The organism is Halobaculum rubrum, from assembly GCF_019880225.1.
In the GTDB taxonomy this organism is placed as follows: Archaea; Halobacteriota; Halobacteria; order Halobacteriales; family Haloferacaceae; genus Halobaculum; species Halobaculum rubrum.
On record NZ_CP082284.1, the window covers coordinates 57,672 to 169,980 of the forward strand.

At 69.0% G+C, this 112,309-nt stretch carries 109 protein-coding genes, 2 tRNA genes and 1 pseudogene (1 of these 112 running past the window's edge); 45 read left to right on the plus strand and 67 right to left on the minus strand.

Annotation, left to right across the window (positions count from 1 at the left end; all coding sequences use genetic code 11):
• The first annotated feature begins 410 nt into the window (after positions 1-410).
• Positions 411-827: a type IV pilin domain-containing protein gene (locus K6T25_RS00360; RefSeq protein ID WP_222915605.1), complete on the plus strand. Its 417-nt coding sequence runs from the start codon at positions 411-413 to the stop codon at positions 825-827.
• Between the two features lie 148 nt (positions 828-975).
• On the plus strand, positions 976-2,397 hold the full coding sequence (locus K6T25_RS00365) for a DUF7289 family protein (protein ID WP_222915606.1): 1,422 nt from the start codon (positions 976-978) through the stop codon (positions 2,395-2,397).
• A 42-nt stretch (positions 2,398-2,439) separates the two neighbouring features.
• Here K6T25_RS00365 and K6T25_RS00370 read toward each other — a convergent pair whose 3' ends face one another.
• The 10 genes from K6T25_RS00370 to K6T25_RS00415 all read right to left on the minus strand — a co-directional run bounded on the left by K6T25_RS00370 (position 2,440) and on the right by K6T25_RS00415 (position 12,620).
• On the minus strand, positions 2,440-3,195 hold the full coding sequence (locus K6T25_RS00370) for a DUF7289 family protein (RefSeq protein WP_222915607.1): 756 nt from the start codon (positions 3,193-3,195) through the stop codon (positions 2,440-2,442).
• Positions 3,192-3,692, minus strand: coding sequence for a DUF7266 family protein (locus K6T25_RS00375; protein WP_222915608.1), 501 nt, complete (start codon positions 3,690-3,692; stop codon positions 3,192-3,194). The genes K6T25_RS00370 and K6T25_RS00375 overlap by 4 nt, the downstream gene beginning before the upstream one ends.
• Positions 3,685-4,764, minus strand: a complete 1,080-nt coding sequence (locus K6T25_RS00380) for a hypothetical protein (protein WP_222915609.1) — start codon at positions 4,762-4,764, stop codon at positions 3,685-3,687. Before K6T25_RS00380 ends, K6T25_RS00375 begins: the two co-directional genes overlap by 8 nt.
• Positions 4,752-5,333: a DUF7288 family protein gene (locus K6T25_RS00385; protein ID WP_222917779.1), complete on the minus strand. Its 582-nt coding sequence runs from the start codon at positions 5,331-5,333 to the stop codon at positions 4,752-4,754. Before K6T25_RS00385 ends, K6T25_RS00380 begins: the two co-directional genes overlap by 13 nt.
• Before the next feature lie 2 nt (positions 5,334-5,335).
• Positions 5,336-5,896 carry a DUF7287 family protein gene (locus K6T25_RS00390; RefSeq protein WP_222915610.1) on the minus strand — a complete coding sequence of 187 codons (561 nt, stop codon included), beginning with the start codon at positions 5,894-5,896 and terminating at the stop codon, positions 5,336-5,338.
• Positions 5,893-7,938, minus strand: a complete 2,046-nt coding sequence (locus K6T25_RS00395) for a type II secretion system F family protein (protein WP_222915611.1) — start codon at positions 7,936-7,938, stop codon at positions 5,893-5,895. Before K6T25_RS00395 ends, K6T25_RS00390 begins: the two co-directional genes overlap by 4 nt.
• The gene (locus K6T25_RS00400) at positions 7,939-11,004 is read right to left on the minus strand and encodes an ATPase, T2SS/T4P/T4SS family (protein WP_222915613.1); all 3,066 of its coding nucleotides are present in this window, start codon (positions 11,002-11,004) and stop codon (positions 7,939-7,941) included. It abuts the gene before it with no gap.
• A 310-nt stretch (positions 11,005-11,314) separates the two neighbouring features.
• Positions 11,315-11,387, minus strand: a tRNA-Arg gene (locus K6T25_RS00405).
• A gap of 50 nt (positions 11,388-11,437) precedes the next feature.
• A complete protein-coding gene (locus tag K6T25_RS00410; RefSeq protein ID WP_222915615.1) occupies positions 11,438-11,734 on the minus strand; it encodes a Sec-independent protein translocase subunit TatA/TatB in 297 nt (98 codons plus the stop codon).
• A 274-nt stretch (positions 11,735-12,008) separates the two neighbouring features.
• Positions 12,009-12,620 (minus strand): zinc ribbon domain-containing protein, encoded by a 612-nt coding sequence (locus K6T25_RS00415; RefSeq protein ID WP_222915617.1) that lies wholly within the window; start codon positions 12,618-12,620, stop codon positions 12,009-12,011.
• 181 nt (positions 12,621-12,801) lie between these two features.
• On the opposite strand from K6T25_RS00415, the gene K6T25_RS00420 reads away from it, so the two are divergent.
• Together K6T25_RS00420 and K6T25_RS00425 are read left to right on the plus strand one after the other, a co-directional pair.
• The gene (locus K6T25_RS00420) at positions 12,802-13,620 is read left to right on the plus strand and encodes an HD domain-containing protein (RefSeq protein ID WP_222917781.1); all 819 of its coding nucleotides are present in this window, start codon (positions 12,802-12,804) and stop codon (positions 13,618-13,620) included.
• A 118-nt stretch (positions 13,621-13,738) separates the two neighbouring features.
• Positions 13,739-15,049 carry an MFS transporter gene (locus K6T25_RS00425; protein WP_222915619.1) on the plus strand — a complete coding sequence of 437 codons (1,311 nt, stop codon included), beginning with the start codon at positions 13,739-13,741 and terminating at the stop codon, positions 15,047-15,049.
• Positions 15,050-15,115: 66 nt separating this feature from the next.
• Here the strand turns inward: K6T25_RS00425 and K6T25_RS00430 are convergent.
• The 6 genes from K6T25_RS00430 to K6T25_RS00455 all read right to left on the minus strand — a co-directional run bounded on the left by K6T25_RS00430 (position 15,116) and on the right by K6T25_RS00455 (position 21,785).
• A tRNA-Gly gene (locus K6T25_RS00430) sits at positions 15,116-15,187 on the minus strand.
• A gap of 149 nt (positions 15,188-15,336) precedes the next feature.
• Positions 15,337-16,452 (minus strand): NAD(P)/FAD-dependent oxidoreductase, encoded by a 1,116-nt coding sequence (locus tag K6T25_RS00435; protein ID WP_222915621.1) that lies wholly within the window; start codon positions 16,450-16,452, stop codon positions 15,337-15,339.
• A gap of 90 nt (positions 16,453-16,542) precedes the next feature.
• On the minus strand, positions 16,543-17,262 hold the full coding sequence (locus K6T25_RS00440) for a class I SAM-dependent methyltransferase (protein ID WP_425600876.1): 720 nt from the start codon (positions 17,260-17,262) through the stop codon (positions 16,543-16,545).
• Entirely contained in the window at positions 17,259-19,391 is a 2,133-nt protein-coding gene (locus K6T25_RS00445; RefSeq protein ID WP_222915623.1) for a type II secretion system F family protein, read from the minus strand. Before K6T25_RS00445 ends, K6T25_RS00440 begins: the two co-directional genes overlap by 4 nt.
• Before the next feature lie 3 nt (positions 19,392-19,394).
• Positions 19,395-21,122 carry a type II/IV secretion system ATPase subunit gene (locus K6T25_RS00450; RefSeq protein ID WP_222915625.1) on the minus strand — a complete coding sequence of 576 codons (1,728 nt, stop codon included), beginning with the start codon at positions 21,120-21,122 and terminating at the stop codon, positions 19,395-19,397.
• A gap of 129 nt (positions 21,123-21,251) precedes the next feature.
• Positions 21,252-21,785: a DUF7549 family protein gene (locus K6T25_RS00455; RefSeq protein WP_222915627.1), complete on the minus strand. Its 534-nt coding sequence runs from the start codon at positions 21,783-21,785 to the stop codon at positions 21,252-21,254.
• 130 nt (positions 21,786-21,915) lie between these two features.
• On the opposite strand from K6T25_RS00455, the gene K6T25_RS00460 reads away from it, so the two are divergent.
• Both K6T25_RS00460 and K6T25_RS00465 read left to right on the plus strand, forming a co-directional pair.
• The gene (locus K6T25_RS00460; RefSeq protein WP_222915629.1) at positions 21,916-22,389 is read left to right on the plus strand and encodes a DUF5793 family protein; all 474 of its coding nucleotides are present in this window, start codon (positions 21,916-21,918) and stop codon (positions 22,387-22,389) included.
• Positions 22,390-22,534: 145 nt separating this feature from the next.
• Entirely contained in the window at positions 22,535-23,224 is a 690-nt protein-coding gene (locus K6T25_RS00465) for a uracil-DNA glycosylase family protein (protein ID WP_222915631.1), read from the plus strand.
• 64 nt (positions 23,225-23,288) lie between these two features.
• On the opposite strand, the gene K6T25_RS00470 is transcribed toward K6T25_RS00465, so the two are convergent.
• Positions 23,289-24,611 (minus strand): sensor histidine kinase, encoded by a 1,323-nt coding sequence (locus K6T25_RS00470; protein WP_222915632.1) that lies wholly within the window; start codon positions 24,609-24,611, stop codon positions 23,289-23,291.
• 211 nt (positions 24,612-24,822) lie between these two features.
• Here K6T25_RS00470 and K6T25_RS00475 point away from each other — a divergent pair, with 211 nt between their 5' ends.
• Both K6T25_RS00475 and K6T25_RS00480 read left to right on the plus strand, forming a co-directional pair.
• Positions 24,823-25,845, plus strand: coding sequence for an MBL fold metallo-hydrolase (locus K6T25_RS00475; protein WP_222915634.1), 1,023 nt, complete (start codon positions 24,823-24,825; stop codon positions 25,843-25,845).
• A gap of 107 nt (positions 25,846-25,952) precedes the next feature.
• Positions 25,953-26,261, plus strand: a complete 309-nt coding sequence (locus K6T25_RS00480; RefSeq protein WP_222915636.1) for a DNA-directed RNA polymerase subunit L — start codon at positions 25,953-25,955, stop codon at positions 26,259-26,261.
• Positions 26,262-26,331: 70 nt separating this feature from the next.
• Here the strand turns inward: K6T25_RS00480 and K6T25_RS00485 are convergent, their stop codons facing one another.
• From K6T25_RS00485 to K6T25_RS00495, 3 genes are all read right to left on the minus strand, one after another.
• Complete coding sequence (locus K6T25_RS00485) at positions 26,332-26,901, minus strand: DUF1684 domain-containing protein (protein ID WP_345778226.1); 570 nt, start codon at positions 26,899-26,901, stop codon at positions 26,332-26,334.
• A gap of 97 nt (positions 26,902-26,998) precedes the next feature.
• Positions 26,999-27,829 (minus strand): imidazole glycerol phosphate synthase subunit HisF, encoded by an 831-nt coding sequence (hisF, locus tag K6T25_RS00490; RefSeq protein ID WP_222915638.1) that lies wholly within the window; start codon positions 27,827-27,829, stop codon positions 26,999-27,001.
• 107 nt (positions 27,830-27,936) lie between these two features.
• Complete coding sequence (locus tag K6T25_RS00495) at positions 27,937-28,263, minus strand: hypothetical protein (protein ID WP_222915640.1); 327 nt, start codon at positions 28,261-28,263, stop codon at positions 27,937-27,939.
• A 114-nt stretch (positions 28,264-28,377) separates the two neighbouring features.
• On the opposite strand from K6T25_RS00495, the gene K6T25_RS00500 reads away from it, so the two are divergent.
• Entirely contained in the window at positions 28,378-28,536 is a 159-nt protein-coding gene (locus K6T25_RS00500; RefSeq protein WP_222915642.1) for a DUF7550 family protein, read from the plus strand.
• Between the two features lie 382 nt (positions 28,537-28,918).
• Here K6T25_RS00500 and K6T25_RS00505 read toward each other — a convergent pair whose 3' ends face one another.
• Positions 28,919-30,259: a hypothetical protein gene (locus K6T25_RS00505; RefSeq protein ID WP_222915644.1), complete on the minus strand. Its 1,341-nt coding sequence runs from the start codon at positions 30,257-30,259 to the stop codon at positions 28,919-28,921.
• A 109-nt stretch (positions 30,260-30,368) separates the two neighbouring features.
• Positions 30,369-32,558, minus strand: a complete 2,190-nt coding sequence (gene purL / locus K6T25_RS00510; RefSeq protein ID WP_222915646.1) for a phosphoribosylformylglycinamidine synthase subunit PurL — start codon at positions 32,556-32,558, stop codon at positions 30,369-30,371.
• A gap of 129 nt (positions 32,559-32,687) precedes the next feature.
• On the opposite strand from purL, the gene K6T25_RS00515 reads away from it, so the two are divergent.
• Both K6T25_RS00515 and K6T25_RS00520 read left to right on the plus strand, forming a co-directional pair.
• Positions 32,688-33,371 carry a PHP domain-containing protein gene (locus K6T25_RS00515; RefSeq protein ID WP_222915648.1) on the plus strand — a complete coding sequence of 228 codons (684 nt, stop codon included), beginning with the start codon at positions 32,688-32,690 and terminating at the stop codon, positions 33,369-33,371.
• The gene (locus K6T25_RS00520) at positions 33,368-34,507 is read left to right on the plus strand and encodes an asparagine synthase C-terminal domain-containing protein (protein ID WP_222915650.1); all 1,140 of its coding nucleotides are present in this window, start codon (positions 33,368-33,370) and stop codon (positions 34,505-34,507) included. Before K6T25_RS00515 ends, K6T25_RS00520 begins: the two co-directional genes overlap by 4 nt.
• A 186-nt stretch (positions 34,508-34,693) precedes the next feature.
• Here the strand turns inward: K6T25_RS00520 and K6T25_RS00525 are convergent, their stop codons facing one another.
• Positions 34,694-35,176, minus strand: coding sequence for an NUDIX hydrolase (locus K6T25_RS00525; protein ID WP_222915651.1), 483 nt, complete (start codon positions 35,174-35,176; stop codon positions 34,694-34,696).
• A gap of 68 nt (positions 35,177-35,244) precedes the next feature.
• Positions 35,245-36,234 (minus strand): transcription initiation factor IIB, encoded by a 990-nt coding sequence (locus tag K6T25_RS00530; RefSeq protein WP_222915653.1) that lies wholly within the window; start codon positions 36,232-36,234, stop codon positions 35,245-35,247.
• Between the two features lie 300 nt (positions 36,235-36,534).
• Between K6T25_RS00530 and gatC the strand changes: the two genes are divergently transcribed.
• Positions 36,535-36,846, plus strand: coding sequence for an Asp-tRNA(Asn)/Glu-tRNA(Gln) amidotransferase subunit GatC (gene gatC, locus K6T25_RS00535; RefSeq protein ID WP_222915654.1), 312 nt, complete (start codon positions 36,535-36,537; stop codon positions 36,844-36,846).
• On the plus strand, positions 36,843-38,201 hold the full coding sequence (gene gatA, locus K6T25_RS00540) for an Asp-tRNA(Asn)/Glu-tRNA(Gln) amidotransferase subunit GatA (protein WP_222915656.1): 1,359 nt from the start codon (positions 36,843-36,845) through the stop codon (positions 38,199-38,201). The genes gatC and gatA overlap by 4 nt, the downstream gene beginning before the upstream one ends.
• Before the next feature lie 162 nt (positions 38,202-38,363).
• Here the strand turns inward: gatA and K6T25_RS00545 are convergent, their stop codons facing one another.
• Positions 38,364-39,986 (minus strand): TrkH family potassium uptake protein, encoded by a 1,623-nt coding sequence (locus K6T25_RS00545; protein WP_222915658.1) that lies wholly within the window; start codon positions 39,984-39,986, stop codon positions 38,364-38,366.
• 115 nt (positions 39,987-40,101) lie between these two features.
• On the opposite strand from K6T25_RS00545, the gene K6T25_RS00550 reads away from it, so the two are divergent.
• From K6T25_RS00550 to K6T25_RS00560, 3 genes are all read left to right on the plus strand, one after another.
• Positions 40,102-40,425: a DUF7471 family protein gene (locus K6T25_RS00550; protein ID WP_222915660.1), complete on the plus strand. Its 324-nt coding sequence runs from the start codon at positions 40,102-40,104 to the stop codon at positions 40,423-40,425.
• Entirely contained in the window at positions 40,422-40,955 is a 534-nt protein-coding gene (locus K6T25_RS00555) for a winged helix-turn-helix transcriptional regulator (RefSeq protein WP_222915662.1), read from the plus strand. Before K6T25_RS00550 ends, K6T25_RS00555 begins: the two co-directional genes overlap by 4 nt.
• A gap of 79 nt (positions 40,956-41,034) precedes the next feature.
• The gene (locus K6T25_RS00560; RefSeq protein WP_222915664.1) at positions 41,035-42,381 is read left to right on the plus strand and encodes a DUF7405 family protein; all 1,347 of its coding nucleotides are present in this window, start codon (positions 41,035-41,037) and stop codon (positions 42,379-42,381) included.
• 48 nt (positions 42,382-42,429) lie between these two features.
• Here K6T25_RS00560 and K6T25_RS00565 read toward each other — a convergent pair whose 3' ends face one another.
• On the minus strand, positions 42,430-42,717 hold the full coding sequence (locus K6T25_RS00565) for a hypothetical protein (protein WP_222915666.1): 288 nt from the start codon (positions 42,715-42,717) through the stop codon (positions 42,430-42,432).
• A gap of 156 nt (positions 42,718-42,873) precedes the next feature.
• Between K6T25_RS00565 and K6T25_RS00570 the strand changes: the two genes are divergently transcribed.
• Complete coding sequence (locus K6T25_RS00570; RefSeq protein ID WP_222915668.1) at positions 42,874-43,971, plus strand: DUF7350 domain-containing protein; 1,098 nt, start codon at positions 42,874-42,876, stop codon at positions 43,969-43,971.
• Between the two features lie 33 nt (positions 43,972-44,004).
• On the opposite strand, the gene trkA is transcribed toward K6T25_RS00570, so the two are convergent.
• A complete protein-coding gene (trkA, locus tag K6T25_RS00575; protein ID WP_222915670.1) occupies positions 44,005-45,342 on the minus strand; it encodes a Trk system potassium transporter TrkA in 1,338 nt (445 codons plus the stop codon).
• Between the two features lie 133 nt (positions 45,343-45,475).
• The gene (locus K6T25_RS00580; protein ID WP_222915671.1) at positions 45,476-46,018 is read right to left on the minus strand and encodes an SRPBCC family protein; all 543 of its coding nucleotides are present in this window, start codon (positions 46,016-46,018) and stop codon (positions 45,476-45,478) included.
• A gap of 249 nt (positions 46,019-46,267) precedes the next feature.
• Here K6T25_RS00580 and K6T25_RS00585 point away from each other — a divergent pair, with 249 nt between their 5' ends.
• Positions 46,268-47,182, plus strand: coding sequence for an AEC family transporter (locus tag K6T25_RS00585; RefSeq protein ID WP_222915672.1), 915 nt, complete (start codon positions 46,268-46,270; stop codon positions 47,180-47,182).
• Between the two features lie 26 nt (positions 47,183-47,208).
• On the opposite strand, the gene K6T25_RS00590 is transcribed toward K6T25_RS00585, so the two are convergent.
• On the minus strand, positions 47,209-48,447 hold the full coding sequence (locus tag K6T25_RS00590) for a GAF domain-containing sensor histidine kinase (RefSeq protein ID WP_222915673.1): 1,239 nt from the start codon (positions 48,445-48,447) through the stop codon (positions 47,209-47,211).
• Positions 48,448-48,553: 106 nt separating this feature from the next.
• Here K6T25_RS00590 and K6T25_RS00595 point away from each other — a divergent pair, with 106 nt between their 5' ends.
• Entirely contained in the window at positions 48,554-50,491 is a 1,938-nt protein-coding gene (locus tag K6T25_RS00595) for an ABC transporter ATP-binding protein (RefSeq protein WP_222915674.1), read from the plus strand.
• 80 nt (positions 50,492-50,571) lie between these two features.
• Here K6T25_RS00595 and K6T25_RS00600 read toward each other — a convergent pair whose 3' ends face one another.
• Entirely contained in the window at positions 50,572-50,859 is a 288-nt protein-coding gene (locus tag K6T25_RS00600; protein WP_222915675.1) for a GYD domain-containing protein, read from the minus strand.
• Between the two features lie 115 nt (positions 50,860-50,974).
• Here K6T25_RS00600 and K6T25_RS00605 point away from each other — a divergent pair, with 115 nt between their 5' ends.
• The 15 genes and pseudogenes from K6T25_RS00605 to K6T25_RS00675 all read left to right on the plus strand — a co-directional run bounded on the left by K6T25_RS00605 (position 50,975) and on the right by K6T25_RS00675 (position 63,294).
• The gene (locus tag K6T25_RS00605) at positions 50,975-51,832 is read left to right on the plus strand and encodes an NAD(P)-binding protein (RefSeq protein WP_222915676.1); all 858 of its coding nucleotides are present in this window, start codon (positions 50,975-50,977) and stop codon (positions 51,830-51,832) included.
• A gap of 61 nt (positions 51,833-51,893) precedes the next feature.
• The gene (gene coaBC, locus K6T25_RS00610) at positions 51,894-53,093 is read left to right on the plus strand and encodes a bifunctional phosphopantothenoylcysteine decarboxylase/phosphopantothenate--cysteine ligase CoaBC (protein ID WP_222915677.1); all 1,200 of its coding nucleotides are present in this window, start codon (positions 51,894-51,896) and stop codon (positions 53,091-53,093) included.
• Between the two features lie 153 nt (positions 53,094-53,246).
• On the plus strand, positions 53,247-54,278 hold the full coding sequence (locus tag K6T25_RS00615; RefSeq protein ID WP_222915678.1) for a monovalent cation/H+ antiporter subunit E: 1,032 nt from the start codon (positions 53,247-53,249) through the stop codon (positions 54,276-54,278).
• Positions 54,275-54,550 (plus strand): cation:proton antiporter, encoded by a 276-nt coding sequence (locus K6T25_RS00620; protein WP_225917772.1) that lies wholly within the window; start codon positions 54,275-54,277, stop codon positions 54,548-54,550. Before K6T25_RS00615 ends, K6T25_RS00620 begins: the two co-directional genes overlap by 4 nt.
• A pseudogene (gene mnhG, locus K6T25_RS00625) lies at positions 54,551-54,868 on the plus strand (monovalent cation/H(+) antiporter subunit G); the annotation flags it as partial.
• A 98-nt stretch (positions 54,869-54,966) separates the two neighbouring features.
• The gene (locus K6T25_RS00630) at positions 54,967-55,500 is read left to right on the plus strand and encodes a DUF4040 domain-containing protein (protein WP_222915681.1); all 534 of its coding nucleotides are present in this window, start codon (positions 54,967-54,969) and stop codon (positions 55,498-55,500) included.
• Positions 55,497-56,000 (plus strand): MnhB domain-containing protein, encoded by a 504-nt coding sequence (locus K6T25_RS00635; RefSeq protein WP_222915682.1) that lies wholly within the window; start codon positions 55,497-55,499, stop codon positions 55,998-56,000. Before K6T25_RS00630 ends, K6T25_RS00635 begins: the two co-directional genes overlap by 4 nt.
• Positions 55,997-56,353 (plus strand): cation:proton antiporter subunit C, encoded by a 357-nt coding sequence (locus tag K6T25_RS00640; RefSeq protein ID WP_222915684.1) that lies wholly within the window; start codon positions 55,997-55,999, stop codon positions 56,351-56,353. Before K6T25_RS00635 ends, K6T25_RS00640 begins: the two co-directional genes overlap by 4 nt.
• Positions 56,346-57,869, plus strand: coding sequence for a monovalent cation/H+ antiporter subunit D family protein (locus K6T25_RS00645; protein ID WP_222915685.1), 1,524 nt, complete (start codon positions 56,346-56,348; stop codon positions 57,867-57,869). The genes K6T25_RS00640 and K6T25_RS00645 overlap by 8 nt, the downstream gene beginning before the upstream one ends.
• Positions 57,866-59,530, plus strand: a complete 1,665-nt coding sequence (locus K6T25_RS00650; protein WP_222915687.1) for a cation:proton antiporter — start codon at positions 57,866-57,868, stop codon at positions 59,528-59,530. The genes K6T25_RS00645 and K6T25_RS00650 overlap by 4 nt, the downstream gene beginning before the upstream one ends.
• Positions 59,531-59,532: 2 nt before the next feature.
• Complete coding sequence (locus tag K6T25_RS00655; protein ID WP_345778240.1) at positions 59,533-61,287, plus strand: Na(+)/H(+) antiporter subunit D; 1,755 nt, start codon at positions 59,533-59,535, stop codon at positions 61,285-61,287.
• A gap of 61 nt (positions 61,288-61,348) precedes the next feature.
• On the plus strand, positions 61,349-61,915 hold the full coding sequence (hpt, locus tag K6T25_RS00660; protein WP_222915690.1) for a hypoxanthine/guanine phosphoribosyltransferase: 567 nt from the start codon (positions 61,349-61,351) through the stop codon (positions 61,913-61,915).
• Positions 61,916-61,963: 48 nt separating this feature from the next.
• The gene (locus tag K6T25_RS00665; RefSeq protein WP_222915692.1) at positions 61,964-62,377 is read left to right on the plus strand and encodes a hypothetical protein; all 414 of its coding nucleotides are present in this window, start codon (positions 61,964-61,966) and stop codon (positions 62,375-62,377) included.
• A 131-nt stretch (positions 62,378-62,508) separates the two neighbouring features.
• Complete coding sequence (locus K6T25_RS00670; protein ID WP_222915693.1) at positions 62,509-62,754, plus strand: hypothetical protein; 246 nt, start codon at positions 62,509-62,511, stop codon at positions 62,752-62,754.
• Positions 62,755-63,294, plus strand: coding sequence for a hypothetical protein (locus K6T25_RS00675; RefSeq protein WP_222915695.1), 540 nt, complete (start codon positions 62,755-62,757; stop codon positions 63,292-63,294).
• 79 nt (positions 63,295-63,373) lie between these two features.
• Here K6T25_RS00675 and K6T25_RS00680 read toward each other — a convergent pair whose 3' ends face one another.
• The 9 genes from K6T25_RS00680 to K6T25_RS00720 all read right to left on the minus strand — a co-directional run bounded on the left by K6T25_RS00680 (position 63,374) and on the right by K6T25_RS00720 (position 71,903).
• On the minus strand, positions 63,374-63,634 hold the full coding sequence (locus K6T25_RS00680) for a hypothetical protein (RefSeq protein ID WP_222915696.1): 261 nt from the start codon (positions 63,632-63,634) through the stop codon (positions 63,374-63,376).
• Positions 63,635-63,726: 92 nt separating this feature from the next.
• Positions 63,727-64,191 carry a hypothetical protein gene (locus K6T25_RS00685; RefSeq protein ID WP_222915697.1) on the minus strand — a complete coding sequence of 155 codons (465 nt, stop codon included), beginning with the start codon at positions 64,189-64,191 and terminating at the stop codon, positions 63,727-63,729.
• On the minus strand, positions 64,184-64,666 hold the full coding sequence (locus tag K6T25_RS00690) for a hypothetical protein (protein WP_222915699.1): 483 nt from the start codon (positions 64,664-64,666) through the stop codon (positions 64,184-64,186). The genes K6T25_RS00685 and K6T25_RS00690 overlap by 8 nt, the downstream gene beginning before the upstream one ends.
• Positions 64,667-64,668: 2 nt before the next feature.
• Positions 64,669-66,057 (minus strand): ABC transporter ATP-binding protein, encoded by a 1,389-nt coding sequence (locus tag K6T25_RS00695; RefSeq protein ID WP_222915701.1) that lies wholly within the window; start codon positions 66,055-66,057, stop codon positions 64,669-64,671.
• Positions 66,027-67,184: an ABC transporter ATP-binding protein gene (locus tag K6T25_RS00700; protein WP_222915702.1), complete on the minus strand. Its 1,158-nt coding sequence runs from the start codon at positions 67,182-67,184 to the stop codon at positions 66,027-66,029. The genes K6T25_RS00695 and K6T25_RS00700 overlap by 31 nt, the downstream gene beginning before the upstream one ends.
• A gap of 16 nt (positions 67,185-67,200) precedes the next feature.
• On the minus strand, positions 67,201-68,163 hold the full coding sequence (locus K6T25_RS00705) for an ABC transporter permease (RefSeq protein ID WP_222915703.1): 963 nt from the start codon (positions 68,161-68,163) through the stop codon (positions 67,201-67,203).
• Positions 68,163-69,152 carry an ABC transporter permease gene (locus K6T25_RS00710; protein ID WP_222915704.1) on the minus strand — a complete coding sequence of 330 codons (990 nt, stop codon included), beginning with the start codon at positions 69,150-69,152 and terminating at the stop codon, positions 68,163-68,165. Before K6T25_RS00710 ends, K6T25_RS00705 begins: the two co-directional genes overlap by 1 nt.
• A gap of 170 nt (positions 69,153-69,322) precedes the next feature.
• A complete protein-coding gene (locus tag K6T25_RS00715; RefSeq protein ID WP_222915705.1) occupies positions 69,323-71,389 on the minus strand; it encodes an ABC transporter substrate-binding protein in 2,067 nt (688 codons plus the stop codon).
• Between the two features lie 250 nt (positions 71,390-71,639).
• Complete coding sequence (locus tag K6T25_RS00720) at positions 71,640-71,903, minus strand: hypothetical protein (protein WP_222915706.1); 264 nt, start codon at positions 71,901-71,903, stop codon at positions 71,640-71,642.
• Positions 71,904-72,071: 168 nt separating this feature from the next.
• On the opposite strand from K6T25_RS00720, the gene K6T25_RS00725 reads away from it, so the two are divergent.
• On the plus strand, positions 72,072-72,767 hold the full coding sequence (locus K6T25_RS00725) for a type 1 glutamine amidotransferase domain-containing protein (protein ID WP_222915707.1): 696 nt from the start codon (positions 72,072-72,074) through the stop codon (positions 72,765-72,767).
• 22 nt (positions 72,768-72,789) lie between these two features.
• Here the strand turns inward: K6T25_RS00725 and K6T25_RS00730 are convergent, their stop codons facing one another.
• Complete coding sequence (locus tag K6T25_RS00730) at positions 72,790-73,077, minus strand: transcriptional regulator (protein ID WP_222915708.1); 288 nt, start codon at positions 73,075-73,077, stop codon at positions 72,790-72,792.
• Positions 73,078-73,206: 129 nt separating this feature from the next.
• Here K6T25_RS00730 and K6T25_RS00735 point away from each other — a divergent pair, with 129 nt between their 5' ends.
• On the plus strand, positions 73,207-74,175 hold the full coding sequence (locus K6T25_RS00735) for a nucleotidyltransferase family protein (RefSeq protein ID WP_222915710.1): 969 nt from the start codon (positions 73,207-73,209) through the stop codon (positions 74,173-74,175).
• A gap of 1 nt (position 74,176) precedes the next feature.
• Here the strand turns inward: K6T25_RS00735 and K6T25_RS00740 are convergent, their stop codons facing one another.
• The 12 genes from K6T25_RS00740 to folP form a co-directional block, all read right to left on the minus strand.
• On the minus strand, positions 74,177-74,932 hold the full coding sequence (locus K6T25_RS00740) for a diphthine--ammonia ligase (RefSeq protein ID WP_222915712.1): 756 nt from the start codon (positions 74,930-74,932) through the stop codon (positions 74,177-74,179).
• An 82-nt stretch (positions 74,933-75,014) separates the two neighbouring features.
• The gene (locus tag K6T25_RS00745; RefSeq protein WP_222915715.1) at positions 75,015-75,995 is read right to left on the minus strand and encodes a phosphoadenosine phosphosulfate reductase family protein; all 981 of its coding nucleotides are present in this window, start codon (positions 75,993-75,995) and stop codon (positions 75,015-75,017) included.
• 204 nt (positions 75,996-76,199) lie between these two features.
• A complete protein-coding gene (locus K6T25_RS00750) occupies positions 76,200-76,760 on the minus strand; it encodes a DUF7110 family protein (RefSeq protein ID WP_222915717.1) in 561 nt (186 codons plus the stop codon).
• A gap of 161 nt (positions 76,761-76,921) precedes the next feature.
• A complete protein-coding gene (locus tag K6T25_RS00755) occupies positions 76,922-77,269 on the minus strand; it encodes a glutaredoxin family protein (protein WP_222915719.1) in 348 nt (115 codons plus the stop codon).
• An 88-nt stretch (positions 77,270-77,357) separates the two neighbouring features.
• Positions 77,358-78,197 carry a hypothetical protein gene (locus K6T25_RS00760; RefSeq protein ID WP_222915721.1) on the minus strand — a complete coding sequence of 280 codons (840 nt, stop codon included), beginning with the start codon at positions 78,195-78,197 and terminating at the stop codon, positions 77,358-77,360.
• Between the two features lie 9 nt (positions 78,198-78,206).
• Positions 78,207-78,851 carry a transcriptional regulator GfcR gene (gene gfcR, locus K6T25_RS00765; protein ID WP_222915723.1) on the minus strand — a complete coding sequence of 215 codons (645 nt, stop codon included), beginning with the start codon at positions 78,849-78,851 and terminating at the stop codon, positions 78,207-78,209.
• Positions 78,848-79,909: a glucose 1-dehydrogenase gene (locus tag K6T25_RS00770; protein ID WP_222915725.1), complete on the minus strand. Its 1,062-nt coding sequence runs from the start codon at positions 79,907-79,909 to the stop codon at positions 78,848-78,850. The genes gfcR and K6T25_RS00770 overlap by 4 nt, the downstream gene beginning before the upstream one ends.
• Before the next feature lie 251 nt (positions 79,910-80,160).
• Entirely contained in the window at positions 80,161-80,940 is a 780-nt protein-coding gene (psmA, locus tag K6T25_RS00775; protein ID WP_222915727.1) for an archaeal proteasome endopeptidase complex subunit alpha, read from the minus strand.
• Between the two features lie 12 nt (positions 80,941-80,952).
• Positions 80,953-81,489 carry an Rpp14/Pop5 family protein gene (locus tag K6T25_RS00780; protein ID WP_222915729.1) on the minus strand — a complete coding sequence of 179 codons (537 nt, stop codon included), beginning with the start codon at positions 81,487-81,489 and terminating at the stop codon, positions 80,953-80,955.
• A gap of 28 nt (positions 81,490-81,517) precedes the next feature.
• The gene (locus tag K6T25_RS00785; RefSeq protein WP_222915731.1) at positions 81,518-82,180 is read right to left on the minus strand and encodes a class I SAM-dependent methyltransferase; all 663 of its coding nucleotides are present in this window, start codon (positions 82,178-82,180) and stop codon (positions 81,518-81,520) included.
• Positions 82,161-82,874: an RNase P subunit p30 family protein gene (locus K6T25_RS00790; protein ID WP_222915733.1), complete on the minus strand. Its 714-nt coding sequence runs from the start codon at positions 82,872-82,874 to the stop codon at positions 82,161-82,163. The genes K6T25_RS00785 and K6T25_RS00790 overlap by 20 nt, the downstream gene beginning before the upstream one ends.
• On the minus strand, positions 82,871-85,423 hold the full coding sequence (gene folP, locus K6T25_RS00795) for a dihydropteroate synthase (protein ID WP_222915735.1): 2,553 nt from the start codon (positions 85,421-85,423) through the stop codon (positions 82,871-82,873). The genes K6T25_RS00790 and folP overlap by 4 nt, the downstream gene beginning before the upstream one ends.
• Positions 85,424-85,558: 135 nt before the next feature.
• Between folP and K6T25_RS00800 the strand changes: the two genes are divergently transcribed.
• The gene (locus K6T25_RS00800) at positions 85,559-85,723 is read left to right on the plus strand and encodes a DUF1059 domain-containing protein (RefSeq protein ID WP_222915737.1); all 165 of its coding nucleotides are present in this window, start codon (positions 85,559-85,561) and stop codon (positions 85,721-85,723) included.
• Positions 85,724-85,790: 67 nt separating this feature from the next.
• Here the strand turns inward: K6T25_RS00800 and purH are convergent, their stop codons facing one another.
• Complete coding sequence (purH, locus tag K6T25_RS00805; protein ID WP_222915739.1) at positions 85,791-87,380, minus strand: bifunctional phosphoribosylaminoimidazolecarboxamide formyltransferase/IMP cyclohydrolase; 1,590 nt, start codon at positions 87,378-87,380, stop codon at positions 85,791-85,793.
• 177 nt (positions 87,381-87,557) lie between these two features.
• Here purH and purB point away from each other — a divergent pair, with 177 nt between their 5' ends.
• Entirely contained in the window at positions 87,558-88,952 is a 1,395-nt protein-coding gene (gene purB / locus K6T25_RS00810) for an adenylosuccinate lyase (protein WP_222915742.1), read from the plus strand.
• A 112-nt stretch (positions 88,953-89,064) separates the two neighbouring features.
• Here purB and K6T25_RS00815 read toward each other — a convergent pair whose 3' ends face one another.
• The 8 genes from K6T25_RS00815 to dapA form a co-directional block, all read right to left on the minus strand.
• Positions 89,065-89,418: a helix-turn-helix transcriptional regulator gene (locus tag K6T25_RS00815; protein WP_222915744.1), complete on the minus strand. Its 354-nt coding sequence runs from the start codon at positions 89,416-89,418 to the stop codon at positions 89,065-89,067.
• 131 nt (positions 89,419-89,549) lie between these two features.
• Positions 89,550-90,290 carry an NRDE family protein gene (locus tag K6T25_RS00820; protein ID WP_222915746.1) on the minus strand — a complete coding sequence of 247 codons (741 nt, stop codon included), beginning with the start codon at positions 90,288-90,290 and terminating at the stop codon, positions 89,550-89,552.
• 67 nt (positions 90,291-90,357) lie between these two features.
• Entirely contained in the window at positions 90,358-91,554 is a 1,197-nt protein-coding gene (locus K6T25_RS00825) for a M20/M25/M40 family metallo-hydrolase (protein WP_222915748.1), read from the minus strand.
• The gene (gene dapF / locus K6T25_RS00830; RefSeq protein ID WP_222915750.1) at positions 91,551-92,570 is read right to left on the minus strand and encodes a diaminopimelate epimerase; all 1,020 of its coding nucleotides are present in this window, start codon (positions 92,568-92,570) and stop codon (positions 91,551-91,553) included. The genes K6T25_RS00825 and dapF overlap by 4 nt, the downstream gene beginning before the upstream one ends.
• Complete coding sequence (lysA, locus tag K6T25_RS00835; protein ID WP_222915752.1) at positions 92,567-93,850, minus strand: diaminopimelate decarboxylase; 1,284 nt, start codon at positions 93,848-93,850, stop codon at positions 92,567-92,569. Before lysA ends, dapF begins: the two co-directional genes overlap by 4 nt.
• Positions 93,847-94,686, minus strand: a complete 840-nt coding sequence (locus K6T25_RS00840) for a 2,3,4,5-tetrahydropyridine-2,6-dicarboxylate N-succinyltransferase (protein WP_222915753.1) — start codon at positions 94,684-94,686, stop codon at positions 93,847-93,849. The genes lysA and K6T25_RS00840 overlap by 4 nt, the downstream gene beginning before the upstream one ends.
• A complete protein-coding gene (gene dapB, locus K6T25_RS00845; RefSeq protein WP_240009236.1) occupies positions 94,683-95,420 on the minus strand; it encodes a 4-hydroxy-tetrahydrodipicolinate reductase in 738 nt (245 codons plus the stop codon). The genes K6T25_RS00840 and dapB overlap by 4 nt, the downstream gene beginning before the upstream one ends.
• Before the next feature lie 46 nt (positions 95,421-95,466).
• Positions 95,467-96,381: a 4-hydroxy-tetrahydrodipicolinate synthase gene (dapA, locus tag K6T25_RS00850; protein ID WP_222915757.1), complete on the minus strand. Its 915-nt coding sequence runs from the start codon at positions 96,379-96,381 to the stop codon at positions 95,467-95,469.
• 677 nt (positions 96,382-97,058) lie between these two features.
• On the opposite strand from dapA, the gene K6T25_RS00855 reads away from it, so the two are divergent.
• The 3 genes from K6T25_RS00855 to K6T25_RS00865 all read left to right on the plus strand — a co-directional run bounded on the left by K6T25_RS00855 (position 97,059) and on the right by K6T25_RS00865 (position 99,356).
• Positions 97,059-97,412, plus strand: coding sequence for a hypothetical protein (locus K6T25_RS00855; RefSeq protein ID WP_222915759.1), 354 nt, complete (start codon positions 97,059-97,061; stop codon positions 97,410-97,412).
• Between the two features lie 252 nt (positions 97,413-97,664).
• Positions 97,665-98,387 carry a phosphoribosyltransferase gene (locus K6T25_RS00860; protein ID WP_222915761.1) on the plus strand — a complete coding sequence of 241 codons (723 nt, stop codon included), beginning with the start codon at positions 97,665-97,667 and terminating at the stop codon, positions 98,385-98,387.
• Between the two features lie 12 nt (positions 98,388-98,399).
• Positions 98,400-99,356, plus strand: coding sequence for an AEC family transporter (locus K6T25_RS00865; RefSeq protein WP_222915763.1), 957 nt, complete (start codon positions 98,400-98,402; stop codon positions 99,354-99,356).
• 106 nt (positions 99,357-99,462) lie between these two features.
• Here K6T25_RS00865 and K6T25_RS00870 read toward each other — a convergent pair whose 3' ends face one another.
• Together K6T25_RS00870 and K6T25_RS00875 are read right to left on the minus strand one after the other, a co-directional pair.
• Positions 99,463-100,902: an MATE family efflux transporter gene (locus K6T25_RS00870; RefSeq protein WP_303646388.1), complete on the minus strand. Its 1,440-nt coding sequence runs from the start codon at positions 100,900-100,902 to the stop codon at positions 99,463-99,465.
• Between the two features lie 109 nt (positions 100,903-101,011).
• Positions 101,012-102,319 carry a 5'-deoxyadenosine deaminase gene (locus tag K6T25_RS00875; RefSeq protein ID WP_222915765.1) on the minus strand — a complete coding sequence of 436 codons (1,308 nt, stop codon included), beginning with the start codon at positions 102,317-102,319 and terminating at the stop codon, positions 101,012-101,014.
• A 119-nt stretch (positions 102,320-102,438) separates the two neighbouring features.
• Between K6T25_RS00875 and mtnP the strand changes: the two genes are divergently transcribed.
• Entirely contained in the window at positions 102,439-103,317 is an 879-nt protein-coding gene (gene mtnP, locus K6T25_RS00880) for an S-methyl-5'-thioadenosine phosphorylase (protein WP_222915768.1), read from the plus strand.
• Positions 103,318-103,438: 121 nt separating this feature from the next.
• Here mtnP and K6T25_RS00885 read toward each other — a convergent pair whose 3' ends face one another.
• The 3 genes from K6T25_RS00885 to K6T25_RS00895 form a co-directional block, all read right to left on the minus strand.
• The gene (locus K6T25_RS00885) at positions 103,439-104,296 is read right to left on the minus strand and encodes a segregation and condensation protein A (RefSeq protein WP_222915770.1); all 858 of its coding nucleotides are present in this window, start codon (positions 104,294-104,296) and stop codon (positions 103,439-103,441) included.
• Positions 104,289-107,876, minus strand: a complete 3,588-nt coding sequence (smc, locus tag K6T25_RS00890) for a chromosome segregation protein SMC (protein WP_222915772.1) — start codon at positions 107,874-107,876, stop codon at positions 104,289-104,291. The genes K6T25_RS00885 and smc overlap by 8 nt, the downstream gene beginning before the upstream one ends.
• 79 nt (positions 107,877-107,955) lie before the next feature.
• Complete coding sequence (locus K6T25_RS00895) at positions 107,956-108,279, minus strand: DUF7518 family protein (RefSeq protein WP_222915773.1); 324 nt, start codon at positions 108,277-108,279, stop codon at positions 107,956-107,958.
• 270 nt (positions 108,280-108,549) lie between these two features.
• Here K6T25_RS00895 and K6T25_RS00900 point away from each other — a divergent pair, with 270 nt between their 5' ends.
• The 3 genes from K6T25_RS00900 to K6T25_RS00910 all read left to right on the plus strand — a co-directional run bounded on the left by K6T25_RS00900 (position 108,550) and on the right by K6T25_RS00910 (position 112,101).
• Positions 108,550-110,196 (plus strand): alkaline phosphatase family protein, encoded by a 1,647-nt coding sequence (locus K6T25_RS00900; RefSeq protein WP_225917773.1) that lies wholly within the window; start codon positions 108,550-108,552, stop codon positions 110,194-110,196.
• Positions 110,197-110,305: 109 nt separating this feature from the next.
• Entirely contained in the window at positions 110,306-111,229 is a 924-nt protein-coding gene (locus K6T25_RS00905) for a presenilin family intramembrane aspartyl protease PSH (RefSeq protein ID WP_222915774.1), read from the plus strand.
• Complete coding sequence (locus tag K6T25_RS00910; protein WP_222915775.1) at positions 111,226-112,101, plus strand: presenilin family intramembrane aspartyl protease PSH; 876 nt, start codon at positions 111,226-111,228, stop codon at positions 112,099-112,101. Before K6T25_RS00905 ends, K6T25_RS00910 begins: the two co-directional genes overlap by 4 nt.
• Positions 112,102-112,168: 67 nt before the next feature.
• Here K6T25_RS00910 and K6T25_RS00915 read toward each other — a convergent pair whose 3' ends face one another.
• Positions 112,169-112,309, minus strand: the 3' portion of a protein-coding gene (locus K6T25_RS00915) for a PUA domain-containing protein (protein WP_222915776.1). It continues 333 nt past the right edge of the window; the window shows 141 of its 474 coding nt (coding positions 334-474); its start codon lies off the right edge, out of view — the gene reads right to left on this strand; its stop codon occupies positions 112,169-112,171.

Sequence of the window (112,309 nt, forward strand, 5' to 3'; positions counted from 1 at the left end):
CAGGCCCCTCGAGAGAGATGCCCCCACGCGAGCGAATCGCCTCCAGTCGGAGTTCGCGTCGACGCAGTTCGCTGATCATCACACGGGAGCGTCTGAGTTCCGACCCCGTCGTGGTGCGCCTCGTATCCGCGAGTTCTGTCGGTTACCGATTCATAGCGGACTGAACTAGCCGGTTGTGACGAGAACTCGGGACGTGATGCCCGATCCAGTGGTGTTCGGACACCTGTTCCGAGCGATGCGTTCGAAACAGATACTTAATTGGAACAGAAACGGGATCTAGTCTGGTATACCCATACAGTTATTGGATATGATTACTACACCGGTCCACTTATCTTATGAGAAGGCTACCTACGTCTTGTACAGTACTGCCGGGGGGCGACTCCCTTCGGGGAGGACTGTGGAACAATACAATGAATTTCAACGCACTCTTCGACGACGACCGTGCAGTCAGCCCGGTGATCGGCGTGATCCTGATGGTGGCGATCACGGTGATCCTCGCGGCTGTTATCGGCTCGTTCGTCCTCGGCCTGGGGAACAGTGTCCAACAGACCGCGCCGAACGCGAACTTCCAGTTCGATTTCGCAGAAAACGATACCGACTCCTCTAATTACGATGTTACCGCAACCCACACTGGTGGGGACACGATCACCGACGCTGAGAGCGTTAATCTGACTGGTGGCAGCGATTCAATTGAATTCAATACACCAGTATCCGCTGGTAACTCAGAGACCCTGAATAACGTCACGAGCGACACGACCGTCCGCGTGATCTGGACCTCGGAGAACGGAGACAGCTCGCAGACGCTGGCCGAGGAGTCGACGCCGTAAGTCGGTTCCAGGCGCGACGACCCTTCAGTATCTTTTCGCCGCAGCCTACACCGGAGACCGGAATGTCCGGCTCGCTCCCGAAGCGCTCGAATTCGGTATTGATACGCCGGAACGAACCCTTATCCCGCTTGTTTTCGAATACGTCTTCATGGGTTCCGGGGGGACGGGCAACAGTCGGGCACAGGGCGACGTCATCAGCGTCGTCCTTCTGCTGGCCATTACGATCGCGGGCGCGACCGCCGTCGTCGCGCTCGGCGGCGACGCGATCACGGGCATCCAGCAGTCGGCGACCAACGGGGCCGCCGAGCAGTCGATGACGCAGTTCGATTCGAAGGCGAGCCTCGTCGCCCACGGGGACAGCGACAGCCAGCGGGTGCGGCTAGCCGGCAGCGGCGACGCGACGCGGCGGGTCGACGCCGAGGCCGGCTGGATGAACATCTCGGTGTACAACGCCAGCACCGGGGAGTTCGAGTACGAGATCACGAACACGACGCTCGGCGCGGTCGTCTACCGTGACGACGACACCGCCGTCGCCTACCAGGGCGGGGGCGTCTGGCGGCGAACCGGCAACGGAAGCGCGATGGTGTCGCCGCCGGAGTTCCACTATCGCGGCACGACGCTGACGCTCCCGCTCGTGCGCGTCGGGGGCGACGAGCGGCTCGACGGCGAGGTCGTCGTCCGACAGTCGAGTGACCCGACTGCGGTGTACCCCGACGAAGCCGCGGGCCGCACGAACCCCCTCGATGCGGGAGTCGTCGTGATCACCGTCGGCAGCGAGTACTACGACGCGTGGGGCCGGTTCTTCGAGCAGCGCACCAGCGGCGAGGTGGTGGTCCACCACGACAACCAGACCGCGACGGTGGAGTTGGTCGTTCCGTCGAACACCGACTTCGAGAACGTCGTCGCCGCGACCTCCTCGGGCGGGATCGCTGCCAACCCGGGACCGCCGCCCGAGCCGTACCGCGACGGGGTGGTGCAACCGTCCGCCGACGACGTCATCGAGTCGCACATCGAGGAGTGCGAGACGAACTCGAGCGCGTGCGTCGACGAGGGGAACTTCTCGACCGACCAGATGAACGACAGCGAGACGTACTTCTTCGACGGCGACTACGCCGGCGACCTCTCGATCGACACCTCCGACGGGAACGTCTCGGTCGTCGTCGACGGCGACGTCGACGCCGGCGACGTCGACGTGACCGGGGGGAACACGACCACGTTCTACGTCCGCGAGGACTTCTCGGTGAACGGCGACGTCAACGCCGACGGTCCCGCCGACCAGCTCCGGGTGCTCGTCCACTCCGACGGAGACGTGTCGTTCAACGGGAACTACAAGTTCATCGGGTTCGTGTACGCGCCCGGATCGGACGTCGACCTCAACGGCGGCGGCGGGTCGGGGACGAACTTCAGGGGTGGCCTCGTCGGCGACACGATCGACGTGAACGGGGACCCGAACGACTTCGAGTACGACCCGTCGGTCGGAACCGTCGAGCTCGACGTGAGTGCGTCGAACGCCCCGCGTATCACCTACCTTCACGTCTCGGTCACCGAAATCGAGGTCAGCGAGGACTGACGCCGAGTGTCGCACTCGGACAATTCTACCCGATAGCTTGCCTCACCCTTCCAACTCCACCGAGACGGTGGTCTGTTGGACGAGCACGCTGTCTACCTCGAACCGGTAGGTGACCTCCCCGTCGTCGGGGTCGCTGTCGACGGCCGTGAACCCCTCGGCCTCGAAGTAGCGCTTCCAGGCGTCCGCCCGTGGCGACGCGACAGTGACGGTCACCGTCACGTCGTCGCCAGCGCCGGAAGCGAGTTCATCCGCGACGCCCCGCCCCGTCACCTGCCCGCGGATCAACACGGTCGAGCTCCCGGCGAACGCGACGCGATCGCCCGTCCGGTCGGTGACGACCAGCGGGATCAACGCGTGCCCGTCGTCGATCACCCACCCCGGAGTCGAGCGCATGAACGCGGCCTCGCCGTCCTGGCGGAGTACCGCGCCGTGTGCGGAAACGATAGTCGTGTCGCCCTGGCTGTACGTGATCGGCGTGCTCTCGCCGGCGACGGTGAAGTTCGCCCCCTCGACGGCGTCCGTCGTCGTCGCGTTCACCGTGATCGTCGTGGACCCGTTCACCGCGAGGCGTCCGCCGTTGAGCTTGATCTCGGTGGCCCGGCTCGGCGCGCCCTCGCGCGCGAGGTCGTCGAGGTTGTCGTCGAGCACGTCGAAGGCCCGCTCCATGTTCTCGAGCTGTTCGTCCGTCCGGAACTCCTCCAGCGCGGGATAGCCCGCGGCGTACACGGTCCCGACGGTGAGCACGATCAGTGAGAACACCAGCACGAACCCGAGCGCGTCGCTTTGTGCCCGACTCACGCGCCGCGCACCTCCAGTTGGCCGCCGCTGTACACGATCGCCACGTCGCCGCCAGACACCGTCGCGTCGGCGACGGGCGTGCGCGTCGCGGTCCCCACAGCGACCGAGACCCTCGTGCCGGTCGCGGTCAGTTCGATCGTCGTCGGCGGGCCGGACCGTACCGCGATCGAGTAGGTGCTGCCGGCGATGGTCTCCGGGTACGAGCCCCGAACGCTCACCTCGCTCCCGCCGGCGGCGACGAGACGGTCGGCCGCCATCAGCCGCGCCGAGAGCTGCTGGCCGACCACCTCCATCGCCTCGCGCGTCGTGTCCTCGCGCTGGCTCTCAACGGCGCCGCCGGCGGCGACGAGCAGGCCGCTGATCAACAGCGCCGTGATGCCGAGCGTCAACACGTACGACAGCGCGGTCGCCGTACCGCGATCGCGACGGGGCCGGGACGGCTTCGACGCCCGCCCGACCGGCGGCGAACCGTCGTGCGAGCGAGGCGGGTCAGTCATCGCGTTCCCCCGGCGCGACGCGGACAGTCTCCGCATAGGTCACCTCGCTGGTCTGGTACCGAATCGGTACCTCGACGGCGTAGACGGCGGGGACAGCGTACGGCTCGTCCGCCGACGGTGGTGCCGTCACGTTCCCCGTAGAAACCGAACCGGCCCCGGCCGTCCGGATCGTCAGGTCGTAGCCGCCGGCCGCGCGGTCGCCGTTGCGAACGAGCACGTCGTACCCGTCGGTCGTCCCGCTCTCGGCCACGGCGCCGCCGAACGCCAGCCCGGGGCAGTCGACGCCCCCGAGCGTTCCTCCGGTGAAGTCGACGGTCGCGTTCGACGCCGACACCGAGCAGACCTCGGTCGTCGCCGACACCGGCTCGCCCGCGGGTTTGACGCCGACGGCGATCGCTCCGCTGCTGTGTTCGTACACGTACGCGTGCCACGCCGCGCTCCCGTTGGTCACGACGACGTGGAAGGCGCCGTCGGGGTCGCTCGCGGAGGCCGGCTCCAGCGAGGTGTTCGTCACGACGGCGACGAACGCGCGCGTCGCATCCCCGTCGGTGGCGTTCTCGAGATCGGTCGCGACCGTCCAGTTCGCGTCGCCGCCGGCGTTCGTGAACTGCCGCGGGTCGCTTGCGGTGCCGTTCTGGCGCACCAACGAGCCGTTGGTGTAGGTCGCGGCAGTGACATCCGCGCGCGCGCTGGCGGCGCTCCGGCCGGCAATGTCTCGCAGCTGTGAGTCGAGGGCGTCGAGTCCGGCAGTGACGTTCTTCTCCAGCGTGGTCCGATCGACGTACTCCGCGGCGTTCTCGCGGTCGATGATCCCGCCGGCGCCGTCGACGATCGAGGCGCGGTACCCGAGAACCTCTCGCTCGCCGACGCCGTTGTCGCGGGTCGCGAGGTTCTCCGTAAAGATCGCGGTGTTCGCGAGCAGCACCAACGCGACGAGGACGACCGCGAGCGCGAACCCCGCGACGAGCACGAGTTGTCCGCGGTCGCTGCCGTCGCCGCCACGGGCCGGATGGTCGGCTGCGTGACCGTTCTCGGGGCTGTCCGTAGTCAACTCGTCCATCAGATCCGCCATACGACGATGCGCACCTCCATGACGCCGTACAGCGGCCCGTCGGCCGTGTCCTCCACGTAGAACTCACGGTCCGGATCGGCACCGATCTCCGCGAGGGTTCCGGACCCGTCGCCCAGGCGGTCGTCATCGAACAGTACCACCGTCCGGGTCGCGGCGACGGCGTTGTCGCTGGGCGACCCCATGTACACCATCCGCGTTCGACCGCGACCGCCGGCGGTTCGATAGCTGACCTCGACGTTGAACGCGATCCGCTCGGCGCCGAACGTCTCGTTCAGCGTCGCCCCGAACGCGGTGGACGGGCCGCCACCGGTGTACACGCTGTCAGATCCCGAGCCGATGAACCGCTCTCCGGTCGCGTTCCAGTGTAGCAGCGTCGGCGCGAGCGTCCCGTTCGCCTCCGCGGCCGCCAGGGTCCCCTCGGCGACGGCCGCCTGCTGATTCTCGATGTGCTGGTTCGACGTACTCGCGGTCAGCGGGGTCACCGCCGTCGCCTGTAGCGCGAAGAGGACGCCGCTCAACAGGATGATCGCGGCCGCGAACCCCTCGAGCGTGTGTGCCTGCGCGCGCATGGTCACCACACCCTCACGATCACCGTCGCGTCCGACCCGTCGAGCAGGACCGCCCGACGAGCGGTCGACACGCCCGCCCCGCGCGGCGGAGCCGGTCCGGCCGCGAGCGGAACCGCATCCGCGCCGTCCCCGAGCACCCGGATACCGCCGTCACTGACGACGGTCACGTTCGCCGTCCGATCCGGCGAGACGATCCCGAGCGCGCCCCGGAGATCGCTTGCGTCGGTCTCGTACCGGCAGTCGGTGTCGACGGCCTCGTCGGTATCGAAGAATCCCGCGGTACAGTCGGCGTCGAGGACGGACGGACGCGCGGGGTCGGCGACCAGCAGATCGTTGGCGATCCGGTCCGCAGAGCGGTCGGCGACCACCACCGCGTCGGTCGCATCGCTCGTGAACGGCGCCGTGAGCGAGGGAGCGAACGCGAACACGAACGCGACGACCAGCAGAAACACGCTCACGCCGACGGCGTAGTCGATGGTCGTCTGCCCGCGGTCGCGGGCACGGGTGCGCTCGACGCCGCTGCCGGCGGCGGGGTCCGTCGCCGGATATCCGTCGTCGCTCACGCCACCACCACCCACACACCCAGCGCGACGGTGAGCAACACGACCACGTACTTCATCCCGGAAATGATGTCGGCGCTGCGGATGTACCCCGCGATGACCCCCGACAGCACCGCCTGTATCGTCACCGCGTGGAAGAACAGCACCGACAGGCGGTCGACGTCGACGTTGCCGCCGAACCCGCCCGAGCCGAGTCCGCCGCCCCCGCCGGTCGCGGCGCCGCCCCCGCTCGCCTGTGTGGTCAGTCCCGCGAGGATGTCGAGGAACCGGAGCTTCAGGATCGCCATCACCGCCAGCAGCGTGAGGTACGTCATCAGGATGATCGCCACCTGCATCCGGGTCCGGGAGATCCGCTCGCGCTCGATGTCGTCCTGGTTCTCCGAGGCCTGGGCGGCCGTCGTCAGGACGTCGGTGATCTGGCTGGACGCCTGCTGCGCCTCCGAGATGAGCTTCACCGTTCGCGCGAGCCGCGGGATGTGGTACTTGTTGTTGAACTCGACCATTGCCTCCCGGAGGCTCATCCCGTAGTTCACCTTCGCGTACATCACCTCGAACTCCTCGGCGAGCTTCCCGCTCGACGTGTCGGCGGTCGTCCGGATCGACTCCAACAGCGTCTGCCCGGTGTCGTTGGCCGAGGAGAGCTTCCGGAGGTTGTCCGAGAGCTTTCCGGTGATCCCGCCGCGACGGTACTGGTGCCACTCGTAGAAGATCACGAGCGGGATCAGCGTGACGTACGCGGGGACGTACACCCACACGAACGTCGACCACACCGGGTTGTCGACGAACCCCTGGAACGTCAGCGGCGCGTCGCCGGAGGCGACCCCGAACCCGACCAGCACGAGCGCGGCGGGCCCGGTGAGCGCGAGCGTAAACAGGGGATTGTCCCGGAAGAACAGGTGCGGCGCCTTCAGCAGCTCCCCGGTCTTGTACGTCCCCTCGCGCGAGCGTATCCGGTCGAACAGCGAGAACTCGCCCGTGAACGCCTCGACGAGCCCGAGGTGGAGCAGCCCCTCCCGCTGCTCCTCCGCGAAGTGTTCGTCGATGCCGCCGGGGTCGAGGTAGCCGTCCCCGACCTCGTCCTGCTTGACCGTCGAGACGAGCACGAGGAAGCCGACCCCGATGAGCGGCGTGAGGAGGTAGACGGTCGCCGTCAGGAGGAAGTCCTGCCCCTGGCCGAGCATCGACATGATGACGAGGATGATGATGAGCAGGAGCGGGAACAGCGACAGCGTCATGTACATCTCGCCGAACAGCTCCAGCGTCTCCAGCGTCAGCTCCTGCTGCTGTTTCGCCGTGCGGAGGTGCTTCTCCTTTTTGTCGTAGAGGAACCGCTCCATGTCGCCGCCGGAGTTGATGATCGACAGCATGTCGGTGAGGAACTGGGAGAACTCCTCGCTCGGGGTCTCGATGGACTGCTGGCGGACCGCGTTGCGGTAGTCGGTGCCGAAGTAGCTCGTCTCCTGGACGATGCTCTGGAACTCCTTTGCCACCTCCCCGTAGGTGTCGTCGGCCTCCGCCATCGACTCGAAGATCTCCAGCTGGTTCAGCCCGCCAACCGAGAGCGCGTACATGAACGAGACGGCGTCCGCGAGGAGCATGTTGATCTCGCGTTTCCGCGCGTCTGCCCGCTGGTAGGGGATCGCGAGCAGCGTGCCGAACCCGAGGCCGAACCCGATGCTTCCGAAGACGACGCCGCTGACGAGCACGGCCGCGGGCTCGGTGAGCGACTCCAGCATCGCCGCCTGTTCGGCGGAGCTCGCCGGGATCCCGAGTCCGATCGACTCCGCTTGAACGATGCCGAACGCGAACAGGCTCCACCCCAGCAGCATCCCGACCACCCACAGCGTCAGCCCCACGAGCACGCCGACGCCGAGGGCCTTGGAGACGTACAGCTCGACGGGCTGATTCATCCGTGCTTGGGTCAGCTTCGTGTCGACGCCGTCGACGAAGTCGCCCTCCCGGTCGAACACCCTCCGGAACAACGGGTAGAACGCGTCCGCGAACCCCCGTGCGCTCCCGAAGCTCGTGTCGCTGTCGAGGCTCATCTACTCCTCCTCGCGTTCCGCGTCGTCGGCCGACGCCACTTCTCCGAACCCCCAGTCGTCGATCACTTCCTCGTCGGGGGCCGTTTCCTCGTCGGGGACGGGGTCGTCTTCGGAGACGGCTTCCCCGTCGTGTGCGGCTTCGCCGTCGGGGTCGGCCTCGTCGGCCGACGCGTCGCCTCGCCCGTGTTCGCCATCGGAACCGGGTTCGGAGGGGTCGCCGTCGAACTGGTCGATCGCGTCGAACGCGTCGGCCGCCTCGCCGTTCAGCCCGGTTTCGCTGTCGGTCGCGTCGGTCTCGGTCGATCCGCCGTCGGCGTCGTCCTCCACGGGCCCGTCGGTCGCGTCGATCGCCCGGTCGACGTCGAGCGGCTCCGGACCGATGTCCTCGAACGGCGCACCGGCGGTGTCGCCGGTCGCGTCTCCGTCCGCCTCGCCCGCGATGGACGCTCCCGCGCCGGGCTCGGCCGCGACATCGCCCGCGTGTTCGACCGTCCCCAAGGCGGCCGCCACGTCGTCGGTTCGCTCGCCGCGGAACTCCGCCAGGATCGGGTCGGCCTCCTCGAGGATCGACTTCGCCTCCGCCGCCTGCGCCTCGGAGGGCTCCGGACGGGGCACCATCGCCTCCTTGTCCTCGTCGACGTCGATCAGCACCGACTCCATCTCGCGGAGGTCGTCGAGGCTCGCCTCCAGTCGTTCGTTCGCCATCAGCGAGAGGATCGTCTCGGGATCGTTGATGAACGCCTGCAGCGTCGCCGCCACCTGCGTGTACGTGTTGAGACCGCGGTCGATGAGGTACGCGAGCACTGCGCGCCGCTTGAGCATCTCGTCCTCGAGGGTCTGAGGGCTCCACCCGCGGTCGAACATGATCTCCTCCAGCGTGTTCGAGTCCCCCATGCGGAGGAACTCGTCCGTCTCGGCTTGCCACTGGTACACGTCCTGAACGTTGATCTCGTCGTTCTCGGCGTCGTAGTGGTTGATCTCCGTGAGCGACTTGTTCCGACGCACCTTCCGCCCCTGCACCCGCGTCGACGCCTGCACCGACACCAGGTCAAGCGCCGTGAACATCGTCTTCGAGACGTTGATCGGCTCGGTCGTGAACCGCTTGAGCACCTCCCCGACGTTGTCCGCGTGGAAGGTGGTGTAGGTGGTGTGTCCGGTCGACATGACCTGAAAGAGGGTTCGTCCCTCCTCGCCGCGGATCTCGCCCATGACGATGTAGTCGGGCCGCTGGCGGAGCGCTGCCTCCAGCAGGTCGAACTCGTCGACGTCGCCGCCGTCGTCGTCCGCGAAGGAGGGCCGGGTGACGGAGGCGATCCAGTTGCGCTGGGGGAGCTCGACCTCGCGGGTGTCCTCGATGGAGACGATCTTCGAGTTCGAGGGGATGAACAACGAGACGGCGTTCAGGCTCGTCGTCTTCCCGGAGGCGGTGCCGCCCGCAAAGATCAGCGACTTGTGGTTCTCGATGCACAGCCACAGGAACGCCATCTCGTCGAGGCTGAACGTGTTCCAGTTGATGAGGTCGATGGGGGTGAACGGGACGTCCTTGAACTGCCGGATCGTGTAGTTCGTCCCGTGATCCGACACCTCCTTGCCGAGCGTCAGTTGGGCACGAGAGCCGTCCGGGAGCGTGGCGTCCACCTGCGGGCGGCGCTTGGAGATGCCCTTCCCGGAGCGCTGGGCGAGCTTGACGACGAAGTCGTCGAGCTCCTGCTCGCCGTGGTACACGTTCGAGATGATCTGCTCGTAGTCGGAGTGATAGACGAAGACCGGCGAGTTGTAGCCGTCGACGGAGATGTCCTCGACGTTGATGTCGTGTTTGATGCCGTCGATCCGCTCGTAGCCGACGAAGTCGCGCTCGAGGTAGTACAGCGCCTTCGTCACGGTGTACTCGGTGAGCGTGTCGGGGTCCTCCGCGAGCACCGCCGGCTCGGGTCGCGCGGCGATCCCCTCGATCTCGCCGTCGGATTCCCGCGGTGCGACGCCGAGCGCACGGATCAGCCGCCCCGCGGCACCCTCGTCGTCGACGTCGACGCCGAACAGGTCCGCGAGCTTGTCGCCGAACTTCGGGCCGCCGTCGCGCGTGTAGAGGTCGTAGCGGTCGAGCAGGTCGTACGTCTCCTCGCGGATCGTCAGCTTGCGGTGGTCGTCGTCGGCCGCGACGGCCCCCTCGTCGGCGTACTTGATCGCCGAGCGCAGTTTTCCCTCGAGGAACTCGAACAGGTCCTCCTCGATGGCGTTGCGGTACGGCTCGATCACGTAGTACTTCTTCTCGTTCTCCTTCGTCGAGTGAAAGACGATCACGAACGAGTACGGCTCGTTCACCCAGTAGCGCTCGACCTCCCGGAAGTGGCGCTTCTTCGGCATCGGAACCGCCTTCTCCAGGTCGTAGCGGTTCACGACCGTCGTCATGCCCGCGGCGTCGCTGAAGAACGCGTCCTCGTCGATGTCGTCGGCGATGTCGACGGTTCGCTCGTCGACCACCTCGTCGAGTTCCGGCGCGCGCTTCGCGAGGTGACCGAGCGTCTCCTCGACGCGGTCGGGGTCGAACCCGAGCGCCTCGGCCTTGTCGGCGGTGGTGAACTCGAGCGGGTCGTCCTCCTCGTCGGTCGGAGGGTTCCCCTCTTCGTCGAGGAAGTACTCCTCGCGGTAGTCGTCCCACGTGTAGATGTCCTTCCAGACGGGGGTATCGTCGTAGGCGAGCAGCGGGGAGCGCTCCGCGATGGACTCGCCGAGCGCGCCGGCCGCACCGACGGTCGGCGACACGTCGCCGGGATCCATCCCGAGCGCGTCGGCGGCGACCTCGGCGACGCCCAGCGCCGCCAGATCCTCGGCGGTCGCGGCGCGGACCTCGATCCGAACGACCTCCTCGCCGTCCTCGTCCTCCTCGACGACCTCCGTCCGGAGGCGCTCGGCGAGTTCGTCGGCCGCGTCCTCGCGACCGTGGTCTCGTAGGAAGTCCGGCCACGTGTACTCCCCGACGACGGCCGCATCCCCCGAAGCCGCAGCCATCCCGGATCCGTCGTCGAATCCGGGGCCGGCCGCCGCGTCAGCGTCGTCGGTAGCCATTGGATACAGTCAATCCGGGAGCCTGGTTAAATGCTTGCCCTCTCTATCACAGGTGAGAAAGTCCGTATAACGTCGCGAGAGGCCCGTTGTACCGGGGAAGCGGTAACTCCTGTGTTCGGTTTGTACTGAACATCTCGGGCTCGAAATCAATTTCCGTTCGATCGAAACTCGTGGGCACGGTTCATGATGACGAGACGGTGCAGCAGTCTCGATTCACGAACGACGACGGGCGTGACGGGAGTCACGCGAGCGAACACAGTGAGCGAGTGTGACTACGTCACGGCCGTCGAGTGACCGAAGGGAACGACAACGGGCGTGACGGGATTCGAACCCGCGATCTAGCGGTTAGGAACCGCTCGCCGTATCCGCTTGGCCACACGCCCCGCGATGGGGAGTGCTCGGCGCGCAGGGAAAAGCGGTCCGGGACGGCGCCTTAGTTCTTCTCGGCGTCGGTCTCGAGAGCGGCGTTGTCGGTGTCGCCGGTCGAGTCGGCGTCGATGGTGGAGTCTGCGGCGATCTCGTCCTCGTCGTCGCGCTCGCCGTCCTGCATCTCCTGGAGTTCGTCCTCGACCTGCTCGCGGCCCTTCTTGAACTCGCCCATCGCCTGCCCGGTCGACCGGGCCAGCTTGGGGATCTTGTTCGCTCCGAACAGTAGCACCAACACGAGCAGGATGATGAGCATCTCCGGACCGCCCGGGATGGCGCCGAACAGGGGTAGAGTGGTAGGCATCTCTACTCCGGGGTTACCCGGTGGCAATTATAGGCTTTTTGGACCATGGGGTGTTGCGGGTATAGCCGTTTACACCGCCGAACAACGGCGGCGGAAGGGGTATCGCTGGATGCGAGTGTCGTCTCTTCGAGTCGGCGCGGTGGAACCGGGATCGGAAGCCGAAACGCAGGCGACGACCATCGGATCACCGTCTCGGTCCCGACCGACATGTACCGGACAGGGATTCGGACACACGGTGACGTGAACCGACGAGTGGAGTCTCGCCGGGACGCTCCTACGCGAACACCATCGCACCGGCCGCCATTCCCGCGATGAGACTCAAGGCTCCCCAAGCGATCAGCGCGATACCATGTGTCTCGTTGTAGTTCTGATAGACCTTGTACCCGCAGTACATGGAGATCGGTGCGAAGACGATCGGAAGCACCACGAACCCGGCCAGTCCGGACACCACTCCGACGGCGGTGTACTTCGTCTTCCCTCCCTCCGTCGAGGACCCGCCGGTCGCTACCCCGCGGGAGGACGACCCCGTCGTCGAGACACCGCCGGAGGTGGTCGACGTAGCGACGCCACACTCCGGACAGATCTCGGCCCGTTTTTTCACGACTGCCCCGCAGGACGAACAGTACATCTCGTTGGGTCCTTTCTGCGGCTGCTCCGCTTCATCGGACTCGTCAGGCTCGGGTTCCTCCGTGAACTCGTCAGGGTCCGGTTCATCGGATTCGTCAGGCTCCGGTTCCTCTGTGACCTCGTCAGGATCCGGTTCCACTGCGGCCCTGTCAGCGTTCGGTTCCCCCGTGGACTCGTCAGTGTCCTGCTCTTCTGAGGACTCGTCAGGGCTCTCCTCATCGGTGAAGGGACCCTCATCGTTTGTTGATTCGACGGTCATGGCAGGCGGATCACGGGTTCCGATTGTAAGTGTTTGGTCCTGACAGGAGAGGGACCGGATCACCAGGGTGTCTGGTGGGCGAGCCCTTTTGCGCTCACCGTCCGTCCACTGCGGTATGAACGACGACGCCGGTTCGACGGGAACGACGCGGGCCGACCAACAGGACGACGACCCGAACAAGATGAGCGTCAGGCAGTACGACCCCGACGCCGAGCACTCGTTCCCCGACGAGCGCGTGAACGAGGTGTTGGACGTGATCGAGTCGGACGCCGAGATCCAGACGTACCTCCCCGCGCAAAACGTCAACGCCGTCACGCGCAAGGGGTACAACGACCACGGCGCCAAGCACATCGAGATCGTCCGCAATCGGGCGCTGCGCCTGTACGAACTCCTGAAACGCGGCGGCGTCGAGTTCAACGGCGCGAGCCAACAGGGACTCGACGAGGCCGACGAGCCGGTGATCGTTGCGCTCGCGGCGACGCTCCACGACATCGGCCACGTCGTCCACCGGGACGACCACGCCTACTACTCGATCCCGCTGGCCGCCGACCTGCTGGATCGGTTGCTCCCCCAGTTCGACTACTACGGGACCGAAGAGACCGTCCGGGTGAAAGGCGAGACACTTCACGCCATCCTCTGTCATCATACCGAGGAGACGCCGCTGACCCGGGAAGCCGGCGTCATCCGCGTGTCCGACGCCCTTGACATGGAGCGCGGACGGTCGCGTATCCCGTACGAGAAGGGCGGCCGCGGGATCAACACGCTCTCGTCGCGGGCGATCAGCAACGTCGAACTCAAGCCCGGCAGCGAGGCCGACGGCAACGACGGCGACGCGAAACCAGTGCTCGTCGAGATCGAGATGGTGAACGCGGCGGGGGTCTATCAGGTCGACAACCTGCTCAAAGCGAAGCTGCACGACTCGCTCATCGAGGACTTGGTCCGGATCGTCGCGATCAACACCAAAAGCGACGACCGGCTCGTCGAGCGGATCGAACTCTGACGCCGCCCCGCAGCGTCTTCTCTGCGGTTCGTGTCGGAGCCGCCACCGTGCGGGAACACCCCGTCGCCGGCCGGGATGAGGGAATTTAAGCGCACCCTGTGTATTTCGGAACGTAACAGTGGCGCAGTTCGGAAGCTCCGTCGCGCTGTTGCGCGACAAGGAGTTCTCGGCGCTGGCGGGCACGGCGTTCGCGCGGAGCCAGGCGTACTCGACGCTGCTCATCGCGCTGGCGCTGTACGCCGAGGACTTCGGAACCACCGGCACGGTCGAGGGACTGTTCGGTACCGCCTTCGCCGTCGTCCAGCTGCTCATCGTCCTCCCGCTCGGCCGGAAAGTCGACACGAGCAACGCGAAACACTGGCTCCTGCTCGGGCTCGCGATCAACGTCGTCGTCTTCTTCGGGTTCATGCTCGTGGAGAGCGCGACCCACGTGATCCTCGTTCGAGTGCTTCAGGGCGTCGGCGCGTCCGTGCTCTGGATCACGGGCTCGACCGTCGTCGGTCATATCGCCCCGGACAACGAGAACGGCCGGTGGCTGGGGTCGTACAATCAGGTCGCGGCGTTCTCCAGCCTCGCGGGCGACGTGGTCGGCGGCTACCTCCTGTTCGCCGAGGGCTACACGTTCACCTACGTGGTCCTCACGGGAGTCACTATCCTGGCGTTCGTCCTCGTGCTCGTCAACCTCCGGGACGACCCCGGCGGCGGCACTGAGAACGACGCCGGCGGCGGCGTCGCGACGCTGAAGGCGCTGCTTGACCTCCCGATGATCCGCGCGCTCGTCGTCTTCCGGCTCGCGTTTTCTGTCGGCAAGATGGCCGTCATCATCTTCCTCCCCATCCTCGCACGAACCGAGTTCGGCACGACCGCGTTCGCGATCGGCTGGATCCTCGCGGGTGGGAAGCTCACGAAGTCGGTTACCCAGGGGTACGTCGGCGATCTTTCCGACCGTGTCGGCAACAAGGAGTACTTCGTCGTGGCCGGCGCGTTCCTGTACGGTATCGGCACCGCGCTCATCCCGCTGAGCTACTACTTCGAGGGGACGATCGACCCCGTCCGGTTCGTCGCGTTCGGCGGCGAACAGGTGCTCGGCGGCGCGTTCTTCAGCCTCTTCGGGGCGTACATGGTGCTCGGCGTCGCCGACTCCATCCGCCTGCCGGCGTCGATGTCGCTGTTCGTCGAGGAGGGCGAACGCTACGACTCCGTCGCCTCCGCGATGAGCCTCAGGTCGATCTCGTGGAAGGTGGGCCAGGTCGCCGGACCGGTCGGCATCGGCGTCATCAAGCAGTACGTCTCCACGAGCGCCGCGTTCTACACGGCGGCGGGGTTCATCGTCGTCGCCTCGGCCGTCTTCTGGGTCGTGTTCCGCCGGGCGTCGGCACGGGAGGCCGAGGTCGTGGACGGGACGGACCCCGACCCGGCGGACGACTGAGCGTGGCGCCGCCGCTGTCGACGTGAAATCGCGAGTGGGCTTCGCCTCACTTCGTTCGGCAGAAGATGCGCCGGCGGGGATTTGAACCCCGGTCGTTGGCTTGGAAGGCCAAAGTCATACCAGCTAGACCACCGGCGCGCTCGTCACTGTGTTCCTCGCGCGCCGTACCTCGCGAATCCGTCCGGATTCGCTCACCACCGGCGCACCGAGGGTACCCCCACGTACTCGGTGGGGGAATAAGGGGTTTACCGTTTCCGTCGGCGTGGACCGGCGCGGGGGATGGGGAATCAGTCGTCGGCCGCCGCCTCGTCGGTCGCCGCGCCCGCGGCGTCCTCACGCGGGCCCGCCGCGTGCCCCTCGTGGGCGACGGCGGTCGCCATGAGTTCGGGCGAGATGGCCGGTACCTCGCTCTCGTCGACGGACCCCAGCTCGTCGATCTCGTCGGCCGAACGTGGGAACGCGCGCAGGTCCATGTGGATCGCGATGCCGCACTTGGCGCCCGCGCCCATCGCGACCGGGATCTGGTTGTGGCCGGGGGTCAGGTCGCCGACCGCGTACACGCCCTCGACGGAGGTTCGCCCGTGGTCGTCGACGGCGACCTCGCCGGAGTCCTCGCGATCCAGTCCGAGCGCGTCCGCCAACTCCGTGTTGTAGTTCGAGCCGTACATCGGGAAGCCGCCCTTGTACTCGCGGACGGTCCCGTCCTCGAACTCGAAGCTCTCGAGCCAGCCGTCGTCGTCCTTGCTCATCCCGACGACCTCCTCGGAGATCACGTCGATCGGGTGGTTCTCGATCAGCTCCGCAGTGTCGTCCGACCAGTCGGGCTCCCCGCCGCGAAGGAGCACGTCGACCTCGTCGGTGAAGTTGAGCATGATCATCGCGACGTGCGCGGCCGAGTCGCCCGTCCCCATCACGTACACCGGCTCGTCGACGAACATGTAGGCGTCACAGTGGAGGCAGTAGTGGAGTCCCATTCCGGTCCGCGGCAGGGGCGGGTCGGGCCGCTCGTCTGAGAAGCCGGTCGCGAGCACGACCCGGCGCGTCGTCAGCGCCTCGTCGCCGATGTCGACGCGGAACCCGACGGTGCGCTCGTCGGGCTCGTCCCCGTCGCCGTCGACGGTCCCCCCATCGATCGCCTCGACGTCCTCCACGAAGCCGCGGCGGTACTCCCCGCCGTAGCTTTGCACCTGCTCTTGTGCGGTCCTGAGGAACTCGTTGCCCGAGGTCTCCTCGGTAACGCCGATGACGTTGTGGGTGTCGCGCATCATCGCAGCGCGGCCGCCGCCGCGGTTCACGACGAGCGTGTCGAGGCCGAGCCGAGTCGCGTACAGCGCGCTCGTCAGTCCCGCCGGACCGCCGCCGACAACCGTCACATCGTAGTCGAACTCGTCGTTCGTGGTCATCTACTTGCGTGTTGGACCGGCCCATGTATAAAAACGCGTCCGGTCGTGCGGCCAGGGTATCCACCCGTGACGCGTTCACACTCCGTGTTGTCAGTCCGGATTCCCGCCCGCGGCTCGCTCGGGCGCGACGACCGCATAGCAGTTACCGCTGGAGACGACCGAGTCGACGGGCCGGAGGTCGCTCGCCGCCAGATCGGCATCGAACTCTCGCGGCGCGTAGATGTGATAGAACCGCGGCACCGGCTCCCCGCCGGGGAGGGTCCAGTCGACCGTCGTGTCGAACCCGACCTCGGCGTCCGCGTCGGCGTCGAAGCGGTCGTGGGCGGTGCTCCACGCGCTCACCAGCGCCCGTCCGTCGGGTGCGAGCGCCCGGGCGAGTTCCGACAGCGAGGCGACGCGTCGCTCGCGCGGTCTGAGGTGATGGAGCGCGGCGACGTACACCGCCAGATCGACTCGGCCGTCGGCGACGGGGAGCGCGGCGGCGTCGCCGCGGACGAACGAGACGCCCGGGTCGTACCCGCGCTCGCGGGCTCGTGCTCGCGCTTCGAGCAGCAGTTCCTCGCTCACGTCCACGCCCACGGTTTCCTCGACCCGATCGCCGAGCGGCTCGCAGTGACGACCGTTCCCGCACCCCACGTCGAGCCCGACCGTCCCGGAACGCCCGTCGAGGAAGGACCCCACCTCCGGCCAAGCGTGCTCGCGCGTCTTCGAGAAGTGGCCGGCGATGCGATCGTACGTCGACGCGGTGGCCCGTGTCGGCGAGCCCGGATCGTCGGTCGCCATCCGACGGTGTGAGTCGTTCGGCGTCATCCGACGACCACGAACGTGAGGTACGCGAGCAGGAGCATTACGGTCGCGTGTTTCACGCCGTCGCTGACGCTCCCCTCCCCTAACTGTCCGGCGATGAGCCCCGACGCGACCCCCTGGATCGCCGCGGCGTGATAGAACAACAGGACGTAGCTGTCGGTCTCGACGCCGCCCATCCCCTCGAACACGCCGGTCGAGACGCCGGCGACGCCGCCGGGCGACGACAGCTGCGCCCCCTCGACGGCCGGAATGAACGCCACCGTCAGCGCCGCGATGATGCCGAGGAACACCGCGAAGGAGACGTAGATCACGAGCAGGTACGTCACCATGACCTGCCGGCGCTCCCTGCGGAGCCGCCGCGTCGAGCGCGCCTCGTCTGCCGCGATCGCGAGAACCGGCGCGATGTCACCGCTCGCATCGACGGCGTTCGTGACGAGCGCGACCGCACGCGACACCATCGGCGAACGGACCCGCTGGCGGAACCGATCGAGCGCCGTCGTGACGGTCGCTCCCCACTCCACGTCCCGCCAGGTCCGCGCGATCTCCGGTGTGAGTGCGCCGAGGTCAGAGCCGGTGAGCCGGCGCAGGCTCCCGATGACGCTCACGCCGGCCTCGTTGATGCTCGCCATCCGATCGAGGAAGTCCGGAACCGCGCGTTCGATCGCCCGTATCCGCCGTTTCTCGATCTCGTAGGCGAGACCGTAGGCCGCAAGCACCACCAGCGTCGCTTCGATAGCCGGCGAATCGACGGCCCGGGCGAACGGGAGCGGCCGGAGCGGAAGCGCCGGCGTCCGCAGCCACACCCACCACAGGCCGGCCGGAACAGTGATCAGCGCGGTTAGGGTCGGCCGCTGGAGGAGGAGTTCGGCGGGGCGGTTCGCGGCGTCGAGCACCGCTTCCAGCCGGTCGTACGCGGCCAGGCGTTCCCTGCTTGCGGCCCACCGATCGGTGCCCGCGGTCGCGGCACCGTCGAGGCCCACCGCGCCGCCGTCCGTCCGAGCGTCGGAGCCACCGCCGGACCCGGCGACGTCCGATGCGGTCACCGTGTGAACCCGTGCGTCTCCGACCGACTGATCCACCACGAGCGTGTCGTTCGTCGACCGAGTGATCGAGTCGATGTAGACGACGAAGCCGAAGCTCGCGAGCGGGATCGCGAGATAAACCACCGCGCGCAACACGGGGAGCGTGTCCGAGAGGACCATCCCGATGACGACGAGGATCGTGATGAAAAACAGCGGCCCGGCGACGAGCACCGTCACGTACGCCTCCGCGAACGTCGAGATGAGTTCGAGGTACTGCTCCTGCTGGGACTCGGCCTCCTCCTGGTACCGCTCGTACTGGTCGTGCAGGAACGCCGAGAGCTCTTGGCCGCTGCCGAGCACTGACGCGAGGTTCTCCCCGAACTCGGCCATGTTCTGGGAGGGCGTCCGTTCGGCCATGTCTTCGAGTGCGGTGAGCACGTCCGTCCCGAACGTGTTCATGTCGCGAACGGCGACGCCCAACTCGCGGGCGGCCTCGCCGTACACCTCCTCGTTGTGCGACAGCGTCTCCAACACGACGGGGAGTTCCATCCCCGAGCGCGACAGCGCGTACACGAACGCGACGGTTCGAGGGAGCGTCGCTTCGATCCGGCTCGCCCGTGCGTGAGCCCGCTGGTCGAGGATCTGCCACCGGAAGAAATACACGCTGACGGCCGACCCGGGGCCAACCGTCGCGGACGACACGATCAACAGCGGGAACAGTTCGGCGACGCCGAGTTCTCCGATCCGCGTGAGACCCGCAAAAAAGCCGAGTGCGGCGGGCAACGCCGCCCGAATCGCTTCTCCGCTGACCCGGAGCAGCGCCAGCGCTCCCGCGGCGATGTACACGCCGAAGACGCTCCCCGAGACGCCGGCGACGGCGGTGTACAACAGCGTCTTCGACGCGTATAAGCGATGAGTGACGCCGACGTGTGCCGCCCGTAGCCGGTCGCGTTGGCGGCCCGCTCGGGGCCGGTCGGTGGTCACGTAGTCGCCGAACGCGTTGACGGCAAGCCGAGTGACTGCGAGATCCGCCTCCCGATTCACCGTCCCGGCGAGGATCGGCATCACTAGGAGGAGCGCGCCTACCAACGGGAGGAACGACAGCTCCATGGGTCAGCCCCCGTTGCCGGGGTCCGGATCGTCGGTAACTTGCTCGTCCGAGGCCGCCTCGTCGCGGACGTTCTCCTCGAGCGTCGTCTCGTCGTCCGCAGTCTCGTCGTCCGGACCGCGTTCGGCCGCGTCGAACCGTTCCATGACGCGATCGGGGTCGGCGTAGTACTCGTTCACGAGCGCGGTGAAGCGCCGATAGTCGGTGACGCCGTGCTCCTGGAGGTGTTCGAGGAACTGCCGCCGATCGCGAAGCTCCGACAGCAGTTCCGAACGACTCCATCCTCGCTCGGACTGGATCTCGTCGAGCAGCGCCGAGTCCCGACTGGCGAAGCTGTCCGTTTCAGCGTCCCACGAGTACACCGAAGAGTAGTCCAGCTCCCCGGTTCGCTGGTCGATGCCGCCGATCTCGCCGACGGTCTTCGCGCGGCGCACGCGTCCGCCGTCGAAGCGGGCGAGCGTCTGCACCGACAGCAGGTCCAGCGACTGAACCATCGACCGCGGGACGTTGATCGGCTCGTTCTCCAGGCGGTTGATCACGGTCTCGATGGAGTCGGCGTGCATCGTCGAGAACGTGGTGTGTCCGGTGTTCATCGCCTGGAACAGGGTGAGCGCCTCCTCACCACGAACCTCCCCGACGATGATGTACTCCGGCCGGTGGCGGAGGGCGGAGCGAAGGAGGTCGTACATGTCGATGTCCTCGCCTTCCCCCAGCCGTTCGCGGGTCACCGACGAGAGCCAGTTGTCGTGATACAGCGACAGCTCGCGTGTGTCCTCGATGGTGAGCACCTTCGAGCGCGGCGGGATGAACATCGACACCGCGTTCATCGAGGTGGTCTTCCCGGACGCGGTGCCGCCCGCGAAGATGAGACTTTTGTTGTGCTCGATGCACAGCCAGAAGTACGCCATCTGCTCGATCGAGAACGTCCCGTACTCGATCAGGTCGATCGGCGTGAACGGCTCCTCCGCGTACTGGCGGATGGTGAACGCCGAGCCGCGGGGCGTGACCTCCTCGCCGAGCGCGAGCTCGGCGCGTGACCCGTCGGGCAGCGTCGTCCCGACGATCGGGTCGCCGACGGAGATGTGCTGGCCGGACCGCTGGGCCAGTCTGATAACGAAGTTGTCCAGTTCGTCCGCCCCGAACACGACGTTCGTCTCGATGTCGGTGTACTCGTCGTGGTAGACGAAGATCGGGAGGTCGTAGCCGTCACAGGAGATGTCCTCGATGTGCCGGTCCGACAGGAGCGCGTCGATCTTTCCGTATCCCCTGAAATCACGCCGCAGGTAGTACAGCAGACTGTGGAACGTCCGCATCGACGCGTCGACGCCGTACTGTTCGAGCAGCGCCGCCAGCTCGTCGCGAAGCCGGTCGTCGTCCGCCTCGCCCGGGTCCTCGCGGTACAACAGCGGGTCGCGGATGTCTTCGACGATCCGCCCGAGCAGGTCGAACTCGAAGTCGTCGAGTTCGGGCTCGACGACGTGGTACACGTGGTTGTCCGACTCCGTGTCGTACGTGACGACGACGTACGCGTACGGCGCGTTCACCCAGTAGCGCTCGACCTCGTCGTGGTCGGGGGGCGGGTCGAACGACGCCAGCGGCCCGTCTTCCCCGGGGAGAAACGGCCGGACCTCGAGGTCGGCGCCGCGGAGCACCTCGAGCGTTCGCGCGAGGCGCCGCCTGAGCGTCGACAGGGGGCGGTCGTCGGCCGTCGTATCTGCGGCGTCCCCCGACATCGGTTACTGCAGGTCGTAGGGAAGTCCGGTACTTAAGTTCACCACCAAGCGCCACAGTGTCGGGACCGTGCACGGCCCCACGGCGGCTCGGTCCCCGGCGACGCGCCTTCCCGGGGTGCCGACGCGCGCTCAGTTCACCCGCTCCGCGCGCAGGAGCACGACGCCGAGCACCAGTTGGAGGACCGCACCGATCGGCAGCGACACGCCCGGGAGCCCGCCGCCGACGCCGACCCCGATCCCCAGGAAGCGCTCGGGGAACAGCACTGAGGCGACGAGAAACAACAGCGCCGACGTGACGAGTAGACCGCCCAGCACGTCGACCGGGTCTGCGGCCCATGATTCCGCTCGCTCCTCCTCGCGGTAGTAGTACACGGAGACCCCGAGCGCGACGAGGTACACGGCCGCGCCGACGAGCCACGCGGCGTACGCGACCTGGACGGAGGTCCCCGACTGGAGCAGGTACGCCGAGACGGGCGAGGAGACGCTCGTCGCGCGAACGAACGGGAGCCCGAACGCGTAGCGGATCTGAACCAGCGGAAAGCGGACGAACAGCACCGACCCGCCGGAGACGGCGCCGTAGAACACGTTCCACGGGAGCAGGGCCGCGACCCACGTGGACAGGACGGCGAGTTCTCCCGCGTACTCGGACCGGACCCAGACCATGTACCTCGGAGCACGGCGAGCCGGGATAAATCGATTGGACCGCCGACGGTGGCTGGCGGCCGCTCCGGAGATCCGGCGCCGTCAGGGGCGTTACGTACTTACACACAGATCCCCTACGGCTGCGTACGGAATGAGGCGCGACTACTTCGAGTTGGCTGTGGAGCACATCGACTGGGTCGAGACCGACGCCGAGCCCGCGAAGCCGCAGGTGTACATCGACTTTCACGGTCCGGCGGATCCCCTCCGGGAGCGTCTCACCGGGACCGACGGCGAACTGCTCGACGCCGGAGAGACCGACGTGGCGTTCCGACTGCAGTCCGATCACGAGCGCGACCCGGACGCGACCGGAGTCGTCGGCGTGACGAACCGCCACACGGGCGATTTCGTCCTCGAACTCAACGAATCCGCCGCCGACGTGCTCAGGTTCATCCGCGCGGCCCGGGAGTACGGCCGCGCCAGCGACGGCGACGGCCGCTACCGCGTGGAGATCGACGTCGACGGCGAATCCGTCGTCGCCTACGAGAAGGAGACGTTCCTCGTGTACGACGCCGAGGGGAACCTGCTTCGCCACGAGAGCCTCATCCCTCCGGGCGTCGAGCTGTAGCGAGCCGCACGCTGCACCCCGGCACGGATCCACCTGACGTTCCGGCCGGGGCCCCCGTCGCTCGCCCGCGGGTTCGTCGGCTCCGTCTGGACTCCGTCGATCGGGACCGAAACGGGTTTGCCCCGCTCGCGCCCTACGAGACGTCGTGAAGAACGTCACCGATCGCGTGTCGAATCCGTTCGGACTGTCTCCCGAGTGCGATCGGTTCGTTCCCGGATACGGGGACGCGAACGCCGACTTCCACGTCATCGGGGACCATCCGGGCGTCCACGGCGGGCTCGAAACGGGTGTTCCGTTCACCGGCACAGCCGCCGGCGACCGACTCCTCGATGCGCTGGTCCGCGCCGGACTGCTCGAGGCGGCCGGCGACGCGCCGGCGGTCGACTCGACGTATTTCTCGTATCTCCACATGTGCGAGGCGGCGGGTGAGCGACTCGGTCCGGAGAGAACGCCGACGCCGGCGTCGTACGACGACATGGAGCGGTTCTTCGACGCGGAAGTGCGCGCCATCGCGGCTCACGTGCTGTTCCCGGTGGGCGAGCGCGCGACACGGCACGTGCTGGAGCAGTACACGGCGCAGGCGCACAAGACCCAGATACGGATGGACGACCTCCACGGGCGCGAGATCCGCGGCTCCGGCTGGCTCGTCGTCCCGATCAAAGACCCCGCGGAGTGGACCGAAACGAACGCTGGGACCGACGCCGGCGACACGGCCGGGTCCGCGCACGCGGACCGGCTGATCGACGCGCTCGCGACGCTTCGCGCCACGGACTACCGCCGCGAGTCGGACCTCGGCCGGTTCATCGCCGGCTCGGACCCGTACCTCGTTCGGTGAGCGCCGCCGGGGGCGGCCACCGCTCTGTCGGCCGTCATGTCGACCCGAACCGCGCACGGACGGATCACTCCGGCGGGTCGGCCGCCGGGAACTCTACCGTGACCGCCGTCCCCGTCTCGTCCACGTCGAAGGAGACTCGCCCGCCGGACGCCTCAGTGATCCACACGACGAGCCACAGCCCCAGTCCCGAGGAGTGGGTGACCGCCGTCTCGGCTTCGGTCCGGAACGTCCGCAGCTCCTGACTGGGGATCCCCGGACCGTCGTCGGCGACCGTCACGGCGACACGGTCGGCCGACTCCGTGACGGTGATCTCGATGGTCGGGCGCTCGCGGTGGCTGTGTTCGACCGCGTTCTCGAGGAGGTTGTCGAACACGGTGTCGACCAGTCCGGTCGTGGTTATCCACGCGGCGTCCGGGGCGTCGACGGTGACCTGTGGCTCGACGGAGCGATACGCTAGCTCCAGCCCGTCCACCTGTGCGCGGACCAGCCCGACGACGTCGAGACGTGTTTGCGCCGACTCCTCCACGTCCAGCGTCGCCTCGATGTGACGAACGGTCTCGGCGCGGTCGAGCATCGTCTCCGCGGCGCCGGTGATCCGGTCGAGCGCGACCGCCACCCCGTCTTCGCCGCTTGGATCCCCCTGACCTGCTTGCTCCCGGAGCCGCTCGTCGATCCGTTCGACGTACCCCAGGACGACGTTCATCTCGTTTCGAAGGTCGTGTCGAAGCAGCCGGTTCAACACGCCGATCCGCCGACGCAGTCGGTGTCTGTCGGTGACGTCACGCAGTGTGATGACCCGTCCGTGGAGCTCGGGTCGGTCGAACGAACTGACGTGAACTTCGTAGTGAAGATTGCCCTCGCCGGTCGCGTCGGTGAGATGCGTTCTCCGTCTTGCAGCTCCGGATGCCTCGGCTGTCCCGGCCGCGCCTGTCCCGCCGACCGCGTCCTCCGTCAGGAGCCGGGCGGGCTCGGAGGCGTTCACGGCAGCCGACCGTCCGCTGTCGGCGATCGAGTCGTCGATCAGGGCGGCCAGATCCGAGTCGACCGCCGAGATGGGCCCGCCCACTGCGGACTCCCGCGTACAGCCCAGTGCGTCCGCGGCGGCCGGATTGCAGGCGACGACGGCGCCGTCCCCGTCGACGACGATCACCCCTTCCGTCGCGGCGTCGACCGCGACCGAGGCCGCGGCGGCCCGCGAGCGCTCGGACCCGTCGTCGCCGTACCGAACGGCGGCGGCCGACGCCCACGCGCCGACCGACGCCAGCGCCGCGGCGACAGCCTTCCTCGGGAGACCGCGGAGGCGGTCGGAGACGAGCCCGGCCGCCAGCACTCCGAGGAGGCCGCCGGCCAGCACGACGAGCAGCAACCGTCCGGACTGCCACGTCATCGCTCGGACCGACGGCGCTCGGCCGCGGCGTCGCGAGCCGGCCAGCCGGGCGGATGGACGATGCGCTGTTCGGGAACCACTCGCGAGAACGCACGAGCTTCTCGGTGATGAAATTTTATGGTAGCTAGCTGATGTTTCGGACGGTTCCCGGGCCGCAGCCGGCGCCTTCCGAGTCGGAAGAGTTCTTGTCCGCCGAGGAGCATCGGTCGGTGTGCAACGGATCCGTCTCACGAACACCGTTTTCGAGGGGCTCAACGCCGTCTACGTGCTCGACGGCACCGCCGACGGCGGCGACGCCGACGAGCTCGTTCTCGTCGACGCCGGCGTCGCCCTCCCGGAGGTGCGCGAGCAGTTGGCGTCCGGGCTCGCGGATATCGGCCACGACCTCGCGGACGTCGACCGCGTCCTCCTCACGCACTGGCACGCCGACCACGCCGGGCTCGCGGGCGCCATCCAGGCCGAGTCGGGCGCGACGATCCACGCCCACGAGGCCGACGCCCCTCTCGTTGCGGGCGACGAGGACAGCCTGCTCGAGGAGCGAACGCTCCAGCGCGAGAAGTTCCGGGAGTGGGGGATGCCCGAGGAGACTCGTGCGGAACTCATCGCGTTCCTCGAGGATCACGCCGACCTCGGCGGCGAGCCGTGCGACGTCAAGTCGTTCGCCGACGGCGACGCCTTCGAGGTGAACGGTCGGACCCTCGAGGCCGTCCACCTCCCCGGCCACGCGGCGGGGCTCACCGCCTTCCACGACGCCGCCGGCGACGAGGCGTTCGTCGGCGACGCCATCCTCCCGAAGTACACGCCGAACGTCGGCGGCGCCGACGTCCGCGTCGAGGACCCCCTCGGACGCTACGTCGAGAGCCTGCTGGCCCTGATCGACCTCGACCCCGGAACCGCGTGGCCCGGCCACCGCGACCGCATCGACGACCCGGCGGGGCGCGCGGCGACGATCCTCCGGCACCACGTCGAGCGCACGGGGAACGTCGTCGACGCGCTCGCCGACCTCGGCCCGTCGACGCCGTGGGAGGTCAGCGCCGCGCTGTTCGGCGACCTCCACGGGATCCACGTGCTCCACGGGCCGGGCGAGGCGTACGCCCACCTCGACCATCTCGCGAGCGCCGGTGTTGTCGAGCGCGACGGGTCCCGCTACGCCCTCGTCGACACCGACCCCGACGTGGCGTCGCTGTTCCCCGACCCCGGTATCGACCGCGTGGTCGAGTGGACAGGCGAGTAACCAGCCGGGTCGCGGGCGCCGGCCGTGATGACCCGAGCCGAACCGCTGGCGACGCGCGAATCCGCGGAACACAAGCTTGAAACGCGCCTGCGGCGAACCCACCGGCAATGGAACTTCGCGTCATCGACAAGACGGACGAGGAACTCCGCATCGAGATCGCGGGCGAGGACCACACGTTCATGAACGTCCTCAAGGGACAGCTGCTCAACACCGACGGCGTCGCCGCCGCGACCTACGACATGAACCCCGAGCAGTCCGGGGGACAGACCGAGCCGATCCTCTCGATCAAGACCGAGGACGACCTCGACCCCCTCGACGCGCTCGAACAGGCTTCGACGGACATCTCCGACAGTCTCGGGGACCTTTACGACCGGATCGAGGCCGCCTTCGACGACACCGCGGCCGCCGAGGCCTGAGGCGGTACGCGCCCGCCGTGCCCGCCGCGCCCGTCGTTCGCGGCGTGTTCTCACGCCGTTTTTCCCGTCGCTACTCGTCGGGCAGCGTCTCGCCGGCCGGGATCTCGACGTCCAGCCAGTTGTCCATCGGGACGAGCGGACACTCGTAGGTCTCGCTGTACGCACAGTAGGGGCTGTACGCCTCGTTGAAGTCCACCAGCCAGTCCCCGTCGTCGGTCCGGTCGTCCGGATCCTCCAGATCGAGGTACCGTCCGGCGGGGTACGTCCACTCGCCGTTCGTCTCGTCGCGGAACGGCACCCACAGGCGGTACTCGTCGCCGGGCGAGCGGTACGCCTGGACCGTCACGTCCTCGCCGTCGACGGCGATCCGGAACTCGCCGACGTTGTCGTACTCCCGGGCGCCGTCCTGGGTCGTCTCGACGGTGATCCGTTCGGGGTCGTCGTGCCCGTGCAACGTCGCCTCGAATCGGTACGCGGGATCCGGGTCGAAGTAGTTCAGCCCGGAGAACCCCGCACGCTCGGACTGCGGGATCGGCGAACGCGGGTGTTCGGCGAAGAACTCGTCTTTCTTGTGGCGCTCCTCGCGAACGCGCTCGGCGTAGGCCTCGGGGTCGATGTCGGTGTCGCTGTCCGTGCTCATACTCAGCCCTTCGCCGGCCCGCGTGTTCAACGTTCAGCGGTCGTGTCTGATCCGCACAATCACGGGGGACCGGGACCGGCGGTGGCCGCCGCCCGGCTCAGAGCCGAACGGGAACGTCGTGCTCGTCGAGATAGCGCTTCACCTCGTCGATGCCGTACTCGTCGAAGTGGAAAATACTGGCCGCCAGCGCGGCGTCGGCGTTCGCCTCGACGAACACGTCTTCCATGTCCTCGGGACCGCCACAGCCCGAGGAGGCGATCACCGGCGTCGAGACGGCGTCGCACACCGCCTTCGTCACCGGGATGTCGTAGCCGTCCTTCGTGCCGTCGGCGTCGATGGAGTTGACGAACAGCTCGCCCGCGCCGCGGGCTTCCGCCTCCGTCGCCCAGGTGACCACGTCGAGGCCGGTACCCTCCCGGCCGCCCTTGACGGTGCACTCGAACCAGCACGCCTCGGTCGTGCCGTCCTCCCGTTCGACCTCGACGTAGTGGTCCCCCCCGTCGTCGAAGCGTCGGCGCGCGTCGACGGAGATGACGATGCACTGGCTGCCGAAGGCGTCGGCGCCCTCGGTGATCAGCTCGGGGTTCTCGATGGCGCCGGAGTTGATCGACACCTTGTCGGCGCCCGCCCGCAGCGTCTCCTTGATGTCCGCCTTCGTCCGGATGCCGCCGCCGACGGTCAGCGGGATGAAACACTCGTCGGCGACCGCCGAAACCGTATCGAGCATCGTCTCGCGACCCTCCGCGGAGGCGGTGATGTCGAGGAAGACGAACTCGTCGGCGCCGGCCTCGTTGTACTTCTTGGCCATCTCGACGGGGTCGCCGGAGTACTCCAGGTTCTCGAAGTTGACGCCGGTGTAGACGGCGGCGTCCCCGTCGTCGTCGATATCGACGTCGATGCACGGGATGATCCGCTTGGTGAGGGTCATACCTTCGATAGCCCCGAACCGGGTTTCATCGTTTCGCCTGTCCGCGCGGGCGTCGCCACAGCGGTCGCGTCGGCGACAGCCGTCGACCGGCTGTACCGCTCGCCGGGCTACTGCTTCCAGCCGGCGACGGTGCCCCCGCCGTACAGCCACGCTCGGAGGCGGCTCACGATCGAGTGGAGCAGGACGGACAGCACGAACACGTATCCGAGACCGATCACCGCCTGCGCCATCGGCTCGACCCGCGCGGCGACCGTCGGGAGCACGTACCGGAAGTAGAGGTATCCCCCGCCGACGACGCCGCCGAGGCTGATTGCGGCGACGCTGACGGCGTAGCAGGCGAACACGGACCACCAGACCGCCTCGGCGACGTACTCGTTTCGGTGTGCCGATCGTTGAACGTGTCGGAGGAGCGCCGCGCGGCTTCCGGGGACCATGCACTCGCGTGCAGGAGTTCGGACGAAAACTCTGCGGGCCGTGTTGCAGATCTGTCCCGCCGACGCGGACCACGACCGATTAAGTAGCAGCGCGACGCTCTTCGGGCACGAACCATGGCCGACCACCACGACCACGACCACTTCAAGGAGTTCGACTACGAGCGCGTCACCTCCCCGATGCAGGAGATCACGAGCGGGAAGGCGGTCACCGGCGCGGTCATCGCGCTCGTCGGCGTCCTCGTCGCCTTCGGGCTGCCGCTTGTGCTGGTTTGACATCCTCTCCGCGCTGAAAGGGCGAGGATTCCCACGGTACCGCACCGCTGGGTTGGGATGGTTACGGTTTGTAGCCATCCCGACGGACAGCTACTGGCTGTGCCACCCAGCCGGTACTCCTATCCCGGCGTGGGATTCGGAGATACGTTTGCTGACTGCACCCCGTGTTCCGGGCAGAAGGGGATGCCTTCTGCGTGGAATCAGGGAATCCCGATACTGTCCGATTAAGCGGGCGGGCAGGCCGCCTCGGTTGGCTGTTAGTCGGGTGATGAGTTAGTTAAACCATCGGTTTGGGTAGTTCGGACGGTATTTCGGGAGAGGTGTCGGATTCATCCCCGCGCTAAAGCACGGGGCTTTCTCCTCGTACTTCCGTAACTGCGGGTCATTCGGTTCCGTTCACGCGGACGCTGACCGCTCCGTCGCTCCCGGACGCCGTGGCGCGCGTCACGAACCGCTCGTCGCCGAGCAGCAGCACGACCGTCTCCGGCGCGGGGCGCTCGAGCCGGACCCTCGACGCGTTCGCCGGTCGCGCCTCGCGCCACGTCTCGAACGCCGCCGCGAACGCCGTCGCGTTGGCGTCGTCGTCGAACCGGATCGCCCACGCGTAGCCGGTTCGCGCCGACCCCTCCCCCCCGCCGTCGGCCCTGACGAATCGCCGTCGCACGTCGTTCCCCCAGCCGTGTGCGGCGTCCGCCGCCGTCGCCTCCTCGACCCCCGTTTCGAGCGTCACTCGGACGAACAGTTCGCCGTAGGTGTCCGTCGCGTCCGCGTCGCTCGTCCAGCCGTCCTCGGGCGCATCGCGGACGGTCAACGGGGCAACGGGCTCGCTGCCCGGCGGTCGGTCATGGAGCAACTCCTCGGCGGTGCGCGGCGGGTCGTCGTACACCGCCCCCACCTCGCCGGGGCCGGACACGCGCGCGTCGACGTATCGCGCCCCGGCGAGGTACGGCGCGACGCCGAGCCGCTCGGCGGGCGACCCGTCGGCCGTCCGCGTCCGCAGCGACTCGGTCGGCGACGGAGCCTCCGGCGCGTATCGGCGGACGTACGCTCCCTCCACGTACGTCGCCGCCCCCTCGACGATCGCCGCCTGCAGCAGCCGCTCGGCGGTCGACCCCGACGGCGCCGCGGCGGTCCCGGCGAGCCGTTCGAACGCGTCGGTCCGGTACTGAACGACGTGGACCGACTCGTGCGCCAGCGTCGACTCCGTCCGTGCCTCGTCCGCGAGGATCGCCTCGTTGACGACGACCGTCTCGGGCGTCGCGACGTACGCCGCCGCGGTGAGCGCGCGCTCGCGATCCTCGCTCACACGGAACCCGAGCAGCCGGTAGAACTCGGCGTATTCGGCTCCACCCAACTCCATCGACTCGGTCGGCTCGAGACGGACGACCGACGGCGGCACGACCGCGGGTCGATCCGTCGCGACCGCCACGCGAGCGAACACCAAGCCGTATTCGACCGGCAGCGATCCGCCAGCGACGCGAACGTCGTACTTCTCGGCGAGCGCTTGCGGCGACGCCGTCGATGCCGTCGCTGACGCCGTGGTCGAGGGCGGCGAGATCGGCGAATCCGGAGAGGTCGACGAATCAGGCGGGCTCGGCGCCGTCGCGGTCATCGTCTCCCGATCCGACGCCGAGGGGTCGCTATCGGCCGCCGGCGGCGCCGCGGGAGCCGCACAGCCGGCGACGACCAGGAGGGCGGCGACGAGGAGCGTCCGGAGGGACACGACGTATTGTCAACGCCCCAATCAAAAAGCGCTCGTTCGATTCTCACGGTTTCACACCGCTGGAACCGCCACGTCGCGACGGAAGCGATCGGTCTCGGGAACAGGACCGTCAGTCCAGCTCGCGTTCGATGATCGCGCGGCGGTCGCGGATCGACGCGGCGTCGTACCGGAGTTCCGCGTCGCCGACCGTCACCGAGAGCGTTCCGTCCGCGGTCGCCTCGCCGAGTGTCTCGACCGGCGCGACGCCATCGAAGGCGTCACGGACCGCGTCGGGGTCGGCCGTCTCGATCACCGCGCGGCCGGGTGTCTCGTCGAACAGCGCGAGCGCGTCGTCGAGCGCGACGTTCGCGCCCGCCTCGCCGGTCACCATCTCGGCGAGCGTGACCGCGAGGCCGCCGTGGCTCACGTCGTGGACCGCGAGCGTGCCGTCGCGGTCGGCGACGGCCGCGAGCGTCTCCACGACCGCCGGTGCGTTCTCCGGGAGCACGGGGAACCGGTCGCTTCCGCCCGCCTGTGCGAGGAACTCGGAACCGCCCAGCGCGCCGCCGGCCTCGCCGACCGCGAGCACGGTCCCTTCGCCGTCGAACGCCGCCGGCGGCGCCGAGAATCCGGCCTTCGTCCCGATGACGGCCAACGTGGGTGTCGGGGGGATCGGCCCCGCGACGGAGTCGTTGTACAGCGAGACGTTGCCGCCGACGACCGGAACCGAGAGGGCCGCGCACATGTCCGCGAGGCCGTCCACCGCGGCGGCAAAGCCGCCGTACACGTCCGGTTTCTCGGGGTTCCCGCCGTTGAGACAGTCGACCGCCGCAAGCGGCGTCGCCCCCTTCGCCGCGAGGTTCGTGGCGTTCTCCAGCGCGACGGCGCGTGCGCCCTCGTACGGCGCCGCCTCGGTCCACCGGGGCTCGGATCCCGAGGACAGCGCCAGGCCAAGCGGCTCGCCCGCGTCGGTTTCGGCCTCGCGGATCGCCATCACCGCGGCGTCGTCACCCGGGAGCACCGAGGTTCGAACGCCGACCTCGTGGTCGTACTGCCGGTACACCCAGCGCTTGCTCGCGGTGTTCGGATGGCCGACGACGGCCTCGAACGCCTCGGCGAGCGCGTCGTCGTCGACGGTTCCGCGCGCCCCATCATCCTCGCCACCGTCGCCGTCGTCTGGATCGACGAGCGCCGGAAGGTCGCGATCGGGCTGGCTCGGCTCCTCGCGGTCGAGGTCGTTCATCGGCGCGCCGTCGGCGAGGTACTCCGCAGGGGCGTCGACGACCGTCTCGCCCTCGAACGAGCACACGTAGTTCCCGTCGGTCACCTCGCCGATGACCGAGCAGCCGAGATCGAATCGCTCGGCCAACTCGGCGACGCGATCGGTGTCCTCGGGCCGAACTTCGTACACCATGCGCTCTTGGCTCTCCGCGAGCAGAATCTCCATGGCGTTCATGTTCGGCTCCCGCTGGTGGACGCGGTCGAGCGCGATCTCGGCGCCGAGGCCGCCCTTGGCGACCAACTCGGAGGACGCGCCGCCGAGGCCGGCCGCGCCCAGATCGCGTGCTGCCACGAGCAGTCCCTCGTCGACGAGCGCCTCGTTGCACTCGATGAGGCGCTTCTCGGCGTACGGATCGCCAACCTGCACTGCGGGGCGGTCCTCCGTCTCGGCGTCCTCCGCGAGGTCCTCGCTGGCGAAGGAGGCGCCGCCGAGGCCGTCGCGGCCGGTCCCGTTGCCGACGAGGACGAGCTTGTTGCCGGGCCTCTCCGCGGTCGCGGTGACGAGCCGCTCCGGCGTCGTCAGCCCGACGCAGGCGACGTTGACGAGGGGGTTCCCCTCGTAGCCGTCGTGGAACACGACGGAGCCGGCGACCGTCGGAACGCCGATACAGTTGCCGTAATGGCTGATCCCCTCGACGACGCCCTCGAACAGGTACTTCGAGTGTTCGCGGTCGAAGCCCCCGAAGTACAGCGAGTCCGTGAGCGCGATGGGGTACGCGCCCATCGACATCGTGTCTCGGACGATGCCGCCGACGCCGGTCGCGGCGCCGTCGAAGGGGTCGACGTACGAGGGGTGGTTGTGGCTCTCGATACCGAGCGTGGCGTACGTCTCGTCGTCGAGCGCGACGACGGCCGCGTCGTCGCCGGGACCGATCACCACGTCGTCGGACTCGCTCTCGAAGGCGCCCAACAGCGGACGCGACGAGCGGTACGCACAGTGTTCGCTCCAGAGGTTTTCGAACAGGGCGGACTCGGCCCGGGTCGGCTCCCGGCCGAGCTCCGCCTCCACCAGTTCCCGATCCGCGTCGGCGAGGGGCATTCACATGTGCGGTCAACACGGCCGGCAAAATGGCTTTCTATGTGCACGGTCGTGCCTATTCGCGTCGCTGTCGACGACGCCCCCGATCGGACCGGGTCCCTTTTCTACGGTCCGCGAGTACAGCCGACCGTGCTATCGGTCGAGCTGCACAGTCACTCCGCGCTCTCGCACGACGGGCGAGACCCGGTCGATATGCTTCTCGAACAGGCGGCCGCCGTGGGCCTCGACGCGCTCGCGGTCACCGACCACGACGAACTCGACGCGAGTCTGGAGGCCGCGGACAGAGCGGACGACTACGGGCTCGTCGGTATTCCCGGGATGGAGGTCACGAGCGGCGCCGGTCACGTGCTCGCGTTCGGTATCGAGGAGCTGATCCCGGCCGGGCTCGACTACGACGAGACGCTCGACCGGATCCACGACCAGGACGGCCTCGCGGTCGTTCCGCACCCGTTCCAGAAGTCGCGCCACGGCGTCGCGCCACACATCACCGACGACCAGTTGGCGAACGCGGACGCCATCGAAGTGTACAACTCGCGGCTCCTCACGGGTCGGTCGAACCGGCAGGCGGAATCGTTCGCGGTGGACCACGGCGTTCCGATGACCGCCGGCAGCGACGCCCACATCGCGGAGATGGTTGGACAGGCGATCACCCAGGTCGGCGCCGACGACCGCTCGGTCGACGCGATCCTCGACGCGATCCGCGACGGTCGCACCAGCGTCGTCGGCAAGCGAACGCCGTGGTACATCTCCTTCCGGCAGGCCGCCGGCGGCGCCAAGCGACGTATCGGCCGTCGCGTCGACGACTTCCTGTGACTCGCGAGCGTCGACCCGCGACAACGGACCTCGACGGCGACGTCGCCGACCCTGCTCTCGTCCGCGCAGCGCTCGCGGCCGGGGACCCGGTACCCGGAACCGACGGGTTCGCGGGAATCCTCGACGGGACGCTCGTCCGGGACGTCCTCGGTCGACGACCGCTGTTCGTCGACCGCGACGATCCGGACCGCTGGAGCCACAGTCCCACCGACTTGGAGCGTCCGCGCTCGCTGCCTGCGGGATCCGTGCTCGATGCTGACGGCGAGCGAGGCGTCTGGTCGCTGCCCGACCCCGAGGCGTCGGCGGCCGACCCCGCCCTCACGGAAATCACCGACGCCGTCGAACGGAGCGTTCGCGCGGTCGACCCCGACGGGCTCGCGGTCGCGTTCTCCGGCGGCGTCGACTCGGCAGTCGTCGCCGCCGGTGTCCCCGAGGCGCCGCTGTACGTCGCCGGATTCGAGGGCGCACACGACGTGGCTGCCGCTCGTTCGGCCGCGGAGGCGATGGGCCGCGACCTACGGGAGGTGACACTCTCGCACGCCGATCTCGAACGCGCCGTTCCCGAGATCGTCGCGGCGACCGGACGGCGCAACCCGATGGATATCGCCATCGCGCTGCCGCTGTATCTCGTCGGGGAACGCGCGGCCGCCGCCGGCCACGACCGACTTGCGGTCGGGCAGGGCGCCGACGAGCTGTTCGGCGGCTACGCGAAGGTGGTCGACCCGGCCGACGACGGCCGCGTCGACGCCGACACCGTGCGCGGTGCTCGCCGCGAGACGGTCGCGACGCTCCCCGAACAGCTGGAGCGCGACGTGCTCGCGCTTCGGGCCGCCGGCGTCGAGCCGGTCGCGCCCCTGTTGCACGACCGCGTCGTGAGTGGCGCGCTGGCGCTTCCGGAACGCCTCCTCGTCGCCGACGGCGAGCGGAAGGTCGCGCTTCGCGCGGCCGCCGCAGGACTCGTCCCCGACCGGGTCCGCTCGACGGAGAAGAAGGCCGTCCAGTACGGCACCTACGTCTCGCGCGAACTCGACCGCCTCGCGCGACAGGCGGGGTTCAAGCGCCGGATGGAGGACCACGTCGGGCGCTATATCGCCGACCTGTGCGGCGAGGAGCACCGCCCGCGCGATGAGCGGTAGCGAGCGCTGGCGAGAGCAGTCGCTAGTAGGGAGAGTTCGCTGACAGGCGACACTGCCTCGTGGGCTCGCGCGGCCGACGCGGTGTCGCGCTCCCGCCGAGCGTCGGCCGTTTCCGGCTACTCGATGGGCGGCAGTGGTCCCGGTTCGGTACCTAAACGTTGGGGAGGGATTCGACCGCTCGGGCGATTATCGGTCGACGGCCGCAGGAACCGTCTCGATCGCCTCGATCCCGATCTGTGTGGTGTCACTGTCCACCCCGCTCTCACGGAGGTCTCCGGGCGTGTACCACGCCCAGGCGTCGGCACCGACCTCGTCGTCGCCGTCGGGGTCGATCCTGCGGCCGTCGACAGCGGCGAAGAAGACGTGGTCGATGTGCTGGTGGCCGACCGTACCGTCGTCGTGGACGTTGATGTCGTACAGCATCGTATGTCGGGGCGCGGGGAGCGTCTCGCCGGCCGGCGCCTCGATGTCGCGGGTGTCGTCGACGAGCGTCGGGTCGAGCCCCGTCTCCTCGCGGGCCTCCCGCAGTCCCGCCTCGTGGGGCAGTTCGTCGCGGTCGACGTGACCGCCTGGCGGGATCCGAATGCCGAGTTTCGGGTGTTCGTGTAGCGCGGTCGCGCCGTCGTGGACGAGATAGACGGTCGCGGTGAAGTGACGCGTGGTCTCCATACGCGTGGCTGGTGGGTGTGTGGCTTCGGCGTTACGGAAGCGACAGCACGCTCGAATTCCCGACCGGATCAGCCGAGCTGTACCTCTTCCTCGGCTTCGAGCAGCTCGTGATACCGGTTGCGGATGGTGACCTCCGAGATGTTCGCCACCCTGCTCACCTCGCTTTGCGTCACCTTCTCGTTGGTGAGCAGCGACGCGGCGTAGACGGCCGCGGCCGCGAGACCGACCGGCGACTTGCCGGAGTGGACGCCCTCCTGTTTGGCGCTCTGGAGGAGCTGGCGAGCGCGTCGCTCGGACTCGTCCGACAGCTCCAGGTCCGACGCGAACCGCGGGACGTAGCTCTCGGGGTCGGCCGGCTGGATCTCCAGCTTCAGCTCGCGGACGACGTAGCGGTACGTCCGTGCGATCTCGTCTTTCTCGACGCGTGAGACGTTCGTTATCTCGTCGAGGCTCCGAGGCGTTCCGGCCTGTCGAGCCGCCGCATAGAGGCTCGCGGTGGCGACGCCCTCGATGGAGCGGCCCGGAAGCAGGTCCTCGTCGAGCGCGCGTCGATAGATGACCGAGGCGGTCTCGCGGACGTTGTCCGGGAGGCCGAGCGCGGAGGCCATGCGGTCGATCTCGCCCAGCGCCTGCTTGAGATTTCGCTCTTTGGAGTCGCGCGTGCGGAACCGCTCGTTCCACGTGCGCAGCCGCTGCATCTTCTCGCGCTGGCGGCCCGACAGCTGGTTGCCGTAGGCGTCCTTGTTCTGCCAGCCGATGTTCGTCGACAGCCCCTTGTCGTGCATCATGTTCGTCGTGGGGGCGCCGACGCGGGACTTCTGGTCTTTCTCCTTGGAGTCGAACGCGCGCCACTCCGGCCCGTGATCGATCTCGTCTTCCTCGACGACGAGGCCGCAGTCCCGACAGACCGTCTCGCCGCGCTCGGAGTCGTTCGTCAGCTTCCCGCTACACTCCGGGCATTCGAGCTGTTCTCCCGCCGATTCGGACTCCGTCTCGTCCTCGTCGGCGGTGGTGGTGCGCGATCGGTCGTCCGTGTAACCTCGGACGTTCTCACTCATTGTTAGGATGGTTGAAATCGGAGACTCAACTCTCCGATGGGGGGGTTCGCCGTACCAATTACACGGGCGGAAGCAACTTATATCTGCTGGCGTATTTTCGCCGTCTTCGGCCGCGAATTCCGTCTAAGGCCGCCGGTTTCCGTTTCGGGCAGCGTCGGTCACAAGCGGCACCGAGCTGTGAGCGCCGGACCGGGATGAGTTCGAGGCGATCCCCCGAAACAGGGAGGCGACCCGCGTGGGGAACGCCGGGGAGTCGGGGGTATCGAAACCCTTACTCGCGGTCCGCGGCACTCCCCGTACATGACAGCGACGGACGAGGGCGCCGGGTCGGACGCCGACGCCGGCGTCGTCGATCCCGACGAGGTCCGCCACGTCGCCGACCTCGCACGGGTCGACCTCGACGACGAGGAGGCGACGGCGTTCGCCGAGCAGTTCGCGGACGTGCTCGACTACTTCGCGGCGCTCGACGAGGTGCCCGAGGTCGAAGACGAGCCGGATCTGGTGAACGTGATGCGGGCCGACGAGGTCCGCGACGGCCTCTCCCAAGAGGAGGCGCTCGCGAACGCGCCCGACTCGGAGGCTGGCTTCTTCAAGGGGCCGAAGGTCTCATGAGCGCCGACGACGCCCCCGGCACCGACGCGGCCGATGACCTGAACGCGTTCATCACCCGCGAGACCGTCGAAAACGACTCTGACGGCCCCCTCGCGGGGAAGACGGTCGCCGTGAAGGACAACATCTCGACCGAGGGGATCCGGACGACCTGCGGCTCCGCGATGCTCGCCGAGTACGTGCCGCCGTACGACGCGACGGTCGTCGAGCGCCTGCGCGAGGCCGGCGCGACGCTCGTCGGCAAGGCGAACATGGACGAGTTCGGGATGGGCGGCACGACCGAGACCTCGGCGTTCGGACCGGTGAAAAACCCCGTCGACCCCGAGCGCGTCCCGGGCGGCTCCTCGGGCGGCTCCGCGGCCGCCGTCGCCGCCGGCGAGGCGGACCTGGCGCTCGGCTCCGACACCGGCGGCTCGGTCCGCAATCCCGCCGCGTTCTGCGGCGTCGTCGGAATCAAGCCGACCTACGGGCTCGTCTCCCGGTACGGACTCGTCGCGTACGCCAACTCGCTGGAACAGATCGGACCGCTGGCGAACACCGTCGAGGACGCGGCCGCCCTGCTCGACGCCATCGCCGGCCCCGACGAGCGCGATGCGACGACGCGCTACGACGCCGCCGAGGGGGGCGCACCCGGAGCGAGTGACGTTTCCGACGATACCCATCCCGCCGACGCGACCGAGTACGCCGCGGCCGCCGACGGCGACGTGGACGGCATGACCGTCGGCGTCCCGACGGAACTCGTCGAGGGCGCCGACGACGAGGTCGTCGAGGTGTTCGAGGACGCGCTGGCGGACCTGGAGTCGAAGGGCGTCGAGACCGTCGAGGTGTCGCTCCCCTCCGTCGAGCACGCGGTGCAGGCGTACTACGTCATCGCGATGTCGGAGGCGTCCTCGAACCTCGCGCGCTTCGACGGCGTGCGGTACGGAACTGCCGGCGGCGAGGGCAACTGGAACGAGTCGTTCGCCCGCTCCCGCGAGGAGGGCTTCGGCGACGAGGTGAAGCGCCGGATCCTGCTGGGAACCTACGCGCTCTCGGCGGGCTACCACGACAAGTACTACAAGAAGGCACAGGACGCCCGCGCCTGGGTGAAGCGGGACTTCGACGAGGCGCTGGGCGAGGCGGACGTGCTGGCGACGCCGACGATGCCCGTGCTCCCCCCGAAGCGCGGCGAGAGCCTCGACGACCCGCTCTCGCTGTACCTGATGGACGCGAACACGGTGCCGGTGAACCTCGCGAACCTCCCGGCGATCTCGGTGCCGGCGGGCGAGGCCGAGGGCCTTCCGGTCGGGCTGCAGTTCGTCGGCCCCGCCTTCGGCGAGGCGGCGATCATCCGCGCGGGCAGCGCCGTCGAGGAGTAGGGCCGACGGCGACGGGTCGACGGAGAGCCGCTTACGACCGCCGGAGCGTCGCTTTTCCTGCCGATCGGAACAGTGTCCGCAGGAAACCGCCGACGCCGACCGTCGCGGCGGTGACGCCGTCCACCCATCCACTCGGCGAGAGACGGACCGTGTCGCGCCCGGCTACCGCCGCCAGTACTCCGGCGTGAAACAGACGAGCACCGGGATGATTTCGAGGCGGCCGATCCACATCAGAAACACCATGTAGAGACGGCTCGCCTCGGTGAACCCGAGGTAGCTCCCCATCGGCCCGACGACCCCGAATCCGGGACCCACGTTCCCGAGTGTCGCCGCGACGGCGCTCATCGTCTCGAGGACCGAGAAGCTCTCCGGGAGCCGAGTGCCGTCGAGGAACAACAGCAGCGTCGAGATCAGGAACAACACGAGATACAGCAGGGAGAACGCGAAGATCCCGCGGACGCCGCGCTCGTCGAGGCTGCGGCCGTTGAGCCGGAGCGGGCGGACGGCGTCGGGGTGAGCCGTCGTGAACAGCTCCCGTCGCAGCGACTTCAGGATCACGACCCACCGGATCACCTTGATACCGCCGCCGGTCGACCCGGCGGACCCGCCGATGAACATGGCGAACAACAGCGCGTACTGCGCCGGCGCGGACCAGGTGTTGAAGTCCATGCTCGCGTACCCGGTCGTCGTGACGATCGAGACCGTCTGGAACACCGCGTGTCGAAGCGAGGGTTCGAGGTTCCCGGAGATGGCGGTCGTGACCGCCGAGAGGTAGGCGGCGTCGTACGTCTCGCTCGCGGGAGCGACGGCGACGAACGCGCCGGCGAACAGTAGCGCCGTCACCAGTGCGGCGATCACGCCCATCGCCCCGACGAACGTCCGGAACTCCACGTCCCCGAGCATCCGCCGCGGGTCGCCCGTGATGACGCCCCAGAACAGCGCGAAGTTGACTCCGGCGGCGACCATGAACGGAACGATGACCCACTGTACCGCCGCGGAGAACGCCTCGATCGATCGAGCCTCCGGCGAGAACCCGCCGGTCGGCATCGTCGTCAGTCCGTGGGCGACGGCGTTGTACAGCGTCATGTTCGGGGCGAGGTCGGGCATCCCGAGCGCCGGCCCGGCGACGTGCATCCCGTACAGGAGGACGATCTCGAGCGCCGTGATCCCGGCGTAGACGCCCCACAGCACGCGTGCGGTCTCCGCGATCCGCGGCGTGAGCTTCTCGATACCCGGCCCGGGTGCCTCGGCGTCCATGAGCTGGGCGCCCCCGACCGACAACTGGGGGAGGATCGCGACCGCGAGGACGACGATCCCCATGCCGCCGAGCCACTGGGTGAGCTGGCGCCACAGCATGACTCCGCGGGTGTGTGTCTCGAAGGAGATGTCGCCGAGGACGGTCGCCCCGGTCGTCGTGAAGCCGGACATCGCCTCGAACAGCGCGTTCACCGGGTTCGCGAGCGTCGACTCGGGGTGGATCGCGGCGACGAGGCCGGGGATCCCGTGGGCCTCGACGAGATACGGAATGGATCCGACGACTGCGACGGCGAGCCAGGTCGCCGCGACCATGAGAAAGCCCTCCCGGGCGCCGATGTCCGGGTCGGGATCGAGCCGTTCGAGGCCGGTCCCGACGATGATCGCGAGGAGGATCGTCACGGCGAACGGGGCCACTGACTCACCGTAGTACAGCGAGACCAAAAGCGGCGCGAGCAACGGAACCGAGAGGTAGCGAACGACGGTCCCGACGAGGCTCAGACTCGCCCGATACTCGACGCGAAGGTTCACTTTCGAAGCGGGCGAGCGCGTCCAAGTTGAACGTACCGCTTCGGTCGGCACGCGATCCGGGGCCTGTCGGCACGCGGCGCGCAACCGTGAAGTCGTCGCGGCGTCACGCGTCGGTATGGACGCCCTGCTCCACGTCGCCCCCGGCGCCCACGGGGTCGCTTACGCGGTCGTCGTCGCGCTCGGCGGCGTCGCCGGCGCGGGACTGCTCGGGCTCGGGCTGGCGGCGTTTCTGCGCCGTCGGTCGCGGTCGTATCTGCTGGTCGCGCTCGCCCTCGGTGCGCTCGCGGCACGGGCCGGCATCGCGGCGGGCGCCGCCTTCGGGCTCGTCGGCGTCGAGGCCCACCACTTCGTCGAGCATCTCCTCGACGTGGTGATGGCCGGGCTCGTCGTCGCGGCGGTGTACTACGCGCGGACGGTCCGGACGGAGGTGTCGTCGTGAGCGACCCGGTCACCCCGCCGGCCGATCGGCCGACCCGGGAGCGCATCGCCGGCTACGTCGCGACCAACCCGGGGCTGCACTTCAACGAACTCGTCCGCAGACTGGATCTCGCGCCCGGACAGGCCCAGTACCATCTCCGCCGGCTCGTCCGCGCCGACCGGGTCGTCGGCGAGGAGGTGTCCGGTCGAACCCACTACTTCGACCCCGCGGTCGATCCCACGGAGCGCCGCCGTCTCGCGCTGTTTCGCCGGGAGACCGCCCGCGACGCCGTGCTCGAACTGCTCGACGGCCCCGCGGCCCCCGACGCGGTCGCGACCCGAATCGGGGTCGCCCGGAGCACGCTGGAGTGGCACCTCGACAACCTCGTCGACGCCGGCGTCGTCGAGAAGCGCCGCGACGAGCGCGGCCGCGTCACGCTCGCGCTCACAGACCCGGAGGCGACCGCCCGAAGCCTCCGGCGGATCGAGCCGTCGCTCCCGGACCGCCTGCTCGACCGCTTCACGCGGCTCGTCGACGCGCTGCTGGAGTAGGCGAGCACCGCCCGATGTCGAGCACCGCGTTCGACGCCCGCACCACAACCCCCTTTTCCGCGACCGCGCTAGGGCGAGTATGACCGACACGGACGCCGGCGACCCCGCGGACGCCGACGATCCCGGGACGGCGTCACTCGACGGCCTGTCGCGGCGCGACGCCCTCAAGGCCGCCGTCGCCGTCGGCGGCGCCGCCGGTCTCGCCGCCTGCGTCGACCGCCTCGACGGCGAGGAACCCGTCCCGGGGGGCGACGGCGCCGACGCACACCCGTCGCGGCAGTACGCCTGGAACGACCACGTCCGGACCGACGACGCCGGGAACTGGCAGCTTCCCCGGCATCAGACGCTCCTGTACCTCTCGCTGCCGGGCGGGGGCCCGCCGAGCCCGGCCGACCGCGAGGCCGTCCGGGCCGCGCTCGACGCGCTCGACGAGGCGTACGCCTGGAGCCACGAGGGGCTGCTCCACTCGGCGGCGTACTCCCCGGCGTACGTCGACCGCTTCGAGACGGCCCTGGCGGTCCCCGACGACGTGTCGCTCCCGGAGCCGACGCCGCTTGCCGACTTCGAGACCCCGGAGTTCGACACGCAGGACGTGCTGGTCCACCTCGCCTCCGACCGGCCGGACGCGCTGTTGGGGGCCGAGGAGGCGCTCCTCGGCGAGGCGGACGAGGCCAACGGCGTGTCGTTCCCGTCGGCGTTGACCGACGCGCTCGCCCTCGACGACCGCCGGACGGGCTTTTTCGACCCGGGGATGCCCCACGAGAAGGCCGACGGGCTCTCGGGGGTTCCCGAAGCGAACCCGGTCCCCGAGGACGCGCCGCTGTTCATGGGGTTCATCGCGGGGTTCCGCGGGAACCAGGCAACCGAAGACGCGGTCGCCATCGGCGAGGGTCCGTTCGCCGAGGGGACGACCAAGTCCGTCGGCAACTGGCGACAGCGGCTCGCCGACTGGTACGGCGAACAGGACTTCGATCAGCAGGTGATGGAGATGTACTCGCCGGGGCACGCGGCCGAGAACCTCGTCGAGGGGGTGGGCGCGAACCTCGGCGACGACTCGGGGATCGACCGGTTCCTCGACTCGGTGGTCGAGGACGCCGAGGAGTACGGCCGCGTCGGCCACGCACAGAAGGCCGCAAGGGAGAACCGCGACGCGGACGGGAACCCGCTGTTGCTCCGCCGCCACTTCGAGTCGGCCGACGACGACATCGCGAGCCTCCATTTCCCGTCGCTCCAGCGCTCCATCGACCAGTTCGAGACCGTCAGACGGTCGATGAACGGCGTCGACGCGACGGAGGCGACCCCCGCGGTCAGACAGCGCGTCAACAACGGCATCCTCGAGTACATCTTCCTGCGCCACCGCGGCTACTTCCTCGTTCCGCCGCGGTCGCTGCGCGCGCTGCCGACGCCGGACGGCAGCGAGGGATGAGCTGTCTCGGACCGAGAACACCGCGGCGGACGCCGTCACCGGTTCCGGTTAGAAGTGGACGAACGCGACGACCGCTCCGATCACAGTCAGCGCGGCACCGATACCGACCCCGGCGGTGCGCGTGCGGCCGGTGAACGTGCCATCGCGAGCGAGCAACAGCGCGCCGGAGATCAGTAGCACCCCGGCGAGTCCGATCCCGAGCCCGGTCGGGGAGGCCCCGGCGAGCGGTCCGGTCGGGGTCGCCGTCGAGTGGCTCGGATGCGCGAGCGCGTCCCCGGGAAGCGATCCCGACGAGAACGCTGCCGCGAGCGCGGCGACGACCGATCTCCGTCTCATCGTTCGAACTGACGTCCGGTGTGCATAACTCGGTTTCGGCCACGAACGGCGTCGGCGGTGGTCCGAGCTCCTCCCCGGAAACGGCGTTCGGCGGCTCTCCCGCCGATTCGACGGCCGTACCAGAACCCCCTTTCGTCGCCGTCACCGATCCCGGGTATGAACAGACGGACGTTCCTCGCGAGGGCGGCGGCGGCCGGGTCGGTCGCCGGCGCCGCCGGCGTCTCCGGCTGTCTCGGCTTCGAGCTCTCCTCGAGCGACGGGATCGCCGGCGAGCCGCCGCTCGTCGAGGACCGCCCCGACGGCGTCTACCTCCCGAGCCACGTCGAGGGAATGACCATGGCCGGGACCGGAGAGGCCGGCGACTACCGCGTCGGCGTGTTCTACTCGTACGCGCACCGCTTCTGGAACGTCAACGGCGAGTCGGTCGAGCGGACTGACGTCGAGTCCGACGACGACGTGCACCTCATGGCGAGCGTCTGGGACCCCCGGACTGGGACGGTTCTGCCCGAGACCGGGGTGTCGATCGAGATCTCGACGGACGGCTCGCTCGTCTCCCAGGAGGTGATCTACCCGATGCTCTCCCAGCCGATGGGCACCCACTACGGCGGGAACTTCGGGCTCGACGGCGACGGCACGTACACCGTCACCGTCTCCGTCGGGGGCGTCCGCACCCGTCGAACGGGCGCGTTCCGCGACCGGTTCGACGAACCGGCGGACATCCCGGTCGAGTTCGAGTACAGTCGGTCGACGCGCGACGAGATCACCTTCCGGACGCTGGAGAACGCGGGCGAGCGGGACGCCGTCGACCCGATGGGGATGGAGATGCTGCCCGACGCGACGGCGCCGCCCGTCGACGATCTCCCCGGGTCGGTCCTCGGCGAGGTGAACAGCAACGACGCGGTCCTCGTCGCGACGGTTCTCGATGAGTCGCCCGGAGGGATCGACGCCGACGGGCCGTACCTCGCGGTGTCGGCACGCACGCCGTACAACCGGATGGTGATCCCCGCGATGGGGCTGGAGGCGACGCTGTCGCGCGACGGGGAGGAGGTGGTCTCCGGGGGTCTCACCCGGACGCTCGACCCCGACCTCTCGTACCACTACGGCGCCGCGCTCGGCGACGCGAACGTCGAGTCGGGTGACGACCTGACGCTGACGCCGACGGTGTGGCCGCAGATCGCCCGCCACGAGGGGTACGAGACGGCCTTCGGCGCGCTCATGGGCGGGATGCCCGAGCGAACGCTGACGGTGGAGTAGCGCGGCCGGGACAGGACGCCTGCTCGCTCTCGATTAGAGTTTCTCCGCGACCTCCTCGACGACGCGCTGCTCGAAGAAGACGACGACGTGGTCGCCCTCGCGGATCACCGTGTCGCCGCGTGGCGTGACGAGTTCCCCGTCGCGGGTGATCGCGCCGATGACGAGGCAGGGCGGGAAGTCGTGGATGGCCTCGCTGATCGGTCGGTCGACGAGCAGGGAGTCGGCGTCGATCTCGACCTCCATCACCTCCGCGCGATCGTCCTCGATGAGCGCGACGTTCTCGGCGCCGCTCTCCTGGGTGAACCGGGTGATCTCCTCGGCGACGACCGCGCGCGGGCTGACGCCCACGTCGATGCCGACCGTCTCGAACAGGTCGACGTAGGCCGTCTGGTCGACGACCGCGACGGTCCGCTCGATCCCGAGGCGGGTCGCGAGCAGACACGACAGGAGGTTCTTTTCGTCGGAGTCGAGCGTCGCGATCAGCACGTCCGCGTCGCCGACGCGTTCGCGCTCGAGGAATCCCACGTCCGTCGCGTCCGACTGCATGACCACCGTCTCGGGGAGGTCCTCCGCCAGCTTCCGAGCGCGGTCCTCGTCCTGCTCGATCAGCCGCGGGGAGAAGCCGCGCTCCCCGAGCAAACGGGCGGTGTGATAGCCGATCTCCGACCCGCCGACGATGACGACCTCCTCGCCGGTCCCGACGTGTTCCTCCGGCGCCACGTCGGCGGCGAAGCCGCGAACGCTCGCCGGCGACCCGATGACGACCGCGCGATCTTTCGCCTCGATCAGCGTCTCGCCGCGGGGGATGACGACCTCGTCCTCGCGGATGATCGACGCGAACGTCAGCGAGTCGAAGCGGTCGGCCTCGCTGACGGTCTGGCCGACGAGCGGGCTCTCCTCGCTCACCACGAACTCCGCCATCTGCACCATGCCGTCGGCGAACGGGTCCACGTCGCGGGCGGCGGGCAGGCCGATGACGCGGACGATGTTCTCGGCGGTGAGGAGGTTCGTACACACCATGAAGTCGATGCCGAACGCCTTGCGTGAGCGCTCCCACGTCCGGAGGTACTCGGTTTGTTTGATCCGGGCGATCGTGAACGCGTCGCTGACCGCCTTCGCCGTCGAGCAGGCGACGATGTTCGTCTCGTCGTTGTCGGTCGAGGCGACCACCATATCGGCGTCCTCGATCCCGGCCTCCTCCAGCGTCGAGACGGCGGTGCCGTCGCCGTTGATCGTCAGGACGTCCAGCGAGTACGTCAGCTCCTCGCAGCGCTCGGCGTCACGCTCGACGATCACTACGTCGTGGGCGTCGGAGAGGTCCGCCGCGATGCTCTCGCCGACCTGTCCCGCGCCGATGATCAGGACTCGCACGGCGCGACCACCTGTTGCATACTCGCCCCTGTCGGTCGGAGGGGAATGAGCGTTCCGGAGTCTCGGCAGGAACGCGAACTGTGTTTCGACGTCGCTGGCGGCGCTTCCGGCGGGGACGGCGCCGCTCGATCCCTCACAGCGACTCCGTTCGATCCCGAACGTCGAGGCGCACGTCGCGCTCGCGGCCCTCCAGGTCCGCGACCGCCCGGCGGACCACGCGCTCGGCTTCCTCGGTGACGAGGCCTTTCACCTTGTCCAGGACCCACCCGAACGACACCAACGGCGGCAGCGACACCGACGAGGAGTCGGCCGAGTCCGCGTCGAAGTTGATCTCCAGCGTCACTCGACACCCCTCGTCGGCGTCGTCGGGGGCGTCCGCCGGGAGTTCCTCCAGCGGTTCGATCCGCCACGAACCGTGCGCGCGAATGTCCTTCACGATCCGCCAGTCGATCCGCGTGGGCGGGTCCACGTCGGTCACCTCCGAGCGGGCGGTGTAGGTGAGCTTCCACCACGCGAACTTGAGCGCGTAACGGGACCCCGAACCGCCGTCGCCGCGCGTCCGCGAGACGCGGTCGAGGTACTCGGTGTACCGTTCGTAGCGGGGGAAGTCCACGAGGAACTCGTACGCCTCCTCGGGGGCGACGTACACGTCCGTCGAGACGACGAGCTCGTCCATGTCTCGGGATCCGCCGGCCGAGAGGTAAGGGTTCGGGCTGCGCGGGTCGTCGCCCGAGGGGGTCGTTACCGAAGGACTGCTGCGCGGCGTGTTCGGCGTGGAGTCCGAGGTCGGGTTCGGCCCGGTCGCCCCGCACGTCACACCACCGCGGGCGATCGACGTGCGACCCGCTACACCGGTCGCGGCTGCCCCCGCCTCGCCGGGAACGCAACGGTCAACCGTCGCCATCGCGCAGGTCCGCCGACTCCCGTGTCCGTCGCCTCGAACCTCGCGTTCATGCTCGCCCTGCTCGCCGCCGGCGTCGTCGCGCGGCGGGCCGGGCTGCTCACGCCGCGCCGCCGTGACACGCTCACCGACGCCGCCTTCTACCTCGCGTTGCCCGCGCTCGTGTACAGCTCGACGTACGCGCAGCCGCTCGGGGAGCTGCTGTCGGTCCGACTCGTCGCGGGCGTTGTCGGCGCCCTCGCTGTCGGGATCGCCGTGAGCTGGTTCGTTCACCGACGACGGGCGGACGCCGCCGCCCGCAGCGTCGCTGTCGTCCAGTCGTACCACGCGAACCTCGGGTTCCTCGGGCTCCCGCTCGTGGCCGCCACGTTCGGCGCCGACGCCGTCGAGGCCGGGAAGGCGAGCGTGATCCTCGGGATGGGCGCGCTCGTCCACGTGCCCGCGACCGTGACGATCCTCTCGATCGTGAACGACGCCGACGCCGATCTGGCGAGCGAGGCCGTCTCGCTCCTTCGCAATCCGGTGTTGGTCGCGCTCGTTGCCGGCCTCACCTCGGCAGCCGTCGGGTGGACGCCGCCGGGCGCGGTCGCGACGGGGCTGTCGTGGCTGGGGGAACTGGCGCTCCCGCTCGCGTTGCTGGGCGTGGGCGCGTCGCTCGTGCTCGACGGCGTCTCGATCGACTACCCGACCGTCGGCGCGGTGACGGGGATGAAACTGCTCGCGATGCCGCTGATCGCGTTCGCCGTGTTCTCCGTGCTGGGCGGCGACCCCTCGACGGTCCGCGCCGGCGTCGTCATGTTCGCGATGCCGACGGCCGTCTCGACGTTCGTGTACGCCAGCGCGCTCGGCGGGGACGACGGCCTCGCGTCGGTCAACGTGTTCGCGACGACCGTCGCCTCCGCGGGGACGTTGCTGCCCGTACTCTGGCTCGTCGGGTGATGGGTCGTCCGGAGCGATCGCCCCGTTCAACCCTCGACGAGGATATCGAAGCGTGCACCGCCCGCCTCGCTGTCGGTCACGTCCACGGACCATCCGTGGGCCTCGACCACCCGGCGGACGATCGTCAGGCCAAGGCCGGTCCCGTCGGACTCCCCGGAATGCCCCTGGTGGAACGGATCGCTCATGTCGTCCGGCATCCCCGGTCCGTCGTCGGCGACGTAGAACCCGTTCCGACCGTTCGCCAGGCCGGCGACGGTGACCTCGACGTCGCCGCCGCCGTGTTCGATCGCGTTGCGAAAGAGGTTCGAGAACACGTCGGTGAGCCGCTGCGTGTCGGCGTCGTATTGGCCCGGGGCGTCGACGACGAGCGTCGCGTCGTCGGTTTGTACTCTTTCCCAGGCCGTCCGGGCGATCTTCCCGATCCTGACCATTTCGGTTTCTCCGATGTCCTGTCCGGCCCGAGACAGCCCCAGTACGGTGTCGATGATCTCGTCGATCCGCTCGGCCGACCGCTTCGCGCGGTCGAAGTGTTCATCGTCGCCGGTCCGTCTGGCCATGTCGAGCGAGCCGGTGAGAACGTTCAGCGGGTTCCGGAGGTCGTGAGCGACGACCGACGCGAACTCCTCGAGCCGATCGTTTTGTGCCGCGAGGTCTCGCTCACGCTGGACCCGTTCCAGGGAGGCGGCGATCATATCCGCGAGCGAGCGAACGAGCACGACCTCGTGGTCCCGCCACCGTTCGCGGTCGGAGCGGCCGGCGAACACGAGCGTCCCCCACAGCTCGTACTCGCGGACGATCGGAACCGCCAACAGGGTGCCGTACGAGTTCGTCCCGCCGCTCGCGGTCGATCCCTCATCGGCGACGGCGTCGGTTCCCGCCTTCGCGACACGGACGGCCTCGGAGCCCCCGACGCGGCCGAGCGCGTCGCGTACCAACGGCTCGATGTCCGCGGGCGGCGGGTCGTCGGGTTCGATGCCGTCCCGGTGCCACGCGTAGCGTCGGTCGAACGTCTCGGGGTCCCGGCCCGAACTCGATCGGCCGCCATCGCCGGCGATCTCGTAGACGCCCGCGTAGTCCGCGTCCACCCCGGTCGCGACGCTCCTGAGCGTCCACGTCAGTTTCGTGTGGAGTTCGTCCGGGTTCGCCGAGAGCAGCGTCGTCGACGCGTCGATCACCAGTGCCTGCAGGTCCACGTGACGAGCGGTGTCGCGGGCGTCGTCGCGCTCGTCCGCGGGCAAGTGCTCCGTCCCCGCGGCGCCGTTCATACCCACGCTGTGCCCCGACGTGATAAATGGCTGTGCGTCCGAGTATCACCGCTGAAACCGGGGCGGACCGGTTCGCCTAAGTCGCCCGCGTCGGTTTCGAACCGTAATGAGCGCCGAGGAGGAGAGCGCCTTCGACGTCTACCGCGACCGCGTCGACCGGCCGCTGTATCGCCTGTTCACCGAGTACGGCCTCGACAAGTGGCCGTGGCTCCTCGTCGGCATGACCGCGAACGTGATCGCTCGCGGCGCGAGCCTGCTCCCGCCGCTGGTGCTGGGCGTCGCCATCGACGCGGCGTTCACCGGCGATCAGCCGTACACACTGCCGCTGGTGCCCGGGGGGTGGCTCCCGACGACCGCGCCCGACGAGGCGCAGTTCTGGTTCTCCGTGTGGCTGATCGTCGGCTCCTTCGCCGTGACGGCCGCGCTGACCTGGGTGTACGGCGTCGCCGCGAACAACTTCGCCCACCGCGTCATGCACGACGTGCGGACGGACTCCTACGCGAAGATGCAGGACCTCGACATGACGTTCTTCGACGACAAGCAGACGGGGGAGGTCATGTCCGTTCTCAACAACGACGCGACGAACCTCGAGCGCTTCCTCGACGACGCGCTTCAAAACTCCGTGCGCCTCGGCGTGATGCTGCTCGGCATCGGGATCGTCCTGTTCGAGCGCAACGCGCAGCTCGCGCTCGTGACGCTCGTCGTCGTTCCGGGGATGGTGCTGTTCACCTACTGGTTCATGAAGGCGGTCGAGCCCCGATACGCCGCCCAGCGCGAGGCAGTCGCCGACCTCAACACCCGACTCGAGAACGCCCTCGGGGGGATCCAACTGGTGAAGACGACCGGGACCGAGGAGTACGAGACGAGCCGCGTCGAGGACACCTCCTACAACTACTTCCGCAAGACGCTCTCGATGCTCCGCCTGAACTACGTGTACCGCCCCGGGATGGAGCTGTTCGCGGGGATCGCGTTCGCGACGACGTTCGTCGTCGGCGGCCTGTGGATCGTCTCCGGCACGGCACCGGGCCCGCTGACCGGCGAGCTTCGGGCGGGGACGTTCGTCACCTTCCTGTTCCTCACCCAGCGGTTCGTCACGCCGCTGGCGGAGGTGTCGAACATCGTCTCGCAGTACGAGAACGCCAAGGCCTCCTGCGAGCGCGTGTTCGGGCTCCAGGACATCCCCGCGTCGGTCACGGAGTCGCCAGACGCGGTCGCCCTCGACGACGTCGAGGGAGCGATCGAGTACGACCACGTCGACTTCGGCTACGAGGGCGAGGACCAGCTCGTCCTTCGCGACGTGGATTTCGGGGTCGAGTCGGGCGAGACGGTCGCGCTCGTCGGCCCCACCGGCGCCGGCAAGTCCACCCTGCTGAAGCTGCTCATGCGCCTGTACGACGTGGACGACGGCGCGGTTCGCGTCGACGGCCACGACGTGCGCGAGGTGACGCTGCGGAGCCTCCGCGAGTCGGTCGGCTACGTCAGCCAGGACACCTACCTCTTCGACGGGACCGTCGCCGAGAACATTCGATACGGGCGCTTCGATGCGGGCGAGGAGGCGGTTCGCGAGGCCGCGAAGGCGGCGGAGGCCCACGAGTTCATCGCGAACCTCCCGAAGGGGTACGACACCCGGATCGGCGAGCGCGGCGTGAAGCTGTCGGGCGGCCAGCGGCAACGCCTGTCGATCGCCCGCGTCGTGCTGCAGGACCCGGACGTGCTCGTCCTCGACGAGGCGACCTCCGCGGTCGACACCGAGACCGAACTGCTGATCCAGCGGAGCCTCGACCGCCTCGCCGAGGACCGGACGACGTTCGTCATCGCCCACCGGCTCTCGACGGTGAAGGACGCCGACGAGGTGCTCGTGTTGGAGGGCGGCGAGGTCGTCGAGCGCGGGGGCCACGAGGAGTTGCTCTCGAGGGACGGGCTGTACGCGAAGCTGTGGGGCGTGCAGGCCGGCGAGATCGAGTCGCTGCCGGAGGAGTTCGTCGAGCGAGCGAGGGAGCGGCAGGCCGAGACGCTTGCGGGGTCCGGTCCCGCGACGGACTGAGCGAGGCCGAGTGAGTGGAACGAACGAGGCCTCGGAAAGACGGCGGCGATGGCCGGCCGTGACAGCGTCGCCGACGACGATCAGAGGTCCTCGACGAGCTCGCCCATGCGCTCGATCGGGATCGCGCGCATCGTCTCGGTGTCCAGCCCGTGCCCCTCGATGGCGATCGCGACCTGGAGGGCCGCCTCCTCGTCCTCGACCTCGAAGGTGAGCAGGAAGTCGTACCCGCCGACGAGCGCGTGACTCTCCCGGAGTTCGGCCCCGAGGCGTTCGATGTCCTCCCGGACGCCGCCCCGGATCGACACCAGTTCCTGCGGGTTCTGGAACTGCGCCTCGTTCGCGTCCGCGAGTACGGTGTATGTCAACATACCACACGATAGTGGGTTCGCGACGAACGGTCTTCCCACGCTCCCACCGGCGATGGAATCCGCCACGACGGAACGGACCGTGGTACTGAAGCCGGCGTGAACTGACCGGTCGGCCATGACCGATACGACCCTCGACACGGATGCTGACTACGACGCGCTCGTCGTGGGCGGCGGCGTCGCCGGCCTCACCGCGGCGACGTTTCTCGCGCGCGCCGACCTCGCGACGCTCGTCGTCGACGGCGACGAGTCGATCCTCCGCCGCAACGCCCATCTGGAGAACGTCCCCGGCTTCCCCGCCGGCGTCAACGCCCGCCTGTTCGCGGACATGCTCCGCGATCAGGCCGAGCGCAACGGCGCCGAGATCAGGACCGGGTTCGTCGAGGGCGTCACCGGCGAGACCGGCGGGTTCACCGCCGCCGTCGACGACGGCACCGCGGTCACGGCCGCGCGGGTCGTCGCGGCGTCGTGGTCGGATCTCGACTACCTCGACGGCCTCGGCGTCGAGGCTCGCGACGCCGGGAGCAAGCGCTACGCCGAGGAGCACGCCCTCAGTCGCACCTCCGTCGACGGCGTGTACGCCGCCGGCCGGATCGCCGAGCGCTATCACCAGGCGGTCGTCGCCGCGGGCCACGGCGCCGAGGCGGCGATCACCCTGCTGCACGACGCCGAGGTACCCTTCTATCACGACTGGGTCGTCCCCGAGGGGTACTTCACCGACCGCGGGCGGGAGGTGCCGCCCGGCTGTGAGGAGATCACCGCCGCCGAGCAGGAACGCCGCGCCGCCGAGTCCCGGGAGACGATGCGGGCGTACTTCGCCGAGGAACACCCCGATCGGCAGCGGACCCATCCGAGCCTCGTCGACGACGACCTCGGCCGGGTCGACCCAGAGTGGTACGATGTCGGCGGCGGCGACGACGGCGACCTCGGCGACGACGGGACGGCCGACGGCGAGGCCACCGAGGACGACGACTGACGCGGCGGCCGCTCGGGCGACACCGCGAGGATTTACCACCCTACCCGCCGAGCCACCGCCAATGAGCGATCTCCTCGCCGACACCAACGTCGCGCTCGGCGTCTCCGGCTCCATCGCGGCCGTGAAGGTGGTCGAACTCGCCCACGAGCTCCGACGCCACGGCGCCTCGGTCCGCGCGGTGATGACGGACGCGGCGACCGGGATAATACACCCGTGGGCCGTCGAGTTCGCGACCGAGCGCGACGTCGTCACCGAGATCACCGGCTCCGTCGAACACGTCGAGCTGTGCGGTCGCGACGGCTGGGCGGACGTGCTCCTCCTCGCGCCGGCGACCGCCAACACCGTCGGCAAGATCGCCGGCGCCGTCGACGACACGCCGGTCACGACCTGCGCGACGACCGCGTTGGGGGCCGACGTGCCGGTCGTGTGCGCGCCGGCGATGCACGAGCCGATGTACGACCACCCCGGGGTGTTGGACGCGATCGATCGCGTGGAGTCGTGGGGCGTCGAGTTCGTCGACCCGCGGATCGAGGAGGGAAAAGCGAAGATCGCGACCGAGGACGCGATCGTCACGGCGACGGCGCGCGCCGCCGGGGATCGACCACTGGCCGGGAGCCACGTCGTCGTCACCGCCGGGGCGACGAGCGAGGCCGTCGACGACGTGCGCGTGCTCACGAACCGCTCGTCCGGGCGCACCGGCCGGGCGGTCGCACGGGCGCTCGCCGTCCGCGGCGCCGACGTGACGCTCCTCCACGACGCGGACGCGGCGAGGGGGCCGGGCGACGACGGGGACGTGTCGTACGCCGACGTGATAGACGTGGAGTCGGCCGCGGAGATGACCGACGCCGCGCTCGCGGCCTGTGTCGACGCCGACGCGCTGATATCGGCGGCGGCCATCGCAGACTACTCCGTGGCACAACAGGAGGGGAAGATACGGTCCGGCGAGGCATCGCTGACGCTGGAGCTGTCGCCCACACCGAAACTGCTCGACACCGTTCGCGAGGAGTACCCCGATCTGTGCCTCGTGGGATTCAAGGCGGAGCCCGGGGGCGACGACGAGACGCTCGCCGCGAAGGCGCGCGAGACGCTGGATCGGGTCGATCTCGCGTTCGTCGTCGCCAACGACGCCGCCGTGATGGGTGCCGCCGACACCCGCGCGCTCGTCGTCCGACGGGACGGGTTCGACGCCTACCGCGGGTCGAAGCTCGGGCTCGGGCTCCGTGTCGCCGACGAACTCGCGACCGTGATACGGGACGGGTAGATCGGAACTCGTCGCCGCGCTTTCGCGTCCGCGGGATCACAACGGTTTTGATCCGCTCTTTCCAACGACGGCACAAGAGCCCGTGATACCAACCAGCTACCGCCGACACACTCGCCCCGATCGGTATGGCGGCCGCAGGCCGGGGGGGACGCCGTGACCGACGGGGACGCCGCACCCGCCGGCGACGTCGTTGTTCCCGTCAAGGAGTCGAACACGCTCCGGAACACGGTCGGGTACGTCGTCCGACAGGTCGTCGAGTCCGGCGAGCCGTCGACGCTGCACTTCGTGTACCCGCTGTCGAGCCGCGGGACGGTCGGCGACGAGCACGACCGCGCGACCGACCTGCTCGAACGGATCGAGCTGTGGGTCGAGGAAGACCGAGAGGAGAACGACGAGTCGGTGTCCGTGGAGACGGCGGTCATCGGTGCCGACGAGTACCTGTTCAGCCCCGGCGACTACACCGATGCGATCGCCGAGTACGCCGAGCGGCAGGGAGTCGACCGGGTCGTGCTCGACCCCGAATACCGACCGACCGGCACGACGCCGCTGCTCCCGGCACTGGAGCGGGAGATCCGCGGAACGGGCCTCGATGTCGAGGAGGCGCCCGTCGAGCGGGAAACCCGACGGGGACGGCTCGCCCGCAGGTCGGGCCTCGGGCAGTTCCTGCTGCTGTTCGGTCTGTCGGCGGGCTTCTATCTGTTTCTCGCCGGCTGGTCGCTCAAGCCGTACACGATCATCACCGGTGTGGTGTCCGCCGGGGCGGTCGCCGCCACGCTGTGGCACGTGTCGTTTACCGGCGCGATCAGTCCGCGTCGACTGGCCACCCAGTTCGGACGACTGGGCCTGTACGCGGTGTTTCTGTTGTGGGAGATCGCGAAGGCGAACCTCCAGATCGCGTACGTGGTGCTGCACCCGTCCCTGCCGATCGACCCGAAGATGGTCGAGTTCGACGCGGACGTGTGGTCGACCGTCCCGGCGGCGACGCTGGCGAACAGCATCACCCTCACCCCGGGGACCCTGACGGTCGACGTCGAGCGTCGGCACTTCACCATCCATTCGCTGACCGCCGGCGCTCGCGAGGACCTCCTCGACGGCAAACTCGAACGGGCAGTCAGGTTCGTCTTCTACGGCCGATCTGCGGCCCGCCGTCCGACGCCGAGCGAGCGCGAGGAGGTGGAGGAGTGAGCCTCGTCGCCGACGCCCTGTTGACGGCGGCCGCGGGGTTCATGCTCATCTCGGTGGTGGTGCTGTACCGCGCAGTGAAGGGCCCGACGATGCAGGACCGCGTCATCGCGGTGAACGTCGTCGGCTCGAACACGGTGGTGGTCGCGGCGCTGATCGCGGCCGCGACCGACACGCCGGGCGCGCTCGACATCGCGCTCGTGTACGCGCTGCTCAACTTCCTGATGAGCATCGCGATCTCGAAGTTCACCGTCGAGCGCGGAGGTGTGCTGTAGATGGTGACCGTCACCGAAGCGGTCGTGATCGCGCTGCTGTTCGGCGGTCTCTTCTTCGCGTTCGTCGCCGCCGTCGGCCTGCTCCGGCTGCCGGACCTGTACACCCGGGCCCACAGCGCCTCCAAGAGCGACACGCTCGGGGCGGTGCTCACGCTCGGGGCGGCCGCCATCGCGCTCGATACGGGCGTCGACACGCTCAAGCTCGTGCTGTTGATCGTCTTCATGTTCATCACGAATCCGACCGCCGCCCACGCGATCGCGCGGGCGGCCGCAGACCAGGGCATCGAACCGTGGACCGTGGACGACGCCGAATCCGAGGGATCTGCGGGCGGCGACCCCGCCGACGGCGACTCGGTCGACCGTGACCCCGCCGACAACGACCCTGACGGCGCCGTCACGGACGGGGGTGACCGCCGGTGACACCCGTCGAGTGGGCGGTCCTCGCGTTCGTTCTCGGGGCGGCGCTGGCGACGGCGCTGCTTCGCGACGTGCTCGCGTCGATCATCGCCTTCGCGGCGTACAGCCTCGGGATCGCCGTCGTCTGGCTGCTGTTGCGCGCGCCGGACGTGGGGCTGACCGAGGCGGCCGTCGGCGCCGGCGTGACGACGGTGTTGTTCCTGTTGACGATCGCCAAGACCGTTAGACCAGCCGGAGACGACCTGTTCATCGACGTCGACCTGACGGCGGTCGGCGTCTCCGGGCTGCTCGTGGCCGCGCTGGCGACGACGCTGTCGGCGTTGCCGCCGGTCGGCTCGTCGTCGACGCCGGTCGCGACTTCGCGGGTGTCGAACTACTACCTGGAGAACGCCTACACCGAGACCGGCGTCGAGAACGCCGTGACGGCGGTGCTTGCGGCCTACCGCGGGTTCGACACCCTCGGGGAGGCGGTCGTCGTGTTCGCCGCGCTCATCGGACTGCTGGTCGTGCTCGACCGGGGGGTGTTGGCATGAGCTCGTCGTCGACGGCCGACGGCGACGACGAGTTCTCCGTCGCGAACGGCCCCGATCGGCCGTACGTCGAGAGCCCGATCATCATGGCCACCGTCCGCATCGTCGCGCCGTTCGTGTTCACGCTCGGCGCGTTCGTGATGTTCCACGGCGCCGACTCCGCCGGCGGCGGCTTCCAGGGCGGCGTCATCGTCGGGACCGCGATCCTGATGATCGCGATCGCCTTCGGCGTCGGGCCGACCCGCGACTGGCTCTCCGCGTCGATGCTCACGGTGCTCGTCGTCTTCGGCGTCGCGCTGTTCATGGGGATCGGCCTCGCCGCGGTCGCCTCCGGCGGCGCGTTCCTCGAGTACACGGCCATTCCGGTGGCACACTCCAGCAAGTACGGTATCGAACTGGTCGAGGTCGGGATCGGGATCATCGTCTCCGTGACCGTCGTCGGCCTGTTCTTCGCGCTGGCGGCGGGCCACTCGAACGAGGACGACGAGGAGGTGGCGGAGTGATCGACGTGCTCGTCGACCGGGCGTACTTCGTCGTCGCGTTCCTGCTGCTCGGGATCGGCGCCCACATGGTGATCGGGGATCGAAACCTCGTCAAGAAGGTGATCGGGATGAACGTCTTCCAGTCCGGGATCTTCCTGTTCCTCATCGCCTCGGCGTACGTGACCGGCGCGTCCGCGCCGCTGCTGTCGGAGCCGGGGCCGTACGTGAGCCCGCTGCCGCACGTACTCATCCTGACGGCCATCGTCGTCGGGGTGAGCCTCACCGCGGTGGCGCTTGGACTCATCGTCCGTATCTACGGGGAGTACGGAACGCTCCGCGCGGACGTGGTCACGGAGGTGAACGACGGTGAGTGACCTCCCGGCGCTGCTGGTCGTGCTCCCGATCCTCGGGGCGCTCGTGTCGCTGCTCGCGGGGGTTCGCTTCGACCGCTCCGGGTGGTACGTCGCGGCGGCGACGCTGTCGGTGCAGGTCGCCGGCGCGGTCGCGTTCGCCGCCGACGGGCTCTCGGGCGCTCCCGGGAGCTACGCCGTCGGGGACTTCACGATCCCGTACGGGATCGAACTCCTCGTCGACGGGCTGTCGGCGACGATGGTCGTGCTGGTGGCGGTCGTCGCGCTCGGCGTGCTCGCGTACGCACGTCGCGCCGGACCGCGCTCGAACCAGTTCTACTCGACGTATCTCCTGCTCGTCACCGGGCTCACCGGGATGTCGATCACCGGTGACGCGTTCAACATGTACGTGTTCCTCGAGATCACCGGCCTAACCGCCTACGCGCTCGTCGCCAGCGGCGAGGGCGGCCGCTCGGCGGTGGCGGGCCTGAAGTACCTGCTCGTGGGGACGTTCGGCGCCTCGCTGTACCTGCTGGGCGTCGGCTACGCGTACGTCGCCACGGGGACGCTGAACATGGCCGACCTGTCGACCGAGCTCGCCGCCGTCGGCTACGCGTCGCCGCTCGTCCGGGCGTCGTTCGCGTTCGTCGTCGTCGGGCTGTTCGTCAAGGTCGCGATGTTCCCGCTGCACACCTGGCAGCCGGAGGCGTACGCCGGCTCGCCCGACTCGGTGAGCGCGCTCATCGCCTCGCTCGTGTCGACGGTGAGCGCGTACGCGCTCGTCCGGATCGTGCTCACGGTGTTCACGCCGGAGTTCCTCGACGCGGTCCCGTTCGCGCGCCCGCTGCTGGCGGCGACGGCCGCCGTCAGCATCGTCGTGGGGAGCGGGCTCGCGGTCGCACAGACGGAGATCAAGCGGATGCTCGCGTACTCCTCGGTGTCGCAGTTCGGGCTCGTCGTCGCCGCGCTGTCGGTGACGAACGCGACGGCGCTGGTCGGACTGACGGTCCACCTCGTTGGCCACGCGGTGATGAAGGGCGGGCTGTTCCTCGCGGCCGGGCTCGTCGCCACCGGCGTCGGCGGTCGCTCCGTCGCCGACTTCGACGGGCTCGGCTCGCGGATGCCCGCCGCTGCGGCCGCCTTCGGCGTGCTCACGCTCGGAATGGTGGGCGTGCCGCCGGCGATCGGCTTCTTCGGCAAGTGGTACATCGTCGTCGGCACGCTGGAGGCGGGCGCGTGGGGGCTCGCGGTCGTCATCCTCCTGTCGACGCTGCTGACGCTCGCGTACTTCGCGCGCCTGCTCGAACGGATGTTCTTCCGCGAGGCGCCCGCCGCGGCCGAGACCGGCTCGGCCGACGCCGCCGTCGCCGACGGCGGCGAGGGACGCGACGCCGGCGGCCACTCCTCGGCCGACCGCGGCGTCTCGCTCGGAATGGTTGCCGTCGTCGTCGCGGCAGCCTTGCTCGCCGTCGGCCTCGGGGCGGCCGTCCCGGCGTATGAGTCCGCGCTCGCCCCGACCGTGGAGGTGCTCCTCTCATGACCGAGATCACGTCACTCAGACCGCTCGCGGCCGTGCTCGTCTCCGCCGTCGCGATCGTCCCGATCCTGCTGTCCGGGAGCCGACCGAACGTCCGCGAGTCGTGGACCGCGGTCGCGGCGCTCGCGAAGTTCGGCATCGTCGCCAGCATGGTCCCCGGCGTGCTCGCCGGCGACACGTACGTCACGGACCTGGGATCGTTCCTCCCGGGGGCCCGCTTCGCGCTGGAGGCGGACGCGCTGGGGATCCTCTTTGCGCTGTTGGCGAGCTTCCTGTGGATCGTCACCAGCAGCTACAGCATCGGCTACATGCGCGGGCTCGACGAACACGGCCAGACCCGCTACTTCGCCGCCTTCGCCGCCAGCGTCTCGGCGGCGGTGGGCGTCGCGTTCGCGTCGAACCTGCTGGTGATCTTCGTGTTCTACGAGCTGCTCACCGTGGCGACGTACCCGCTCGTCGCCCACGACGAGACCGACGAGGCCCGCTCGGCCGCCCGCAAGTACCTCGCGTACACCTTCGGCGGCGGCGTCGCCGTGTTGGCGGGCACCGCGCTCGTCTACTGGCTCACCGGAACCGTCGCGTTCACCCCCGGCGGGATCGAGGGGCTCGCCGCCGCGGACCCGCTGTTCGCCCGGTTGGCGTTCGCGCTGCTGGCGTCCGGGTTCGGCGTGAAGGCCGCGCTGATGCCGCTTCACTCGTGGCTGCCGGACGCGATGGTGGCGCCGACGCCCGTCTCCGCGCTGTTGCACGCGGTGGCGGTCGTCAAGAGCGGCGTCTTCGGTATCGCGCGCGTCGTCCTCGACGTGTTCGGACCGGAGACGGTCGGGGACCTCGGGATGGGGCTCCCGCTTGCGGCGGTCGCCGCGTTCACGCTCGTGGTCGCGTCCGTCATCGCGCTCAGACAGGACAACCTCAAGCGAAGGCTCGCCTTCTCGACGGTGAGCCAACTGTCGTACATCGTGCTCGGGCTGGCGGTGTTGGCGCCCACATCGTTGGTTGGCGGCCTGCTGCACATCCCCGCGCACGGGTTCATGAAGATCACCCTGTTCTTCGCCGCCGGCGCGCTCCACGTCGAGACCCACACCGACGACATCTCCGACATGGCCGGGATCGGGCGACGGATGCCGCTGACGATGGCGGCCTTTGCCGTCGCGGCCGCCGGGATGGCCGGCATCCCGCTGGTCGCCGGCTTCGTGAGCAAGTACTTCCTGCTCATCGGGTCGATATCGGCGGGACAGACGCTGTTCGCGGTCGCGCTGCTCGTCTCGGGAGTGTTGAACATCGCCTACTTCTGGCCGGTCGTGTACACAGCGTTCTTCGAGTCGCCCGAGGAGACCGACGAGAAGCCGCTCATCGGGGGACCGTTCGGTGGCCGGCTGTCGTGGGGTCCCGCGGCCGTCGCCGAGGCTGATGCTGACACTGACGCCGATACCGACGCTGTCGCGGACGGCGGCGGGGACGCGTACGGCCACGAAGGCGGCCACGACCACGCCGGCGGCTGGGAGCGCCGCGGGTGGACCGGCGGCGAGTCGACGTGGTTCATGATCGCGCCGATCCTCGTCACCGCTCTGGGCTCGGTCGTCCTCGGGATCGTTCCCGACGGCGCGGTGTTCCTCAGGATCGTCCGGCTGATCGTCGCGGGCGCGACGGGGGTGAGCGTCTGATGGTGGCGGTCGACCCCCTGGTCCCGCCGTTCGTGTTCGTGCTGGCGGCCGCGCTCGTCGTCCCGCTGCTGGGCCGACGCGGGGGACACGCGCTGGGCGTGCTCGCGACCGCGGCGGTCGTGCCGTACGTGTGGCTCGTGCCCGGCGGCGAGCACCTCCCGACGCTTTTGTTCGGCTTCGACGCCGTCCTGTTCAACGTCGACGGCTTCTCGCGGCTGATGGGCGTTATCTTCGGCTTCATCGGCGCGGTCGCGGTGCTGTACTCGTGGGCCAGCGGCGCCGACGAGCGCCAGACCGCCTTCGCGCTGGGTTACGTCGGCACGAGCCTCGGCGCCGTCTTCGGCGGCGACTGGCTCACGTTGATCCTCTTCTGGGAGCTGATGGCCGTTACCAGCACGCTGCTGGTGTGGCACTACGGCGGCCGCGCGGTCCGGGCGGGCTTCCGGTACGCCCTGCTGCACGGCGTCGGCGGCACGCTCCTGCTGGGAGCGATCGTCTGGCACTACGCCGCGGCGGGGACGTTCCTGTTCACCGGCGACGGGCTCGCGGGCGTCGTCGCCCCCGTGCTCGCCGCGGTGGGGATCGGCGTCAACGTCGGCTTCATCGGGCTGCACGCGTGGCTGCCGGACACGTACCCCCGGCCACACATCGCCGCGAGCGTGTTCCTGTGCGTGTTCACGACCAAGACCGGCGTGTACGGCATGTTCCGCGCGTTCCCGGAGGGTGAGATCGCGATCGCGTACATGGGCGCGCTGATGGCCGTCTTCGGCGCCGGCATGGCGCTGCTGCAGGGCGACATGCGTCGGCTGCTCTCGTATCACATCCAGTCGCAGGTCGGATACATGGTCGCCGGCGTCGGCCTCGGCGGCGCGCTCGCGACGGCGGGTGCCTTCGGCCACGTGTTCAACCACATCCTCTACAAGAGCCTGCTGTTCATGACCGTCGGCGTCGTCATCTACCGCACCGGCGAGGAGCACCTGGACGACCTGGGCGGCCTCTGGCGAAAGCTGCCGCTCACCGCCGTCGCGTTCCTGATCGCGGCGCTGTCGATCGCCGGCTTCCCCGGGTTCAACGGCTTCGTCTCGAAGGGGATGGTGCTCGGGGCCGCACACAAGAAGCACTACGACGTCATCTGGTACCTGCTGCTCGCGGGGGGCGTCGGCACGTTCCTCTCGTTCATCAAGCTGGGCTACTACGTGTTCCTCCACGGCGAGTACGACGGCGACGTGCGGCCGGCGAACGTCGGCCAGAAGGTCGCCATGGTGGCCGTGGCGGTTCCGTGCGTCGTGCTCGGCGTCTACCCGCCCGCGCTGTTCGCGGTACTGCCCGACACGGGAAGCTACGAGTACACGACCTACACCGTCAGCCACGTCGAGGAGGGGCTGATCCTCGCGGCGCTCGGCGTGGTCGGCTTCGTGATCCTGAAGAAGCCGCTCTCGAAGGTGGGCCGCGTGCCCGACGTGGACGCTCTCTACAACCGCGCGGGCTTTTACGGCACCCGCGCGCTCGTCGTCGGTGTCACCGAGCTGTACGCCGCCGTCGACCGTACGGTCGTCGCCGGCTCGAGTGCCGTCGCGGGCGCCGTCCGCGACCCCGCGGCGGTCGCCGAACGGTCCGGCGTCGTCCGGTCGCTCGTCGAGGACGAAAGCGTCGCGAGCGACGAGGCGGACGACCGGATCAGCCTCCGGGCCGGGTTCGGGACGAGCGTCCTGCTCGTGACCGCGCTGCTCATCGTGGCGCTGGTGCTCGTGGTCTGAGCCGGCCGGATCGCCTCCGCGGATCCGTCAACCTTTACGGGGTCGTCGCCGTCGGGTCGACATGGACCGCCTGCGCCAGTCCCTGCTGGAGGCGCCGATCATCGAGAAGGGCGAGTACCAGTACTTCGTCCACCCGATCAGCGACGGTGTTCCGATGCTGGAGCCCGAGCTCCTCCGGGAGATCGTCATCCGGATCATCCGGAAGGCCCAGATCGAGGACGTCGACAAGATCGTCACCCCCGCCGCGATGGGGATCCACATCTCCACCGCCCTGTCGCTGATGACCGACATCCCGCTGGTCGTCATCCGCAAGCGCGAGTACGGCCTCGACGGCGAGGTCGCGCTCCAGCAGGAGACGGGCTACTCCGAGGGCGAGATGTACATCAACGACGTGTTCGAGGGCGACCGCGTGCTCGTGCTCGACGACGTGCTCTCGACGGGCGGCACCATGAAGGGCATCCTCGACGCGCTCACCCACATCGGCGCCGACGTGGTCGACGTGGTCGCGGTGATCAAGAAGGCGGGCCCGAACAAGCTCGACGACACCGACCACTCGGTGAAGACGCTGATCAACGTCACCGTCGAGGACGGCGAGGTCGTCGTCGTCGACGAGTACGGCGACGGCTGAGGCGGCCGACTCCCCCGCGTTTTTCACGACGGCGCGCCCACCAACGGTATGGTCTCGACTCGCTTCCTCGGCGTGATCTCCACGGCGATGCTCGTCGTCGGCGCCCTCTCGATCGGACAGGCGCTGCACCTCTCGGTCGTCACCGGCGAGGTCGGCGTGACCTCGACGCCGGTGGTCGTGTACGGCGTCGCCGGCGTCGTCGCGCTCGCGATCGGCTACCGCGCCCGGAGACCGATCGCCGAGGAGTACGGGCTCACCAGCGACGCCCGCGAGCGCGGCGAACACGAACGGTCGCGACGCGACCGCGACCCCTCCTCGGTGGACCGCCCGGACGCGGCCACGGACGCCGAGGACCCGACCGGCGACGGGTCGGAGTTCGACCCTGCGATGAGCCCCCTCGGCGACGCCGAACCCGGCGAGACGGAGGCGGCCCGCGACGACGATACGGACCCAGATCGCTGAGTCCCCGGGGCGACGGCGTCAGGGTCGTCGACCACCCCGACGCGTCTGGCGGTCCTCGTTCGCGGTCACCCCGTGTGACCGCGTAGCGAGGGAATTAATAGCCACGGCACCGGTACCTGCGAGTAGCAACAATGTCCGTGACAAACCGCGTCCCCGACGCCGCGAAGGGTCCCCTCGGCGTCGCCTCGTTGGGGGTTATGATCGTCGGCTTGGTCCTCGGCTACATCTTCATGATGCTCGGCGTCACCCTCTACTTCAACCTGAACGGGATACAGGAGATCTCATCGATCGAGTCGCTCATCGTGCTCGCCACGGGGGTCGTCTGCTTCGTGGCCGGATACGCCGGCTGGCGCGGGTTCATGGGGTTCGCATACTGAATGTCCGTCGACATCAGAGATCACCCCCAGACTCCTCCAGTCGAGGAACTACAGGAGTTCACGCTCGTCCCCGTCGCGCGCGAGGAGATCGCCGACCGGCGAGGCGACGGCGAGGAGCTCCGCGAGGTGAACCTCCGTGAGTCGCGCGACGACGTGTACGTCGAGTTGGATCCCGACCCCACCGAACGCGGCGCCCACGACGACATCGGCACCGCGCTGTACCGGCTCGTCCAACTGTTCGGCACGCCCAACGTGCCCGGCTACGACGCCGGCGACGACGTCTCCGAGCGGGAGGACACGACGTTCAAGTATCTCTTCCGGCTCGTCAACGGCGCCGAGGAGCGCGACCGGACGCTTCCTGACGAGTGGCTGGTGACGGTGTTCGACTGGCACACCGAACTCGGCGTCGGGATCGCCGAGTGGGGCGAGGATCCGGATCCGGACGCCGTCGACGGCGCCGTGGGGCTCGTCTCGCTCGCGCTCGCCACGAACGTCGTCTCCGAGCCGATCCAGTGCATCTACAAGGACAAGTGGTACTGAGGGCGGCTCGTCGCCTCGGGTGACCGCAGGAACGGCCTGAACCTCCGCCGTGTAGGTCGGCCCCGCTTCAGTCTCGCTCCTAACTGCCCGTCCGGTAGTGCATCACGGCGAAGGCCGCCGCGATCGCCGACACGAGCAGCCCCGCGAACGCCGGCACGACGGCCGACTCGGAGTACAGCCCCGCCCAGTAGCCGCCGTAGGCGACCGTCACGAGCGTGGGCACCGACAGGAGGAAGAACAGCGACGAGAGATACGACGCGAGCGTCGGGTCGTTGCCGTCGTTGGCGTAGGTCCCTCGCTCGCGCACCGACTTCTCCTCCGTCGGGATGTCGCTCGGCATACCACAGGGTATCGACCGGCGGAGCAAATGCCTGTCGTCGCGGTCGCGACCGGCCCATCGAGGAGGAGAGAAGCGAAGCGACGACGAGGGGGTCAGGCGGTCGCGCCGTCGTAGACGATCGCGAGCAGATAGCCCACGAACTGCAGGGGGATCTGCCCGAACACCAGGAACGTGATGACGTCCCTGAACACGGGCATGAGCGCGAACCCGCCGAGCGTCGAGATGTCGAGCAGGAGGTACGGCGCCGCAGCCGTCGCGAACGCGAGGGCGCCGCCGCCGACGATCGCGACGGAAAGCGCCGCCAGGCTGGTGCGCAACTGCTCACACAGGAGCTTCACGAGCGCCCCCGAGGCGACCACGAGCGCGGCCATCGGGAGGTCGCCCGCCCACGCCGGTGACAGTTCCTGTAGCCGGAGGACGTACGTCGCCATCGCGCCGAGCACGCCGGCGAGCGTCCCGACGACGCCCGCCGACAGCAGTCGCTCGCGGCGAGAGCCGAACGACGCCTCCGCCGGCCGCGCGAGCGCCGCGCGCAGCGTCGACTCGCGGTCAGACATTGACGAAGTCACTCCGTCCCCTGATCGTCAGTCTGAACGTCCCCGAGGAGACGACACGTCCCTCGGCGAGCGCCGTCCGCGTTCGGTCGAGTCGCTCGGGCGGCAGGTCGGCGACGACCGTCACCGTCCCCGTCCCGCCGGCCGAGACCCTCACGTCGCTCGACGCTTCCGCGAGGCGCGCGGTTCGCGGAACGCTGAGCCGGTTCTCCGCGGCGGCGCTCCCCTCGAAGACGACGAAGGATGACGGGGTGAGCGTGACGCCGACGCCCGTCGGGTTCGACACCGCGAGGGTCACACGAACCGTCGGCTGGTCGCCGTCGACGATCTCGTAGCCGGTCGGCTCGAAGTCGACGGCGTCGCGTTCCTGCCAAGCCAACTGCGCACCGGCGGTCGACGCGAACGCGGCGCCGCCGACGGCCAGCAGCACGGCGAAGGCCGTGAGGAGGGCCCGTTGGGCGCTCGGGGACCGTACCACGCTCAGTCCTCCGTAGGAGCCGCGCCCAGTCCACCGTCGGAGCCGCCGAGGCTCTCGACGTCCCCGCCGTCGTAGAGATGACACGCAACCTCGCGCGTCCCCGACGGCTGTGGCTGCGGCGTACGGGACTCACACGGCGTGGTGATCTCCCCCTCGAGCGCCTCGAGGGCGGCCTCCGTGTCGTCCTCGAGGACCGACTCCGCCGCCTCCGTCAGCGAGCGGTGCGTCGAGGTCGGGAGGTCGATGCCGCCGAGGTCGACGCGACTGCCGCCGGTCTCCACCTCGGTCTCGGTGCGGTACTCCTCCGGAACGTCCAGCGTCAGCCCGTGTTCCACGAGCGCCTCGACCTCGTCGCGGACGGCGTCGTCGAGCGTGTTCGGGCTGATGTCGCCCCGGCGGAGCTTCAGCTTGAACTGGTAGGCGCGCCGGAACGCCTCCTGGCTGCCGGTCCAGTCGTCCGGCGGGATGATGTGTGCACACCGCGGGTGGTACCGACAGCCGCTGGGCGGGTTCCGCGGCGACGGGACCTCGCCCGTCGCGTTCGCCCGGCGGCGTTCAGCTCCGAGTTCGACGTCCGGTACGGCATCGAACAGCGCCTCCGTGTACGGATGCTTGGGGTCGTCGATGATGTCGTCGGTCGGCCCCTGCTCAACCATGTTGCCGAGGTACATGATGCCCGCGCGATCGCACATGTACCGGATCAGCGAGAGGTCGTGGCTGATGAACAGGTACGTGAGGTCGTACTCGGCCTGCAGCTCCTTCATGAGGTTGAGCACGCCGGCGCGGATCGACACGTCGAGCATCGACACCGGCTCGTCACAGACGATGAAGTCCGGGTCGACGACCAGCGCACGAGCGATCGCGACGCGCTGGCGCTCGCCGCCGGAGAGTTCGTCGGGGAAGGAGTCGAGATACACCTCGGCCGGGCCGAGCCCAACGTCCTCCAGCACCTCCTTGACGCGCGTGCGCCGCTCCTCGTACCCATCGACCATCTCGTTGATCTTGAGCGGCTCCGCGACGGTGTCGTACACCGTCATGCGGGGGTTGAGCGATTCGAACGGGTCCTGGAAGATCATCTGCACGCGCTTGCGGAACGCGTGTTCCTCCTCTCGGGTCATGTCGGTGATGTCGTTCCCGTCGAAGCGGATCGTCCCCTCCGTCGGGTCGTACAGCTTCACCAACAGCTTCCCGAGGGTGGTCTTTCCGCAGCCGGACTCGCCCGCGATGCCGACGATGTCCCCCTGGTAGATGTCCAGCGAGACGCCGTCGACCGCGCGGACCGGCTGCGGCTCCCGACCGAGCACGGTGTCGACGATACCCTGCGACTGGTCGAAGAGCTTCCGAAGCCCGTCGATCTCTACTAGCGGCTCTCGATCCTCTGCTCGGTCCATGTGGATTCCTCCAGTGCGTCGGTTCGTAGCTGTTCGAGCTCGTCGATTCGGTAACACGCCGAGCGGTGCGCGCGTTCGTCGGTCGACTCCTCGGCCCGCCCGCGCTCGGACGCCGCCTCGACGTCGTACATCGGCGGATGGCTCGCGTGACACTCCTCGATCGCGAACGGACACCGCTCGCGGAAGCGACACCCGTCACCGGGGTCGCGCAGCGTCGGCGGCGTCCCCGGAATGGAGACGAGGTCTTGGTCGCTCGCGGTTATCGTCGGGAAGGAGTTCTTCAGCCCCAACGTGTACGGGTTGGCGGTCTCCCCGAAGATCTCCGTCTTCGGCCCGGCCTCCATTACCTTCCCGCCGTACATGACGGCCATCCGGTCGCAGATCTCCGCCATCACCGAGATGTCGTGGCTGATGACGAGGATCGAGACGTCGAACTCGTCCTGGAGCGCCTCCAGCTCCTCGAGGATTCGGTCTTGAATGATCACGTCGAGCGCGGTGGTCGGCTCGTCGGCGATCAGCAGGTCGGGACTGCACGCCATCGCCATCGCGATGACCGCGCGCTGTTTCATGCCGCCGGAGAACTGATGGGCGTAATCGTCCGCCCGCTCGGGTTCGATGCCGACCCGTTCGAGCAGATCGCGCGCCCGTTCGTGTGCCTCCTCGGCGGTCGTCTCAGGCTCGTGCCGGAGGATCGCCTCGACGATCTGGTCGCCGACCTTGTACACCGGGTTCAGCGCGTTCATCGCCGACTGCGGGATGATGGCGATGTCGCGCCACCGAACGTCGCGGATCTGTTTGTTGCTCAGCTCCGCCAGGTCGGTCATGCCGTCATCGCGGACAGGCTTGTCGGGGTCGTCGATGACCGACTGCTTGGCGTCGCCGTTCTCGTCGGTCCACTGCGGGAGGGTGCTGTCGAACCAGATGTTCCCGCTCTCGATGTAGCCGTTGTCGTCGAGCAGGTGGACCAGGCTCTTCGCCAGCGTCGTCTTTCCGCAGCCGGACTCGCCGACGAGCCCGTAGGTCTCGCCGGGGTCGACGGCGAAGCTCACCTCGTCGGCCGCGTGGACCGCCGAGCCGTCGTCGACGGCGTATCGTACCGAGAGATCGTTTACTTCGAGTAGTGTCATTTGATTTGTATGTTCGTCACCGTTGCGGGTTGGTCACGTCCTCCATCGAGAAGCCGATGAAGTAGAACGATGCGGCCATCAGCATCAGCGCGAGGCCCGGCGGCAGCAGCCACCACCAGGCGTCGAAGATGTAGCCGGAGGACTTGATGTTCTGCAGCATGATCCCCCAGGAGTTCGCCGTGAAGTCCGCCAGTCCGAGGTACGCCAGCGACGCCTGCGCGATCACCGCGCCCGCGGCGTCCTGCGCGAGGAACACGAACGAGATGGGGAGCACGTTCGGCATGATGTGCCGGAAGATGATCCGGGTGTCGGAGGCCCCGGCGACCTTCGCGGACTCGACGTACGACCGCTCCTTCAGCGAGAGCGTCTCCCCGCGGATGGTGATGCAGTTGTTGAGCCACGAGGTGACCGCGATACCGATGATGATGTTGGTCGTCGTGATGCCGCGGATAGCGACCAGGACGATCAGGAACGGCAGGAACGGCAGGCCGTACATGATGTCGACGAACCGCTGGATCGCCTCGTCGATCCACGTGTCACCGTAGAACCCGGAGATGAGTCCCAGGGGAACCCCCACGAGGCTGGAGAGCAGGCCGGCAGCCAGCCCGATGTACATCGCGTTCTTCGCCGAGTAGATGACGAGACTGAACACTCCGTAGCCGTTGGCGTTCGTCCCCAGCGGCGCGAAGAACGGGTCGCCGAACGCCGGCGGGTGCGGGAGCGACCGGATCTGCTCGCCGGTGAGGCGGCTCTCGAACGGCGGCTCGCCGAGGTAGGCGATCCAGTCCGTCGAATGGGGGGCGAACAGCCCCGGCGCGATCGCCCACAGCGAGTACACCACGAGGATGATCAGCCCGATCACGCCGATTCGATGTTCGGTGTAGCGGTCCCAGCCGCGCCGCAGTCGTTCGAGCCGCGGCTCCCAGCGCCGCTTGAGCGATTCGCCGTCGGATCCGGAGGAGTCCTGTTGCGTAGCCATTATTCACCCTCCCCGAACTTGATCCGGGGGTCGAGGTACGTGTACACCACGTCGGTGAGCAGCCGCATCAACACGATCAGCAACGCGAGCATGAAGAACACGGCCTGCGCGACCGGGAAGTCCCGGTTGAGCACCGCGCTCACGATGATCTGTCCCATCCCGGGCCAGTTGAACACGTTCTCGATGATCACCGACCCGTCGATGAGGAACGCGAGGCTGACGACCGCGCCGGTCGCGACCGGAATGAGCGCGTTGCGCGCGGCGTGTTTGACCATGACCGTCCGTTCGGACAGGCCCTTGGCCCGTGCGAGGAACACGTATCCCTCGTCGGTGACCTGGTTCATCGTCGGCCGCATGATGAGCATGGAGCCGACCCACCCGATGAAGGTGAGGCTGATGATCGGGAGCGCGATGTGGAACAGGACGTCCCGCATCACGGTGAACGCCGTCCACTGGAACTCCGGGAACTGGGTGAACATGTACGCGCTGGGCAGCCACCCGAGCTCGTAGTTCAGCACCCAGATGAACAGCCAGGAGATCCAGAAGCTCGGCATCGAGTACAGCAGCAGCGACGTGCTGAAGATACTCTTGTCCTTTCTCGATCCGCGCCACCAGCCGAGGTACATCCCCACCAGCGGACCGATGATGAACCCGATGATGAACGTGGAGCCGAACAACACCAGGGTCCGGGGCATCCGGCGCACGATGAGGTCCCAGACCTGCGTGTTGTAGGTGGGCGACCGGCCGAAGTTCCCGGTCTGGTAGTTGATCATGAAGTTCAGATACTGCTTCCACAATGGTTCGTTCAGTCCCCACGTCTCCCGGATGCGCTGGATCTGTTCGCCTGTCATGCCTGAAGAGATCATGCTCGTGATGAACGAGCCGGGCATGCTGCGGATGAGAACGAACAGCAGCGACATTATCACTAGGAGCGTCAGGTACGAAACGACGATCCGTTTGGCGAGGTACTTTCCACTGATTCTGGTCATGCGTTGTGGGACCGCTCGGCGTAGTCTTGTATGGCGAAGGCGACGGTTTGAACCTGTTGCATCTTCCGTTTAGGACCCATCGACGCCGTATGAAACCCCGGCGGGGAACGAGGCTCCCGGCGCCGAAGGCGTCGTGAGGGTCGGAGGTCGACCCGACTCGGCGTCGGTCGTTACTCGGTCTGGTGGACCTGCAGGAACTGTGTCGCCAGGTACGTCGAGCCCGGTCCCGGGATGTTCCCCACGAAGCCGGCCCAGTCTGCGGTGTTGACCGGCCACTTCGTCACGTCGTAGGACGTGACCATCGTCGGGAAGTCGAGGTAGATGCGCTCGACGGCCTGACGGGCGATGTCGTTGCGCTGTTCGGTCTCCATCGTGCTGCGCGCCTCGGAGATGAGGTCGTCGGCGCCCGCGTCCTCGAACACGCCGTACGCCATCGGGTTGTTGAGCAGCGTGCTCGTGTTCTCCTCCTCGCCGGTGTCGACCACGGAGTGGTCGTCGGCGTTGTCGGAGTGGAACAGGCTGTACAGCGTGCTCGTCGCGAACGGCGAGAGGTTCACCCATCCCATCGGGAAGATGTCGAAGTCCTCCTCGCCGTACACCTTGCCGAGCATGGTGTTGAACGACATCACCTGGCGGTTGATCGGGATCCCGATCGACTGGAGCGCGGCGATGAAGTTCTCGACCATCTTGGCCGTCTGCGGGCTGTCGGCGGCCGGGTACACGTACATCGTGATCGGCCCGTCGTTGAGATCGGTGATCGTCTGACCGTTGACCCGGATCTCCTGGTCGGGGTTCTGGTCGGACTCCTGGAGCACCTCGGACTCGACCGAGCCGAAGCTGTAGTCGTGCTTGGCCTCGGTCTGACCCGCGTTCACGCCGGTGAGGCTGCCGGGGTACTCCTGACCGATGTAGGTGCCGCCCTCGCCGCTGATGACCTTGCCGTCGGTGAGGAAGCTACGGATGTTCTCCACGTCCGCGACGCCCGGGCTGGACTGCCGGAAGTGGAACGCCTGCGTGGACGCCCCCGAGAGGAGTTCCTGATCGGTTCCGGTCTCGGGCCGCACGGCGGCGTAGCCCGGCGGCATGATGAAGTCGCCCTCCTGGGCGTAGCCGCGCTGGAGGCGGTCCGTCCAGTAGATGTCGTCGAACGCGAACCCGAGGACCTGCCGGAACGTCGTGTCGTCGAGCGGGGTCCGCCGGAGGTTGAACGAGTAGTGGCCGTACCCGGTGTCGAAGCCGTCGATCAGCTCCTTCCCCTCGGCATCCTGCACGTCCTCGATGCGGGAGGTCCGGATACCGCTGTACATCGAGTCGATGTCGCCCTCGAAGAACGCCTGCGTGAGCGCGGACGTGGACGAGTACACCGAGATACGGATCGCGTCGACGAACGGGCCGCCGGAGCGGATCCCGGGGACCTCGCTGCGCCACTCCAGATCCGAGAGGTTGTACTCGCCCTCGCGCTCGGCGTAGGAGATCTCGATGGACGTGTCGGGCTCGTAGCGGGTGACGACACCCGGGCCGAGGCCGACGGGACCGCCGTTCTCGTACGGCTGGTACGTGTTGAAGTCGTCCACGCCCTCCCACTTGTGCTTCGGGAGGATCGGCAGCGCGAGCTGGCTGGACGCGTACGTCCCGATCGGCTTGTTCAGGATCATCTCGCAGTCCCAGTCGGAGCTGTCGGACAGCTCCACAGACATGATCGGGGCGATGACCGAAATGAAGCCGCCGGGCTCCTGATCCATCAGGTAGTTGTACGACCAGACGACGTCCTCGGCGGTGAACTCCTCGCCGTCGTTCCACGTCAGGCCGTCGGTCCGGACGTTGAAGCGGATCCGGACGTTCGGCTGGTCGTTGTCGCCCGTTTCGTCGAGTTCCTCGAAGTCCCAGTCGGTGAAGACGTTCGGGTGAACCTCGAAGTTGACCGGGTCGGTCGACGTTCCGAGCTCGTAGATCTGGTCGGTGATCACGCCGGAGTACGCCGAGGACGTCGCGAGGACGTTGATCCCCTTCGGGGCGGTTCCCATCCCGAAGTTGAACTTGCCGCCGGTCGGGACGTCGGCGCTCTCGTCGACTTCGGTCGGAGTGCTCTCCTCCGTCGGAGTCGCGGTCGATTCGTCGGTATCGGTCTCCTCACCGCCGCCGTTGCCCGAGCAACCGGCGAGGCTGGCCGAGACCGCTGCGACGCCGGTTCCCTGGAGGAACCGACGTCGGCTGGATCCGGACTGGTTGTCTGACATACGGACGGTCATTATGGAATACCGAACTTAAGCATGTGGGATCCTCTCATATCGGAACGGTTCACTGAAATCAGTATTTCAGCTATTCGCCTCGTTGTTCTCCCATGGTAGTCGTCTAGAATTGACGATTCTCGAACAGTGTGGCAGATAGTTCGACGTTCGCGATCTGGCGAAAACAGCCGAAAACAAAAGACGAATTTATTGTAGAGATATCGACGACCACGTCGGGTGTCGGATCGCGTGAGACCGCTCACTCGCCTCGCGCGCGCATCCCGAAGTACATTGCGAGGGTGACGGCGGCCATCCCCCCCGAGAGATACGTCGTCTCGGGGATCGAAGCTTGCCCCATGCTCGCCAGTTCCATGCCGAGAAACGCCCAGCCGGCGGCGGTCGCGAACCCCAGCGCCATCACCGCGTAGCCGGCGCTTTCTCGCTCGGTCGCGTGGAGGTACACACCCACCGTCAGCACGACGCCGCCGAGGAGGGCCAACACCGTCCGGGTACCCACTGCCATTGGTCTCCGTTGTCGGGGGGCCGGGATAAGCGGCCCGGAGGCGGTCGCTCACGGTACCGCGGCCGGTCGGATCGCCGCGGCCGGTCGTGCTGGGGAGGACAGTTCGCTCACCGGCCCCCAGTTCCGCCGGCGACACGTTTTCCGGCGCCCGGCCCCCAGTTCGAGCGCATGAGCGACACCACGGCGTTGTTCGTCGTCAGCGAAGAAGGGTACTGGGCCGAGGAGTGTATCGAGCCGCTCACGACGCTCGACGCCGCCGGCGTCGACGTGACCGTGGCGACACCGTCCGGATCGCCGCCGGTGGTCGACGAGCGGTCGCTCGACCCCGAAGACATCGGCGAGGAGACGGTCGAGGAGTACCGCGAGGTCCACGAGACCGACGACCGCCTGCGTGACCCCGAGCCGATCACGACGGTCGAGGCCGCCGACTACGACGCCGTCGTGTTCCCCGGCGGCCACGGCACCGTCTGGGACGTGAACCAGGACCGACACGCCCGAACCGCGCTCCGGGAGGCCGTCGCCGGCGACGACGGCGTCGCGCTGGTCGTCTGTCACGCCGTCGGGATCCTCGCGTTCACACGGACCGACGACGGCGGGTTCCTCGTCGACGGCCGCGACGTGACCGGCTTCCCGAACGAGTGGGAGGAGGGGATCGTCGACGAGTTCGATCGGCTCGAGGGGCGCAAGCTCCCCTATTGGGTCGAGGACGAGGTCGTCGCCGCCGGCGGGAACTTCGACGCCGAGCTCGAGGCCGACACCAGCGTCACCGTCGACGGCGACCTGATCACGGCCCGCGGGCCCGGGTCGTCGAGCGAGGCGGCGGAGACGCTGCTCGCGGAACTGGGCGTCGAGGCGACCGCGTAGGCGTCGCTGGGTCCGCTCGTCGTCAGGCGGACTCGATCACGAACTGTGGCTCCTCGACGCTTTCCCCCTTACACGATGGACACCGCGACGGGGAGTTCATCGGGTCGTCGAAGTCGTCGAACCCGCAGTCGCGACACGTCGGCGGCGCCACCAGGAACTGCTCGCGGTCGGGCAGCGACTGCGCGACGTGATCCAGGTGGTCGTACACCACGGAGCGAGGTACGTCGAACTCGGCCGCGAGCGCGCTGCCGGAACACGCCCGCTCGCGCAGCGTCTCGGCGATCCGCTCTCGGGTCGTCCGCTCGGGCATACCCGCCGTAGGTCGCCGGCGCGGGAATCGGTTTCGGGCGACCGGCGCCCGGCCCGCCCCGTCGAGATCTGTCGAACTAGTGAGACAAAAGAGGAAAAGCCCTTGTCGGTCCGGCGTAACCGTGGTCGCATGAAGGCAGTTGTGCTCGCAGGCGGATACGCGACGAGGCTCTGGCCGATAACGCGCAATCGGCCGAAGATGCTGCTTCCGGTCGGTGACGGGACCGTCATCGACGAGATATTCGGCGATCTGGAGGCCGACGACCGGATCGACGAGGTGTTCGTCTCCACGAACGAGCGCTTCGCCGGGGAGTTCGAGACGTATCTCGCCGACGCCGACTTCGAGAAGCCGACCGTCTCGGTCGAGGACACCAGCGCCGAGGACGAGAAGTTCGGCGTCGTCGGCGCGCTCGCGCAGCTGATCGACCGCGAGAACGTGGACGACGATCTCGTCGTCGTCGCCGGCGACAACCTCATCTCCTTCGACGTCGCCGAGTTCGTCGACTTCTTCGCCGAGAAGGGGACGCCGACGCTGGCGGCCTACGACGTCGGCTCGCGCGAGCGCGCCAAGAGCTACGGGCTGGTCCAACTCGACGGCGACCGCGTCGTCGACTTCCAGGAGAAGCCCGACGACCCCAAGAGCACGCTCGTGTCCATCGCCTGCTACGCGTTCCCCCAGGAGACGCTCCCGGACTTCGAGGCGTACCTCTCGGACGGCAACAACCCGGACGAGCCCGGCTGGTTCATCCAGTGGCTTCAGTCGCGCCAGCCCGTCCACGCGTTCACCTTCGAGGAGGCGTGGTTCGACATCGGCACGCCCGAGAGCTACCTCGACGCCGTCTCGTGGTACCTCAACGGCGAGTCGGTCGTCCACCCGGACGCGACCGTCGAGAACTCCGAGATCGGCGACAACGTGTACGTCCTCGCGGGCACGGAGATCGTCGACTCATCGCTCGAGGAGTCGGTCGTCTTCGGCAACGCGACCATCAGGGACGCCGACGTACGCGGCAGCATCATCGACGAGGAGACCGTCGTCGACGGCCTCGACCTCTCGGGCGCGCTCATCGGCGCCCACTCCCGGCTCACGAACGACAGCTGATCTATTCGGCCAATCGCGCGTCAGTTACCCGGATCCGCCCGCGCGTCCCGTTCCACTCCGTGTCGTACTCCAGTTCGATCCGGCGGTCCATGTGTGGCCCGTCGGTGACGAACGTCTCGAACTCGCCGCCCTCTCCGAGGATGTGGACGCCGTACTCGTCGTTGAGCTCCTCCAGCTCCGCGAGCGCCTCGCGATCGAGCGTCCGTCCGAGCCACGACTCGTCCAGCCCCGCGGCCGCGACCTGGAGGATCCGGATCTCGAACCCCGCGTCGAGCATCTCCTCGGCGAGCGCCCGGGGGTCGCGCTGCCACAGCGGCGCGAACAGCTCGATCCCCAGCCGATCGCACATCGCCTCGATCCGGCTCGTCTGGAACTCCGACTCGACGGCGCCGGCGGTGACGCCCGCGAGCGGCAGGCTCTCGGCGAGGTCTGCGATGGCAGCCTCCATCGGCTCCAGTTCGCTGTCGCCCTGCGCGCCCGAATCGGTCGCCTCGTCGGCGCCGAAGGCCTCGGGCTCTACCTCGACGAGCGGGATCCCGATACTCTCGGCCGCCAGCGCGGCCAGCCGGGTCTCGGGGACGTGGTACATGTACGAGTCGCCCGCGGGGTGGACCGTCAGGAGGCGCTCGACCGGAAGTCCGCGCTCCAGCGCCCGATACACCGCCCACGAGGAGTCCTTCCCGCCGGAGAACAGCCCGACGTAGGCCTCCCCGTCCGGAGCGGCCGTGTCGGCGTCGCCGGCGGCGTCGTCGCTCATACCGTGGGTACGGGGGAAGGCGACCTTACCCGTGACGGTTCTGTCCTCCCTCGTCGCGCGGCGGGGCGGTCACCGCCCGTCGTTACATGTAGCCGAGGTCGCGCAGGCGCTCCATCAGGTCCTCCTTGTCCTGGGCGCGGCCGGCGCGCTCGGTCGTGTTCTCCATGTCCTGCAGCCAGGCGGGCTCCTCGGCGGACTTGTCCGTCGAGATCTGCGAGCCCAGCGATCGGAACCCCGCGAAGTACTTCGGCGAGACGGGGATGTCCTCGATCTCGATGCCCTCCGGCAGGTCGTCGAACCCCTGCGGGACGTAGCCGTCCTCGGGGTAGCCATCGACCGTCTCCGGCACGACGAAGTACCAGAAGGCGTCCCACACGTCGGCCTCCTCGAACTGCAGGATCGGCTGAATACGGTCGTGGGGCGGGTAGATGTCCGGGTCGTGGCGCGGCGAGAAGAACGTCTCGTCGGCGCGCGCCTCCTGCTCGTCCCAGCGGATGCCCGAGATGATGCCGTCGATGTCCTCGGACTCCAGCGTGTCGTTGAGCGCGACCGTCTTCAGCAGGTGGTTGCCGACGTACGTGTCGAGCAGGAACGGGAACGTCTCGTCCTCGTACTCGAGGATGTTGCGGATGTGATGCTGGTTGTGCTCGGAGAGGGCGTCGACGGGGATGTCGTCGCCCGGCTCCAGGCCGTTCTCGTCGACGTAGTCGCCCACGTCCGTGTTACGGGCCCAGACGACCTCCAGGTCCCACTCGTCGGCCCAGTGGCGGACGAACTCCATCAGCTCGTCGAAGTGCTGGAAGTGGTCGATGAACACTGTCACCGGCAGCTCCAGCTCGTCGTGCTGCTCGACGACCTCCTTCACGAAGTACAGCGTCAGCGTCGAGTCCTTCCCGCCGGTCCACATCACCGCGGGGTTGTCGTACTCGCGCAGGCCCGCCTCGACGACCTCTAGCGCCTTCTCGAGCTTGTGCTCGATGCTCGGGTAGTCGCCGGGCTGCTCGCCCTCGCCGTCGGTGTAGTCCACGTCCAGATAGTCCGGGAACTCCTGTGACTCGGCCATGTGTGGTAATGAGATGTAATTACAGGTTCAAAGGTTTTGTGTCCCTAACTCCGTGACAGATTCTCACCCACGGAGGGGGACGGCGGCGGATACCGAGCTTGCGGCGACCCGTCCGTTGGTATCGGCGCACACGTGGCTGCAGAACTCGACCGGCGTGTGAAAACTGCCGACGCTCGACCGGCGTCCGTCGCGGGGACGCTCGTCTTACGAGATGAACTTGTTGTCCCGCCACTCGACGCCGCCCTTCTCCCCCTCGCGGTTGGGAGTCTCGACGACCTCGACGCTGGCGGGGCGTTCCTCGCCCTCGACGATGCGGTGGGCGTGAAGTTCGTCGTCGGCCTCGGTGATCGCCGTCAGCGTCCCCTTCTCCGAGAGCAGCGCGATCTCACGGAGCACGAGGAACATCGGGTACTGGAGCGCGGTGTTCTGTAACACCGTCTCGCGATCGCCTTTGAAGCAGGCGAACTCGACGAGTTCGGAGGGGATCTCCTCTTCTTCCTCCTGCATCCAGCCGCCGCCGGTGCGCGGCGGCTCCTCCTCGTACACGCGCGTCTCGGAGACGCTCGCTTTCAGCTGCGCCGTCGGGGTGTACTTCCCGATCGATTCGTCGCTCGACACCGCCTTCAGGATCAGCGTGTTGTTCCGGCGTGTGATGTCGACGTCGTCGACGTCCCCCGGGAGCTCCGGGTCGGACGCGAAGTGGTCCTGCAGGTCTTCCAGTGGCAGTTCGAGCGTCGAGTGAAGTCTGTATACGCGACCTGACATATGTGGGGATGGGGGTGGGTGCGACGAGGAAGCGCCGCGGCGTCCCGCGGGCGCCGTCCGAACGACCCGACTCGTCGGTATCTACGAACCCGACGCGTAAAACACCTGTCCCCGGCTGCCGCAACGCCGCATCGTCCGGGCCGCTCGCCGGTTCACGGCGTCTACGCGTCGATTTCGAGGGTCTCGGCCAGCTCCCCGCGCTCGTCCAACTCCGCGAGGATGTCGCTGCCGCCGACGAACTCGCCGTCGACGTACGTCTGCGGGATGGTCTCCCACCCGCCCACCTCCTCCAACGCCGCTCGGTACTCCGGCAGCGCCGGGAGCACGTCGATGGTCTCGAACTCCTCGACGTGCTGGGAAATGAGCCCGAGCGCGCGCTTCGAGTAGCCGCACTGGGGCATGAGCCGGTTCCCCTTCATGAACAGCACCACGTCGTTCTCCGCGAGCGCCTCCTCGACGCGCTCGGCGGCCTCCTCGGCCGTCAGCTCGCTTTCGGGTTGGAATGCCATGCGCGGTCGTAGGCGACTCCGGTTGATAGACGTTGTGACGGGGGCGGGTTGGGCGGACCGTTCGGCCGTTGCACGGCCCGATCGACTCCTACCCGGCGTACGCGTACCACCCGAGCACCACGGTAGCGGGGAGAGTTAACAGTGCGAGCATCACGACGAGCGGTCGGGCGTCCGGGGGCGCGATCACGTAGACGCCGCCGGTGAGCACGAGCGATCCAGCACACATCGTCGCGGCAGCCGCCTTGACCGCGGCCGGCGCGCCGTCACGGTCCCCACCCGTGGGCGGAGTGCTCGGCGCTAGCAGTGGTTCGGCGGCGACGAACGCGTCCCGGGAAAACGTCGGCAGCCGGTGTGCCCCCGCGTGTCCGGCGTAGTACCGGACGAACACGACCACGCGGTCGCCGATCTCGATCGAGCGGATCGACCTGATCGAACCGAGCGGGAGCTCGCTGCCGACGTACTTGATCGTCCCCGTACTGGGGTCGACCGTACCCCTCCCGGAGACGATAGCCACGACGACGAGCAACGCGAGCCCGACGGCGACCAGCACACCCGAGAACCACAGTCCGTCGAGAACGAGAACCCCCGAGACGTGGAGGAGTCCGCCCCAGATCAGCGCGACGGCGACGCCGCCACGTCCGAATCGGGAGCCGACTCCGGTGTCGGGGAGCGCACGGATCGCGGCGAACAGCGCGCGGTTCACCGCGATCGCGACGATGACCGCCGCCGCGGCGACAACGAGGAGAACCATGTCGCCGCCGATCGCCGCGCCGGCGACGGTCACGACGCTTCCGAGCAGTGGGCCGACGAGGACGCCCGCGATCAGCCCGAGCGCAGCAACCGCGAGTCCGCCGGTGACGCGGTCCTCACCCGCCGAGAGATCCCACGTGATGGTCGGGTCGGCGTCCGAACCGGGGATGGAGGGCACCGACCCGGATCACTCGCGGCCGACGCCGACGACGTTGATCAGCGAGTGGACCGGAACCCCGTTGACCTCGTCGAGCCCCTGCTTGTCGACGATGACGACGCAGGCCTTGGGCTGGCCCCCCTCGGCCTGCACGGCCTCGACGGTCTCCGTGAGCGTCGTCCCGGAGGTGACGGTGTCGTCGACGACGAAACACTCCCGGCCGCGGATCGTCGCGAAGTTGCGCGAGAAGCCCCCGCCCACGTCGTCGATGTCGCCCTCGTCCCACTGGTGTTTCGCCGGCGCGTACGCCGCGAGATCCGTGTCGAGCTCCCGTGCGATCGTCGTCGCCAGCGGCGTCCCCGCCTTCTCGATGCCGACGGTGAGGTCGACCTCCTCGCCCTGCTTGACGAGCAGGTCCGCCATCGCGCGGCCGACGTGGGTGAGGCGCGTGGAGTCGCGGCCGACCGCGGACCAGTCGACGTGGATGTCCTGCGGGCCGGACGGACCGCCGGTGCCGCCGTCGTCGCCCGCGTCCGCGGGCGTGGCGCCCGACCGGTTCACGAGCCAGGAGGCCGTCTCGCGGGAGACGTTCAGCTCGTCGGCGATCTCGCCCTTCGAGAGCCCGCGCTCGGCCAGCTCCGCCGCGTCGTCGATGAGGTCGTCGACGTTCTTCATCGTGACCCGAATTCCACGGCCGTCTTGATAGTGGTGTCGTCGTCGTCGAACGCTCGCTCGAACTCGTCGAGTCCGTACACCCCGGTCACCAGGTCCTCGGTGAACCACTCGGGCAGCGCAGCGACCGATTCGACGGCGCGCCCGAAGTGACGGACGTTCGAGTTCACCGAGCCCACGAGCGCCTTGTTGTGGAGGACGAGCTCGCGGTGGAGCGTGCCGCCGTCGATCTCGAACTGCCAGTCGCCGGGCACGCCCAGCAGCGCGCCGACGCCGTTTGGCGCCAGCGCCTCGACCGTCTCGAAGGCGTGTTTCGCGTGGCCGGTCGCCTCGTACACGAGGTCCATCGGCTCGTACACCCCGGCTACCGCATCGACCGGCGTCTCCCGGGAGTCGACGTACGTCGCGCCCAGCTCGTCGATGATGTCGATCGTCGGATCCGGGCGGTCACGTCGACCCAGACAGTAGAGGCGGTCGAACGACTCCTGTAGCATCGCGACCGTGAGCAGCCCGAGGCTGCCGTTGCCGAGCACGAGCGCCGACTCCGGCGACCACTCGAACGCCGACCGGCTGGCGCGGGCGTGTTCGATCGCCTTCTCGGTGATCGACGCGGGCTCCACGAGGAAGCCGAGCTCCGCGAGCTCGGGCGGACAGTGCACGAGGTGCTCGGCGGGACTGGCGAAGTACTCGGACATGAACCCGTGGGCGCCGTCGATGCCGCGCTCGTGGTACTCCCCGGCCGGCGCCATGTCCGGCTCCCCGCGCGCGAAGTAGTCGTTCGAGCCGTTCGGCCGCCGACGAACGGTGGGCACGACGACGTCGCCCTCGGACAGCCCCGTCCCGTTCGTGTCGACGACGACGCCGACCGCCTCGTGGCCCAGAACCATGTGGTCCTCGCCCTCGGGGTAGCCGCCGTGGCTTCCCGCGATGACCTCGTGGTCGGTCCCGTCGACCCCGACGCGCAGCGTCCGGACGAGCGCCTCACCCTCGGCGGGGTCCGGTCTCGGTTTCTCGAGTACCGTCGGGGTTTCCTCCCCGCGGCGAACGGCGATGGCTTTCATGACCGGGCGTACCACGCGCGCGGTCAAAAGGGTTATTCTATCACGAGTAAATAGTTGTGAGAGCACGGCGACCCGCGGAGCCGACGCGTCACGGGGAGATATCGAAGTCCGCGATGAGGAGTTCTCGAAGGATGGCTCTCAACTGTCATCGCCTCCACTCGCGAGTGAACGGTGTCGGTGAAGCGTGAGCCGCCGCCGTGCGTCGGAGACGGGCGGTCCGAGGCCGGTTCGGGACCGTCGCCCGAAGCCCGTTACTCCTCAGTCGCGTCGTCGTCCTCGTCCGATGCCGCCTCCTCGTCGTCGAGGTAGCCGAACTCGTCGAGGTAGCCCTCGACCGAGGCGGCGTCGTGATCGACGTACCGCGGGTCGTCGACGTGTATCGTCCCGAGGCCGACGCCGTCGGGTTCGAGCCCCTCGTCGTCGCCGGACTCCGCCAGCGCGGCGAGCGCGAGCTCGATCCCCTCCTCCATCGTGAGGTCGTCGCTGTACCCCTCCTCGAGGTGCTCGCGCACGTCGGCGCGGTTCGCACCGATCGAGAGCGCCTTCCACTCGTAGGGCGTCCCCGACGGGTCCGTCTCGAACAGGCGGGGCTCGCCGTTCTCGATGCCGCCGACGATGAGCGCGACGCCGAACGGACGTGCACCGCCGATCTGTGTGTACTGCTGGATGTGGTCGGTGACGGTCTTCGTCAGCGTCTCGATACCCATCTCCTCGCCGTAGCGCAGCCGGTTCACCTGCGCCTGCCGGCGGGCGAAGTCGATGAGCTGTCGCGCGTCGGCGACGTGACCGGCGCTGGCGATGGCGACGTGGTCGTCGATCTTGTGGAGCTTCTCGACGGATTCCGGCTCCATCAGCTCCGACCGCGAGCGCTTGTCCGCGGCGAGCACGACGCCCGCCGCCGTGCGCACGCCGACGCTCGTCGTGCCTCGTTTGACCGCCTCTCGCGCGTACTCGACCTGGTAGAGGCGACCGTCCGGGGAGAAGATGGTGATCCCCCGGTCGTACGCCTGCTGTTGTGATTGTCCCTGCATCGTGTCTGAGTCTCAGTGTCCGTCCGAGGCCGCGTCGTCGTCCGGGTCGGACCGCCCCGGGCGGGAGGTGTCTCGGTCGGTCGCGCCCACGTATCCCGACGGCGTCGAGACGTCGACCGCGCCGTCGCGGCGACGGTAACCGGGTCCGCTCGCGCCGTCGACGGTGAGCTCGACCGTACTCTCGTCTTCGAATCCGCCCGCGTCGCCTAAATAGCTTTCCTCACCGGCCCGTATCGTCCCCGAGACGCCGCGAACGCGCACGCCGACCGGCTGCCCGTCGACGGCGTCGACGCACGCCAGCGCCGCCCGGCCGCGTTCGAGGTCCCCGCGGCGAACGCGAACGATCGCCGCGCCGGTTCCCGCGTCGAACCGGAAGCGAACGACCGTCAGGTCGGCGTCGGCGCTCCCGGGGTCGCCGAGGAGGTTCTGGGCGGCGTACCACACCTCGCGCTGGAACGGTCCCCGCGAGAGGTCGGCGTCGGGCCACGACTCCAGCCCGACGACGAGGTAGCGCCACCGCGGGCGGAGGTGTTTGGGCAGATGCTTCACGGGTGCTCGGGAACCGCGTTCGACTCGGTCACGACTCGCGGCCGCCGGAGACGACGCGCTCGGCGGTGATCACGCCGACCTGGTCGTGGACGCGGTCGACCTGCGTCACGGCGTAGCCGGCGTCGGTGACGTAGTCCACGAGCGTGCCGACGGTCGCCGGATCGTCGACCTCGGGGCTGTAGAACGGCTCCTCGGGGTCCGGCTCGCCGAAGAACATCACGTCGCCGAGGACGATCCGTCGCGGGCCGACGGTGTCGGTCCGGCTGGGCGTCGTCCCGCCGTCGAGGCCGGCCCACGTCTCGATCGCCTCGCGCTTCTCCTCGTCCGCGAGGTGATGCAGCGCGAAGTTCGAGGTGACGATCTGCGCCGCGCCGTCGTACTCGGGCGCGCGGAACTCGCCGTAGCCGAACTCGACGGTCTCGACCCCTCGCTCGCCGGCTTTCTCCCTCGCCTGCTCCAGCATCCCCTCGCTCACGTCGCGGCCGACGACGCGGCCGGCGTCCTCGGCAAGCGCCAGCGCGATGGCGCCGGTTCCGGTGCCGAGATCCAGCACCGTGTCGGTCTCGGCGGGCGCCGCGCGGCGGATAACCAGCCCGGCGCACGCCTCGTACTCCTCGCTGTTCTGGTCGTCGTCGTAGTCGGCGGCGGCCTCCGAGAACCGCGCCGCGTGGTCAGCGATCGGCTTCTTCACACCGGTCCACTCGGACCCCCGGGGAAATGAACTCCGCGGACAGACGCTCGCGGTTTCGCGCCGCGAGTCGTCCCCACTCCGCGAGCCCGGAACGCAGCCACGACTCGTCGAACCCGAGCTCCGACCCCACCGCGACCAGCTCCCGCGGCGACCGCAGTTCGAGGTGGGAGGTCGGTCGCGCGCTCACCACGTACGGCGCGTCGTAGTGGTCGACGATCTCCCGGAGCTTCCGGAGCCCCTTCAGCCCGCGCACTCGCGTGCCGCCGGACTCGCGCAGCGCCGGCCCGAGATCGAACTCCACGCGCGTGCCGTGAGTCGCGGCGGCCTTCGCGAGCACGTGGTTGAAGCTCCCCTCGCCCGACAGCGGCGCCGCGAGCACGTCGACGCGGTCCTGCTCGACGGCGAAGCGGTTGAGCGCGTCCGTCCCGCCCCGCACGAGCACCAGCGGGAAGTCGGGGCGGAAGTTCCCGACCGCCCCGCTGGCGGAGGAGGGCTCGTCGGCGACGACCTCGACGGCCGGCACGACGTCCACGTCGTAGCGCTCGCGGAGCGCATCCGGGTCGAAGTCTGCCTCACGCGTTCGGATCACGAGCCCGTCGTAGCCGTATCGGCGGGCGGTCTGCGCGAGCCGGGCCGCCGTCGCGTCGCCGTCGGGATGGGCGTACGCGGCCTCGTACGGTCCCGGATCGCTCACGCGTCCTCCCCGTCATCGACGCCGTCCTCGCGGCTCGCGGCGCCCGTCGTTCCCTCGGGGGGTTCGGTTCGCTCGGCCTCGACGTCAAACCCCGCCGGGTCGGCCGCCGCCGCGGCGACCCGGACCGCCGCGACGTTCTCGGCGGCGTCGTGAACGCGGACGATATCGGCGCCGTTGGCGGCCGCAAGCGCGGTCGCCGCGATCGTCCCGTTCGGCGCGTCCCCGGCGACCTCGCCGGTCAGCTCGAACATCGACTTGTGGGAGTGGCCGAACAGCACGGGACAGCCGAGCGCGTCGAACTCGCCGAGGCGGCCCAGCAGCTCGAAGTTCTCTCGCTTCGATTTCCCGAAGCCGATCCCGGGGTCGACGATGACGTTCTCGCGCGGTATCCCCGCCTTCTCCGCGAGCAGGACGCGCTCGCCCAGCTCGGCGATGACGTCCTCGACCACGTCGTCGTACTCGGGGTCGCGATCGGGATCGACCGGCGCCTCGATGCTGTGCATCACGATCACCGGGACGTCGCGCTCGGCGGCGAGAAACCGCATCTCGGGGTCCTCCAGGCCCGTAACGTCGTTGAGAACGTCCGCGCCCGCGTCGAGCGCCGCCGCCGCGACGGCCGCCTTCCGCGTGTCCACCGATATCAGCGCGTCGACGTCGGCGATCGCCTCGATCACCGGCTCGATGCGCGCGATCTCCTCGTCGGCCGGCACCGGATCGGCGCCCGGTCGGGTCGACTCCCCGCCCACGTCGATGACGTCGACGCCGGCGTCGACGAGCGCCTCCGCCCGCGCGAGCGCGTCCGCCTCGTCGAAGAACTTCCCGCCGTCGTGGAACGAGTCCGGCGTCACGTTCAACACGCCCATCACCGCGGTGCCCTCGGTCCACGGGTACTCGCGTGTGTTCGGAGGCGCCGCGTCCGCGATCCCGAGCGCCTCTCGCAGGTCCGCCGCCACGCCGGAGAGGCCGTGATCGAGGTCGTCCAGCGCCCCGGCCAACTCGGCGAGCTCGGCGCGCGATCCCGAACAGACGACCTCCGCGAGCTCGCCGCCACCGACGCCGCTGACGCCGCAGGCGGCGCCCGAGCGCGCGGCCTCCCGGCGCAGGTGCGTCGCCTGCGTCTCCGAGAGGCGCGTCGTCACCGTCTCGTGGACGCTCTCGCCCGCGGTCTCGCCGATCTCCGCGCCCGGGACGTTCGCCGCCGCGAGCGTCTCCCGGGCGGCTGATTCCCCGTCGACGTCCTTCGGAATGAACTGTCGGGTCCACGTCGTCCGCGCCTCCGCGACACAGAACAGCGAGCCCGTGAGGAGCACGCAGTCGTTCGGACCTGCCGCCCCGCGCGCCGCCGTGAGCGCGTCGGCGACCGATCTCCCGGAGGTGACTGCCGCGTCGGTCTCCCGCCCGAACACCCGCGCGAGCACCTCCGGGTCCTCCGCGCGGTCGAGCGACGGCGCGCAGGTGTGGACCGTCGCCGGCGCGGGCAGGGCGGCGGCCATCTCGCCGTGGTCCTTGTCGTGCATCGCCCCGAACACGAGGTGGAGGTCGTCGTACGCCAACTCCGCGAGCGTCTCCCCGAGCGTCTCGCAGGCGGCTGGGTTGTGTGCCCCGTCGAGCACCACGAGCGGGTCCGACTCCATCACCTCGAAGCGCCCCGGCCAGTGGGCGTTCCGGAGGCCGCGCGCGAGGGTCGCCCCGTCGTCGACGCCCAGGGCTCGCACGAGCGCGGCGGCGACGCCGGCGTTCGTCGCCTGGTAGGCGCCCAACAGCGGGATACGCGTCTCGACGCCCCAGCCGTCGCCGGCGAGCGCGACGCGGGATTCCTGCGGGCTCACCGCGCCCTCGTACGTCGCTGTCAGATCCGCCTCGACCGGGCCGGGACCGCCGGTCGGTCCGGCGACGGAGATCACCTCCGCGTCGGCGTCCTCGGCGACCGCCCGAACCGTCGCGAGCGCGTCGCCGTCGGTCGCCGTGACCAGCGGGCCGCCGTCGGGAGCGACCTTCGCCTTCGTGCGCGCGATCTCCTCGACGGTGTCGCCGAGGACAGCCGTGTGCTCCAGCGAGACGTTCGTCACCGCGGCGGCGACGGGGTCGACGACGCTCGTGGCGTCGAACTCGCCGCCCATTCCGACCTCCAGCACCGCCACGTCCACGTCCGCGCGGTCGAACCGCCACAGCGCCAGCGCGGTGACGACCTCGAAGAACGTGAGCGGCTCGCCGCCGGCGGCGCGGTCGACCAGCCACGGCTTCGCCGCCTCCACGAACGCGGCGACCTCGGCCTTCGGGACGGATCGGCCGTCAACGCGCACGCGCTCGCGAACGTTCTCGAAGTGGGGAGAGGTGTAGAGACCGACGCGGCGGCCGTCCTCGCGGAGGACCGACTCGACCATCCGAGCGACGCTCCCCTTCCCGTTCGTCCCCGCGACCTGGACGAAGTCGATCCCCTCGTGGGGGTCGCCCAGGTGGGCCAACAGGTCACGCACCGACTCGGTGCCCGGCTTGACCTGGAAGCGCCGGAGGTCGAAGAGGAAGTTCGCCGCCTCGTAGTAGCGCATACGCGGACCGATTCGCGGCGCGCGCTTATGGCTAACGGAGCGGCCGGGTCGCCGTCGCGTACGGCGAGCGTACCCGCCGCATGGTACAGTATAACAAGGTCCGATCGACGAGAATCGGCGGACGGTGGATACACTATGGTACACCAGATCGTCTGTGAGGACGCCGGGATGGACTGCGCGTTCGTCGTCCAGTCGGAGTCGGACGACGAACTCGTCGAGATGGCGAAACGACACGGCGAACGGGAACACAACGTGGAGATGGAGGACGGCGACGTCCGCGACCTGATCAAGCCGGCCTGATCCGGTCCGAGTTGGCCCGAGTCGGCCGAAACGGCAGGGCCGACCGTGGCGGCCACGCAGGCGCGGCTCAGTCGTGCCGGAACGCGCGGTCGCCGGTGAACACCATCGCCATGTCGTGCTCGTTCGCCGCCGCGATCACGTCGTCGTCGTTGACGGATCCGCCGGGCTGGATCACCGCCTCGATGCCCGCGTCGGCGGCCTCCTCGATGGCGTCCGGGAACGGGAAGAACGCGTCCGAGGCCATCACGGCGCCCTCTGCGGACTTCCCCTCGGCGTCCTTCTCCGCCTTCATCGCCGCCAGCGTGACGGCGTCGACGCGGCTCACCTGGCCCATGCCGACGCCGACCGTCTCGGTGCCGGTGGCGAACAGGATTCCGTTGGACTTCACGTGCTTCATCACGCACCACGCGAACAGCATCGTCTCCACCTCCTCGTCGGTGGGCGCGCGCTCGGTGACGACCTCCAGGTCGTCGCGCTCGGGCGCCTGTAGGTCGCGCTCCTGCACGAGTCGGCCGCCGACAATGGGCTTCTCGGTGAGCATCTCGGACCGCTCGCCGAACGTCTCCTCGTCGCCGACATCGAGCACGCGGAGGTTGTCCTTCTCGAACAGCACCTCCAGCGCGTCGTCGGCGTAGCCGGGAGCGACGACGACCTCCTTGAACGAGTCCACGATCAGTTCGGCCGTCTCGGCGTCGCACTCGCGGTTGAGCGCGACGATGCCGCCGAAGGCGGACTTCGCGTCCGTCGACAGCGCATCGGCGTACGCGTCCGCGAGCGTGTCCGCCGTCGCACAGCCGGCGGGGTTGGTGTGTTTGATCACGGCCGCGGCGGGCTCGTCGAACTCCTTCACGAGGTTGAGCGCGCCGTCGGCGTCGTTGTAGTTGTTGTACGAGAGCCGCTTGGCGCCCTCGTTCAACTGATCCGCGGCGACGACGTTCGCCTCCTCGCAGGTGGTGTCGGCGTACAACGCGGCGTCCTGATGGGGGTTCTCGCCGTAGCGAAGCTCCCGGACGCGGTCCTCGCTGGTCGTCCGCCGGGCGGGGAACCGGCCGTCGCCGTCGCCGTCGACGTGCACCTCGTGGGCGTCCACGTCGACCGTCACGCGGTCCTCGGCGAACCACTTCACCGCCCGCGGGTACGCCGCGAACTCCGCCTCGTACAGCACGCGCTCCGTCAGGTCGGCCACGTCGTCGCCCTCGTAGACCGGCACCGCTTCCTGAGTGACGATGGGACCGCCGTCGACCTCCTCGGTGACCACGTGGACGGTGCAACCGGTCTGGCGCACGCCCGCGTCGAGGACGCGCTCGTGGGCGTTGGTGCCCGCGAACGACGGAAGCAGCGACGGATGGACGTTCAGCGTCGTGGGCGCGGCGTCGAGGAAGGTGTCCGTCAGGACCCGCATGTACCCGTCCAGACACACCAGGTCGAAGTCGTAGCCGGCGAGCGCGTCGAGGACCCGCTCCTCGTGGCTCGCGCGCTCCTCCCCGTTGTCGCGCTCGACGACCTCGGTCGCCACGCCGCGCTTGGCCATCGCGTCCAGCACCGGCGCGTCGGCGTCGTTCGCCACGACGACCGACAGCTCGGCGCCGCCCGGCGCCCGATCCGCGATGGTCCGAAGGTTGCGCCCGCGATTGCTCGCCATGCCCGCGATCTTCATGGTGGAACGCTCCCCCGCCGCCGGAAAGAGCGTTGCGGTCTTGTGGGAGTGCGTATCCACGAACTCGCATCGAAATAGCGGTTGATTCCCGTCCGATCGCCAGTCGTATGCACGGACGTGGGGGTCGAGGTGCCTCCCGACCGAAACCGCTTTGCCGCCGGCGTCGGGAGCGCGGGTATGGACATCCCACGCGAGGACCCCCTCGCCGCCGTCTCGCCGTTGGACGGCCGATACGCCGGCCGGACCGCGCCGCTCGTCCCGTACGCCGGCGAGGCCGGACTGATCCGCGCCCGGGTCCGCGTCGAGGTCGAGTACCTGCTCGCGCTCGCCGACCAGCCGGGCGTCGACCTCGACCTCTCGGAGGAGGAGCGCGCCGACCTGCGCGCAGTCGTCGACGACTTCTCAGCTGAGGACGCTCGGCTCGTCAAGCGTCTCGAAACGGAGGGCGCCGAGGGCTACGCCGCGACGAATCACGACGTGAAGGCCGTCGAGTACTTCCTGCGCACGGAGACGCCAGAGCGTCTGCATCCGTGGATCCACTTCGGCCTCACCAGCGAGGACGTGAACAACCTCGCCCAGCGGCTGCTCGTCAAGCCCGCGGTGGAGTCGGTGCTGGTGCCGGAACTGCGCGGGATCCGCGACACGCTCGCCGAGGAGGCGCGCGAGCACCGCGACGTGCCGATGCTCGCGCGGACGCACGGCCAACCGGCGACCCCGACGACGTGGGGGAAGGAACTCGCGGTCTACGCCGCCCGACTGGGAACAGCGATCGGCCGCGTCGAGGGCGCTGCCGACGGCCTCTCCGGAAAGCTCGCGGGCGCCTCGGGGACCTACGCGGCCCATCGCGCGGCCTACCCCGACGTGGACTGGCGGACGTTCTCCCGCGAGTTCGTCGCGTCGCTCGGGCTGGAACACACCGCGCTCGCGACGCAGGTGAACCCCTGCGACGACCTCGCGGCGCTGTTCGACGCCCTCCGCGGCGTCAACAACGTCCTGCTCGATCTGGATCGGGACGTGTGGCTGTACGTCTCGGATCGCTACCTCGGGCAGGAGGCAGCCGCCGGCGAGACGGGCTCCTCGACGATGCCGCACAAGGTGAACCCGATCGACTTCGAGAACAGCGAGGGGAACCTCTCGAAGGCGAACGCCGATCTCACGTTCCTCGCGGACTACATCACCACCTCGCGGCTCCAGCGCGACCTCTCGGACTCGACGGTCAAGCGCAACGTCGGCGCCGCGCTCGCACACTGTCTCATCGGGTACTCGAAGACGGCTGCAGGCCTCGCGAAGGTCGTTCCGAACGAGCAGGTGATGCGCGAGGAACTGGAGACCACCCCCGAGATCATCGGGGAGGCCGTCCAGACGATCCTCCGACGCGAGGGCGACACCGCCGCCTACGAGCGCGTGAAGGAGCTGACCCGCGGCGAGCGCGTCACGATCGAGGACTTCCGCGATCTGTTCGACGACCTCGACGTGGACGAACCGGTCCGCGAAGAACTACACGCGCTGACGCCCGCCGGCTACGTCGGCTACGGCGGCGACCTCGTGGACGAACTGGACGGCGACGACTGATCCCCGCGGGACGCCCAGCCTCAGGGTCGGTCCGGTCGGTCGAAGCGTCGCTGCCCGTTGGGAACGATCCGGATCGAGAACTCGGGGAGCTTGCGCGGGACCCGGTTCGGTGTCAGTACTCTTCGTACGCGAGGTTCATCAGCCACTGCGTGAACGCGTCGGAGTTCGGGTCGATCTCCTCCTCGCCGATGAACGGCGAGAGCATGTCGCCGGCCATCATCAGCGAGAAGTTCAGGTCCTTCGCCGTCGGCGCGAGGAAGTACGTGTTGTGACCGTTGTAGACGGCGTCCTCGCGCTGGATGAGGCCGAGTCCCTGCAGCTTCTCCGCGATGCGGCTCCCCTTGCGCGAGGAGACGTCCAGCTCCTTCCAGAAGTCCGATTGGTGGATGCCGCCGGTCTCGCGGACGAGTTCGAGGCCGGCGAGCTCGTCCTCGGAGAGGCTCGCTTCGGCGTCGGAGGCGCTCATACACGCTCCAATGACGGCGTCCCCGTTTACCCTTTCCCTTTTATTTCGTCCGACGGGAGCGCCGAGAGCTCTCGGTTCCGGCGCCCCGCCGCCCCGACGGAGAGCGTTCCGGCGGCGAGATCGGGTCCTCGTCACCCGTCGAACTCGACCGGCTCGTACGCCGCCTCGCAGGGCGGTCCGTCCGCGTGATCGTACCGGATCGCGCCATCGGTCCCCGCCCCGATGAGCGTCGACGAGACCGTGCCGAACCCGTGTGTCTCGTCGTGGATGCAGACGCCGAACTCGTGATCGCCGAGCGCCGCGCCCGCACGGTCGAGCCACGCGTCGGCGGACTCCCCCCGCTCCGGGGCGAGTTCGCGACGGAGCCGCGTCGCGTTGTGTGCCTCCTCGGGACCCGCTTCCGGCCGCGCGGGCGGTTGGAAGTAGGTGCCGTCGTAGCCGGTGTTGCCGACGACGTGGACCCCGGCCTCCAGGTCAGTCACCTGCAGATGGCCGTCCCACTCCAGCAGAACCGCCGCCGCCGCGTCCGCGATCACGAGATTGAACCCGTCGTACTCGTGGTCGCGACACGACTCTCCGACGTGACCGGCCGCGGCCTCCGCGGACGCCGCGTGCAGGCAGTCGTCGACGAGCAGTCCCCGCGAGCGCTCCCCGGCGAGCCCGTCGACCCAGCGATTGGTGATCCCGACGAACAGGCCGTCCCGGGTGACGCCCACCCACGTCCCGCCCGCCTCGGCGTCCCGCGGCGCGATGACCCCGTCGCCGCGGGCGGCGGGCGGTTCGGAGGGTCGACCGTAGGACTCGTCGCGGTTGGCCGCCACGACGACCGGAGCCTCGTCGAACACCCGCCAGGCCAGCGTCAGGGTACACATATCCCGTAGTACCGTCCCGGCGACCAAAGCGGCGGCGGTCAAGCGATCGAGGCGTCGTCCGCCCGCGCTACCCGAGCAGGGAATCGAGCGCGCGCCGAACCGTCCCGGCGGCGTCGCGGACGCGGTCGACGCGGACGTACTCGCGTTCGCCGTGAGCGACCGCGCCGTCCGCGTCGGCGAGATGGCCCGGCCCGAACACGACCGTCGGCGCGGGCGCGAAGTACGACGCCTCCGTCGCCGCGCCGAAGGGCCGAACCTCGCCGTCCGTCTCTCCGCCGACCGCGCGCGCCGCGTCGCTGATTGCCGACACCAACGCGTGGTCCGGATCGGTGTCGAACGCCTCCAGGAACGGCGTCGAGCGCTCCGTCAGGTCGAACTCGACCCCGACGGCGTCGTCGACGGCCGCGCGGACCGCGGCCTCGAGATCCGCTCGGAACCCTTCGGCCGTCTCCGGCGGCACCGACCGTCGGTCGAGGGTGATCGTCGCCTCGGCTGGCACCTGATTGGTCGCCTCGCCGCCGGTCACGCCCGTGGCAACGAGCGTCGGCGCGCCGAGCATCGGGTGTGCTTCGGCGTCGTCGTCGAACCGGCGGATCGCCGCCAGCGCGTCCTCCAGCGCGGCGACCGCGTTGACCCCCGAGACGGGCTCGGCGGCGTGGGCGGCGGAGCCGGAGAGCGTCAGCGTCCCCTCGAACCGGCCGCAAGCGGCGACACAGACGTCACAGTCGGTCGGCTCTCCGACGAGGAACAGGTCGCCGTCGACGGGATCGACCGGGCCGTCGGGGTGGTCGGCGTCGCGACCACGCACGAGCGCGTCCGCGCCGGTCGACAGCGTCTCCTCGTCGGGCGACACCGCGAGCGTGACCGCGCCGCGTGCGGGCTCGACGGCGAGAAAGCCCGCGAGCAGCGCCGCGAGCGGTCCCTTCGCGTCGCAGGAGCCGCGGCCCCGGATCACCTCGTTCCCCTCCTCGTCGGTGTCGCGCTCGAAGGGTACGTGCGGCCGGACGGTGTCGATGTGCGTGTTGCACACGAGGTGCGGTCCCTCCGCCGCGGCGTCCGCGTCCGACGCGCGCCGCGTCGCCCGGACGTTCCCCGCGTTGTCGACCCACGGGTCCACGCCGTGGGCAGCGAGCGTTTCCACGAGGAACTCCCGCATCTCGTCGACGGACTCGTGGGACGCGATCGGAACCGCTTCGACGAGGAACGCGACCGGATCGAACTCGGTCGCCGACGCCGGCTCGTCGCCGGGTTCGGCGTCGCTCATTCCTCCTCCTCCTGACTCGACTCCGGAACGGGGAGATCCACGTCGAACTCCCGCGCGGCCGGCCCGGTCAGCGTCGCCGGCGCGTCGTCCGGAACCGTGATCCGCAGGGTGCCGCCCGGCGGCGACACGGCGAGGTCCGTGTGATCCGTCAATCCGAGGTCGCGCGCGACAGCCCCGACGGCGACGGCGCCGGTGCCGCACGCGAGCGTCTCGCCCTCGACGCCGCGCTCGTAGGTGCGCTGATCGAAGGTCCCGTCGCCGGTTCGGGCGGCGAGCGTCACGTTCGCGCCCTCGGGGAAGACGTCGGCGTGGCGGACGGGCGGCGCGACCGCGTCCAGATCGACCGCGTCCACGCCGCCGGCGTCGCCGGGGTCACCGCCGCGGTCGACGAACGCGACCGCGTGGGGGACGCCGGTGTCGACGGCGGTGACGGTCAGCCCCTCCACGTCCTCCTCGATCAGGGCTTCGTCGCGGCCGTCGGCCAACGGAACGTCCGCGGGATCGAACGACGGGCGGCCCATCGCCACCTCGACGGAGACCTCGTCGCCGGCGGCGGCCCCGTCGGTCCCGTCGGCGTCGCTTCCGTTCGCGTCGCTTCCGTCATCGTTTCCGCCGGTGACGACCGCCCGACGGGTCCCCGCGGGCGTCTCCAGGTCGACCACGTCCGCGCCGGTGCGTTCGCGCACCCACGCGGCCGCACAGCGCGCGCCGTTGCCGCACATCTCCGCGATCGAGGCGTCCGGCTGGACGAGCGTCATGGTGGCGGTGACCGGACTGTCGCCGCGGACTGTCGCCTCATCGACGTGCATGAAGAGGACGCCGTCGGCGCCGGTCCGCTCGGCCCCCTCGACGCCGGTCTCGCGGTCGCAGTGGTGGACGGCGAACGCGCCGCGGTCGGGCACGTCCTCGGCGTCCGCGGCGTCGACGACGAGGAAGTCGTTGCCCGTCCCGTGGTACTTCACGGCCGGCACCGTCAACTGTCCAGCGGATCCGGTCGGCCCCGTCGACTCGCTCATTCGTCCGCCCCTCCGCGCTCCAGCAGGGTAACTTCCGCGAGCGTCTCGCGCTCTCGGAGCACGTCGCCCGCGAGGCTCACCTCCGCGGGCCGCGGCCGGGAGTTGTACGTCGAGGCCATCTCGTAGCCGTAGGCGCCGGCGTTGCCGACCGCGAGCAGGTCGCCCCGATCGGGGATCGGGAGGTCGCGCCCGTCGCAGAACGTGTCTCCAGTCTCGCAGATCGGGCCGGCGACGGTGACGGGCCCCCCGGCGCTCCCCTCGGACGCGTCGAGGTTCCGGATCGCGTGGTAAGCGTCGTACATCGCCGGGCGCAGCAGGTCCGTCATTCCGGCGTCGACGCCCGCGACCGTGGTGTCGGGCGTCGACTTCACCGTGTTCACCGTCGTCAGGAGGACGCCGGCGTCGGCGACGACGTAGCGCCCGGGCTCGACCGCGAGCGTCGCGTCCACGTCGCCGAGCGCCTCGCGGGTCGCGTCGGCGACGGCGGTCAGATCGAGGGCGGGATCCTCCTCGCGGTACGGGACGCCGAAGCCGCCGCCCACGTCGACGAACTCCAGTGCTTCGTCCCCGACCTCGCGCGCCAACTCGCCCATCCGGGCGACGAGGTCGCGGTGGGCCGCCAGGTCCTCCTCGCCGTGGATACCCGACCCGGCGTGGGCGTGGATCCCGACCACCTCGAACCGGTCGCGAGCCTCCTCGACGACCTCCGCGGCGCGATCGTACGGGACACCGAACTTCGGCGCGGCGCCCGTCCGAACCTTCTCGTGGTGGCCCGCGCCGACGCCGGGGTTGACGCGGACGCAGACGCGGCCGTCGTAGCCGCGCTCCGCGAGGCGGTCGAGGGTGTCGCGCGCGCCGACCGTGATCGTGAGTTCGGGATGCCCCTCCCACCACTCGACCACGCTGTCGAGGTCGCGGGCGGGGGGATTGACCGCCGTGTAGTCGACGCGCTCGCTCGGGAAGCCGGCGTCGAGCGCTCGACGTACCTCGCCGGCGGACGCGCATTCGGCGTCGAGTCCGGATTCGCGGACCGTCTCCAACACCGCCCGGCCCGTGTGCGCCTTCACCGCGTACTTCACGTCCGCGTCCGGGAACGCGCCGCGCAGCCGTGCGCAGTTCTCCGCGACGCGGTTGAGGTCCGTGACGTACAGCGGGGTGTCGTGGTCGGCCGCCAGTTCGTGCAGGCGGTCGGCGTCCCAGTCAGCGAGCCGGCGGATCGCCGGACCGCCGCCGGCGACCGCACCCCCTGGATCCGGCTCGGACGACTGTTCGCCGCTCATTCGCGGAGCGCGTCCTCGCGCCGCGTCGCCTCCAGGGTCTCGGTCTCCACGTCGGTGGCGACGACCGCGGGCTTGTACGCGCCGCCCTCGAACAGGTCGTGGTCGCTCACGCTGGACTCGACGAACCGGGTGAACGCGCGGCGGTTCTCGGGGAGGTGGCCGTAGACGACCTCCTCCTCGACGAGGTCGTACACCGGGATTCGCGGCGTGAGCAGCGTGTTCTCGCCGACGATCGAGTTCTCGCCGACGCGGAACCCCGAGGTGACGCGACAGCCCGCGCCCAGCGAGACGCCGTCCTCGACTATCACGGGCGCGTCCTCGACCGGCTCCAACACGCCGCCGATCAGCGTGTTCGCGCCGAGCTTCACGCTCTCGCCGAGCTGGGCGCAGGAGCCGACGGTGTCGCAGGAGTCGACGAGCGTTCCCGCGCCCACGTGGGCGCCGATATTGACGAACGACGGGCTCATCATGATCGTGTCGTCGCCGAGGTGGGCGCCCCGGCGGAGCACGGTGCCGTCGGGGGTGTTTCGCGCCCCGCGGGCTTCGAGGTCGTCAGTCTCGCGCAGCGGGAGCACGTCGTAGTAGCCGACGCCGCCGTACTCGCGGCGCTCGGTCCCGCGCAGGCCGAAGTTGAGCAGAACCCCCCGCTTGACCCACTCGTTGGCCTCCCAGGAATCGACGCCGTCGCCGGTCTTGCGTGCCGCCCGGATCTCTCCCGCCTCAAGCGCGTCGAGGAACTCGTCGAGGGATCGGCGGACGGAGTCGTCGGCGTCGGCCGCGGTCAGTCCGTCGTCGTAGCGGTGCCACAGGTCGTCGATATCGGATTCGAGCGTCATGGTGAGTCGAGTACCTCCGTGAAGTCGTAGGCGCCGGCGTCGCGGCCGGCGAGCCACGCGGCGGCGTCGAGCGCGCCGGCGGCGAACACACGCCGGGAACCGGCGCGATGGGTCAGTTCGAGGACGTTCTCGTCGCCGGCCATGAGCACCTCGTGCTCGCCGGCGATGTCGCCCGCGCGGCGGGCGTGAACCCCGATCTCGCCGTCCGTTCGCGGGGCGTCCCCCTCGCGGCCGTGGACGCGCTCGTCCAGCTCGGGACGGGCGTCCTCGACGTCGTCGAGGAGGGTCAGGGCCGTCCCGCTGGGCGCGTCAGCCTTCCCGTTGTGGTGGGTCTCGGTGACCTCCACGTCGTAGCCGGGGAGCGCTCCGGCGGCCGCCCGGACCGCCCGGCGCAGCGCGGCGATCCCGCGGGAGAAGTTCGATGCGCGCAACATCGGCACCGCCTCGGCTGCGTCGACGAGGGCGGCCTCCTGTTCGTCGTCGAAGCCGGTGGTGCCGACGACGCAGGCGACGCCGGCCTCGGCCGCGGCGGCGACGTACTCGACGCTGGAGTCGGGACCGGTGAAGTCCACGAGCACGTCGACCGCGGGGTCGGCGCCCGCGAGCAGGTCCGGAAGGTCGCCCGCGTCCGCGACCTCGACGCCGCCGACCGGGTCGACGGGCGATCGGTTCACCGCGAGGGCGACCTCGCAGTCGTCGCGGTGACTCGCGGCCTCGATCACCTCCCGGCCCATTCTGCCGCCGGCGCCGGTGACGGCGAGTCGAACGCGGTCGGCCACGTCAGGCCTCCGCAGGCGGCGAGTCGGCGTCCTCGAGCTCCGCGAGCAGCTCCGTCAGCACACGCAGCGTCTCGTCGCTGCCGCGAGTGAGCGGCGGGCGCATCTCGGCGGGCCCGTATCCGCGGATCGCCATCGCCTCCTTCACCGGGATCGGGTTCGTCTCGCGGAACAGCGCGCGCATCAGCGGGCCGAGCTCGTGGTGGATCTCCCGGGCGCGCTGAAAATCGCCGTCGAGGGCCGCGCCGACCATCGCGCCGGTCCGTTCGGGCTCGACGTTGGCGACGACCGAGATGGTGCCCGTCGCGCCCATCGACATGAGCGGGAGCGTCATTCCGTCGTCGCCCGAGAGCACGTCGAACGTCTCCCCGCGCGTGCGCTCGATGATCTCGGAGATCCGGTTCGCGTCGCCGGAGGCGGCCTTGTACCCCTGCACGTGCTCGTGTGCCGCGAGGTCGACGACGGTGTCGACGTCGAGGTTCAGCCCCGTCCGGCTCGGGACGTTGTACACGACCTGCGGGAGGTCGACGGCGTCGGCGATCGTCGCGAAGTGCTCGTACTGGCCCGCCGGCTCGGGCTTGTTGTAGTACGGCGAGATGAGCAGGAGCGCGTCCGCGCCGGCGTCGGCCGCGCGCTCGGAGAGCTCCAGCGCCTCCCGCGTCGAGTTCGAGCCGGTGCCGGCGATCACCGGCACGTCGGCGGCCTCGACGACGGTCTCGACGACTTCGGCGTGTTCGTCGTGGGTGAGCGTCGCGGCCTCGCCGGTCGAGCCGACCGGGACGAGGCCGTCGACGCCCGCGTCGGCGAGTCGGCGGGCATCGGCCGCGAGCTGTTCGTGGTCGACCTCGTCGGTGCCGTCGGTGAACGGCGTCGTCATGGCCGGGTAGACCCCGGCGAAGGTGTCGTGGTGGGTCGTCATGGTTCGGGTGTGGATGTCGGTGGGTTCGGCGGTGTCGGGTGTGGTTCGGCGGACGAGCGAATGCGGACCGGAACTCACCCCCGACCGGACGCTACGCCACGCCGGGGACGATCTCACACACGTTTCGGTTTCGCGGAGAAGACGGGGCGGACATCCGACTCGACGGCGGTGGGACGCGTCGAGGACGGCGTCTCGCTCATTACCGATACACAGGTCGGACACGAGTAAAGGCGTTTCCCTGTGGGCCGAATTTGTGATCCGACAACGTCGCGTGCCGGCGGATCGTAGGCACGACGAGCGACGCCGGCTGGTGGCTCCCTCCGGATTGATCTCGCAGCCCGAACTGTCTACAGCGGTGTCATACGACACTTCACGACGATACCTCAGTCAGATCTGTCGTGATAGCTCGGGTGCACGTGGGGCTCGATTGGTACCGGTGATCGAGTGTTCTTTCTCGGGGACAGTGATCGGTCCGGTGCCGTCGAGATCCGAGGCGGGAACGGCGTTGCGGTCGAGGCTCGTGCCGCCGCCAGACTCGCGTTACCCACGGCGGACTCCTTGCGGTTCGGCGCGGGAAGGGAGCCGATCCTCGGACATGTTACGGGGTGGACAGTGGATCCCCAGCAAAACTGTTTCTTCCATCATATTTAAATAAACAGTTAAGTATCGTACAGTTGATGGCATCAATTGTCGGTCCGCTGGGTGGTATCACGTATGGCGTCAAATTATACGGCTACTTCCTGATCATCGGACTCATCGGGGCCGCTATCACGCTGGTCGGTGTTGGAATGGCTGTCCTCGGTCTCGGACTGCCGGCTATGGGAACAAGCGTCGTTGCAGGTAGTCCAGAGGGGCTCTCCCCGAACCTGGCACAAGTGCTGTTCGGTTCGGTGATCGCGTTAGTTGGGTTCGGTATAACGCAGGCGGGATTTCTGGGTGCAATATACAAGATCATTACTGACGCGGTGTACACCGCTAACAGAGAATCGAAAAAGACTGCTTTGTCGGATGAGGCACTATCCAACGACTGAACGGTCGGACGTTCGATACGCAGGCGCGTTCGATCCGCCGGTCCGGGATTCGTTTCGGAGAGATTATCGCGCTCCCGCGCCGACTACATCCGCTGTATCTCGCTCCCATTTCGCTGCATAGTATGTGGGGAGGATGGCGTTTGTACGTCGGTACGTGCGTCATCCGTATGCACCGTTCCAAGGTAGCTATGCTGATAATTCCATGACGCTCTCTGTAAACCCTTATACGAACACCGGCACGAGAACCCGATAATGAGCGACCTCCCGGACGACTTCGACTGTACGGTCACCAATTGGGAGTACATCTACGGGCTGTGTCGGGACGTCTCGAATCAGGTGAAGGCCGCGAACTTCGAGCCAGACGTGGTCGTCGCGCTCGCGCGGGGCGGCTGGTTCGCGGGGCGGTGCATCTGTGACTTCCTCGGGCTGAACGACCTCACGAGCCTGAAGATGGAACACTACGTCGGCACCGCCGAGAAGTCCGGCGAGCCGACCGTTCGGTACCCGATGCCGGAGGGCAGCGTCACGGACAAGGACGTGCTCATCATCGACGACATCGCCGACACCGGCGGGTCGATCAAGCGCGCTCACGAGTACGTCGCCGACCGCGACTGCGGCGAGGTGCGCACGGCGACGCTGCAGCTGCTGCAGACCTCGGAGTTCGAGCCCGACTTCGTCGGCGAGCAGCTCGAGGAGTGGACGTGGATGGTGTATCCGTGGAACTTCATCGAGGACATGATCGACCTGACCACGGGCGCGATGGAACAGGCCGACGCCGAGACGTTCACGCTCGAGGACGTCCGCAGGCTCCTCGCGGAGTTCCACGGCATCGACCGCATCGAGATGGAGATCGCCCAGCCGGACCGCGTCGGGGAGGTGCTCGGGGAGATGGCGCGCCGCGACGTGGTGCGCGAGACGACCGACGGCTATCGCCTGCTCGACAACGGCGCCGGCGGCGACGCCGGCGAGGCGTGATCGGTCGACCGCGTGGCGCTTCTCGACATCTTCGCCGGTGCCGTCCTCCCCATCGTCGCCGTCGCGGCGGTCGGGTTCGCGCTGGGGCGCGCGAGCGACATCGACGCCGACCCGCTCAACACCGTCGTCGTGTACGTGCTCGCGCCCGCGCTCGTCCTCCATAGTCTCGCGACCGCCGCCTTCTCCGGCGCCACGATCGCCCGGATGACGGTCGCGGTCACGGCGTACATCCTCGGAATGATCGTCATCGCCGAAGGAGTCGGGCGACTCCTGGGCGAGTCCGAGCCCAGACTGTCGGCGCTCGTGCTCGCTGCGACGTTCCCCAACTCGGGGAACTACGGCATCCCGCTGTCGGACTTCGCGTTCCCGGAGGGAGGACGTGCGGCGGCGGTGCTGTATCTCGCGATCCAGTCGGTACTCATCTACACCGTCGGCGTATACGTCGCCTCCCGCGCCGGCGGCGGTGGCGGCCTCCAGGGGATCCGCCGCGTGGTCAAGATCCCCCTGGTGTGGGCCGTTCCTGTGGCGCTCGGCGCCCGCGCCCTCGGCGTCGTGCCCCCCGCCGACGGGACCGCGATGGCGACGTTGCAGCTGGTCGGCGACTCGTCGATCCCGGTGATGCTACTCATCCTCGGGATCCAGCTCTCCCGAACGGACTACGGCGCCGCGCTCTCGCAGGCGGCCACGCCCTCGGTGCTGAAGATGGTCGTCGCGCCCGCGGTCGCGGTCGCCATCGCGGCCCTCGTCGGCTTCCAGGACGAGACCGTCGCGCGCGTGTTCGTCCTGGAATCCGCGACGCCCGCGGCCGTGACCCCGCTCATCCTCGTGGGCGCGTTCGCCGACGACCTCGAAGTCGGCGGCGTCTCGGTCCCGGAGTACGTGAGCACCGTGATCCTCGTGACGACGCTCGCGTCGATCCCGATACTGACCGGCCTGATCGCGCTGTTGGAGGGCGGATTCCTGCTGTGATCGTCGCGTTCGGCGGACAGCGATCCGGCACCCGGGGCGTCGCGAGAGACCCGGACCGTCACGAGAGACCCGGAAGCAGCGGTCGTCGCCGACTCCGATCCGGGGCCTAGTCGTCGGCGGGACCCGCCGACGGTGGGTCGATCACCGAACTCGTCCACGAGCCGCGTGCGAGCCACGCGAGCGCGACGAGCGCCCCGACGACGTCGCCGGCGACGACGGCCCACCAGATCCCCGTGGTGCCGAAGTCGTACACGAACACCGCCGCGTACGTCACCGGCACCCGAACGAGCCACACCGCCACCAGCGACAGCGCGAGCGCGGTCGTCGTCCGGCCGGCCCCGCGGAACGTCCCGCGCGAGACCTCGAAGATCCCCGTGAAGACGAACATCACCGACGCGACCCGGAGGTACGTCGACGCGTACGCGATCGTCTCGCTCGCCCCCGCGGAGCCGGGCGGGAGGAACACCTGCACGATCGGCGTCGGGACCGCCGCCGCAAGCGCCGCGACCGGGATCATCACCGCGGTCACGACGATCAACGCGGCCCGGACGGCCCGCCGCGCACGGTCGGGTTTCTCCGCGCCGAGGTTCTGCCCGACGACGGTGTTCACGGCCTGCGCCAGCCCCATCGCCGGCAGGAACACCAGCGAGATGAGCCGGTTCCCGAGCCCGTACGCCGCCACGATCGCCGGCGGGAACGTCGCCACCAGCGCCGTGAGCACGACGAACGCGAGGGCGACGCCGGACTGCTCCAGCGCGGAGGGGACGCCGAGCCTGAGGACCTTCTTGACGATGGCCGGCTTCGGGACGAGGTCGCCGGGACGGATCGACGGCCCGGCGGGCGTCCCGAACAGGACGTACCAGCCGACGACGGTCGCGATCGCCCGGGAGATCAGCGTCGCCCACGCGGCGCCCTCGATCCCGTAGGCGGGCACCGGCCCCCACCCGAAGATGAGCACCGGGTCGATGACGACGTTCACCGCGACGGAGACGACCATCACGCGGAGCGGGGCACGCGTGTCGCCGTACCCCCGCATCAGCGAGACGAACGTGAAGAAGCCGAACAGGAACGGGGTCGCGAGGAAGAACACCCGCATGTACGCCGCCGCCAGCGGGACGATGTCCGTGGCCGTCTGCTCGTCGGCGGGAATGAGCGCCAGCGCCGGCTCGACGGCGAGGTAGCCGAGCGCGCCCAACACCAACGCCACGAGCATCACGAACCCGAGCGCCGTCCCCGCGACCTTGCCCGCCTCGCGAGAGCTCCCGGTACTTGCGGCGCTCGCGCCGGTGTGCTGGGCCACGAGGATCGCGCCCGCGGCGGTGAACCCGCCGCCGACGCTGATGAACAGGAACACGATCGGGAACGCCAGCGAGAGCGCGCCGACCGCGTCCGCCGAGAGCCGCCCGAGCCAGAACGTGTCTGCGACGTTGTACATCACCTGCAGCAGCTGGATCAGCACCAGCGGCCACGCGACGCGCAACATCGGCCGGAGGAGGTCCCCCTCGACGAGATCCGACGCGTGCGCTGGCGAGGAGGATTCGCTCATGACGCCTACGAAGCGAAGGTGGGACTTGAACGCTTCTCACGCGCGGTACCACAGCACACCGGCGGCAGCCCTGTGCGGGCGGCGTCCGTCGTACCGCGGTCGGCGTGTGTCAGGCGTCGACGCCGGGCACGTCGAACGCGTTCGCCTCCCGTCGGATCCGCTCGGCGTCGAGGGTCAGGTGGCCGCCGCGCGCCTCGTCGTACAGCACCTCGCCGTCGACCATCGTGAAGCGGACGTCGTCGCCGTGGGCGGCGAACACGAGGTGGCTCACGGGGTCGTGCAGCGGCGTCGCCCGGGTTATGTCAGTATCGATGCCCAGCACGTCCGCCGTCCACCCCTCACGGAGCGCACCCACCCGTTCGAACCCCGCCGCCCGTGCGCCGTTGCGCGTCGCCATCCGGAGCGCGGTCTGGGCATCGACCGCCGTGGGGTCGCACCCCTCGACCTTCGCGAGGAGGCTCGCCTGCTTCACCTCGGTGAACGGGTCGAGCGTGTTGTTGCACGGCGGGCCGTCGTTGCCGAGGGCGACGGTGACGTCGCGCGCGAGGTAGTCCTCGACGGGCGCGATCCCGGAGGCGAGCTTCATGTTCGAGGACGGGCAGTGCGTGACGTGGGTGCCGGTCTGGGCGATGATCTCGCGTTCCGTCTCGTCGGTGTGGACGCAGTGGGCGAGGATCACGTCCTCGCCCGTCAGCCCGACCTCGTGGAGGTACTCGACGTTGCGCTCGCCGGTTCGCTCCTCGACGACGGCGATCTCGTCGGTGTTCTCCGAGGCGTGGGTGTGGATCCGAACGCCCTCGTATTCGTCGGCGAGTTCGCGACAGCCGCGGAGACACTCGTCGGTGCAGGTGACGGCAAAGCGCGGCGTGACCGCATAGCGGACCCGCCCGTCGTCGGCGCCGTGGTAGTTCCAGATGAGCACCTCCGACTCCGCGAGCGCCCGCTCGGTGTCCTGTCGGAGCCCCTCGGGGGCGTTCGTGTCCATCAGCACCTTGCCGGCGCGGGCGCGGATGCCCGACTCGACGGCCGCCTCCAGCGCCTGGTCGGCGTGGTGAACCGACAGGTGGTCGATCACCGTGGTGACGCCCGACTCGATGCACTCCAGGTAGCCCAGTTCCGCCGCGAGTCGCATTCCCTCCGCGTTGAGGCCGGCCTCCATCGGGAGGACGTGATCCTCCAGCCAGTCCAGGAGCGCCACGTCGTCGGCGATCCCCCGCCCGAGCGACTGCACCGAGTGGACGTGCGCGCCGACGGTGCCGGGCGCGACGATCCCGAACTCCCGGCGCTGGTGGTCGGGGTAGCGGTCGCGGAGGGCAGCCTCGTCGCCGACGGCGACGATCGTGTCGTCCTCGACGACGACCGCGCCGTCCGCGATGACCGTCTCCGGGTCGACGACGACGGTTCCGGCGAGTAGCATGATCCGACTGTTCTCCCGCGTCGTCGTACAAAGACGTGTGGATCGACGGCGACGGGGGAGGGGTCGCGCCGACCGATCCGCATTCCTTTAGCCCGAACCGCCTGAACCGTCTCCCACGCATGACCATCGGCTTCATCGGCGGCAGCGGCATCTACGAGGCGCTCCCGTTGCGGAACACCCGTACCGAATCCGTCACCACTCCCTTCGGCGAGCCCTCCGCGGACCTCGAGATCGGTGAGTTCGGCGACACCGGCCGCGAGGTCGTGTTCCTCCCTCGCCACGGCCCCGACCACCAGCGCTCGCCCACGGACCTGCCGTACAAGGCGAACATCTACGCGCTGAAGCAGGCCGGCGTCGAGTACGTCATCGCCAGCAACGCCGTCGGGTCGCTGAAGGAGGATCTGTCGCCGCAGACGCTCGTGATCCCCGACCAGATCTACGACCGGACGAAACACCGCGATCTCTCCTTTTTCGGCGACGGGATCGTCGTCCACCAGCCGTTCACGCGCCCGTACTCGCCGAAGTTGGCCGACCACCTCGCCGACGCGGCCGAGCGCGCGCTCGACGACATCGGCTCCGACTCCGCCGTCGTCGACGAGGGGACCTACGTCTGCATCGAGGGGCCGCAGTACTCCACGAAAGCCGAGTCGGAGTTCTACAAGCGCCAGGGCTGGGACCTCGTGGGGATGACCGCGATCCCGGAGGCCAAACTCGCCCGCGAGGCCGAGATGGCGTACGCGACGATCGCCGGCGTCACCGACTACGACGTGTGGAAGCAGGACGCCGAGGTGACGCTGGAGGAGGTGCTGGAGAACGCCGCCGCCAACGAGGAGGCGATCAAGGAGACCGTCGAGGCGGCCGTCCGGACGTTCCCCGACGGCATGGACTGCGAGGCCCACGGCTCGCTCGAGGGGACCATCAACACGCCCGCCGAGGCCGTACCCGAGGAGACGCGCGAGCGTGTCGGGATCTTCGTGGACGAGTACCTCGACGAGTAGCGAGGCGGAGCGAACGGAGTGAGCGGCGCCTCGGGGAACGGTGGCGAGGTCTTCCGGCCGAGCCACCCAGAACGACCCTACAATGAGGTACGTCTCCGACGTACTGCGATAGGATCCGTCCTTAGTCCGCGATCGCCTCGTCGCCCGCGGCGGCGACCCCCGCGTCGCGCACCCAGAGATCGCCGAACAGGTCGTCCTGCTCAAGCGTGATCTCCCCGCGGTGCGCCAGAAACAGCAGCGCGAGATACGTCGTCACCGCGGTGCTCCCGGTGTCGGCGATCTCCCCGAACAGCACCTCGTTGCGCCCGCGTTCGTACTGCGGGCGCAGTCGTGCGCGGACGTCCTCGATGACCGTCTCGATGTCCTCCTCGTGTGCCGTCCCCGTCACGTCGTCCTCGCCGGGCTCGCCTTCGCGGCGGAGGTCATCGTCGCCGCGGTACTCCAGCGTCTGCGTCCCCCGGGAGAACCCCCGCGGCGACTCGCTGGTGTCGTACTCGCGCGACTCCTTCCACCAGGTGCCCCGTTCGGCCTCCCGAAGCTCGCGGACGAGTTCGTCCAGCGTCTCGGGCGACCCGCGGGTGCTCTTGCGCTCCAGTCGGCGGTCCATCTCGTCTTCCAGCGCGTCCACGGGGTCGAATCCGTCGTCGATCGGCGCGTCGTCGACCATCGCGGCGTCGCCCTCGAAGGCCCGCTCCCACGGTTCGAGGTCGTCCTCGGGGTCGTCCTCATCGTCGGCGAGCATGTCGTCTGACTTCATCCGCAGGAGGACGCTCGCGTAGAACAGCGCCCGCCCCCCGGTTCGGAGGTCGGCCTCGTCGAGGCGGTCGAGGAACGCGTCGGTCACCTCGACCACGTCGATGTCCCACGGGTCGATCTCGCCCTCCTCCGCGAGGTTGACCAGCACCTCCACCGGCTCGACCTCGTCGTCGTCGGTCTCGTCGGGCGGGGCGATCTCCGCGTCGCCGGGCGCCTCAATCATCCGCCTGCACCTCCGGCACCGGCTCGCCGTTGTCGCCGAGTTGGATCCCCGTCACCGCCGAGACGTTGTCCGACTGCATCGTCACGCCGATGGCGCGCTCGGAGCGCTCCAACAGCGCCGAGCGGTGGCTGACAACGACGAACTGCGCCTCGCCCGCGAGGTCGTGGACCATCTCGCCGACGCGCTCGGCGTTGACCGCGTCGAGGAACGCGTCGACCTCGTCGAGCGCGTAGAAGGGCGCGGGGTTGTGCCGCTGGATTGCGAAGATGAACGCCAGCGCCGTCAGCGACTTCTCGCCGCCGGACATCGCGTCGAGGCGCTGGACCGGCTTGTCCGCCGGCTGCGCCTTCATCGTCAGGCCGCCCTCGAAGGGATCTTCGGGGTCCTCCAGCACCAACTCGCCGGTCCCGGCCGAGAGCCGCTGAAAGATCTCGGTGAACTGCTCGTCGATGGCCTCGAAGGCGTCCATGAACGTCGCCCGCTTCTGGGACTCGAACTGGTCGATCCGCTCCGCGATCGCCTCGCGCTCCTCGACGAGTACGTCGCGGCGCTCCTGCAGGTCGTCTAAGTCCGCCTGCACGTCGTCGTACTCGTCGATCGCGAGCATGTTCACCGGCTCCAACTCCTCCATCTCTGCCTGGAGCCGGTCGATCTCGGACTCGACGGTGTCGTGGTCCGGGATCGCCTCGGGGTCGTAGCTGCCGACCTGCTCCTCCAACGAGTCGATCTCCCACTCCAGCCGCTCCGCGGTCTCGCGCAGCGACTCAAGCTTCGAGACGACGCGCTCGACCTTCGACTCCTGTTCGTCGCGGGCGGACTTCGCCTCGCGGAACGATTCTTTGACGGCCTCGCGCTCCTCCTTGAGGTCCGCGAGTTCGTCCTCCAGCTCGGCGATGGCGTCGCGCTTCTGTTCCAGCGTCGCCTCCTTCTCGACGATCCGCTCCTCGAACTCGTCGATCCGTTCCTCGGCGTCCGCCTTCTTCGACTGCGCCTCCTCGACGGTGTCGTGGAGGTCGTCGACGGCGTCCTCCGCGTACTGCTTCTCCAGTTGGAGCTGGTTCAACTCGCCGTCGAGGTCGTCCATCCGGTCCTCGAGGTCGTCGATCTCCGCCCGGATCTCGTCGGCTCGCGCCGACAGCTCCGGGATCTTGGAGTCGGCAAGCTCCGATTCCAGCTCCTCGATGTCGGCCTCGATCGTCTCGATCTCCTCGTCGGCCGCGTCGATCTCCTCGTCGAGGCCCGTCATCTTCGCGTCGACGGACTCGCGCTCCTCGCGCAGTTCCTCGAGGCGCTCCTCCAACTCGCCGATCCGGCCCTCTTTCTCCTCGAGTGTCTCCTCGGCGCGCTCGATGTCGGACTCGATGTCCCGGACCTTCTCGGCGGCGTCGGCGGCGCGCGAGCGGGCGTCGTCGAGGTCGTCGTCGATGTCGGCGATCTCGGCTTTGATCCGCTGGCGCTCGTCCTCCAGCTCGTGGATCTCCTCGGCGACGCGCTCCAGCTTCCCCTTCCCGGACTTCGAGAAGGAGTATCGGGAGCCGCCGCCGGAGCCGCCGGTCATCGCGCCGGACTTCTCCACGAGGTCGCCGTCCAGCGTCACCATCCGGTAGTTGCCCATCAGGTGCCGGGCGGTGTCCATGTCCTCGACGACGAGCGTCGACCCGAGCACGTACGAGAAGATCCCCTCGTACTCGGGGTCGTAGTCGACGAGGTTGCGCGCGAAGTCGACGACGCCGGGGTCGTTCGGCAGCGACGGGAGTCCGCGCTCGTCCATCTCCGTGATCGGGAGGAACGTCGCGCGCCCCGCGTTGCGCTGCTTCAGGTAGTCGATGCAGTCGGAGCCGACGCCGTCGTCGTCGACGACGACGTTCGCGAGCCGTCCGCCCGCTGCGGTCTCACACGCCGTCGCATACTCGCCGGGCACCGACGCGAGTTCGCCCACGGGGCCGTGGACGCCGCCGAAGTCGGCGTTCGTGACGGTCGTGACCGCCCGCGGCCACGAGGTGTCGCCGGAGTCGCCGGCGCGGGCCTCCAGCTTGGAGTACTGCTGTTGCTTCTCGCGGATCTCCTCCTCGACCCCGTCGAGTTCCTCCTGATACTCGGCCTTCTCGGCGCGGAGGTCCTCGATGACGCCGTCGATGTTGGCCTTGTTCTTCTCGGCCTTGTCGAGTTCGGAGTGGAGGTTCGAGACGCGCTCGTTCAACCGCGGGATCGCCTCCCGCGTCTCCTGCAGCTCGTCCTCGACGTCGCCGATCTCGTTCGAGCGCCGGCGCGCGTCGTCGAGCAGGCGGTCCTTCTCGCGCTGGAGCTCGTTCTTCTCGGCGCGCAGCTCCTCCAGCGACTCCTTCCGGTCGGCCAGCTCGGCCTTCAGCTCGTCGAACTCGGTGTCGACGCTGTCGATCTCGGCCTGAACGTCCGCCAGCTCGGTCTGCTTCGATTTGAGCGTCGACTTCAGGTTCGCCGTCTCGACTTTCGTCTCGCGGATCTCCGCGTCGAACTCGTCGATCTCCTCGCTCTTCTTGTCGATGGCGACGAACGCGTCGCGGCGCTCGGTCTCGGCCTCCTCGACGCGCTCGCGCTGGTTCTCGATCTTCCCCTCGAGTCGGGAGACGTCGCCCTTGATCTCCTCGATCTCGGCTTTGATCGCGATCTGCTCGTCCTCGCCCTTGCGCTCGATCTCGCGGTTGATCTCGTCGAGGTCCTCCTCGAGGTCGTCGACGCGAGCCTGTCGGTCGTCGAGTTCCGCGCGGAGGTCCTCGAGTTCCCCCTCCCGGGACGCCATCGACTCGCGGGTGCCGGCGAGGTCCTCGCGTTTGTCCTCCAGCTCGGCGGCCGTCAGGTAGCCCTCGTACTCCTCCTTCTCGTCGCGAAGGTCCTGATACTGGAGGGCCGTCTCGCGCTCGTCGGCCAACTGGTCGAGCCGGTCCTCCTTCTCCCCGATTCGGAGGTCGGCCTCGTCGATGCGCTCCTCGACCGTCTCCAGTTCCTCGAAGGCGTCCTCCTTCTTAGCGTCGAACTCGGCGACGCCCGCGATCTCGTCGATGATCCCCCGACGCTCGTGGGGGGTCATGTTGATGATGTCGGTCACGTCGCCCTGCATGACAACGTTGTACCCCTCCGGGGTGACGCCGGCCTGCGCGAGCAGGTCCTGGATGTCCGAGAGGTTGACCGAGCGGCCGTTGAGGTAGTAGTACGAGTAGTAGTTGTCGTCGGTCTCCTTCACCCGACGCTTGATCGTTATCTGGTCGGTGTCGCCGACGTCGTCGCTGCCGGCGGCGCTGACGACCTGTGAGCGGTCGAGCGTCCCCTCGGAGTTGTCGAGGACGACCTCGACGCTCGCCTCTCGGTCGCCGGCGGGCCCCTCGCCCTCCTCGTAGCCGGGGTTGTAGATGAGATCGGTGAGTTTCTCCGCGCGGATACCGCGCGTGCGCGCGAGTCCGAGCGCGAACAACACCCCGTCGATGATGTTCGACTTTCCCGAGCCGTTCGGTCCGGTGATGACTGTGAAGTCCTCGTAGAAGGGGATCCGCGTCGGTCGCCCGAAGCTCTTGAAGTTGTCCAGTACGAGTTCCGTGATGTGCATGCGTGAGGTGGAACGTGGTGTGGTACCCGTCGCGCCGTCGTGACGACGGCGCCGCGGGCTCGATTACGTGTCGGTGGACTTACGCGACGATGATGTCGTCGGAGTCGTCGTCCGAGGAGTCGGACTCCTCGGTCGTCCCCTCATCGGTGCCGCGGGCCGCTTTCTGGGCCGAGCCCTCCTCGTCGGCGATCACGCGGTCGTCGCCGGCGCCGTTCGTCGCCGACTCGTTCGGGACGAACTCGGCGTTCGGATTGCGGTCGGGTGTCGACTCCTCGTCGACCTCCGTCGCGCGCTCCAGCTGCGAGATGCGCTCTTTCGCTTCCACCAGTTCCTCCGTCAGTCCGTCCACGGCCGCCTGCAGCTCGGCGACCTGTGCCTCGAGATCCTCAACCCGATTTCCCATACACCGTCAGGGCCTCCCATCCGTATAAATCCGCGTCAGACAGAGGGATACCCCGATACACGCCCCGATACCGGACATAACGGGCGTTTCAGGCTCTATCACAGGAGATCTCTATACGGCCGCTATACACGCTATTACGATATATCGAACAGTGTCGACGACGTCACGCGGTACGTCCTTCCTACTCCTAGTAGCGACCTCGTAACATAGTGGCCAACACGGGATCCTGCGCACGAATGTGGAACCTTAGCCCGGTGAGCAACGATACCTATGGAGGCCGATAGAGCGATGATCGACGCGGAGACCCCGCCCGCGTTCGTTCTCGGGTTCGACGGCGTCCCCTGGAACCTGATCGAGCGCTGGGTCGACGAGGGTGAGCTCCCGGCGTTCGCTCGGCTGTTCGAGTCCGGGACGACGGGACCGTTGAAGAGCACCACGCCGGCATCGACCCCGCTGGCGTGGCCCTCGATCGCGACCGGACGACGACCGGACGGGCACGGATCGTACTGGTTCCGGACGATCGGCTCGGATTACTCGCACTCGGTGACGATGAGTCACGATATCGGCGGTCCCTTCGCGTGGGACCTGCTCGCGCCGGCGTCCGTCGCGAACGTCCCGATGACGTATCCCGCACGGCCGATGGACGGTTACATGGTCACCGGGATGATGACCCCGCACAAGCGCGAGGGGTTCACACATCCGCCCGAGCTGGCGGAGACACTCGCCGAGCGTGTTCCGGACTATCGGATCGGACTCGACTGGGAGTCGTACGACGGCGACAAGCGAGAGTTCGCCGCCGAGATCGACGACGTTGTCGACGGACGCGAGCGCTTGCTCGAGTACCTGCTCGCGGAGACGGAGTTCAGGCTGGGGTTCGTCGTGTTCACCGCGCCCGACCGCCTCCAGCACCTCGTGTGGGACGAGGACGTGCTCCTCGAACACTACCGGCGGCTCGACGAGGTGCTCGCGACCGTCCGGTCGTACGTCGAGGCGCGCGACGGGACGCTGTTCGTCGTCTCGGACCACGGGTTCGGCCCGGCCGAGCGGATCGTCTCCGCCAACCGCGCGCTCGAGCGCGAGGGGCTGCTCTCCCGCCGCACCGACGAGGGAACGCGGGGCGTCCTCGGCCGACTGGGCGTGACCAAATCGACGGTTCGGGGGTGGCTCGACCGCGTCGGCATCGACGACGCCACCATCGTCGAGTCCGTTCCACAGGGGCTCGTCGACATGGTCGCGATGCAGGTCCCCGGCACCAACGCGGTGTACGACATCGAGTACGGGGAGTCCCTGGCGTTCGTCCGCGGTGCCGGCTCGGTGTATCTCAACCGGAGCGATCGGTTCGAGGACGGTACCGTCGACCCCGACGAGGTCCCGGAGTTAAAATCGCGGGTGCGCGCCTGCCTCGAGTCGGTGGCGGACCCGGAGACCGGCGAGCGTGTCCTCGAGGTGTTCGACGGCGACGAGCTGTTCCCGACCGACGACTCCTCGCCCGAGCTCGTCGTGGAAGCCGAGCCGGGGTATCTCGTGCAGACGCCCCTCGCCGACGAGGTGGTCGTCGATGCACAGTCCACGGCGGCCGGACACCGCCCGGAGGGGATCTTCCTCGCGACCGGGCCGGACGTCGCTGCGGGACGACGGATCGACGGGGCCACGGTCTTCGACGTGCTCCCGACGCTTCTGCACGCGCTCGGCGAACCCGTTCCGACGACCGTCGACGGCGAGGTGATCGACTCGGTGTTCGCCGACGGGAGCGAACCGGCCGTCACCGAGCCGACCGTTCGTCCGTACGAGGGCGCCGACCGGGAGCGCCGGGCGCCGCCGGGTGAACGCGCTGCGACGAACGGGGCGGAAGCGGACGACAAGACCCCCGACGCCGTGGAGGAACGCCTCCGCGGGCTGGGGTATATCGACGACTGATCGACGCTCGGAGCCGTCTCGACGCCGAGGGGTGTCGACACCGGCGGACACGTGTCGCGCGCGGTCGCAACCACAACCACCAAACGCGGGCCACCCCTACCGGCGGGCAATGAAGGCTCGCGCAGTCCGCGGCGTCCTCCTCGCGGGGCTGTTGTTCCTCGTCGTCCACGTCGGCGCCGTCTCGCTGGCGCCCACCTTCGAGGCGGCCGGCTACCAGACGGTCGAGGACCCGCAGAACCCGACCAACTCCGCGCTGTATCTCGGCGCCATCCTCGTCGTCACCGCGCTGATGCTCGCGGCGTTCAAGTACGACTTCGACTGGGCGGTCCGGCTCGTCATCGTCGCCTCCTCGGGGATGCTCTCGTGGTACGTCTTCTCGGTGTTTCTCCCCGGGATAGCTGCCATCGCCGCCGCCGGGCTCGTCGCCGTCGCCCTGCTCGCGTACCCCGAGTGGTACGTGATCGACGCCGCCGGCGCGCTGATGGGTGCCGGCGCCGCCGGACTCTTCGGCATCTCCTTCGGGCTCCTGCCGGCGATCGTCCTCCTGTCGGTGCTCGCGGTGTACGACGCCATCTCGGTGTACGGCACCGAACACATGCTCGACCTCGCGGAGGGCGTGCTCGACCTCAACATCCCCGTCGTGCTCGTCATCCCGCTGGAGTGGTCGTACTCGCTGCTCGAGGAGGGGTCGACCGAGGGCGCCACCGAGGGAACCGACGAGGACGAGCGCGACGTGTTCTTCATCGGCCTCGGCGACGCGGTGATGCCCGCGGTGATGGCCGCCTCGGCGGCGTTCTGGTCGCCTGCACCGGCGTTCGGGCTCCCGATCGTCCCCGCGATGGGGCTGCCGACGCTGTCGGCCATCGTCGGGACGTTCGTCGGCCTCGGAATCCTCCTGCGGATGGTGCTGAAGGGTCGCCCGCACGCCGGCCTCCCGCTGTTGAACGGCGGCGCCATCGGCGGCTACCTGCTCGGCTCGGTCCTCGCCGGCGTCCCGCTCGTACAGGCGCTGGGTCTGGCACAGTATCTGTGACTGATCGTCCCGTGGCCGGCCGTCCCGTCGTCGGGGAGCTGGCCCGGAGACTTCGGGATCCCCGCGTCCGCGGCGCCGTCGGGATCGGCGCCCTGTTTCTCGCTGTTCAGCTGGTCGCGCTCGCGGCGGCCCCGCGGCTCGCCGGCTCCGGCGTCAGCTACGGGAGCGGGGGCGACGCGCTCGTCCCGCTCGTCCTGGGGCTCGCAGTCGGCACCGCCCTCTCGCTGGCGGTGATCCGGTACGGCGCCAGTCGCCGGCTCGTGCGCGGGGTGATGCTCGTGTCGCTCGGCGCCGCCCAGTGGTTCGCCCTCTCCGCGTTTCTGGGGTCCGTCGTGGGCGCCGTCGCGGCGGCCGCGGGGACCGCCCTCGCGTGGCGCGTCCCCCGGCCCGCAGTCCGCAACGCAGTCGCGGTCGTCGGCGTCGCGGGCGGGGCCGCGCTGTTCGGCGCGAGCCTCGCCCCCGCGTACGCCGCCGCCGGGCTGGTCCTCGCGGCCGGCTACGACGCCTACGCCGTGTACGGCTCGGGCCACATGCTCGAGATGGCCGACGCGAGCGCGGACCTTCGGGTTCCGTCGATGTTCGTCGTCCCCACCGACGACGGGGACGCCGACGCGAACGCGACCGTCTCCGGCGAGGGGACGCCCGCGGCGACGCTGCTGGGCGCCGGCGACGCGCTGTTCCCCGCCATGTTGACCGCGAGCGTCGGGATCGGGGCGCCGGGGACGCTCGCCGCGGCCGCGCCGCTGCTCGGATCGCTCGTCGGCCTCGCCGCCCTCCAGGTGCTCGTCCACCGCGTCCGCGGCGTCCACGCGGGGCTGCCGTTCGTCAACGGCGGCGCGCTCGCCGGCTGGCTGGCACTGCTGCTCGTGTGACCTAGGCGATGCCGACTGGCCGCCACGCCATCCGGGTGTCCCCGAGAACGTGCCCGTGGGTCGCCTGTCACTCCGACTCGGCGCCCGATCGCACCTTCACCGCCATCCCCGACGAGAAGTCGCGCATCTCCGCCGCGGCCAGTTCCGCCCGGCCGACGCCGAGCACGGTGTCGTCCTCGTGGACGACGACGACCTCGTCGCGCGGGCG

Excerpts from the sequence above, each read along its gene's own strand:
- K6T25_RS00675 (WP_222915695.1), top strand. The coding sequence starts at position 62,755 with ATGTCCGTCGACATCAGAGATCACCCCCAGACTCCTCCAGTCGAGGAA.
- psmA (WP_222915727.1), bottom strand. The coding sequence starts at position 80,940 with ATGCAGGGACAATCACAACAGCAGGCGTACGACCGGGGGATCACCATC.
- K6T25_RS00770 (WP_222915725.1), bottom strand. The coding sequence starts at position 79,909 with ATGAAAGCCATCGCCGTTCGCCGCGGGGAGGAAACCCCGACGGTACTC.
- K6T25_RS00860 (WP_222915761.1), top strand. The coding sequence starts at position 97,665 with ATGAGCGACCTCCCGGACGACTTCGACTGTACGGTCACCAATTGGGAG.
- K6T25_RS00870 (WP_303646388.1), bottom strand. The coding sequence starts at position 100,902 with ATGAGCGAATCCTCCTCGCCAGCGCACGCGTCGGATCTCGTCGAGGGG.
- K6T25_RS00595 (WP_222915674.1), top strand. The coding sequence starts at position 48,554 with ATGAGCGCCGAGGAGGAGAGCGCCTTCGACGTCTACCGCGACCGCGTC.
- K6T25_RS00435 (WP_222915621.1), bottom strand. The coding sequence starts at position 16,452 with ATGACCACGAACGACGAGTTCGACTACGATGTGACGGTTGTCGGCGGC.
- K6T25_RS00605 (WP_222915676.1), top strand. The coding sequence starts at position 50,975 with ATGACCGATACGACCCTCGACACGGATGCTGACTACGACGCGCTCGTC.
- lysA (WP_222915752.1), bottom strand. The coding sequence starts at position 93,850 with ATGAGCGGCGAACAGTCGTCCGAGCCGGATCCAGGGGGTGCGGTCGCC.
- K6T25_RS00470 (WP_222915632.1), bottom strand. The coding sequence starts at position 24,611 with ATGACGTGGCAGTCCGGACGGTTGCTGCTCGTCGTGCTGGCCGGCGGC.
- K6T25_RS00530 (WP_222915653.1), bottom strand. The coding sequence starts at position 36,234 with ATGAGTGAGAACGTCCGAGGTTACACGGACGACCGATCGCGCACCACC.
- K6T25_RS00635 (WP_222915682.1), top strand. The coding sequence starts at position 55,497 with ATGAGCTCGTCGTCGACGGCCGACGGCGACGACGAGTTCTCCGTCGCG.
- K6T25_RS00750 (WP_222915717.1), bottom strand. The coding sequence starts at position 76,760 with ATGTCAGGTCGCGTATACAGACTTCACTCGACGCTCGAACTGCCACTG.
- dapB (WP_240009236.1), bottom strand. The coding sequence starts at position 95,420 with ATGGGCCGGGAGGTGATCGAGGCCGCGAGTCACCGCGACGACTGCGAG.
- K6T25_RS00580 (WP_222915671.1), bottom strand. The coding sequence starts at position 46,018 with ATGGACGAGCTCGTCGTCTCGACGGACGTGTACGTCGCCCCCGAGGAG.
- K6T25_RS00885 (WP_222915770.1), bottom strand. The coding sequence starts at position 104,296 with ATGATTGAGGCGCCCGGCGACGCGGAGATCGCCCCGCCCGACGAGACC.
- K6T25_RS00420 (WP_222917781.1), top strand. The coding sequence starts at position 12,802 with ATGAGCGTCAGGCAGTACGACCCCGACGCCGAGCACTCGTTCCCCGAC.
- K6T25_RS00415 (WP_222915617.1), bottom strand. The coding sequence starts at position 12,620 with ATGACCGTCGAATCAACAAACGATGAGGGTCCCTTCACCGATGAGGAG.
- K6T25_RS00735 (WP_222915710.1), top strand. The coding sequence starts at position 73,207 with ATGAAGGCAGTTGTGCTCGCAGGCGGATACGCGACGAGGCTCTGGCCG.
- gatA (WP_222915656.1), top strand. The coding sequence starts at position 36,843 with ATGAGCGCCGACGACGCCCCCGGCACCGACGCGGCCGATGACCTGAAC.
- K6T25_RS00745 (WP_222915715.1), bottom strand. The coding sequence starts at position 75,995 with ATGGCCGAGTCACAGGAGTTCCCGGACTATCTGGACGTGGACTACACC.
- K6T25_RS00705 (WP_222915703.1), bottom strand. The coding sequence starts at position 68,163 with ATGGCTACGCAACAGGACTCCTCCGGATCCGACGGCGAATCGCTCAAG.
- K6T25_RS00480 (WP_222915636.1), top strand. The coding sequence starts at position 25,953 with ATGGAACTTCGCGTCATCGACAAGACGGACGAGGAACTCCGCATCGAG.
- K6T25_RS00495 (WP_222915640.1), bottom strand. The coding sequence starts at position 28,263 with ATGGTCCCCGGAAGCCGCGCGGCGCTCCTCCGACACGTTCAACGATCG.
- purL (WP_222915646.1), bottom strand. The coding sequence starts at position 32,558 with ATGCCCCTCGCCGACGCGGATCGGGAACTGGTGGAGGCGGAGCTCGGC.
- K6T25_RS00500 (WP_222915642.1), top strand. The coding sequence starts at position 28,378 with ATGGCCGACCACCACGACCACGACCACTTCAAGGAGTTCGACTACGAG.
- K6T25_RS00900 (WP_225917773.1), top strand. The coding sequence starts at position 108,550 with ATGGAGGCCGATAGAGCGATGATCGACGCGGAGACCCCGCCCGCGTTC.
- K6T25_RS00590 (WP_222915673.1), bottom strand. The coding sequence starts at position 48,447 with ATGAACGGCGCCGCGGGGACGGAGCACTTGCCCGCGGACGAGCGCGAC.
- K6T25_RS00840 (WP_222915753.1), bottom strand. The coding sequence starts at position 94,686 with ATGACGCTCGAATCCGATATCGACGACCTGTGGCACCGCTACGACGAC.
- K6T25_RS00400 (WP_222915613.1), bottom strand. The coding sequence starts at position 11,004 with ATGGCTACCGACGACGCTGACGCGGCGGCCGGCCCCGGATTCGACGAC.
- K6T25_RS00600 (WP_222915675.1), bottom strand. The coding sequence starts at position 50,859 with ATGTTGACATACACCGTACTCGCGGACGCGAACGAGGCGCAGTTCCAG.
- K6T25_RS00560 (WP_222915664.1), top strand. The coding sequence starts at position 41,035 with ATGACCGACACGGACGCCGGCGACCCCGCGGACGCCGACGATCCCGGG.
- K6T25_RS00455 (WP_222915627.1), bottom strand. The coding sequence starts at position 21,785 with ATGGTCTGGGTCCGGTCCGAGTACGCGGGAGAACTCGCCGTCCTGTCC.
- K6T25_RS00710 (WP_222915704.1), bottom strand. The coding sequence starts at position 69,152 with ATGACCAGAATCAGTGGAAAGTACCTCGCCAAACGGATCGTCGTTTCG.
- K6T25_RS00665 (WP_222915692.1), top strand. The coding sequence starts at position 61,964 with ATGGTCTCGACTCGCTTCCTCGGCGTGATCTCCACGGCGATGCTCGTC.
- K6T25_RS00650 (WP_222915687.1), top strand. The coding sequence starts at position 57,866 with ATGACCGAGATCACGTCACTCAGACCGCTCGCGGCCGTGCTCGTCTCC.
- K6T25_RS00720 (WP_222915706.1), bottom strand. The coding sequence starts at position 71,903 with ATGGCAGTGGGTACCCGGACGGTGTTGGCCCTCCTCGGCGGCGTCGTG.
- K6T25_RS00905 (WP_222915774.1), top strand. The coding sequence starts at position 110,306 with ATGAAGGCTCGCGCAGTCCGCGGCGTCCTCCTCGCGGGGCTGTTGTTC.
- K6T25_RS00730 (WP_222915708.1), bottom strand. The coding sequence starts at position 73,077 with ATGCCCGAGCGGACGACCCGAGAGCGGATCGCCGAGACGCTGCGCGAG.
- K6T25_RS00365 (WP_222915606.1), top strand. The coding sequence starts at position 976 with ATGGGTTCCGGGGGGACGGGCAACAGTCGGGCACAGGGCGACGTCATC.
- K6T25_RS00740 (WP_222915712.1), bottom strand. The coding sequence starts at position 74,932 with ATGAGCGACGACGCCGCCGGCGACGCCGACACGGCCGCTCCGGACGGG.
- K6T25_RS00680 (WP_222915696.1), bottom strand. The coding sequence starts at position 63,634 with ATGCCGAGCGACATCCCGACGGAGGAGAAGTCGGTGCGCGAGCGAGGG.
- K6T25_RS00875 (WP_222915765.1), bottom strand. The coding sequence starts at position 102,319 with ATGCTACTCGCCGGAACCGTCGTCGTCGACCCGGAGACGGTCATCGCG.
- K6T25_RS00755 (WP_222915719.1), bottom strand. The coding sequence starts at position 77,269 with ATGGCATTCCAACCCGAAAGCGAGCTGACGGCCGAGGAGGCCGCCGAG.
- hpt (WP_222915690.1), top strand. The coding sequence starts at position 61,349 with ATGGACCGCCTGCGCCAGTCCCTGCTGGAGGCGCCGATCATCGAGAAG.
- K6T25_RS00375 (WP_222915608.1), bottom strand. The coding sequence starts at position 3,692 with ATGACTGACCCGCCTCGCTCGCACGACGGTTCGCCGCCGGTCGGGCGG.
- gfcR (WP_222915723.1), bottom strand. The coding sequence starts at position 78,851 with ATGAAGAACGTCGACGACCTCATCGACGACGCGGCGGAGCTGGCCGAG.
- K6T25_RS00820 (WP_222915746.1), bottom strand. The coding sequence starts at position 90,290 with ATGTGTACCCTGACGCTGGCCTGGCGGGTGTTCGACGAGGCTCCGGTC.
- K6T25_RS00700 (WP_222915702.1), bottom strand. The coding sequence starts at position 67,184 with ATGACACTACTCGAAGTAAACGATCTCTCGGTACGATACGCCGTCGAC.
- K6T25_RS00855 (WP_222915759.1), top strand. The coding sequence starts at position 97,059 with ATGGCATCAATTGTCGGTCCGCTGGGTGGTATCACGTATGGCGTCAAA.
- K6T25_RS00550 (WP_222915660.1), top strand. The coding sequence starts at position 40,102 with ATGGACGCCCTGCTCCACGTCGCCCCCGGCGCCCACGGGGTCGCTTAC.
- K6T25_RS00895 (WP_222915773.1), bottom strand. The coding sequence starts at position 108,279 with ATGGGAAATCGGGTTGAGGATCTCGAGGCACAGGTCGCCGAGCTGCAG.
- hisF (WP_222915638.1), bottom strand. The coding sequence starts at position 27,829 with ATGACCCTCACCAAGCGGATCATCCCGTGCATCGACGTCGATATCGAC.
- folP (WP_222915735.1), bottom strand. The coding sequence starts at position 85,423 with ATGCGCTACTACGAGGCGGCGAACTTCCTCTTCGACCTCCGGCGCTTC.
- K6T25_RS00825 (WP_222915748.1), bottom strand. The coding sequence starts at position 91,554 with ATGAGCGACGCCGAACCCGGCGACGAGCCGGCGTCGGCGACCGAGTTC.
- smc (WP_222915772.1), bottom strand. The coding sequence starts at position 107,876 with ATGCACATCACGGAACTCGTACTGGACAACTTCAAGAGCTTCGGGCGA.
- K6T25_RS00695 (WP_222915701.1), bottom strand. The coding sequence starts at position 66,057 with ATGGACCGAGCAGAGGATCGAGAGCCGCTAGTAGAGATCGACGGGCTT.
- coaBC (WP_222915677.1), top strand. The coding sequence starts at position 51,894 with ATGAGCGATCTCCTCGCCGACACCAACGTCGCGCTCGGCGTCTCCGGC.
- gatC (WP_222915654.1), top strand. The coding sequence starts at position 36,535 with ATGACAGCGACGGACGAGGGCGCCGGGTCGGACGCCGACGCCGGCGTC.
- K6T25_RS00800 (WP_222915737.1), top strand. The coding sequence starts at position 85,559 with ATGGTACACCAGATCGTCTGTGAGGACGCCGGGATGGACTGCGCGTTC.
- K6T25_RS00395 (WP_222915611.1), bottom strand. The coding sequence starts at position 7,938 with ATGAGCCTCGACAGCGACACGAGCTTCGGGAGCGCACGGGGGTTCGCG.
- K6T25_RS00525 (WP_222915651.1), bottom strand. The coding sequence starts at position 35,176 with ATGGAGACCACGCGTCACTTCACCGCGACCGTCTATCTCGTCCACGAC.
- K6T25_RS00380 (WP_222915609.1), bottom strand. The coding sequence starts at position 4,764 with ATGGCGGATCTGATGGACGAGTTGACTACGGACAGCCCCGAGAACGGT.
- purH (WP_222915739.1), bottom strand. The coding sequence starts at position 87,380 with ATGAAGATCGCGGGCATGGCGAGCAATCGCGGGCGCAACCTTCGGACC.
- dapA (WP_222915757.1), bottom strand. The coding sequence starts at position 96,381 with ATGACGACCCACCACGACACCTTCGCCGGGGTCTACCCGGCCATGACG.
- K6T25_RS00450 (WP_222915625.1), bottom strand. The coding sequence starts at position 21,122 with ATGTCGGGGGACGCCGCAGATACGACGGCCGACGACCGCCCCCTGTCG.
- K6T25_RS00685 (WP_222915697.1), bottom strand. The coding sequence starts at position 64,191 with ATGTCTGACCGCGAGTCGACGCTGCGCGCGGCGCTCGCGCGGCCGGCG.
- K6T25_RS00570 (WP_222915668.1), top strand. The coding sequence starts at position 42,874 with ATGAACAGACGGACGTTCCTCGCGAGGGCGGCGGCGGCCGGGTCGGTC.
- dapF (WP_222915750.1), bottom strand. The coding sequence starts at position 92,570 with ATGAGCGAGTCGACGGGGCCGACCGGATCCGCTGGACAGTTGACGGTG.
- K6T25_RS00445 (WP_222915623.1), bottom strand. The coding sequence starts at position 19,391 with ATGGAGCTGTCGTTCCTCCCGTTGGTAGGCGCGCTCCTCCTAGTGATG.
- K6T25_RS00385 (WP_222917779.1), bottom strand. The coding sequence starts at position 5,333 with ATGCGCGCGCAGGCACACACGCTCGAGGGGTTCGCGGCCGCGATCATC.
- K6T25_RS00715 (WP_222915705.1), bottom strand. The coding sequence starts at position 71,389 with ATGTCAGACAACCAGTCCGGATCCAGCCGACGTCGGTTCCTCCAGGGA.
- K6T25_RS00725 (WP_222915707.1), top strand. The coding sequence starts at position 72,072 with ATGAGCGACACCACGGCGTTGTTCGTCGTCAGCGAAGAAGGGTACTGG.
- K6T25_RS00410 (WP_222915615.1), bottom strand. The coding sequence starts at position 11,734 with ATGCCTACCACTCTACCCCTGTTCGGCGCCATCCCGGGCGGTCCGGAG.
- mtnP (WP_222915768.1), top strand. The coding sequence starts at position 102,439 with ATGACCATCGGCTTCATCGGCGGCAGCGGCATCTACGAGGCGCTCCCG.
- K6T25_RS00460 (WP_222915629.1), top strand. The coding sequence starts at position 21,916 with ATGAGGCGCGACTACTTCGAGTTGGCTGTGGAGCACATCGACTGGGTC.
- K6T25_RS00360 (WP_222915605.1), top strand. The coding sequence starts at position 411 with ATGAATTTCAACGCACTCTTCGACGACGACCGTGCAGTCAGCCCGGTG.
- K6T25_RS00485 (WP_345778226.1), bottom strand. The coding sequence starts at position 26,901 with ATGAGCACGGACAGCGACACCGACATCGACCCCGAGGCCTACGCCGAG.
- K6T25_RS00565 (WP_222915666.1), bottom strand. The coding sequence starts at position 42,717 with ATGAGACGGAGATCGGTCGTCGCCGCGCTCGCGGCAGCGTTCTCGTCG.
- K6T25_RS00440 (WP_425600876.1), bottom strand. The coding sequence starts at position 17,262 with ATGACGCCGAACGACTCACACCGTCGGATGGCGACCGACGATCCGGGC.
- purB (WP_222915742.1), top strand. The coding sequence starts at position 87,558 with ATGGACATCCCACGCGAGGACCCCCTCGCCGCCGTCTCGCCGTTGGAC.
- K6T25_RS00815 (WP_222915744.1), bottom strand. The coding sequence starts at position 89,418 with ATGAGCGCCTCCGACGCCGAAGCGAGCCTCTCCGAGGACGAGCTCGCC.
- K6T25_RS00670 (WP_222915693.1), top strand. The coding sequence starts at position 62,509 with ATGTCCGTGACAAACCGCGTCCCCGACGCCGCGAAGGGTCCCCTCGGC.